The 113,541-nt window shown below is 38.5% G+C and carries 128 protein-coding genes and 5 riboswitches (1 of these 133 only partly in view); of the genes, 28 read left to right on the top strand and 100 right to left on the bottom strand.

All coding sequences use genetic code 11. From position 1 onward, the window contains the following. The 6 genes from J2Y03_RS20620 to J2Y03_RS20595 all read right to left on the bottom strand — a co-directional run. Positions 1-95 carry the 5' portion of a nucleotidyltransferase domain-containing protein gene (locus tag J2Y03_RS20620; RefSeq protein WP_310197800.1) on the bottom strand. The gene continues 1,039 nt to the left of window position 1, outside the view, so the window shows 95 of its 1,134 coding nt (coding positions 1-95); its start codon is at positions 93-95; its stop codon lies off the left edge, out of view. Between the two features lie 72 nt (positions 96-167). Continuing rightward, positions 168-584 carry a lasso peptide biosynthesis B2 protein gene (locus J2Y03_RS20615; protein WP_310197797.1) on the bottom strand — a complete coding sequence of 139 codons (417 nt, stop codon included), beginning with the start codon at positions 582-584 and terminating at the stop codon, positions 168-170. An 80-nt stretch (positions 585-664) separates the two neighbouring features. Further along, entirely contained in the window at positions 665-970 is a 306-nt protein-coding gene (locus J2Y03_RS20610; protein WP_310197604.1) for a lasso peptide biosynthesis PqqD family chaperone, read from the bottom strand. After that, a complete protein-coding gene (locus tag J2Y03_RS20605; RefSeq protein ID WP_396954235.1) occupies positions 948-1,901 on the bottom strand; it encodes an aldolase in 954 nt (317 codons plus the stop codon). The genes J2Y03_RS20610 and J2Y03_RS20605 overlap by 23 nt, the downstream gene beginning before the upstream one ends. Before the next feature lie 153 nt (positions 1,902-2,054). Beyond that, positions 2,055-2,207, bottom strand: coding sequence for a paeninodin family lasso peptide (locus tag J2Y03_RS20600; RefSeq protein ID WP_310197598.1), 153 nt, complete (start codon positions 2,205-2,207; stop codon positions 2,055-2,057). A 4-nt stretch (positions 2,208-2,211) separates the two neighbouring features. Further along, positions 2,212-4,161, bottom strand: coding sequence for a lasso peptide isopeptide bond-forming cyclase (locus J2Y03_RS20595; protein ID WP_310197594.1), 1,950 nt, complete (start codon positions 4,159-4,161; stop codon positions 2,212-2,214). A 405-nt stretch (positions 4,162-4,566) separates the two neighbouring features. Further along, positions 4,567-4,681, top strand: a riboswitch (SAM riboswitch). An 82-nt stretch (positions 4,682-4,763) separates the two neighbouring features. Between J2Y03_RS20595 and J2Y03_RS20590 the strand changes: the two genes are divergently transcribed. The 8 genes from J2Y03_RS20590 (at position 4,764) to J2Y03_RS20555 (ending at position 14,845) form a co-directional block, all read left to right on the top strand. Continuing rightward, positions 4,764-5,876, top strand: a complete 1,113-nt coding sequence (locus J2Y03_RS20590; protein WP_310197793.1) for a methionine biosynthesis PLP-dependent protein — start codon at positions 4,764-4,766, stop codon at positions 5,874-5,876. Next, entirely contained in the window at positions 5,876-7,063 is a 1,188-nt protein-coding gene (gene metC, locus J2Y03_RS20585) for a cystathionine beta-lyase (protein WP_310197591.1), read from the top strand. The genes J2Y03_RS20590 and metC overlap by 1 nt, the downstream gene beginning before the upstream one ends. Positions 7,064-7,065: 2 nt before the next feature. Next, entirely contained in the window at positions 7,066-8,928 is a 1,863-nt protein-coding gene (locus J2Y03_RS20580) for a bifunctional homocysteine S-methyltransferase/methylenetetrahydrofolate reductase (protein WP_310197589.1), read from the top strand. Continuing rightward, positions 8,906-12,355, top strand: a complete 3,450-nt coding sequence (metH, locus tag J2Y03_RS20575; protein WP_310197587.1) for a methionine synthase — start codon at positions 8,906-8,908, stop codon at positions 12,353-12,355. Before J2Y03_RS20580 ends, metH begins: the two co-directional genes overlap by 23 nt. Positions 12,356-12,531: 176 nt before the next feature. Beyond that, positions 12,532-12,945 (top strand): MarR family winged helix-turn-helix transcriptional regulator, encoded by a 414-nt coding sequence (locus tag J2Y03_RS20570; protein ID WP_310197586.1) that lies wholly within the window; start codon positions 12,532-12,534, stop codon positions 12,943-12,945. A 14-nt stretch (positions 12,946-12,959) separates the two neighbouring features. Further along, a complete protein-coding gene (locus tag J2Y03_RS20565) occupies positions 12,960-13,514 on the top strand; it encodes an MFS transporter (protein ID WP_310197583.1) in 555 nt (184 codons plus the stop codon). Beyond that, complete coding sequence (locus J2Y03_RS20560; RefSeq protein WP_310197790.1) at positions 13,399-14,172, top strand: MFS transporter; 774 nt, start codon at positions 13,399-13,401, stop codon at positions 14,170-14,172. The genes J2Y03_RS20565 and J2Y03_RS20560 overlap by 116 nt, the downstream gene beginning before the upstream one ends. 109 nt (positions 14,173-14,281) lie before the next feature. After that, positions 14,282-14,845, top strand: coding sequence for an FAD-dependent oxidoreductase (locus J2Y03_RS20555; RefSeq protein WP_132096029.1), 564 nt, complete (start codon positions 14,282-14,284; stop codon positions 14,843-14,845). 39 nt (positions 14,846-14,884) lie between these two features. Here J2Y03_RS20555 and J2Y03_RS20550 read toward each other — a convergent pair whose 3' ends face one another. The 7 genes from J2Y03_RS20550 to J2Y03_RS20520 all read right to left on the bottom strand — a co-directional run bounded on the left by J2Y03_RS20550 (position 14,885) and on the right by J2Y03_RS20520 (position 19,173). After that, complete coding sequence (locus tag J2Y03_RS20550) at positions 14,885-15,295, bottom strand: cytosolic protein (RefSeq protein WP_132096027.1); 411 nt, start codon at positions 15,293-15,295, stop codon at positions 14,885-14,887. A gap of 122 nt (positions 15,296-15,417) precedes the next feature. Next, a complete protein-coding gene (locus J2Y03_RS20545) occupies positions 15,418-15,564 on the bottom strand; it encodes a hypothetical protein (protein WP_165903234.1) in 147 nt (48 codons plus the stop codon). A gap of 11 nt (positions 15,565-15,575) precedes the next feature. Next, entirely contained in the window at positions 15,576-16,796 is a 1,221-nt protein-coding gene (locus J2Y03_RS20540; RefSeq protein WP_310197579.1) for a tetratricopeptide repeat protein, read from the bottom strand. A 178-nt stretch (positions 16,797-16,974) separates the two neighbouring features. Next, positions 16,975-17,913 carry a magnesium transporter CorA family protein gene (locus J2Y03_RS20535; protein ID WP_132096023.1) on the bottom strand — a complete coding sequence of 313 codons (939 nt, stop codon included), beginning with the start codon at positions 17,911-17,913 and terminating at the stop codon, positions 16,975-16,977. A 15-nt stretch (positions 17,914-17,928) separates the two neighbouring features. Further along, entirely contained in the window at positions 17,929-18,051 is a 123-nt protein-coding gene (locus tag J2Y03_RS20530) for a hypothetical protein (RefSeq protein WP_310197576.1), read from the bottom strand. Between the two features lie 72 nt (positions 18,052-18,123). After that, entirely contained in the window at positions 18,124-19,008 is an 885-nt protein-coding gene (locus J2Y03_RS20525) for a cation diffusion facilitator family transporter (protein WP_310197574.1), read from the bottom strand. A gap of 24 nt (positions 19,009-19,032) precedes the next feature. Then, positions 19,033-19,173: a hypothetical protein gene (locus tag J2Y03_RS20520; protein WP_310197572.1), complete on the bottom strand. Its 141-nt coding sequence runs from the start codon at positions 19,171-19,173 to the stop codon at positions 19,033-19,035. A gap of 92 nt (positions 19,174-19,265) precedes the next feature. Between J2Y03_RS20520 and J2Y03_RS20515 the strand changes: the two genes are divergently transcribed. Continuing rightward, entirely contained in the window at positions 19,266-19,493 is a 228-nt protein-coding gene (locus tag J2Y03_RS20515) for a YozQ family protein (RefSeq protein WP_310197571.1), read from the top strand. Between the two features lie 195 nt (positions 19,494-19,688). On the opposite strand, the gene J2Y03_RS20510 is transcribed toward J2Y03_RS20515, so the two are convergent. Further along, the gene (locus tag J2Y03_RS20510) at positions 19,689-20,444 is read right to left on the bottom strand and encodes a TraR/DksA C4-type zinc finger protein (protein WP_310197568.1); all 756 of its coding nucleotides are present in this window, start codon (positions 20,442-20,444) and stop codon (positions 19,689-19,691) included. A gap of 223 nt (positions 20,445-20,667) precedes the next feature. Between J2Y03_RS20510 and J2Y03_RS20505 the strand changes: the two genes are divergently transcribed. Both J2Y03_RS20505 and J2Y03_RS20500 read left to right on the top strand, forming a co-directional pair. Further along, complete coding sequence (locus J2Y03_RS20505; RefSeq protein ID WP_310197565.1) at positions 20,668-20,841, top strand: hypothetical protein; 174 nt, start codon at positions 20,668-20,670, stop codon at positions 20,839-20,841. Further along, positions 20,825-22,183 carry an amino acid permease gene (locus tag J2Y03_RS20500; RefSeq protein WP_310197562.1) on the top strand — a complete coding sequence of 453 codons (1,359 nt, stop codon included), beginning with the start codon at positions 20,825-20,827 and terminating at the stop codon, positions 22,181-22,183. The genes J2Y03_RS20505 and J2Y03_RS20500 overlap by 17 nt, the downstream gene beginning before the upstream one ends. A gap of 39 nt (positions 22,184-22,222) precedes the next feature. On the opposite strand, the gene J2Y03_RS20495 is transcribed toward J2Y03_RS20500, so the two are convergent. From J2Y03_RS20495 to J2Y03_RS20465, 7 genes are all read right to left on the bottom strand, one after another. Then, positions 22,223-22,849, bottom strand: coding sequence for a LysE family transporter (locus J2Y03_RS20495; protein ID WP_310197558.1), 627 nt, complete (start codon positions 22,847-22,849; stop codon positions 22,223-22,225). Between the two features lie 123 nt (positions 22,850-22,972). Continuing rightward, positions 22,973-24,007 (bottom strand): glycosyltransferase family 2 protein, encoded by a 1,035-nt coding sequence (locus J2Y03_RS20490; protein ID WP_310197555.1) that lies wholly within the window; start codon positions 24,005-24,007, stop codon positions 22,973-22,975. A gap of 21 nt (positions 24,008-24,028) precedes the next feature. Further along, a complete protein-coding gene (locus J2Y03_RS20485) occupies positions 24,029-25,702 on the bottom strand; it encodes a DUF6044 family protein (RefSeq protein WP_310197552.1) in 1,674 nt (557 codons plus the stop codon). Between the two features lie 174 nt (positions 25,703-25,876). After that, entirely contained in the window at positions 25,877-26,032 is a 156-nt protein-coding gene (locus tag J2Y03_RS20480) for an aspartyl-phosphate phosphatase Spo0E family protein (RefSeq protein WP_310197549.1), read from the bottom strand. Positions 26,033-26,178: 146 nt separating this feature from the next. Then, positions 26,179-26,577 carry a YugN-like family protein gene (locus J2Y03_RS20475; protein ID WP_132096007.1) on the bottom strand — a complete coding sequence of 133 codons (399 nt, stop codon included), beginning with the start codon at positions 26,575-26,577 and terminating at the stop codon, positions 26,179-26,181. Between the two features lie 86 nt (positions 26,578-26,663). Next, positions 26,664-28,010, bottom strand: coding sequence for a glucose-6-phosphate isomerase (locus J2Y03_RS20470; RefSeq protein WP_310197546.1), 1,347 nt, complete (start codon positions 28,008-28,010; stop codon positions 26,664-26,666). A 173-nt stretch (positions 28,011-28,183) separates the two neighbouring features. Continuing rightward, positions 28,184-29,347 (bottom strand): iron-containing alcohol dehydrogenase, encoded by a 1,164-nt coding sequence (locus J2Y03_RS20465; RefSeq protein ID WP_310197544.1) that lies wholly within the window; start codon positions 29,345-29,347, stop codon positions 28,184-28,186. 128 nt (positions 29,348-29,475) lie between these two features. Between J2Y03_RS20465 and J2Y03_RS20460 the strand changes: the two genes are divergently transcribed. After that, positions 29,476-29,703: a DUF378 domain-containing protein gene (locus J2Y03_RS20460; protein WP_132096001.1), complete on the top strand. Its 228-nt coding sequence runs from the start codon at positions 29,476-29,478 to the stop codon at positions 29,701-29,703. A gap of 42 nt (positions 29,704-29,745) precedes the next feature. Here J2Y03_RS20460 and J2Y03_RS20455 read toward each other — a convergent pair whose 3' ends face one another. The 3 genes from J2Y03_RS20455 to yugI form a co-directional block, all read right to left on the bottom strand. Further along, a complete protein-coding gene (locus tag J2Y03_RS20455) occupies positions 29,746-31,035 on the bottom strand; it encodes a Glu/Leu/Phe/Val family dehydrogenase (RefSeq protein WP_310197539.1) in 1,290 nt (429 codons plus the stop codon). 23 nt (positions 31,036-31,058) lie between these two features. Continuing rightward, positions 31,059-32,258 (bottom strand): ornithine--oxo-acid transaminase, encoded by a 1,200-nt coding sequence (locus J2Y03_RS20450; protein WP_310197536.1) that lies wholly within the window; start codon positions 32,256-32,258, stop codon positions 31,059-31,061. Between the two features lie 156 nt (positions 32,259-32,414). Then, the gene (yugI, locus tag J2Y03_RS20445; RefSeq protein WP_132095995.1) at positions 32,415-32,819 is read right to left on the bottom strand and encodes a S1 domain-containing post-transcriptional regulator GSP13; all 405 of its coding nucleotides are present in this window, start codon (positions 32,817-32,819) and stop codon (positions 32,415-32,417) included. A gap of 205 nt (positions 32,820-33,024) precedes the next feature. Between yugI and J2Y03_RS20440 the strand changes: the two genes are divergently transcribed. Continuing rightward, entirely contained in the window at positions 33,025-33,249 is a 225-nt protein-coding gene (locus J2Y03_RS20440) for a helix-turn-helix domain-containing protein (protein ID WP_132095993.1), read from the top strand. A 193-nt stretch (positions 33,250-33,442) separates the two neighbouring features. Continuing rightward, on the top strand, positions 33,443-34,267 hold the full coding sequence (locus tag J2Y03_RS20435) for an alpha/beta fold hydrolase (RefSeq protein ID WP_310197531.1): 825 nt from the start codon (positions 33,443-33,445) through the stop codon (positions 34,265-34,267). 43 nt (positions 34,268-34,310) lie between these two features. Here J2Y03_RS20435 and J2Y03_RS20430 read toward each other — a convergent pair whose 3' ends face one another. From J2Y03_RS20430 to J2Y03_RS20420, 3 genes are read right to left on the bottom strand one after another with little or no spacing between them, the layout of a single operon-like run. After that, positions 34,311-34,574 carry a DUF1871 family protein gene (locus J2Y03_RS20430; RefSeq protein WP_310197528.1) on the bottom strand — a complete coding sequence of 88 codons (264 nt, stop codon included), beginning with the start codon at positions 34,572-34,574 and terminating at the stop codon, positions 34,311-34,313. Positions 34,575-34,598: 24 nt separating this feature from the next. Then, positions 34,599-34,976, bottom strand: a complete 378-nt coding sequence (locus J2Y03_RS20425; RefSeq protein WP_132095987.1) for a PH domain-containing protein — start codon at positions 34,974-34,976, stop codon at positions 34,599-34,601. A 58-nt stretch (positions 34,977-35,034) separates the two neighbouring features. Continuing rightward, positions 35,035-36,231: an alanyl-tRNA editing protein gene (locus J2Y03_RS20420; protein WP_310197525.1), complete on the bottom strand. Its 1,197-nt coding sequence runs from the start codon at positions 36,229-36,231 to the stop codon at positions 35,035-35,037. On the opposite strand from J2Y03_RS20420, the gene J2Y03_RS20415 reads away from it, so the two are divergent. Beyond that, positions 36,230-36,757 carry a hypothetical protein gene (locus tag J2Y03_RS20415; protein ID WP_310197523.1) on the top strand — a complete coding sequence of 176 codons (528 nt, stop codon included), beginning with the start codon at positions 36,230-36,232 and terminating at the stop codon, positions 36,755-36,757. The genes J2Y03_RS20420 and J2Y03_RS20415 overlap by 2 nt on opposite strands. Positions 36,758-36,769: 12 nt before the next feature. Here the strand turns inward: J2Y03_RS20415 and J2Y03_RS20410 are convergent, their stop codons facing one another. The 3 genes from J2Y03_RS20410 to J2Y03_RS20400 form a co-directional block, all read right to left on the bottom strand. Further along, positions 36,770-37,294, bottom strand: a complete 525-nt coding sequence (locus J2Y03_RS20410; protein ID WP_310197520.1) for a superoxide dismutase family protein — start codon at positions 37,292-37,294, stop codon at positions 36,770-36,772. A 75-nt stretch (positions 37,295-37,369) separates the two neighbouring features. After that, entirely contained in the window at positions 37,370-37,585 is a 216-nt protein-coding gene (locus tag J2Y03_RS20405) for a hypothetical protein (RefSeq protein ID WP_310197516.1), read from the bottom strand. Positions 37,586-37,672: 87 nt separating this feature from the next. Continuing rightward, the gene (locus tag J2Y03_RS20400) at positions 37,673-38,413 is read right to left on the bottom strand and encodes a peptidylprolyl isomerase (protein WP_310197513.1); all 741 of its coding nucleotides are present in this window, start codon (positions 38,411-38,413) and stop codon (positions 37,673-37,675) included. Positions 38,414-38,513: 100 nt separating this feature from the next. Between J2Y03_RS20400 and kapB the strand changes: the two genes are divergently transcribed. Beyond that, complete coding sequence (gene kapB, locus J2Y03_RS20395) at positions 38,514-38,894, top strand: kinase-associated lipoprotein KapB (RefSeq protein WP_132095980.1); 381 nt, start codon at positions 38,514-38,516, stop codon at positions 38,892-38,894. Positions 38,895-38,932: 38 nt separating this feature from the next. On the opposite strand, the gene kapD is transcribed toward kapB, so the two are convergent. From kapD to J2Y03_RS20350, 9 genes are all read right to left on the bottom strand, one after another. After that, complete coding sequence (gene kapD, locus J2Y03_RS20390) at positions 38,933-39,553, bottom strand: 3'-5' exonuclease KapD (RefSeq protein WP_310197511.1); 621 nt, start codon at positions 39,551-39,553, stop codon at positions 38,933-38,935. A 175-nt stretch (positions 39,554-39,728) separates the two neighbouring features. Continuing rightward, positions 39,729-40,112: a hotdog fold thioesterase gene (locus J2Y03_RS20385; protein WP_310197509.1), complete on the bottom strand. Its 384-nt coding sequence runs from the start codon at positions 40,110-40,112 to the stop codon at positions 39,729-39,731. 112 nt (positions 40,113-40,224) lie between these two features. After that, the gene (locus J2Y03_RS20380) at positions 40,225-40,470 is read right to left on the bottom strand and encodes a hypothetical protein (RefSeq protein WP_310197506.1); all 246 of its coding nucleotides are present in this window, start codon (positions 40,468-40,470) and stop codon (positions 40,225-40,227) included. A gap of 609 nt (positions 40,471-41,079) precedes the next feature. After that, the gene (locus J2Y03_RS20375) at positions 41,080-42,588 is read right to left on the bottom strand and encodes a leucyl aminopeptidase (protein ID WP_310197503.1); all 1,509 of its coding nucleotides are present in this window, start codon (positions 42,586-42,588) and stop codon (positions 41,080-41,082) included. Between the two features lie 116 nt (positions 42,589-42,704). Continuing rightward, the gene (locus tag J2Y03_RS20370) at positions 42,705-43,322 is read right to left on the bottom strand and encodes a 3D domain-containing protein (protein ID WP_310197500.1); all 618 of its coding nucleotides are present in this window, start codon (positions 43,320-43,322) and stop codon (positions 42,705-42,707) included. 133 nt (positions 43,323-43,455) lie between these two features. Further along, complete coding sequence (locus tag J2Y03_RS20365) at positions 43,456-43,779, bottom strand: YuiB family protein (RefSeq protein ID WP_132095968.1); 324 nt, start codon at positions 43,777-43,779, stop codon at positions 43,456-43,458. Between the two features lie 167 nt (positions 43,780-43,946). After that, entirely contained in the window at positions 43,947-44,075 is a 129-nt protein-coding gene (locus J2Y03_RS20360) for a YuiA family protein (protein WP_310197498.1), read from the bottom strand. A gap of 156 nt (positions 44,076-44,231) precedes the next feature. Continuing rightward, positions 44,232-44,723: an NUDIX domain-containing protein gene (locus J2Y03_RS20355; protein WP_132095966.1), complete on the bottom strand. Its 492-nt coding sequence runs from the start codon at positions 44,721-44,723 to the stop codon at positions 44,232-44,234. An 80-nt stretch (positions 44,724-44,803) separates the two neighbouring features. Then, positions 44,804-46,021 (bottom strand): NAD(P)/FAD-dependent oxidoreductase, encoded by a 1,218-nt coding sequence (locus J2Y03_RS20350; protein WP_310197494.1) that lies wholly within the window; start codon positions 46,019-46,021, stop codon positions 44,804-44,806. 349 nt (positions 46,022-46,370) lie between these two features. On the opposite strand from J2Y03_RS20350, the gene J2Y03_RS20345 reads away from it, so the two are divergent. Beyond that, a complete protein-coding gene (locus J2Y03_RS20345; RefSeq protein WP_310197491.1) occupies positions 46,371-47,369 on the top strand; it encodes an NAD(P)/FAD-dependent oxidoreductase in 999 nt (332 codons plus the stop codon). Between the two features lie 34 nt (positions 47,370-47,403). On the opposite strand, the gene J2Y03_RS20340 is transcribed toward J2Y03_RS20345, so the two are convergent. Further along, the gene (locus J2Y03_RS20340; protein WP_310197489.1) at positions 47,404-47,769 is read right to left on the bottom strand and encodes a HesB/IscA family protein; all 366 of its coding nucleotides are present in this window, start codon (positions 47,767-47,769) and stop codon (positions 47,404-47,406) included. A gap of 307 nt (positions 47,770-48,076) precedes the next feature. Next, on the bottom strand, positions 48,077-48,316 hold the full coding sequence (locus J2Y03_RS20335) for a YuzB family protein (RefSeq protein ID WP_132092425.1): 240 nt from the start codon (positions 48,314-48,316) through the stop codon (positions 48,077-48,079). Between the two features lie 246 nt (positions 48,317-48,562). Between J2Y03_RS20335 and J2Y03_RS20330 the strand changes: the two genes are divergently transcribed. Further along, positions 48,563-49,630 carry an NAD(P)/FAD-dependent oxidoreductase gene (locus J2Y03_RS20330; protein WP_310197486.1) on the top strand — a complete coding sequence of 356 codons (1,068 nt, stop codon included), beginning with the start codon at positions 48,563-48,565 and terminating at the stop codon, positions 49,628-49,630. A gap of 37 nt (positions 49,631-49,667) precedes the next feature. Here the strand turns inward: J2Y03_RS20330 and J2Y03_RS20325 are convergent, their stop codons facing one another. Continuing rightward, entirely contained in the window at positions 49,668-49,994 is a 327-nt protein-coding gene (locus J2Y03_RS20325; RefSeq protein ID WP_132092431.1) for a YuzD family protein, read from the bottom strand. 153 nt (positions 49,995-50,147) lie between these two features. Between J2Y03_RS20325 and J2Y03_RS20320 the strand changes: the two genes are divergently transcribed. Beyond that, a complete protein-coding gene (locus J2Y03_RS20320) occupies positions 50,148-50,393 on the top strand; it encodes a NifU family protein (protein ID WP_081954428.1) in 246 nt (81 codons plus the stop codon). An 87-nt stretch (positions 50,394-50,480) separates the two neighbouring features. Here the strand turns inward: J2Y03_RS20320 and yutH are convergent, their stop codons facing one another. Beyond that, positions 50,481-51,491, bottom strand: coding sequence for a spore coat putative kinase YutH (yutH, locus tag J2Y03_RS20315; RefSeq protein WP_310197478.1), 1,011 nt, complete (start codon positions 51,489-51,491; stop codon positions 50,481-50,483). A gap of 206 nt (positions 51,492-51,697) precedes the next feature. On the opposite strand from yutH, the gene J2Y03_RS20310 reads away from it, so the two are divergent. Further along, positions 51,698-52,198 (top strand): phosphatidylglycerophosphatase A family protein, encoded by a 501-nt coding sequence (locus tag J2Y03_RS20310; protein ID WP_132092437.1) that lies wholly within the window; start codon positions 51,698-51,700, stop codon positions 52,196-52,198. A gap of 178 nt (positions 52,199-52,376) precedes the next feature. Here J2Y03_RS20310 and J2Y03_RS20305 read toward each other — a convergent pair whose 3' ends face one another. The 3 genes from J2Y03_RS20305 to J2Y03_RS20295 form a co-directional block, all read right to left on the bottom strand. Beyond that, positions 52,377-53,141: a TIGR01457 family HAD-type hydrolase gene (locus J2Y03_RS20305; protein ID WP_310197473.1), complete on the bottom strand. Its 765-nt coding sequence runs from the start codon at positions 53,139-53,141 to the stop codon at positions 52,377-52,379. Positions 53,142-53,226: 85 nt separating this feature from the next. After that, positions 53,227-53,661, bottom strand: a complete 435-nt coding sequence (locus J2Y03_RS20300; RefSeq protein WP_310197472.1) for a DUF86 domain-containing protein — start codon at positions 53,659-53,661, stop codon at positions 53,227-53,229. A 172-nt stretch (positions 53,662-53,833) separates the two neighbouring features. Further along, entirely contained in the window at positions 53,834-55,120 is a 1,287-nt protein-coding gene (locus J2Y03_RS20295; RefSeq protein ID WP_310197469.1) for an EAL domain-containing protein, read from the bottom strand. Between the two features lie 198 nt (positions 55,121-55,318). Here J2Y03_RS20295 and J2Y03_RS20290 point away from each other — a divergent pair, with 198 nt between their 5' ends. After that, on the top strand, positions 55,319-55,585 hold the full coding sequence (locus J2Y03_RS20290; protein WP_310197465.1) for a DUF3055 domain-containing protein: 267 nt from the start codon (positions 55,319-55,321) through the stop codon (positions 55,583-55,585). A gap of 46 nt (positions 55,586-55,631) precedes the next feature. Then, complete coding sequence (locus J2Y03_RS20285; RefSeq protein ID WP_310197462.1) at positions 55,632-55,916, top strand: cytosolic protein; 285 nt, start codon at positions 55,632-55,634, stop codon at positions 55,914-55,916. Positions 55,917-55,943: 27 nt separating this feature from the next. Here J2Y03_RS20285 and J2Y03_RS20280 read toward each other — a convergent pair whose 3' ends face one another. Further along, positions 55,944-56,219, bottom strand: a complete 276-nt coding sequence (locus J2Y03_RS20280; RefSeq protein WP_132092451.1) for a YutD family protein — start codon at positions 56,217-56,219, stop codon at positions 55,944-55,946. A gap of 114 nt (positions 56,220-56,333) precedes the next feature. On the opposite strand from J2Y03_RS20280, the gene J2Y03_RS20275 reads away from it, so the two are divergent. Beyond that, complete coding sequence (locus J2Y03_RS20275; protein ID WP_310197459.1) at positions 56,334-56,972, top strand: YhcN/YlaJ family sporulation lipoprotein; 639 nt, start codon at positions 56,334-56,336, stop codon at positions 56,970-56,972. Positions 56,973-57,012: 40 nt separating this feature from the next. Here the strand turns inward: J2Y03_RS20275 and lipA are convergent, their stop codons facing one another. Beyond that, on the bottom strand, positions 57,013-57,963 hold the full coding sequence (gene lipA / locus J2Y03_RS20270) for a lipoyl synthase (protein WP_310197456.1): 951 nt from the start codon (positions 57,961-57,963) through the stop codon (positions 57,013-57,015). Between the two features lie 168 nt (positions 57,964-58,131). Between lipA and J2Y03_RS20265 the strand changes: the two genes are divergently transcribed. Then, positions 58,132-59,082 carry a M23 family metallopeptidase gene (locus tag J2Y03_RS20265; RefSeq protein ID WP_310197453.1) on the top strand — a complete coding sequence of 317 codons (951 nt, stop codon included), beginning with the start codon at positions 58,132-58,134 and terminating at the stop codon, positions 59,080-59,082. Between the two features lie 23 nt (positions 59,083-59,105). Here the strand turns inward: J2Y03_RS20265 and yunB are convergent, their stop codons facing one another. The 28 genes from yunB to J2Y03_RS20130 form a co-directional block, all read right to left on the bottom strand. Next, on the bottom strand, positions 59,106-59,858 hold the full coding sequence (gene yunB, locus J2Y03_RS20260; RefSeq protein ID WP_132092456.1) for a sporulation protein YunB: 753 nt from the start codon (positions 59,856-59,858) through the stop codon (positions 59,106-59,108). Positions 59,859-59,964: 106 nt separating this feature from the next. After that, positions 59,965-60,267, bottom strand: coding sequence for a YunC family protein (locus tag J2Y03_RS20255; protein WP_310197448.1), 303 nt, complete (start codon positions 60,265-60,267; stop codon positions 59,965-59,967). 61 nt (positions 60,268-60,328) lie between these two features. Further along, positions 60,329-61,681 (bottom strand): bifunctional metallophosphatase/5'-nucleotidase, encoded by a 1,353-nt coding sequence (locus J2Y03_RS20250; protein WP_310197445.1) that lies wholly within the window; start codon positions 61,679-61,681, stop codon positions 60,329-60,331. Positions 61,682-61,700: 19 nt separating this feature from the next. Beyond that, positions 61,701-62,522, bottom strand: coding sequence for a sulfite exporter TauE/SafE family protein (locus J2Y03_RS20245; protein WP_310197442.1), 822 nt, complete (start codon positions 62,520-62,522; stop codon positions 61,701-61,703). A 60-nt stretch (positions 62,523-62,582) separates the two neighbouring features. Next, entirely contained in the window at positions 62,583-63,428 is an 846-nt protein-coding gene (locus J2Y03_RS20240; protein WP_310197439.1) for a DUF72 domain-containing protein, read from the bottom strand. A 242-nt stretch (positions 63,429-63,670) separates the two neighbouring features. Further along, on the bottom strand, positions 63,671-64,552 hold the full coding sequence (locus J2Y03_RS20235; RefSeq protein ID WP_310197435.1) for a GHMP family kinase ATP-binding protein: 882 nt from the start codon (positions 64,550-64,552) through the stop codon (positions 63,671-63,673). A gap of 64 nt (positions 64,553-64,616) precedes the next feature. Then, complete coding sequence (locus tag J2Y03_RS20230; protein WP_310197433.1) at positions 64,617-66,134, bottom strand: cobyric acid synthase; 1,518 nt, start codon at positions 66,132-66,134, stop codon at positions 64,617-64,619. A gap of 94 nt (positions 66,135-66,228) precedes the next feature. After that, on the bottom strand, positions 66,229-66,333 hold the full coding sequence (locus J2Y03_RS20225; protein WP_396954234.1) for a cobalamin biosynthesis central domain-containing protein: 105 nt from the start codon (positions 66,331-66,333) through the stop codon (positions 66,229-66,231). Next, complete coding sequence (locus J2Y03_RS28970; protein WP_396954237.1) at positions 66,291-66,419, bottom strand: hypothetical protein; 129 nt, start codon at positions 66,417-66,419, stop codon at positions 66,291-66,293. The genes J2Y03_RS20225 and J2Y03_RS28970 overlap by 43 nt, the downstream gene beginning before the upstream one ends. Positions 66,420-66,562: 143 nt before the next feature. Then, positions 66,563-67,762: a CbiX/SirB N-terminal domain-containing protein gene (locus tag J2Y03_RS20220; RefSeq protein WP_132092479.1), complete on the bottom strand. Its 1,200-nt coding sequence runs from the start codon at positions 67,760-67,762 to the stop codon at positions 66,563-66,565. A 103-nt stretch (positions 67,763-67,865) separates the two neighbouring features. Next, entirely contained in the window at positions 67,866-68,747 is an 882-nt protein-coding gene (locus tag J2Y03_RS20215) for a class I SAM-dependent methyltransferase (RefSeq protein WP_310197431.1), read from the bottom strand. Continuing rightward, on the bottom strand, positions 68,747-69,301 hold the full coding sequence (locus J2Y03_RS20210) for a nitroreductase family protein (protein WP_310197428.1): 555 nt from the start codon (positions 69,299-69,301) through the stop codon (positions 68,747-68,749). The genes J2Y03_RS20215 and J2Y03_RS20210 overlap by 1 nt, the downstream gene beginning before the upstream one ends. After that, positions 69,295-70,056 (bottom strand): uroporphyrinogen-III C-methyltransferase, encoded by a 762-nt coding sequence (gene cobA, locus J2Y03_RS20205; protein ID WP_132092488.1) that lies wholly within the window; start codon positions 70,054-70,056, stop codon positions 69,295-69,297. Before cobA ends, J2Y03_RS20210 begins: the two co-directional genes overlap by 7 nt. Then, positions 70,053-70,682, bottom strand: a complete 630-nt coding sequence (locus J2Y03_RS20200; RefSeq protein ID WP_310197425.1) for a precorrin-2 dehydrogenase/sirohydrochlorin ferrochelatase family protein — start codon at positions 70,680-70,682, stop codon at positions 70,053-70,055. The genes cobA and J2Y03_RS20200 overlap by 4 nt, the downstream gene beginning before the upstream one ends. Continuing rightward, entirely contained in the window at positions 70,651-72,036 is a 1,386-nt protein-coding gene (locus J2Y03_RS20195) for a cobyrinate a,c-diamide synthase (protein WP_310197422.1), read from the bottom strand. Before J2Y03_RS20195 ends, J2Y03_RS20200 begins: the two co-directional genes overlap by 32 nt. After that, positions 72,033-73,169, bottom strand: a complete 1,137-nt coding sequence (locus tag J2Y03_RS20190) for a cobalt-precorrin 5A hydrolase (protein ID WP_310197419.1) — start codon at positions 73,167-73,169, stop codon at positions 72,033-72,035. Before J2Y03_RS20190 ends, J2Y03_RS20195 begins: the two co-directional genes overlap by 4 nt. Beyond that, a complete protein-coding gene (gene cobM / locus J2Y03_RS20185) occupies positions 73,166-73,945 on the bottom strand; it encodes a precorrin-4 C(11)-methyltransferase (protein WP_310197415.1) in 780 nt (259 codons plus the stop codon). Before cobM ends, J2Y03_RS20190 begins: the two co-directional genes overlap by 4 nt. Then, on the bottom strand, positions 73,945-74,649 hold the full coding sequence (gene cobI, locus J2Y03_RS20180; protein ID WP_310197412.1) for a precorrin-2 C(20)-methyltransferase: 705 nt from the start codon (positions 74,647-74,649) through the stop codon (positions 73,945-73,947). Before cobI ends, cobM begins: the two co-directional genes overlap by 1 nt. Continuing rightward, positions 74,649-75,842: a precorrin-6y C5,15-methyltransferase (decarboxylating) subunit CbiE gene (gene cbiE / locus J2Y03_RS20175; protein ID WP_310197409.1), complete on the bottom strand. Its 1,194-nt coding sequence runs from the start codon at positions 75,840-75,842 to the stop codon at positions 74,649-74,651. The genes cobI and cbiE overlap by 1 nt, the downstream gene beginning before the upstream one ends. After that, entirely contained in the window at positions 75,817-76,953 is a 1,137-nt protein-coding gene (locus J2Y03_RS20170; RefSeq protein ID WP_310197787.1) for a cobalt-precorrin-5B (C(1))-methyltransferase, read from the bottom strand. Before J2Y03_RS20170 ends, cbiE begins: the two co-directional genes overlap by 26 nt. Further along, complete coding sequence (locus tag J2Y03_RS20165) at positions 76,928-77,602, bottom strand: precorrin-8X methylmutase (RefSeq protein WP_132092509.1); 675 nt, start codon at positions 77,600-77,602, stop codon at positions 76,928-76,930. The genes J2Y03_RS20170 and J2Y03_RS20165 overlap by 26 nt, the downstream gene beginning before the upstream one ends. Further along, positions 77,583-78,359, bottom strand: a complete 777-nt coding sequence (gene cobK, locus J2Y03_RS20160; RefSeq protein WP_310197407.1) for a precorrin-6A reductase — start codon at positions 78,357-78,359, stop codon at positions 77,583-77,585. Before cobK ends, J2Y03_RS20165 begins: the two co-directional genes overlap by 20 nt. A gap of 9 nt (positions 78,360-78,368) precedes the next feature. Further along, a complete protein-coding gene (cobJ, locus tag J2Y03_RS20155; RefSeq protein ID WP_310197405.1) occupies positions 78,369-79,991 on the bottom strand; it encodes a precorrin-3B C(17)-methyltransferase in 1,623 nt (540 codons plus the stop codon). 139 nt (positions 79,992-80,130) lie between these two features. Next, positions 80,131-80,309, bottom strand: a riboswitch (cobalamin riboswitch). A 111-nt stretch (positions 80,310-80,420) separates the two neighbouring features. Then, complete coding sequence (locus tag J2Y03_RS20150) at positions 80,421-81,245, bottom strand: energy-coupling factor ABC transporter ATP-binding protein (protein WP_310197403.1); 825 nt, start codon at positions 81,243-81,245, stop codon at positions 80,421-80,423. 27 nt (positions 81,246-81,272) lie between these two features. Further along, positions 81,273-82,055, bottom strand: coding sequence for a cobalt ECF transporter T component CbiQ (gene cbiQ, locus J2Y03_RS20145; protein WP_310197401.1), 783 nt, complete (start codon positions 82,053-82,055; stop codon positions 81,273-81,275). An 18-nt stretch (positions 82,056-82,073) separates the two neighbouring features. Next, positions 82,074-82,355 carry an energy-coupling factor ABC transporter substrate-binding protein gene (locus J2Y03_RS20140; RefSeq protein WP_310197399.1) on the bottom strand — a complete coding sequence of 94 codons (282 nt, stop codon included), beginning with the start codon at positions 82,353-82,355 and terminating at the stop codon, positions 82,074-82,076. 1 nt (position 82,356) lies between these two features. Beyond that, a complete protein-coding gene (locus J2Y03_RS20135; RefSeq protein ID WP_310197397.1) occupies positions 82,357-83,115 on the bottom strand; it encodes an energy-coupling factor ABC transporter permease in 759 nt (252 codons plus the stop codon). Positions 83,116-83,277: 162 nt separating this feature from the next. Further along, positions 83,278-83,470: riboswitch (cobalamin riboswitch) on the bottom strand. 950 nt (positions 83,471-84,420) lie between these two features. Further along, positions 84,421-84,879, bottom strand: coding sequence for a MarR family winged helix-turn-helix transcriptional regulator (locus J2Y03_RS20130; RefSeq protein WP_310197394.1), 459 nt, complete (start codon positions 84,877-84,879; stop codon positions 84,421-84,423). 376 nt (positions 84,880-85,255) lie between these two features. On the opposite strand from J2Y03_RS20130, the gene J2Y03_RS20125 reads away from it, so the two are divergent. Further along, complete coding sequence (locus J2Y03_RS20125) at positions 85,256-86,533, top strand: MFS transporter (protein ID WP_310197391.1); 1,278 nt, start codon at positions 85,256-85,258, stop codon at positions 86,531-86,533. Positions 86,534-86,963: 430 nt separating this feature from the next. Here the strand turns inward: J2Y03_RS20125 and sufB are convergent, their stop codons facing one another. The 17 genes from sufB to J2Y03_RS20040 all read right to left on the bottom strand — a co-directional run bounded on the left by sufB (position 86,964) and on the right by J2Y03_RS20040 (position 104,658). Next, positions 86,964-88,361 carry a Fe-S cluster assembly protein SufB gene (sufB, locus tag J2Y03_RS20120; RefSeq protein WP_132092533.1) on the bottom strand — a complete coding sequence of 466 codons (1,398 nt, stop codon included), beginning with the start codon at positions 88,359-88,361 and terminating at the stop codon, positions 86,964-86,966. Positions 88,362-88,410: 49 nt separating this feature from the next. Then, positions 88,411-88,848, bottom strand: coding sequence for a Fe-S cluster assembly sulfur transfer protein SufU (sufU, locus tag J2Y03_RS20115; protein WP_132092536.1), 438 nt, complete (start codon positions 88,846-88,848; stop codon positions 88,411-88,413). After that, positions 88,838-90,067 carry a cysteine desulfurase gene (locus J2Y03_RS20110; protein WP_310197386.1) on the bottom strand — a complete coding sequence of 410 codons (1,230 nt, stop codon included), beginning with the start codon at positions 90,065-90,067 and terminating at the stop codon, positions 88,838-88,840. The genes sufU and J2Y03_RS20110 overlap by 11 nt, the downstream gene beginning before the upstream one ends. Next, positions 90,067-91,377, bottom strand: a complete 1,311-nt coding sequence (gene sufD, locus J2Y03_RS20105; protein WP_132092542.1) for a Fe-S cluster assembly protein SufD — start codon at positions 91,375-91,377, stop codon at positions 90,067-90,069. Before sufD ends, J2Y03_RS20110 begins: the two co-directional genes overlap by 1 nt. Positions 91,378-91,400: 23 nt before the next feature. Further along, positions 91,401-92,186 (bottom strand): Fe-S cluster assembly ATPase SufC, encoded by a 786-nt coding sequence (gene sufC, locus J2Y03_RS20100; RefSeq protein ID WP_132092546.1) that lies wholly within the window; start codon positions 92,184-92,186, stop codon positions 91,401-91,403. Positions 92,187-92,620: 434 nt separating this feature from the next. Further along, positions 92,621-93,457, bottom strand: a complete 837-nt coding sequence (locus J2Y03_RS20095) for a MetQ/NlpA family ABC transporter substrate-binding protein (RefSeq protein ID WP_310197383.1) — start codon at positions 93,455-93,457, stop codon at positions 92,621-92,623. Positions 93,458-93,473: 16 nt separating this feature from the next. Beyond that, on the bottom strand, positions 93,474-94,139 hold the full coding sequence (locus tag J2Y03_RS20090) for a methionine ABC transporter permease (protein ID WP_132092552.1): 666 nt from the start codon (positions 94,137-94,139) through the stop codon (positions 93,474-93,476). Continuing rightward, a complete protein-coding gene (locus J2Y03_RS20085; protein WP_132092555.1) occupies positions 94,132-95,157 on the bottom strand; it encodes a methionine ABC transporter ATP-binding protein in 1,026 nt (341 codons plus the stop codon). Before J2Y03_RS20085 ends, J2Y03_RS20090 begins: the two co-directional genes overlap by 8 nt. Positions 95,158-95,285: 128 nt before the next feature. Then, positions 95,286-95,394, bottom strand: a riboswitch (SAM riboswitch). A 132-nt stretch (positions 95,395-95,526) separates the two neighbouring features. Next, positions 95,527-96,843: an O-acetylhomoserine aminocarboxypropyltransferase/cysteine synthase family protein gene (locus tag J2Y03_RS20080; RefSeq protein ID WP_310197380.1), complete on the bottom strand. Its 1,317-nt coding sequence runs from the start codon at positions 96,841-96,843 to the stop codon at positions 95,527-95,529. Between the two features lie 66 nt (positions 96,844-96,909). Next, a riboswitch (SAM riboswitch) is annotated at positions 96,910-97,012 on the bottom strand. Positions 97,013-97,129: 117 nt separating this feature from the next. Beyond that, entirely contained in the window at positions 97,130-97,438 is a 309-nt protein-coding gene (locus tag J2Y03_RS20075) for a thioredoxin family protein (protein WP_132092561.1), read from the bottom strand. A 3-nt stretch (positions 97,439-97,441) separates the two neighbouring features. Next, entirely contained in the window at positions 97,442-97,798 is a 357-nt protein-coding gene (locus tag J2Y03_RS20070; protein WP_132093012.1) for a toprim domain-containing protein, read from the bottom strand. 138 nt (positions 97,799-97,936) lie between these two features. Then, complete coding sequence (locus tag J2Y03_RS20065) at positions 97,937-98,176, bottom strand: YusG family protein (RefSeq protein ID WP_310197378.1); 240 nt, start codon at positions 98,174-98,176, stop codon at positions 97,937-97,939. Positions 98,177-98,290: 114 nt separating this feature from the next. Next, a complete protein-coding gene (gene gcvH, locus J2Y03_RS20060) occupies positions 98,291-98,674 on the bottom strand; it encodes a glycine cleavage system protein GcvH (RefSeq protein WP_132092567.1) in 384 nt (127 codons plus the stop codon). A gap of 35 nt (positions 98,675-98,709) precedes the next feature. Then, entirely contained in the window at positions 98,710-99,066 is a 357-nt protein-coding gene (locus tag J2Y03_RS20055; protein ID WP_310197374.1) for an arsenate reductase family protein, read from the bottom strand. A gap of 185 nt (positions 99,067-99,251) precedes the next feature. Beyond that, positions 99,252-101,036, bottom strand: a complete 1,785-nt coding sequence (locus J2Y03_RS20050) for an acyl-CoA dehydrogenase family protein (RefSeq protein WP_310197372.1) — start codon at positions 101,034-101,036, stop codon at positions 99,252-99,254. 22 nt (positions 101,037-101,058) lie between these two features. Then, on the bottom strand, positions 101,059-102,234 hold the full coding sequence (locus J2Y03_RS20045) for an acetyl-CoA C-acetyltransferase (protein ID WP_310197369.1): 1,176 nt from the start codon (positions 102,232-102,234) through the stop codon (positions 101,059-101,061). Positions 102,235-102,270: 36 nt separating this feature from the next. Next, a complete protein-coding gene (locus tag J2Y03_RS20040; RefSeq protein WP_310197367.1) occupies positions 102,271-104,658 on the bottom strand; it encodes a 3-hydroxyacyl-CoA dehydrogenase/enoyl-CoA hydratase family protein in 2,388 nt (795 codons plus the stop codon). Positions 104,659-104,874: 216 nt separating this feature from the next. On the opposite strand from J2Y03_RS20040, the gene J2Y03_RS20035 reads away from it, so the two are divergent. Then, positions 104,875-105,006, top strand: a complete 132-nt coding sequence (locus tag J2Y03_RS20035) for a YuzL family protein (protein WP_132092579.1) — start codon at positions 104,875-104,877, stop codon at positions 105,004-105,006. Between the two features lie 22 nt (positions 105,007-105,028). On the opposite strand, the gene J2Y03_RS20030 is transcribed toward J2Y03_RS20035, so the two are convergent. The 5 genes from J2Y03_RS20030 to J2Y03_RS20010 are packed head-to-tail and all read right to left on the bottom strand — an operon-like array spanning position 105,029 to position 108,904. Then, positions 105,029-105,280 (bottom strand): DUF2573 family protein, encoded by a 252-nt coding sequence (locus J2Y03_RS20030; RefSeq protein WP_132092582.1) that lies wholly within the window; start codon positions 105,278-105,280, stop codon positions 105,029-105,031. Continuing rightward, positions 105,240-106,019 (bottom strand): IucA/IucC family C-terminal-domain containing protein, encoded by a 780-nt coding sequence (locus J2Y03_RS20025; RefSeq protein WP_310197365.1) that lies wholly within the window; start codon positions 106,017-106,019, stop codon positions 105,240-105,242. Before J2Y03_RS20025 ends, J2Y03_RS20030 begins: the two co-directional genes overlap by 41 nt. Further along, complete coding sequence (locus tag J2Y03_RS20020) at positions 106,012-106,833, bottom strand: ABC transporter ATP-binding protein (protein WP_310197363.1); 822 nt, start codon at positions 106,831-106,833, stop codon at positions 106,012-106,014. The genes J2Y03_RS20025 and J2Y03_RS20020 overlap by 8 nt, the downstream gene beginning before the upstream one ends. Positions 106,834-106,847: 14 nt before the next feature. Next, entirely contained in the window at positions 106,848-107,903 is a 1,056-nt protein-coding gene (locus J2Y03_RS20015; RefSeq protein ID WP_310197360.1) for a FecCD family ABC transporter permease, read from the bottom strand. After that, positions 107,900-108,904, bottom strand: coding sequence for a FecCD family ABC transporter permease (locus tag J2Y03_RS20010; RefSeq protein WP_132092594.1), 1,005 nt, complete (start codon positions 108,902-108,904; stop codon positions 107,900-107,902). The genes J2Y03_RS20015 and J2Y03_RS20010 overlap by 4 nt, the downstream gene beginning before the upstream one ends. Before the next feature lie 257 nt (positions 108,905-109,161). Here J2Y03_RS20010 and J2Y03_RS20005 point away from each other — a divergent pair, with 257 nt between their 5' ends. After that, positions 109,162-110,121, top strand: coding sequence for an ABC transporter substrate-binding protein (locus tag J2Y03_RS20005; protein WP_310197355.1), 960 nt, complete (start codon positions 109,162-109,164; stop codon positions 110,119-110,121). 49 nt (positions 110,122-110,170) lie between these two features. Here the strand turns inward: J2Y03_RS20005 and J2Y03_RS20000 are convergent, their stop codons facing one another. Beyond that, a complete protein-coding gene (locus J2Y03_RS20000; protein WP_310197352.1) occupies positions 110,171-111,340 on the bottom strand; it encodes an FtsW/RodA/SpoVE family cell cycle protein in 1,170 nt (389 codons plus the stop codon). 326 nt (positions 111,341-111,666) lie between these two features. Then, positions 111,667-112,440 (bottom strand): DUF4931 domain-containing protein, encoded by a 774-nt coding sequence (locus J2Y03_RS19995; protein WP_132092603.1) that lies wholly within the window; start codon positions 112,438-112,440, stop codon positions 111,667-111,669. Positions 112,441-112,607: 167 nt separating this feature from the next. On the opposite strand from J2Y03_RS19995, the gene J2Y03_RS19990 reads away from it, so the two are divergent. After that, complete coding sequence (locus J2Y03_RS19990; RefSeq protein ID WP_132092606.1) at positions 112,608-113,390, top strand: undecaprenyl-diphosphate phosphatase; 783 nt, start codon at positions 112,608-112,610, stop codon at positions 113,388-113,390. The last annotated feature ends 151 nt before the right edge of the window (positions 113,391-113,541 follow it).

Genomic DNA, 113,541 nt, shown 5'->3' with positions numbered 1-113,541 from the left:
TGATGTAACGTTAAATCCAAAAACATTTTCCAATCTATATTCTTGTGTTCTTCTCTTAAATAATCTTGAGTATAACCATCATCATTCTTTAACATATTTAGTATAAGAATTAACTCTTTAGGAATATCCCGCACGTCGAGACTAAATTTTTTCACTGTAATTACTCCTTACTTATTAATACCTCGACCTTTTTTTGCAAATTTACCTACAACTACAAATTTATTCATTTCCTCAGCACCGGTCAAATAAAGTGGACCACTTCTTAGCCAAGCATGAGCAATCATTTGTCCGTTCTCGTCTCTAGCTGTCCCTAAATAAAGGGTACTATCAATTTGCCGTCGTTCTAACATTTTCATACAAGCCATTGCCCTTATTAAACATTTACTTTCCCACAATGTATATTTACTCATAATATGAATTGCATGGGATATTTGTTTAACGATTTTTATATTTACAGCAGCAATATCAAAAGATGTTTCACTCATTTTAGAGCCAAGAAACGGGGAAACTCTTCTAAAAGGGAAAACTTTTAGAACACGTGCCCATGCTAATAAAATGTATGCTTCAATTAGTAAATTTCTCATTTGAATATCTGAAGTGAAGAATAGCCATATTTTTCTCACCTTTAACGAATCCTTCCTTACAGCCAAAAATTATTAAACTGTTAAATACCTGTTTCATTCCTAATTATTTTTTCATCTAATAACTGTTCTAGAAAAGCGAGAACATCTTTCTTGCATTCACTAGCTTCTACATTAAACTCGTTAATTATTTTAGAGATTAATGATTTAATAGAAATAGGTTCTTCGATATTACCCCAAATATATCCACCGATTACACCTAAATTGTAGTATTTACCATTATCGATACTCATCATCACCGTTTCTCCATCCATATCACTTATAATATTTCCGGGATTTTGTACGATGATGGTTTCCATAGAGAGTCTATTTGCACTTAAGATTTTCATTTTTTTCATTCTCCTTGTTTATACAATCGAATATTTGTGAAACTAACTCATTCACTGTAAATCTGTTCTCTGGCCTCCGCAATTGGAACATATTAATCTGACTAATAATTTTTGTTGAATTTGTAAAATGCCAATTGGTAAGCCCTAGGTTTGGGATAAGTATGTTCCTGTATGTATGGATTAATAATGTCTGTAATCTAGAAAGACCTTTAAGTTGATTAAGCTCTATTTCTTCATTTTCGGAAAACGTTAGTTCAAATACCCCTGCTAGTTGTAAAGGTACTGATGAAAATTGATCTTTTATTGGAATTGCAAACTTAGTTTCTCTTTGATAAACAGATTTATATTCTCTACTGTCTATTCCAAACTCATCTAAGCTTTCCTGCCAAAGTTTCTGCTGAGGATAGGCTGGAATGACCATTGGTACATTTCCCTTAGTGAAGTAAACACCTATTACATCATCAGTTAGCAATTTATATCCTTTACGAAGAAATGCTGTTGCCAGAGTAGACTTGCCGGCCCCAGAATTACCAACAATAGCATAAGCTTTTCCATTTATATCAATTGCGCTTCCGTGTAAGGGAAGTATGCCTCTTTGCATCAAAATTGCCCCCATACAGCTACCTAATAAATATAATCTAATTACATCTTCTTTATATTTATTTAAAGGCCATACGGTGATTCGGCATCCTTCTTCGATAAGAAAAATAGCAATATCTGGAACCTTAAACATTACTAAACGTTCATTCATGACAAATCTGCTTCCGGAATCAGACCATTCTAACCATAAGCTTGATAAGTCTTTAAAATTAATCTCTATATCTGTAGAGTCCTTATCGTTAACTACTTCTAATAGCTCTGGGAAATGGATCTTACTTCTAACTGAAAATCCAAAAGCCTTATAAAAAAAATCACTAGCAACTATCTCCATCATTCTCACTCCAATGAATCTCTAATTATATAAAAAGCCCTTATATCTTCTTCAATATATAAGGGCCTTTTATGTAAGTTAATCAATACCGTCTATATGAATTCATAAAAATGAGGTTCAAATAGATCAGAATTAAAGCTTATTTCTTCTCGATTAGCTCTTAGAATCTAAATGTTGTCCTTGTCCATTTGTAGGTATTGGCTGCCCATTTGACCAATCAGCATCATATTTGCTTCCAGAAACATTGTGCATTGTCATCTTTACATCTAACATTTCTAATACTGGTTTTTGCCATTCTCTTTTCATCTAATCACCCCCTTTCAAAGTATTTTTTTATTAAGCGATACACTATTACAGTTCTCATTAAAGTTCTATAATCGGGGTCAGACATATTTTCTGTCCTTAGAGCCTTTTCGCTTTTAACCAATGCCGACCTTATTACCTCTTCATCAAAAAATTTCATTACGTTCGAATCTTTGAGAAGTTCCTTAACCTCTTCTATAAGCATATTCCAATGTGGAACCATTCGATGGAGCCAATCTGCACCTTGTATCCCCCAAATACGTTGATTTAACCTAATTTGGTCTGGCAGCACATTTTCTGTTGCTCTTCTAATGAGTGCTCGGTCTAACCCATTTTGAACAAATTGATCTTCAGGTACTGAAAAACAATAGCGGACCACACGAATGTCATTTGTAGGGTCGCGTTTCCATAGTTTATATCGCAATGAGAGTTTGGCATTAAATGTACTCCCAGAATTCCAAGTGGATATATTATCAAATACGATTCTTCTTTGCTCATAAAGATTTTTAGATGCTAACCAGCCAGAACTATCAATTCCATATTCACTCAACTTTGAAAATACACCAGTTCTCTCTGCGAACTCAGAATTAATTAAAATCGGAAGATCCTCCGCATTGTTCCTCGCTACCATTTGATTTATAATTGGAAAGCCAATTTTAACAATATCAGGGATTAACCGAAATCTGGCTCCTCCAGTTTTCGCACTATAATGTTGCAATTCCTGAATAAGACGCAGCCACTTAAATCTCTTTAAAAGAATCGCATAATAATCTAGCGCAGAACCCCACGATATCGTTGAATTACCTTTATCACCATTTAGTAGAATTCCAACACCTTTTTCGCTCGCTTTCTCAAAAATGCCCCTTAGCCAAAAAGAGTTTTCTGCAAATTTGTACGGCATTTCCATCACATCAAGATAATCATCGATTTCGGTATAAGAACTTCTCCCGTCAAAATCATAATAATGATCAGAAATTCCTCCTACATATTCAACCGTTTTCTTAATAAATGGTCGCTCGTCCGGCATTATTCGCTTTTGTGTGAAATCAACGAAATCCTTTGGCGGAATATAACTGAATGTATGTAATGTCTTACTCTTTTTTTGAAGTTCTTTTGCCGCAAATCCTACAACTGCACCTGAATCCAACCCTCCACTTAGTTGGGAACCAATTTCTCGAAACGTTCGTAATCTACAATTTACTGCTTCCTGAAAAACATCTTGAAAGGCCTCAACATATTCTTCATTTGATTTTAATTTTATTTTTTCAGCTGGCATAAATGTACCGAAGCGTTTAAGGATGATTCTTTTTCCAACAATAGTAATCGAATGAAATGGTGGCACTTGTTCTATATCTTTAAAAGGTGTTAAACGAGCATCAACCGTATCAATCATTCCAGTAATTGCTAAAAATTCAGCAATATAATTCTCATTTAATTGCTTTTCAATATAGGGTAAAGTCAATAATGGTTCAATTGTTGTACAAAGACTGAACCGTGAATGATTCCTAAAATAGTAAAGTGTTCTATAGCCAGAAGGATCTCTTGCGCCAAAGAATTGTTGATTTTTCTCATCCCAAATCATAAAGGCAAAATCACCAATTAGATATTTCGGAGAGTCTTCTCCCCATTTATGATAAGAAAGTAATATCAGTTCACTATCAGTGATTTCTTTTCTTTTTCTTTTATCAACTTGTAATCTCTCAAATAATTCTTCCCGGTTATCAATAATCGCATCAGCCGTAATAGCTAACTTTCTATCATGATCATAGTAGGGGAGTTTTTCACCTATAGATTCTGGTGTAATCCATTGGGCATGGCAGCCTAGAAAGACTTTGTCACTATGCCATATTTGAACATCATCGGCTGGATACTTTTCCAAATCCTTCATCATTCTCCTGCCGTGTTCGAGATTAATAGGTTCATCGTTCAAATGATATATACCAGCAATAGCACTCATCTTTTCCTCCTGCCATTTCTACTTCTGCGTTTTATCTTAAACCGATTTAAACTTTGGGTTAATATCAAATTCCCTGTTCTTTAAAGTGAACAACCAAAGCATAGTTAAATATTGGATTCTTAAAAGTAATCCTAAATAGTGCAAATTTATTATTATTGTTGATATAATAGATGGTAATAACCTCAATATCTTTATTTCCACTTTCATAAGTTCTCAATAAAGAACAACTTGATATTTCTATCATAAATGCTCCCATTTTAAGAGTCAACTCTTTTTTGACTAATAAATACGTTTTATTTAAGAGAATTTTTCGACAAGATTTTAGTGGTTAAAGGAACAATGCAAAAAGGAATTGACACTCTCACTAAACTGTAGTAAATTTTATAAATAATCTAAATATTAATGTTCTTATCAAGAGAGGTAGAGGGAATGGCCCTATGACGCCTCAGCAACCATCAATGGCTTTTTCATTGAAAAGGTGCTAAGTCCACCAAGTTATAGGTAACTTGGAAGATAAGAAGAATGACAATGCTTACAGCAGCCAAAAGTCTTCTTCTTATAGAAGACTTTTTTTGTTTTTATAAAGGAGGATAAGGAATATGGTGTATAAGATTGATACGAAGTTAGCACAAATTGGAAATCGCAGCGAAACCACGACAGGAACGGTTAATCCTCCGGTTTATTTCTCAACAGCCTATCGTCACGAAGGGATTGGGCAATCAACAGGTTATGATTACTCAAGGACAGGAAATCCAACACGCCAGCTGCTAGAAAAGGCGATTGCCGATCTCGAAGGTGCGGATCAAGGGTTTGCCTGTAGTTCAGGCATGGCGGCTATTTTTACAATCCTTTCTCTTTTCCAATCTGGGGACGAATGGATTGTGAGCGAGGATTTATACGGAGGAACATATCGTTTACTAGAACAGGGATTTAAAAAATGGGGATTGCAGACCCAATATGTTAATACCTGTAGCCCGGAAGAAATTGAGAGGAAGATTACCCCTCAAACAAAGGCGATATTCCTTGAAACACCGACCAATCCACTTATGCAGCAGTCAGACATTGCTGCAGTTTCAAAAATTGCAAAGAGCCACGGAATTATTCTAATTGTTGATAATACATTCTATACTCCGCTCCTTCAGCAGCCAATCCTGCTTGGTGCAGATATTGTCCTTCATAGTGCGACGAAATACTTAGGTGGTCATAATGATGTCCTTGCAGGTCTAATTGTTGCGAAAGGAAAAGAGCTTTGTGAGGCGCTGGCTTTTCATCATAATGGAGCGGGCGGAGTCCTAAGTCCTTTTGATTCCTGGTTAGTGATGCGCGGAATGAAAACTTTATCCCTTCGTATGCAAAGACATGAAAGCAATGCGAAAGCTATCGTGGAATACCTTTCCACTCATGATGGAATAACAGATGTTCTTTACCCTGGAAGAGGCGGTATGGTTTCCTTCCGCTTACAGGATGAAACATGGGTTAATCCTTTCCTCAAAGGACTTTCACTTATTACCTTTGCTGAAAGCCTGGGCGGAACAGAAAGCTTTATTACGTATCCAGCGACACAAACCCATGCTGATATTCCTGAAGAAATCCGAATTAAGTCAGGTGTTTGCAATCGACTATTAAGATTTTCAGTAGGACTAGAAGATCCAACAGACATCATTCAAGATCTTGAATACGCATTAGCAAAATTAAAAGAAGGAGTGATTGGATAATGAGTTCAGATAATTATAGTTTTGAAACCAAGCTCCTTCATAATAAGCATAAAGTCGATCTAGCCACGGGAGCAGTTAGTGTACCGATTCAACATGCATCGACCTTCCATCAATTTGATATAGAAAATTACGGGAAATACGATTACGCTAGAAGTGGAAACCCCACAAGAGAAGCGCTCGAGGATGTAATCGCTGAATTGGAAGGCGGAACGAGAGGCTTTGCTTTCTCGTCTGGAATGGCTGCTATTTCAACAGCCTTCCTCCTTCTTTCTTCTGGAGACCATATCGTCATTACCGAAGATGTGTATGGCGGCACGTATCGAATGGTCACACAGGTGCTCTCTCGGTTCGGGATTGAACATACATTTGTAGATATGACTGATCTTAATCAAGTAAAAAATGCCATTAAGCCTAACACCAAAGCATTTTATGTTGAAACACCATCAAACCCTTTATTAAAGGTTACGGATATTGCCGCAATTACAGCTCTTGCAAAAGAGATAAATGCAATCACTTATGTAGATAACACCTTTTTAACCCCTGAATACCAAAGACCTTTAGAGCTTGGAGCAGATGTAGTTCTTCATAGTGCGACTAAATTTTTATCAGGACATAGTGATGTGGTTGCAGGACTTGCGGTTGTAAAAGATGAGGAATTAGGCAAGAGGCTCTACTCTTTACAAAATTCCTTTGGTGCTATACTAGGGGTACAGGATGCCTGGCTTGTGCTTAGGGGAATAAAAACCCTTCATGTCAGACTAGAACAATCACAAAAATCAGCTATCAAACTAGCCGAATTCTTAGACGCACATCCTTTAATCGAAAAAGTTTATTACCCTGGTCTGGAAAATCATCCACAGTTTGATTTGCAAAACAGTCAAGCTGGCGGCCCTGGAGCAGTTTTATCCTTTGAATTCGCGAATGAACAAGCACTTCAGGTCTTTTTATCCAACGTTAAAATACCTGTTTTTGCAGTTAGTCTAGGAGCGGTTGAATCCATTCTATCCTACCCTGCAAAAATGTCTCATGCAGCGATGCCACAAGCAGAAAGGGAAAAGCGAGGAATTAAAAACAGCCTCATCCGCTTATCCGTTGGCTTAGAGAACCCAGACGATCTCATTAATGACTTCTCTCAGGCATTACTTCAGGTGAAAGAAAAACAATTGGTCTTGCAGCAAGGAGAATGATCATGACCTTTCTAGAAAAATTAAAAAGCCAAATTTTAATAGGTGACGGTGCCATGGGCACCCTTCTTTATACATTCGGCAAAGATAGTTGCTTGGAAGAGTTAAACCTTTCTCATCCGGAAAAAATCAAAGAGATCCATAAGGCCTATATAGATGCCGGTGCGGATGTGATTCAAACAAACACGTATGCAGCGAATTATCTAAAACTACAAAGATATGGTCTTGAAGACTCGGTTAAAGCAATCAATAGCGCAGCGGTACGAAATGCAAAATTAGCCGTACAGCAAAACGCTTATGTTCTTGGTACCGTCGGCGGGAACAGAGGAATAAAGCCGAGTGCTTTATCCATTGAAGAATTAAAGCGCAGTTTCCGTGAACAGCTCTATTGCTTATTGCTAGAAGGTGTTGATGGAATTCTATTAGAAACCTTTTACGACCTGGAGGAACTGGAAACAGTCCTTGCAATAGCTCGAAAGGAAACAAAGCTCCCTATTATTGCCCAAGTCTCACTTCAAGAGCCAGACATCCTGCAAGACCAAACACCGATTAATGAGGCCTTTACACGTCTTGAAAACCTCGGTGCTGACGTAATTGGATTGAACTGCCGTCTCGGGCCCCATCATATGCTTAAATCACTTGAGCAGATTGAACTGCCTAAAAATGCTTACCTTTCTGCCTTCCCAAATGCGAGTTTACCGGCGTATACAGACGGTATATTCCATTATGAAGGGGACTCAGATTATTTTAAGAAATCTGCCCAAAGCTTCCGTCAGCAGGGAGTACGTTTGATTGGCGGCTGCTGCGGAACAACCCCAGCGCATATCCAGGGATTTGCGTCAGAGTTAAAAAATAGTGTGCCTGTCACCGAAAAGATAGTTAAATTAAAAACAAAGAAAATCATCATTGAACACAGTGCAGCTAAAAGGGACCTCCAGCCTCTAGAGGAAATCGTTAAGGAACGGACATCGGTTATTGTAGAATTAGATACTCCAAGGAAGCTTGATACCAGCAAATTTTTTGAAGGCGCAAAGGCGTTGAAAGAAGCAGGTATCGATGCGATTACGATGGCTGATAACTCTTTAGCTCAGGTGAGGATTTCCAATGAATCTTTAGGTTATCTTGTTAAACAAGAATTAGGGATGCGACCGCTTATCCATATTGCCTGCAGAGACCGGAATGTTATTGGTTTGCAATCACACCTTATGGGGCTTCATACTCTTGGAATGCACGATGTATTAGCGATAACAGGTGACCCCGCAAGAGTTGGCGACTTCCCTGGTGCTTCATCTGTATATGATGTATCTTCCTTTGAGCTAATACAAATGATAAAACAGTTAAATGAAGGCTTATCGTTTTCTGGAAAAGACTTAGGGCAAAAAACCGCTTTTAGCATAGCAGGTGCTTTTAATCCGAATGTCCGTTCAGTAGAAAAAGCAGTGAAACGTCTTGAGAAAAAGATTGAATATGGTGCTGATTATTTCATCTCGCAGCCTGTCTTCTCTGAGGAGAAATTAATTGAAGTCTATGAACATACCAAACACCTAAATGCCCCTATTTACATTGGTTTAATGCCTTTAACGGGCAGCAGGAATGCTGAATTTCTTCATAATGAGGTACCAGGAATTAAAATCTCTCAAACGATTCGAGACAGAATGGCGGCACTCTCTGATCAGCCACTACAAGCTGCACGTGAAGGAATTGAAATAACAAAATCTTTAATTGACACAGCACTCGACTTATTCAATGGAATTTATTTAATTACGCCATTTTTACGATACGAACTAACAACTGAATTAGCGATATATGCCAGACAACGTGCAAGTCAAGTTAGGGGGAACATCTATGTCGAAAGCTCCATTAAGTGAACAACTACAAAAACGAATCCTTGTCATGGATGGTGCCATGGGTACCATGATTCAACAGGAAAATTTAACAGCAGAGGACTTTGGCGGTGAGCAATACGAGGGCTGTAATGAGTATCTGAATGTAACAGCTCCTGAAACAATCGCAAAAATTCATCGTGAATACTTGGAGGCTGGTGCTGATATTATTGAAACCAACACCTTCGGGGCCACAAGCATTGTTCTCGATGACTACAATCTAGGATTTAGGGCTTATGAATTAAATAAAATTGCCGCTCAAATTGCGAAAAAAGAAGCTGAGAAAATTTCTACTGCTGAGTGGCCACGGTATATTGCAGGTTCAATGGGACCGACTACAAAGACCTTAAGTGTTACAGGTGGAACCACTTTTGATGCACTTGCTGTTTCCTATGAAGAACAAGCAATTGGTTTGATTGACGGTGGTGTCGACCTTCTTCTTCTTGAAACAAGTCAAGATATGTTGAATGTAAAGGCAGGATTTATCGGAATACAAAACGCCTTTAGTAAGACTGGAAAAAAACTGCCATTAATTGTATCTGGTACGATTGAACCAATGGGCACAACCCTGGCCGGACAGTCGATTGAATCCTTTTACATTTCATTAGAGCATATGAGGCCCCTCGCAGTGGGGCTAAATTGTGCGACGGGTCCAGAATTTATGCAAGAGCATGTCCGCTCCCTTTCCAACCTTGCTTCAACAGCTATTATTTGTTACCCAAATGCAGGGTTACCTGATGAAGAAGGACACTATCATGAAACACCAAAAACGTTAGCGAAAAAGCTGGCTGATTTTGCTGCCCATGGCTGGTTAAACATTGTTGGCGGCTGCTGTGGTACAACTCCGGATCATATTCGAGCGATTACAGAAGAAATGAAAAAGTTCTCACCACGAGAGTCTCAGTCCTCTGATTTCCATATGGTATCAGGTATTGAACCATTTGTTTACGATGATCCAACACTAAGGCCGATTATGGTGGGAGAACGTACAAACGTAATTGGTTCCCGTAAATTCAAACGCCTTATTAATGAAGGTAAGATTGAAGAAGCTGCAGAGGTTGCACGTGCTCAGGTAAAGGGCGGTGCACATGTAATTGATATATGTCTTGCTGACCCTGATCGTGATGAGATGAGTGACATGGTGAATTTTATCCCAGAAGTGGTGAAGAAAATAAAAGCCCCGCTTGTTATTGATTCGACAGATGAAAAAGTAATCGAACAAGCACTCAAGTATTCTCAAGGAAAAGTGATTATTAATTCGATTAATCTCGAGGATGGCGAAGAAAGATTTGAGGCAGTCGTTCCACTGATTCATAAATATGGCGCTGCTGTCGTCGTTGGTACTATTGAAGAAGATGGTATGGGCGTAACGGCAGAAAAGAAATTAGCCATTGCTAAACGTTCCCATGATATCCTTGTTAACAAATACGGTTTAAAGCCACAGGATCTTATTTTTGACCCGCTTGTTTTTCCTGTCGGTACTGGTGATGAGCAATATATTGGCTCTGCTAAAGCAACGGTAGAAGGAATTAAGTTGATTAAAGAACATCTTCCTAAAACGCAAACCATTCTTGGAATCAGTAATGTATCATTCGGCCTTCCGCCTGTTGGCAGGGAAATATTAAACTCTGTTTTCTTATACCACTGTACACTAGCAGGGCTGGATTATGCGATTGTTAACACTGAAAAACTCGAACGATTCGCTTCCATTTCAAAGGAAGAAGTTTTATTAGCAGAAGAACTTCTATTTAACACAACAGATGAAACACTAGCTACGTTTACGGAATTTTATCGGGGTAAAAAGAAAGAGACAAAGAGTACAGTACCAGACATGAGTTTGGAAGAACGCCTCTCTTACTACGTTGTTGAAGGTACGAAAGAGGGTTTATTACCTGATTTGGCATTGGCACTTGAAAGTTATCCTGCCCCGCTAGATATTATTAATGGACCATTAATGGAAGGCATGAAAGAAGTAGGACGACTTTTCAACGACAATCAGCTAATCGTTGCTGAAGTACTTCAAAGTGCTGAGGTAATGAAGGCTTCTGTCTCTTATCTAGAACCTTACATGGAAAAAGGAGATGTTTCTTCCTCCAAAGGGAAGGTTATCTTAGCAACAGTTAAAGGCGATGTACATGATATCGGGAAAAACCTCGTAGATATTATTCTTAGCAATAACGGTTATGATGTGCTTGATTTAGGGATTAAAGTATCACCGACTGAACTGGTTCAAGCCATTCAAAAAGAAAAACCAGACATCGTTGGTTTATCCGGCTTACTGGTGAAATCTGCACAGCAAATGGTTATAACAGCACAGGATATGAAAGAAGCCGGAATCTCAACACCTATCCTTGTTGGAGGTGCAGCCCTTTCTAGAAAGTTCACCGATACTAAGATTGCTAAAGAATATGAAGGACTCGTTCTATATGCAAAGGATGCAATGAATGGATTGTCACTCGCTAATCAACTTCAAACTCCAGAGGAGCATGAAAAACTGTTTGCAGAGAAAAAGGAAAAACTAGCTGCTTTAGAACTGCCGAGGGAGCTTCCAATTCGTTCTGCAGTATCGACAGCTGTAAAAACAAGACCGTCCGTTTCTACAGAAGTACCGGTTTTCACACCAATGGATACGAAGAAACACATTCTAAAAACCTATTCCCTTTCTCATATTGAGCCTTACATCAATATGCAAATGTTAATTGGTCATCACCTAGGGGTAAAAGGAAAAATTGCAAATTTACTGGCTGAAAAGAATGAAAAGGCAGTTAAGGTAAAAGAAGTAGTGGATGGGTTATTAGCAGATGCTAAACAAGGTAATTGGATTTTACCAGCAGCGGTTTATCAATTTTTCCCTGCACAGTCTGAAGGAAATAAAATTTTTATTTATGATCCTAATGATCATAATCGTATTATTGAAACATTTGATTTCCCACGTCAGGAATCTGCACCGCATTTATGTTTGGCTGACTTTGTAAGGTCTGTTGACAGTGGAGAGAAGGATTATGTTGGCTTCTTTACAGTTACAGCCGGAAGAGGAATCCGTGCAAAAGCTGACGAGTTAAAGGCAGAAGGCCGTTTTCTTGAGAGTCATGCTCTACAATCCTTAGCACTTGAATCGGCAGAAGGCTTTGCCGAATTAATCCATCGTCAAATGCGCGACCGTTGGGGCTTCCCAGACCCGCTGACATTTACGATGCAGGATCGATTTACAGCTAAATATCAGGGACAACGCTTCTCTTTTGGGTACCCTGCATGTCCTGATTTAGAAGATCAGAAGAAGCTATTTGCGTTGATTCATCCGGAGGAAATTGGGATTGAATTAACAGAAGGCTGCATGATGGAACCAGAAGCTTCCGTTTCAGCTATGGTATTTGCTCATCCTGAGGCAAGGTATTTTAATGTTTTGAGATAAATGAAGTCCGCGGATTAGATTCCGCGGATTTTTTCTGTTTCAAAATTAATCCCGCCAACTACTTTAATGATGTTCCGTTCTTGACATTTTAATCAAATGCTTATATAGTTACCTAGGTAACCATATTAATTACCTGGGTAACTATTATGCATATAATAATTTTGGAGTGAACTTATTTGACTAACCACGCATTATTTCATACTCTTCATCAACTTTCCCGACAATTGACCAATCAACTCAATGAAGCTCTTAAACCCCTTGGATTATATAGTGCTCAATGGTCAGTCATATTTGTTTTACATACAAAAGGCTCAATCACACAAAAAGAACTTTGTGAGTATTTATTTGTCGAAGCTCCACCGATGACCCGTACGATTCAACGGCTTGTTAAACAAGGGTTTGTAAGACAGCTTCCTGGCAAGGACAAACGAGAGAAGTATATTCAACTAACCGAGGAAGCAGTAAAAGAATTTCCTAAATGGGAGCATGCTGTTTTCGAGTGCAATCAGACCTTACTAACGAATTTTCCGCAAAGCTCACAACAAGAATTAGCAAAACTTCAAGGTCTATGGTTAAAAGAGCTATTGTAAAAGGAGTAGATAACATGAACAAATCTAAATTATGGACGAAAGATTTTATTAATATTTCCTTGAGTAACTTTTTTTTATTTTTAACTTTTTATATTTTACTAGTAACTCTTCCGATTTTCGCATTGCAGGAATTTGACAGTAATGCTTCGCAGGCAGGATTGATGACAACCGTATTCTTGCTTTCAGCCATTGTATCCCGCCCGCTTGCTGGTCAATGGCTAGAGCGTGCTAGTAATAGAAAAGTACTATTAACGGCGCTTATAATCTTCGCAGCCGCCTCGCTTCTATATTTTTTCCCTAAAACTGTTACAGGTTTCCTAGTGATTCGCTTGTTACACGGGGTTGGCTTTGGTATGGCAACTACCGCTGTAGGAGCGATTGTAGCAGACCTCATTCCGAGTTCACGAAGAGGAGAAGGAATGGGATACTTTGTTATGTCGACGAAACATGGCAATGGTATTAGGACCATTTGTGGGATTGACTGCCATCCAACAATGGGGAGCAAGGACGATGTTCATTATGACTGTCATTGTAGCCTTTGGAGCGCTTATTACCGGTCTTACAGTTAAAATAGCGAAGCCTGAAGTACCAGATCAAATGGTCATACTTCCAGCCTTCTCATTGAAAAGCCTTATTGAGCCATCTGCGGTATCAATTGCAATAGTTGGCAGTTTCTTAGCCATTGTCTATTCGGCACTTCTTTCTTTCGTATCCGTCTATGCAAATGAAATAAATCTTACCGAAGTATCCAGTCTATTCTTTGTTGTTTATGCGATTATCTTATTAATGTCTAGACCTTTTACAGGAAAGTGGCTCGATCAATATGGTCCTAACGTGATTGTTTTCCCATCAATCGTCTTGTTTGCATTTGGTATGTTTGTATTAAGTCAAAGCAGTGGAGCAATTACTTTCCTTGTTTCTGCGGGAATGATTGGTTTAGGCTGGGGAACACTTTTCCCAACCTTCCAAACGATTGCCATTCAAAACGCGGCACCGAGAAAACGTGGCTTAGCTACAGCTACCTTTCTATCAATCTATGACATCGGTATTGCACTAGGATCATTCTTGGTCGGTTTAATTGCAGCAAAAATGGACTTCAGTTCTTTATATCTAATGTGTTCCTTCTATGTCTTAATCGGAGCCATACTGTATTATCTCCTTCAAGTAAGAAAACCAACAAAGCAGGAATTAAATGTCCAGCAATCCTTACAAGTAAAGGAGCAATAACCTTCAAGAACCATCAAATGATGGTTCTTTTTTGAGCAGTGATTTTTACTTTTGCTTTTTATTCATGTACACTTTTATTGTATGTAATTTTTCGAATGGAGGTTTTTACATGTTAGATGTTATAGTGATTGGTGCTGGACCAGCAGGAGCAAGTGCTGCTTTAATTACAGCTAAAGCTGGTAAAAAAACATTGGTTATTGATAATGATAAGAGCGCTACCAAGCGTGCATGGGTGGAAAACCATTACGGCGTGTTAGAAATCTCTGGTCCGGACCTTATAGAAATTGGAAAAAAGCAAGTCACTAAATTTGGCGGCGAAATTGTCCAAGCAGCTGTTACCAACATTAGTAAAGTTGATGGCGGCTTAAAGGTAGAAACAGAGAGCGGAGAACATGAAGCAAAGCATGTTATTGTGGCTACTGGATTCCTAGTAGATGTTGCTGAAAAAGCTGGTCTAACTACCAAGCCAGGTACTGAGCCAAGAGTAAAAACCATTATTGATGTAACTGCTCAAGGAAAAACAAATGTTGAAGGCATTTGGGCTGCGGGAACAGTTGCTGGTGTGAGTGTACATACAATCATAACAGCTGGTGACGGCGCGAAAGTTGCTTTTAATGTGGTTAGTGAATTGAATGGCGAACGTTATGTTGACCATGATGTTTTAAAAGCATAATAGTTGTCAAAAAAATCCCCTTCAAGGGGATTTTTTTACTTATACCTCTAAATCTTTTCCTTCTTCAACGATATGGAATAGAAGATGTGCCAGATGGTGAATTGGACCATAATCTTCTTCGTCTTCACTTACTTCCTCATTAAATTCAAGATCATTTAGGTAAAGGGCAGTAAATTCATAAAAATCCTTCAACTGGAAGGAATAACAGCCAACGGGGTCTTCACTTCCGTCTTCCCCTGTTGGGTCCTCGTATTGCAGCACCATGTAAGAAACATCTCCATCCGCATCCTCTGCGTCGAAAAAGACAAAAAAGCCAATATTCGTGTCTAATTCAAAAAGATGCCTTGTTCCGCCTTCTGTTGCCTTTTCAAAATCCTCTTGGCTTAACTTTTGAATCTGCATGGAATCGACATTGTCTTCCTGGTGAAAACCAACAATAAATGATTTCATAAATTTTCCTCCTTGTTAAACACATATAAATTACTTTGCCCCTAAAAATAAAATTTCATTAATAAGTTGAACAAATAAAAAACCTTCTAGATAGGAGTTCCTAGTTAGAAGGTTTTTGGTCATCACCCCACTGGCGGTAAAATAGGGTGAACTTTATTGATAGTACTAGCCTTAGCAATGTCATCAGTAGATTGGCTAAGGTTGTTGTTAATAGGCGTTACTAATAAAAGAAGTGAAAATAAAATCCCTGCTATTATTGCCTTCTTCATAATTCTCCTCCTCAATGGACCTTTGTAAAATATTTTACTGCCTCTAAATACATCCCTTGACTGGTATAGTAATCTGATAGCATTCTATAAAAACGGGTAAGATCATCTTTATGTTCTTTCGTATTCTCTAAATAAGGAATTACTTTTGATTCTAGGTATTTAATCCCTTTTTCAAGTGAAGTCATATGAATTAGAAAAAACTCTGACAAAAGCTTGTATTTTTTTACTCCAATCTCATTTGATAGAGATTTAACGGTTTGAAAGCACTCTTCTGCCTTTTCATAAGTTTGGCTAGACCAATGTAGTTCTCCAATTGTATATAGGGTTACAAGATAGTTCTTAGAATTTACAGTTTGCAGGGCTAGACTTTTATCGTAAAAGGCTAAAGCTTCTTTATTATTATTCATTCTTTTTTGTAAGTAGCCCATATTATGATAGATTTGCGGCAGCATTTTCTCTTCCTTAAGCAATTCTGCATTTCGAATTAAATGCTTAAAACAAACTAGTGCTTCCTCATAAATATTAGAATGAGTATAGTTAATTCCTAAAAGCATTATCGTGTGCAAAATTCGATAAAAATTATGTTGGTTCATAAAAATTTGAAGAGCCAGCTTCCCAAAATGAATGGCATGGCCAGATTGATCAAGCGAGGTTTTGACTAGAGCCCGATGATAGAGAAATTCTCCGTTTGTTGTTTCATAATCATCTTTTATATATAATTCTTCTAGTAATTCATCTGCTTTTTTAAAGTGACCCTTTAATATTAAAAATACAGCATTATAATAGTGAAATAAATACCATTCATGTTGGGAAAAATTTTTCTTTTGCTTATGTAATAAGTCTCGTTGTGCTTCTGCATCTGAAAGTAAATCCTTGAATAATAGATAGCGATACTTATATAATTCGTATGAATACATATGTGCAGAAAAAGGGACCACATGTTCAATTTCTTTGAGCTTTTGATAAATCACTTCGATTTCTTCCCGCAAATAAAAGTTGATTTTTTCACCAAAATCTCTTAATAAGGTTTTAATTAACTCCTCTTTTTCCTCCATTTCATCAAAGCTGACTTCCAGCCTTGCAAGTAATAAGGAAATAGTCTCTTCGTTAGCGTCTTTTGAGTTATTTTCAATTTTACTTAAATGAGGGATAGAGCAAATTCCAGTAGCAAGTTCCTTTTGTGTTATCCCTTTTTGGGTCCTGTAGTATTTAATTAAAGGTCCAAATTCCATAACATAACCACCCTCTAAAAGCTCTTCCTTTTTTCCTATTTTATACCAACTCTACCCCCTCTTCCATCTATTTGTTCAGACTATTAAAAAAATAAAGAATAGGGTCAATAAGAAGTCAAAAATGTTGGGAAATTTTATCAATTTACAAAAAAAGACCCTGAAGATTTCCTTCAGAGCCTCAAAAATATTTCTTTTTCCAAAAAATTAATGCGGTTAACGTCGATAAGATACTAGCAACAATAATCGAAATCCAAAATGCATGCGGACTATTTTGCAGTGGTAAATCTACATTCATTCCATAAAAGCTAAACACGATCGTTGGAAATGAAAGAATGATCGTAAACGAAGTTAAGAATTTCATGACGATATTTACATTATTGGAAATGATTGAAGCAAAAGCGTCCATCATGCCACTGAGAATCGAGCTGTATGTCTCGGCCATCTCAATCGCCTGGATTTTTTCAATCATTACATCTTCTAATAAATCTTTATCTTCCTCATACATCTTGATATAGCTGAATCGGAGAATTTTATCCAAGACCACTTTATTCGATTTAAGAGAGGTCATGAAATAGACCAAACTCTTTTCTAAAGCAAGTAACGCATACAATTCTTTGTTTTTCATTGATTGATGAAGTCCACGTTCGATTTCATTTGTTTTTTTATTAATTTGTTTCAGATATCTTAAGTAATAAGATGTAATAATAGCTAAAATTTGTAGAGCAAATCGGTTCTTTTTAAAGGTGAAAAAATCTTTTATTTTATTATTCTTAAAAACTTCTAATATGGGTGTATCCTTTAATGAAACGGTAATAATACATTCATCCGTTAAAACAATCCCAACTGGAATCGTCTCATAGATTGGGAAACCAGCTTCATCATGCGCAATATAAGGATAATCCACAATGATATAAACTTGACCATCTTCACGTTCAATCCTTGGTCGTTCTTCATCATCAAGGGCATCTTTAATAAAGTCAACATAGATGTTTGCTTCCTTGGCTACTCGGTTGATTTCTTCCTCCGTTGGGGCATACATATTTACCCAGCAGCCTTTTGAAATTTCCTCAACCTGTTCGAGTACTCTTGCTTCAGTGCTTTTATAAATCTCCAACATGATAAAACCTCCTCATCACTTTGTTCGAGGAAGCCATACTACCTTCATAAGGGCTGATATTCCTGAAGAATCCAATTCAAAGATAACACTGACTTCCCCACGACTACTGCTGGGGTCCGGGTCTATTGCATAACTCAAAAATATCAACTCCTTCAACATATAATTACCTCATTATCATAAACCCAAAAGCAAAAAAGCACAAACATGATTTTATTCAGGAAAATAGGGATTTAAGTGTATTAATACCTCCTCAATGTTGTCGTATTTATCCATTAATCTCCCTTTGATTAATTTAGCAAGATCATGCCCTTCCTTAATTGTTTTAAAGTGATCAATGGATATTCGTAAATCAACTAAAATATAATGACCAAGTTCCCTTGCCCTAATCCGGTCTATCCTCTTTACCTCCGGAAATCCATTCACCACATCAATGTATGCCTGTAATGTTACCGCGTCAATATTCCTTTCAAGTAAAATATCAAAAGCTTCGGTTAACATTTCTTTGGAGATTTTAAAAATTAAATAAGCAACAAAGATACTTGCTGCTTTATCTCCATACTGTAAAAGGAGAATATCAAAGCGTTCCCCAAGTATGGAGAGAAGAACTCCGAGAGCTGCAGCAATGGAAGCCACAATATCTGCCTTATGGTCAAATGCAATGGCTTCAATTGCCTTACTATTATGCTCTGTTGCCACCTTTAATGATGAACGGTACAAAATAATTTTTGTAACATATGAAATTATCGCTACCCACATGGCTAAATAACTAGGTGTTTCTACTTCATGGAAGAAACCGCTGATTCCTTCATACACAACATATATGGAAACGAGAAAAAGTAAAATCCCAACGATTCCAGAAACAATTACCTCAGCCTTTCCATGTCCATATGGATGTTCTTTATCAGCTGGCTTATTGGCAATTTTTATGACTAGTAAGACGATAACTGAGGCAAAAACATCTGCAGCAGAATGAATTCCATCCGCAAATACAGCGTCACTGTTTCCATACCAGCCTATGAAAAGTTTCCCTATTGTTAAGAGGATATTACTGATTACACTTATCCAGGCAATTTTCTTAGCTAAGGATTCCCTCATCTACCATCTCCACCTTAATAATTTCTATTGCTTTATTTGATTATTCCCATTTTCCTCCATCATCATTTCCTCTTCTTCATCCACTGTAATCCTGTTAATGGCATCATGTAGAAAATGAAAGGCTTCATCTAATTCTTCCCTTGAAGGATATTTATCTTTATTCATCATAATCAGCTCCTTGATTTTTTTGTATGAGTAATCCTTGAATAAAAAGTAGAAAATACGGTTGTACCAAATTTATTAAAGGAGTGTATAACATGGATAAAAAAAATTCTGCCACCAACAGTACCGATCTTGCTGGACGGGTCTACGAGACAAGTGACTATCAAAAAAACGATGTCATCTCTACAGGCCTAGCGACCACCCACGAACAGGCAACTGACGCTTATACAGAAGGCGAGATTGGCGCACTTATTGATACTATTGATGATGACTTGAACGCTAAAGACTTACCAATTGCCCAAAAGCCATATAGAAACAAGTAAGAAAAGCGGAAGTGCCCTGGTCAGCGGCGTATGGCCTGGAGCGCTCCAACTGAGATAAAGGAAACACGAAGAGCCGGAGGCGATTCGATGTTGACTTATCGTAGGGCGGAGAGCGAAGGACACTAGCCGCTAGGGCCGCTTGCGCTAGACAAAAATTAGAGAAAACAGCTTTCCAAACGAAAGCTGTTTTCTTTTTTATTTATCTTCCTCTACATACGGGTCTTTCTCATATGCTGGCAGGTCTCCAAAGCTTGTCATGATTCCTTCTTCATCTAACTGATCTTCGTAGCGTTCATGCTGTGAATTTGGGTAAACCGTAATATTGTTACCATACATATCATTTCCAACAAAATTTTCGAAGTCCTCAACATATCCCTCATTTTCATCTGGTTCATTACTAACATCGTTGTAATGCCCCTCCGGAAAGGCTAAATCGGATGGTGTATCAGATGTTCCCCACTGAGCTACGGTCTGCCAAGAGTCCTCCGCATCAAAGCCAACATTCTCATCCTTGGAATCCATATCAAACTTCCCAAACGGCGGCATTAATACCCCCTCTTCAACAGGTCGATCATGTGAAATAACTTGGTCTGGACTGTGTTCCTTACAAAAGGTTGTATTAGGCAAAGCTTCTAATCGTTCATATGAAATTTCTTTACCACATACCTCACATTTTCCATATGTCCCATTTTCCATTGCTGAAAGGGCCTTATTTATATTTCTTAGCTGCAAGTCAGTATGCTCATTTAACGCGATATCTTTTTCACGTTCGTACAAATCTGTACCTTCATCTGCGGGGTGGTTATCAATACTTGATAACTCTCCCATTGATTCATGATAATGCCCTCGCTCTAAACCATAGTGATCATTTTGCTCGAGGCGCTCTTCAATTTCCTCTTTTTCCTTTAGTAATTGCAACCGAAAACCAGCAAGCTGCTCTGTCGTTAACATAGGAAACCCCTTTCAAGGCTTATTGGTTATCTATATCGCCCATTTATGATTTCAATTTTATCTTGTACCTTTTTATTTTCATTGATTTAGCCCATGATTATGTAATTAATTTAAAGATGCCAACAAAAACCTAAATTCCTCTTATGAACTGGCTGAATAAGTTTTTGGAGTGAGTGTATCTTAACATATAGAAAGACATTAGAAAGGAAAAGAGGGGATGTAAATGGTAAACCAGAATTTTGATAAATTTAGAAAAGAACAACAGGAACATCAAGGTGTGTACCTCGGTGGTGCCAAACAGCAAAGCAGGAAAAATGACCCTGAATATAACAACCAAGAAATTACGGATAAAGCGGTAGGAGCCACCGGGAGAAATATAAATGGGCAAAACGAGTAGCGGAGCAAAAGAAGAAAAAAGCGATATGAAGTGGTGGCAGCTTTCGTTATTTGGGATAGGCTGTACAATCGGCACCGGGTTTTTCCTTGGTTCTAGTATTGCCATTAAAATGACTGGACCTGCCATTCTAATTGCTTTTATTCTTGCTGCCGCTGGAACATATCTTGTCTTCGATGCTCTCGCAAAGATGACCGTTAAAGAACCGCTAAAGGGCGGCTTTCGTTCTTATGCCAAAAAAGCTTTTGGCAGATGGGCTGGCTTTAGCAGCGGCTGGGTCTATTGGGTGTCAGAAGTATTAATTATGGGCAGCCAAATGACCGCACTTTCCATTTTTTCGCGATTTTGGTTCCCTAATGTTCCATTATGGTTATTTGCTGGTGGCTATGCGCTTCTAGGTCTTGTGGTCGTTCTTATCGGAGTCAGTATCTTAAATAAATTAGAGAACGTTCTTGCCATCATAAAAATAGCGGCGATTTTAATGTTCGTTATAATTGCGCTATTGGCGATATTCGGAGTCATTGATGGAGAAAAGCCGATTCAATACCCAAATAGCAGAAAGGATCTCATTCCACATGGTGTTCTAGGATTGTGGTCGGGAGTCATCTTTGCCTTTTATGCATTTGGAGGAATTGAAATATTAGGCTTAATGGCCACCCAATTAAAGGACCCTAAGGAAGCTCCTAAGGCTGGTAAGGTGATGTTGTTCACTCTAATGATTATCTATATTCTTTCCATCGGACTGGCTGTTTTTATGGTCCCTTGGAATAAATTCAATGGTGATAAGAGTCCATTTGTTAATGCATTAGATAATTACGATTTAACTTTTATCCCCCATCTTTTTAATGGAGCATTGATTATTGCAGGATTTTCAACCATGGTTGCCTCGCTCTTTGCTGTTACTAGCATTCTTGTTACTCTTTCTGAAGAAGGAGATGCACCTGGATTGTTTTGCAGACAAGGAAAACTAAAAGTGCCGTTACCTACTTTGCTCATTACCGTATTAGGAATATCTGTTTCCATTGTGTCTGCATTATTAATGCCAGGACATGTTTATGAGTATATTACAACCGCTGCCGGGCTAATGCTTCTTTATAATTGGATTTTTATCTTAGCCTCTTCATGGAAATTATTAGAGGTCACAGCGAAGGATAAAATAAAATATTCAATTGGGATATTGTTAATCTTAATTGCCGTAAGCGGAACATTATTACATAGTACAAGCCGGCCCGGCTTCTTTATCAGTCTAGCCTTCATCGGAATTATCGGCTGCATAACCTTACTGATGAACCTCAAGTGGAAAAAGAAAAAAGGAAAAGTACTTAGTCCTTGGCCTACCGCCTAAAACATTGATTGCCAGCGATTCTTTCGCTGGCTTTTTGGTCTATCCAAATAATACGGTAAAGGCTTGATAGCCGAAGTAAATTCCGAATCCAATCAATGATATTCCTGATAAAAGTGAAATCCCTATGAGCAGCTGTGGAGTTAAATATTTTCGAAAATTGCTTGATATACCAGCCATCGTAAGATCCCAAATTAGTAATCCAATAAAGATGGCACTGCTATATACAATTAACTGACTCGTGTCATATGTTGCAGCGGTCTTAGCTAGAACAGATCCATATATTCCCAGCCAAAATAAAATGGTTAACGGATTAGAAATGGACATAAAGAAACCAGAAAAAAAGGATTTTACAAGTGGTTCTTCCATTCTTTTTCCTACCATCTCTAATTTATTTGCGGAAAGCATGGTCTCAATACCTGTATAAATTAGAACAAAACATCCGAATAGCCATAAAAAGGTTTTCATAAAAGGAGTTTCAAGGAAATGCACAACCCCAAAATAAACGATTATCATATAAACTCCATCTGCTATGACCGCTCCTACCCCAATAAGCCATGAATGCATAAAACCATGCCGTATCCCCTTATCAATTTGTGCAGCATTTATAGGACCAATAGGAGCAGCAAGCGACAATCCCAGCAAGATATAACTTAAAAATACATTCATTCAAATCTCTCCTCTGAATTGAATAGAAGCCTGTCTATCAATTTTATTCAGGAAAGATGGGTTGTACCACTTTTTTATAAAAAGAGAGTCTTCTTTTTAACAAAAGAAAACTCTTTAAATGAATTAGGTTGTCTCAGATACTTTTCTATGGTCCATTTTATAAAACTCCTCCTCTTCATTGTTTCTAATTAAATGATGTCGTGGGATTGGCATAGAGAAGGTATCAATATCAATAATAAACTTGGGACGCTGTTTTGATTCTTTATAAATTTTTCCGACGTACTCGCCAATTAAACCAATTGCAATTAACTGCAAACCGCCAATCAACCAGATAGAAGTAATAAGTGAGGTCCAGCCTGTCTGCGTTTCACCTAACATCTTTAACATCAAAAAGTATAGGCCAAATAGTATGCTTAGGAAAAAGGAAACAAATCCGATAAATAATACAAATCGAATCGGTGAAACCGAAAAAGATGTGATTCCATCAAAGGCAAAGGAAAGCATTTTTTTTAACGGATATTTAGTTTCACCTGCCTGCCTCTCCTTTCGATCATAGTAAACAACATCAGACCGAAATCCAAGGAGTGGCACAATGCCGCGTAAAAAGAGATTTACCTCTTTAAACCCTTCTAACTCAGTTATCGCTCGTTTACTCATTAGGCGGAAATCAGCATGATTATAAACAAGGTCGACACCCATTCTTTTCATAAGCTTATAAAAAAATTGAGCAGTATGACGCTTAAAGATTGAATCCGTATCCCTGCGCTTACGAACACCATAAACAATCTCATTGCCTTCATTAAATTTATCAATAAATTCGCGGATAATCTGAACGTCGTCCTGCAAATCGGCGTCAATGGAAACAACACAATCTGAACCATCCTTTGCAGCAAACAACCCAGCTAACAATGCATTTTGATGCCCAACGTTTCTTGACAGTTTTAAACCGCGGACATGTTCATTTCTTAATCCAGTTTTATAAATGATCTCCCATGTTCGATCCTTACTTCCGTCATCAACCAACAAGATTCGAGATCGGTTTGAAACGATCTGTTCACTTGTTAACTGTTTTACGAACTGTTCAAGCTGATGAATAGTGTCAGGTAAAACTTCTTCCTCATTAAAACAAGGCACAACAATCGTTAGGACAGGTTCCATAGCTGTAATAACCCCCGATGTTTACAAAGTCTTGTACAAATAAATCTTCCATACAGAGCTTTTCGATTCAAAAACTTTATCTAGCGCTAGTTGTTTTTCCTCTGCATTGGTAATGGGAAGGGCGGATAGTATGTATTGACCACCCATCTCTTTAAATACAGAAGTATTTAACTGCAAGTTATTTAATTTTCTTTTGGAGTCCTTCTTTATCATATATCTTTTACCAAGCTGTGCTGTAAAAATATAACAGCGTCCACCCCATTCATCAAAATACTTACGAATGGTTATGTTTTTCGCTAATTCTGACTCAATTATTTTCCTAAATCTGTGCTTATAGGTTAAGGGGTAAAAATTATTATAGGTATCAATGGTATAAAAACCATTGTACTGGGATATGGCAGGATGAATTCCAATACTAGCTACCCGGTAGTTTTCTTGTTCTTGTCCAATATGTTCTTTTATCTCTGCAAATAATTCCTCTGCATAAAATTCTCTTACGGATGGCTTTTTCTGATAGATAATTTCTTCATTATATAAACATAATAAGAGAATTTGTAAGATGGCAAACCCTTTCGCCGTCTTGGCCCAGCTGCGGCCTTGGAGTGATAAAATTTTTAATGCCAGAGCAAACCCAGAATAAATGACTAGTGGTCGTAAAAAGTGATAACGAGCAAAATTAAAGGTGTTCATAAAATGAAATTTCTTCGTTAGAGGTAACCAACCTTTATAAAACCAAAAGGCGTACCAAAGAGATAACAAGAAATTCAATACAAATAAAAATATGAAAAGTTTTTCTTGTTTCCATAGTCTTTTTGAATAAACAAAATAAATGGCAATAAACGTAATAGGTAAAATAAATAGACCGTGAACAGTCATCACATGCGTATGGCCTAACACATAGTTTTTAATAGTTAGCCGAACTGCTTGCAAGAAAGGTAAGTAAGCGTGAAAATATTCATCACGGCTATTTAATTCTGTAGAAAATAAAAAGGAATAGACCAACCGATATTCAACGAGCATAAAAAATATTGTCATATAAGCTATAGACATTAGGAACCGAAGATTCCACCCTTTCCCCCGGACAACATCCACAAGCCAAAAGATTCCCATTGCACTTAAAAAAAAGAAAAAACCTAAAACAACACTAGCGTAAAAAGGGATTAGGGTAAGGACAAGATAATCCTTCTTTGTACCCACACCATTGCGAATATTAAGGAAGGCCCATAGTGCTAGCGGCATCCCTAGAGTACTTAGCATTCCAGAGGGCCAAAAGGGTGTTAATGCAAAGGCAAGCGATGCAGAAATTTGGAGAAAGGTCCAATTTTCACCATGGAGAAAATGCTTTTTTAATAGTAAATACATCCCTAAAAAGGCGACAACCCTTGTTAATGCCTGACTGAAACCATAAGCAATCATGGTTGGAAACAACGCATAGAGCCAAACGATAATGCTATATTCGGTTCCAAATGTATTTCTTGGTACACCATTAATTATTTGGGGGATCACAGCATTGACATCTCCAAACATTTGACCGCTTCTGGCAAGAACTTTATACCATGCTATATTCGAGTCCAAGTTATCATGAACACGGATATGAGCGTTTTCTTGGAGAATAAAAAGTGGGGATAGATATAAAGCAATGATAAGTAAGGCAAAAATAATTAATCTAAGCTCTTTTTTCTTATCTGTAACCACTCATTCACACCTCGTAATAACCTTCTTTCATAACCTACTTCGTTTAATAAAGTTTGCATCTGCAATGGAAATTATTCCTTTTTACCAATGTTTTATGTCCGAGTAGAGAATAGTCGAGCTAAAAAAATAACCTTCCGGCTTAATGGAAGGTTATTTGCTGCATTATTTAATGGGTTAGCTGTTTTTTTCGTATACATTCAAAAGAAGGTCGAGTTTTTGGCTGCATTGAACAACATTTGGGTTTGAATATCCATATTGTTGTGCTAAGTCAATCATTTCAACCCTCGTTTTTTCAATGTCAGATAACAAATAGTTCATGCTCGTATTCATAGCTCAACCTCTTTTCATGTTAATAACATATTTATATTATTAACCTTAATTAAAAAATTTTCACTTTAATACAAGTAGTTACCTCTAAAAATTATTGTACCTTTGGTGAACATTATACTAGTACAATATTCTCATGATGCGATGGATTATTCAATACTTAAGATAGATTCAAGTTCTTTAACAAGTACCTTGCCAGTTTCAATATATTGCTCAGGAAAACTGGCATCTTTATCAACTGGTTCTGAGAACTGATTCATAGTACCTGCGTCACCAATATGGTCATCCAGCCCAATTTGATACTTATGAGACAATAGGAATGGACGTCCTAGCTCAACAGTACAATTTCGTGCATCAAGCTGACCATCTATAGCTGAGAACGGAAGCCTTAGAAACTGATAACCCACTTCATCATTTATTTTGTAGTCAAAGGCACCATGGTCATAATCCCAGTTACCGCCGATTGAATAACCAATTGGTTTTAGTTTTTGTTCCAGCTTATACAAATCAAATTGTTTACCTTCTATACTTGATGGTATTTCAATCAATCTTTTCGCCCCCTTTATCATAGTTTTCCCAAAATCAATAAAAAATAGAGTACTGATTTTCTCAGCACTCTACTTTTTATTTCATATTAAAGTCTTTTTTCAAGCTCGGCCTTCTTTTCTTCAAATCCTGGCTTACCTAATAGGGCAAACATGTTGACCTTATAAGCCTCAACTCCTGGCTGATCAAATGGATTCACACCTAGTAAATATCCACTCATTGCACATGCCTTCTCAAAGAAATAGACAAGATAGCCAAATGTATATTCATCTTGTTCAGGAATGGATACGATTAAGTTTGGAACTCCACCATCAGTATGGGCAAGCATGGTTCCTTGGAACGCTTTATTATTTACGAAGTCAACGGTTTGTCCGGCAAGATAATTTAAACCGTCTAAATCACTTTCTGCACTTTCAATCGTTAATTCATGACGAGGGTTCTCTACCTTAATCACTGTTTCAAATAAATCACGGCGACCTTCTTGTACATATTGTCCAAGTGAATGGAGATCAGTTGAGAAGTTCGCTGATGAAGGATAGATCCCTTTTTGGTCTTTTCCTTCACTTTCTCCAAACAATTGCTTCCACCATTCAGAGAAATATTGAAGTCCAGGCTCATAATTGATCAGCATTTCAATGGTTTTTCCTTTATTATAAAGAGCGTTTCTAACGGCAGCATACTGATAAGCAGGATTTTCTTCTAGTTCGGAATGGCTAAAATCCTCTTGTGCTTTTGCTGCACCTTGCATCATCTTATCAATGTCAGCACCACTTACAGCGATTGGAAGTAAACCAACAGCTGTTAATACGGAGTATCTGCCGCCGATATCGTCTGCGATAACAAAAGATTCATATCCTTCTTCATTCGCTAATGTTTTTAAAGCGCCTCTTTCGGCATCAGTTGTTGCATAAATTCTCTTCCTTGCTTCTTCCACACCGTATTTTTCCACAAGCATTTTGCGGAAGATTCTGAAGGCGATGGCTGGTTCAGTTGTTGTACCTGACTTTGAAATGACATTAACCGAAAAGTCTTTTCCATCAAGAAGATCCATAACATCTCTCATATAAGTAGAACTTATGTTGTTACCGACAAAAATAATTTGTGGGGTTTTACGCTTTTCTTTTGGAAGAACATTGTAAAAGCTATGCTGTAACATTTCAATTGCTGCTCTTGCTCCTAAATATGAACCGCCAATCCCAATTACGAGCAGCACATCAGAATCAGATTTAATTTTATCCGCCGCCTTTTTAATACGGGAAAACTCTTCCTTATCATAGTTTGTAGGAAGGTCAATCCATCCCAAAAAATCACTACCTGCTCCCGTTTGCTCATGCAGGGAATGGTGTGCTACTTTAACGGCGTCTCGTAAATATGTAATTTCATGCTCTGCAAAAAAGGCTAACGCTTTTGAATAATCAAAACGTATGTGGGTCATGAATGCAATCCTCCAATATTTTATTTTCATTACTCACTTTAACCAATGCTGGACAGATAATCAAGAATCGTCTCCTATTGTAAGCGTGACCATTTTCGTCAAATTATTTACATTGTTCAAAATTTGTCGAAAAAAAGAAAACAAGTACACGTAATGTACTCGTTTCTGCTGTGTTACAGTGATTCACGATAAATCGTTAAAACATCTTCTCTATTTAATTTCGTAAAATTCCCGAATGCACCGTAAACCATTGCCTTGTCAGCCATCGACTCAATTTTGCTGTCATCAATATCATAATCTGCTAAGCGTGTAGGTGCTCCAATAGAATTCCAGTACTCACGTAATTTTTTAATTCCTTCAAGGCCAGCTTCTTCCGCACTCTTACCTTCAGGGTCTACGCCAAACACTCTTACAGCCAGCTGTTTAAAGCGCTCTGGTTTCACTTTAAGATTATGCTTCATCCAGTGCGGAAATAAAATCGCAAGACCGCCTCCATGCGGGATATCATATACGGCTGATACGGCATGTTCGAGGTTATGGGTGGCCCAATCTCCGCGATATCCCATATTTAAGATGCCGTTTAATGCCATTGTTCCACTATAAAGGATTGTTGCTCGATGTTCATAACTTTCAAGGTTTTCAAGCAATTTAGGTGCTGTTTCCATTACGGTAATAAGTAATGATTCACACATACGATCCTGGAATAAAGTATCTTCTTCCAAGTGAAAATAGTGCTCTAATACATGGGACATCATATCGACAATTCCATAAATGGTTTGATCCCTTGGAACGGAAAAAGTATGTACAGGATCTAAAATAGAGAACTTCGGAAAAGTAAATGGACTTCCCCATCCGTATTTTTCATTCGTCTCCCAATTCGTAATAACTGATCCTGAATTCATTTCTGAACCGGTAGCAGCTAGGGTCAACACTGTTCCAAATGGAAGTGCATCTTTTACCACTGCTTTTTTAACGACCAAATCCCATGCGTCACCATCATACTTAGCACCGGCAGCTATTAACTTGGTACAATCGATTACACTTCCACCGCCAACAGCTAAAAGGAAATCAATTCCTTCATTTTTGCAGATTTCTACCCCTTTACGAGCAGTGTTGACACGAGGATTTGGTTCAACCCCAGACAACTCATAAACTTGAGTTCCAATTTCATTTAACAATTGGATTACTTTGTCATATAGACCGCTTCGTTTAATACTTCCTCCACCATAGACGACTAGCACTTTCTTCCCATACTGAGGAATTTCGTTTTTTACCTGCTCAAGCTGACCTTTTCCAAAGATTAATTTTGTAGGATTCCAAAAGGTAAAATTTTGCATGTTTTGCACCTTCCTTTCCATACCCCATTATTATTGAAAAAAATATATTTTGCAAAGGTTACGAATGTATATTTATGCCTTATTATTAGCAATCTATAAATGAAAAAATTTAATAGGAGGAATGTATTTTGAGTACAATTCAAAGAATTGCTCTAATTCTTACCATCATCGGTGCTATTAATTGGGGATTAATTGGTTTTTTTGGATTTAATTTAGTTTCAGCCATTTTCGGTGATAATACAGCACTATCAAGAATAATATATGGCTTAGTTGGAATAGCTGGACTTATAAATCTTGGTCTTCTTTTCAAGCCTAATGAATCCTATGTAAGAGAACCGGAAACTAGTCGTCGTTAAAGGAATATAAAAAATCCTTGCAAGTAATTTTGCAAGGATTTTTTATATCCAACCCCTAAATTCTGAGGCTTCTACCATTTTTCTTACCCCCACCATATAGGCGGCGATACGCATATTTACATTTTTGCTTTTAGATGTTTCGTATACCTGGTGAAACGCACGAATCATTTTTTCGTGTAATTTATTTTTTACCTCATCTTCATCCCAATAATACCCTTGCTTATTTTGAACCCATTCAAAATAAGAAACTGTAACTCCCCCAGATCCCGCCAAAACATCGGGAACAAGGAATATACCGCGTTCAGAAAGTATTTTTGTCCCCTCTATTGTTGTGGGACCGTTTGCTGCCTCCACAATAATTGAGGCTCTAATATTATGAGCATTCTTAGCGGTAATTTGATTTGAAATCGCCGCAGGTACAAGAATATCACAGTCTTGTTCAAGCAATTCCTCATTGGTAATCGTTCCGTCAAATAGGGTTGTAACTGTTCCAAAACTGTCGAGGCGACTAAGTAAATACTCAATGTTTAGACCATCCGGGTTGTAAAGAGCACCATATACGTCAGAAATCCCAACAATGATTGCTCCCGATCTATGCATAAATTTTGCAATGTAACTGCCAGCATTGCCAAAACCCTGAATAATGATACGCGCTCCCTTAATCCGAAGTCCTCGTATTTTTGCAGCTTCTTCAATGCAAATAGCTGCTCCCAATGCCCCTGCTTCTTCTCTGCCTTCTGAGCCACCAAGGACCAGCGGCTTTCCTGTTATAAAGCCAGGAGAGTCGAATTTTCGGTGTCGGTTGTACTCATCCATCATCCAAGCCATAATCTGAGAATTTGTATACATATCCGGTGCCGGGATATCTTTGGTTGGACCGACAATTTGACTTATGGAGCGAACGTATCCTCGGCTTAAGCGTTCAAGTTCACTAAATGAAAGGGCCCGGGGATTACAAATAATACCTCCCTTTCCTCCACCAAAAGGAATATCTGCAATTCCACATTTCATGCTCATCCACATGGCGAATGCCTTTATTTCATCGTCATTTACCTTGGGATGAAAACGAACACCACCAATCGTCGGTCCTACGGAATCATTATGTTGTACCCTAAAGCCGCTAAAAGTTTTGACAGAACCATCATCCATCCGAACGGGAATCCTGACATGCAGCGTTCTCAATGGTTCTTTCAATAGTTCAAACGCTGCTTCTGGAAGTCCAAGTCTATTTAACGCATCATGAATAACAGTCTGCGCTGAAGTAAGTAGATTTAAGGACTCTTTCTCTTTATCATTCTCACTTACATATTTTGTTACATCGTTCTTCCCCATTTTGGCACCTCAAGTTTTTTCATTTAGCTTAGCACTTTTTTAATACGTTCAATAGCCCAATCCAATTCAGCTTTACTGATAATCAGAGGAGGAGCGAAACGAATCACCGTATCATGTGTTTCCTTACATAATAGCCCTTGTTCCTTTAATTCCTCACAATATTTACGAGCCGGCTCCGTTAATTCTACTCCGATAAACAATCCACGGCCTCGTATTTCCTTGATCCTTGGATTACGAATTTCTTTTAATTTGCTTACAAAATATCCACCTAATTCCAAAGATTGATCAGCGAGCTTTTCATCAATCAGCACATCCAAAGCTGCGATCGATACCGCACATGCCAGTGGATTTCCTCCGAAAGTAGAACCGTGTGATCCTGGATTGAAAACACCTAAAATATTATTATTTGCCACAACACATGAGATGGGAAAAACACCTCCACCAAGCGCTTTACCTAGTATGTACATATCTGGCTCAATACCTTCCCACTCACATGCAAACATCTTTCCCGTACGAGCCAAACCAGCTTGGATTTCATCTGCAATAAAGAGAACATTGTTTTCCTTACAAAGGGTGAAAGCCTCTTTCATAAATCCTTCAGGAGGAATAACAATTCCAGCCTCTCCTTGAATGGGTTCGATTAAAAATGCTGCAGTATTGGCAGATATGGCCGATTTTAAGGCTTCTAAATCTCCATAAGGAATAAGTTTTATTCCCGGAAGCATTGGTCCGAAACCACGTTTATATTCCGCCTCAGATGACAAGGAAACCGCCGTCATCGTTCTCCCATGGAAATTACCTACACAAGCAATAATTTCCGCCTGGTTTTCTGCAACACCCTTTATATCATAAGACCAACGACGTGCTGCTTTAATTGCTGTTTCGACTGCCTCAGCACCTGTATTCATGGGAAGTGCCATTTCTTTTTTCGTTAATTTGCAAATCTTTTCATACCATGGACCTAATTGGTCATTATGGAAAGCACGAGAAGTTAACGTGACCTTATCTGCTTGATCTTTTAATGCCTGAATGATTTTTGGATGGCGGTGGCCCTGGTTTACTGCAGAATATGCACTTAACATATCCATATATTTATTGCCCTCAGGGTCCTCTACCCAAACTCCTTCAGCACGTGAAATAACAATAGCTAGTGGATGATAATTATGTGCCCCATATTTCTCGGTTTGTTCAATTAATTCCTCTGTTCTCTTTTCGGCTGCCATAAATCCTTTTCCCCCCTTTAAAACTGTGAGTTATGTATATACCTATTGTAGCCGAGGCGGCAAAAAGAATGAATGGATAAAGAAAAAACTTTTTTAAAAGAAAAAAAGGCCCAGTCCCAGCAAATAATTGCTTGGTTCTGACCTTTTCATCTTTTATTACTTCTTAATTAAGTCTTCACGCTGAGATTGGTCAATCCACTCTTGAAGCTTATCTTTTAATGTGTTAAAGCCTTGTTGTCCATCAACTTCAGGTACAATCGCAGCTGCTTGACGCTTACGAGGTTTCTTTGGTTTAGCAACAGCCTGTTGAACAGGTGCTTCTTCCGTTGCTCGGATAGATAAACCAATTTTCCCAGCATTTTCATCAATTGATAATACTTTTACCTGCACTTCATCTCCAACTTTAAGATGCTCATTTATATCCTTTACATAACCATGTGTAATTTCTGAAATATGCACAAGACCCTGTGTATTTTCGTCTAATGCTATGAACGCACCATAAGGTTGAATTCCTGTTACTTTACCTGTTACGACACTTCCAGTTTCGATCTTTTCTGTCATGAAAACACTCCTAAGAAATAAGTTATTTTATCTTCTATATACGCAATAAGAAATTATAGCACATTGTAAACATTTAATCAAAAAAGGTTTTCCTAACGAGGAAATTGAAATCGTTAACATAATGTTCAACTAGGATTTTTCCTAGAAAAAAGAAATTTATGTTAAAATAAAGTGAGATAATGTCTGAGTAGGAGAGGTGATCCGTATGAACACGATTGGAAGTACAATCAAAACGTATCGGGAACATTTAAAGATGACAAAAGAGGAGCTTGCACAAAAAATTAGAGTAGGGATTCATACTATCGATAAATATGAATCCGGCGAACAAATCCCAAGCAGTCAAACACTTCTAAAATTATCTACCGCTCTTGATATCCCTGCTTCTGAACTATCATCAGACCAACTTGATAAACATAATAAATTTTTGTAAAGTCTGTATAAAATAATCGATAAAAGGAAATCATTAACTTATAAGCTTTCTAGTATTCCCCCCTTTTTTGAAGTGGACATCCAAATTGGTATGTCCTCTTTTTTTTGGAAAAAAATTTAATAGTAAGTGTGAAATAAGTGTTTACTGGAGAAATTATGATAACCAACATATAAACAGAAGGTGGGTTACCTACGTGGAAGAGAAAGTTTTTTATCGTCATCAGCTAGTGAATGATATCAATATTTACTATGAATTTTATCCAAACCCTAATTCTCAAAAGACGCTAGTACTTCTTCATGGATTTCTTTCCTCCACCTTTAGCTATCGACGGTTAATCCCTTATTTAAACAAAGAATATCAAGTTGTTTCCATTGACCTACCTCCATTTGGGAAGAGTGGGAAGAGTAACAAATTTGTTTATTCATACAGGAATCTTGCTCAAACGGTTATCCAGTTAGTTCATTCACTTGGTTTACAGGAAATCACACTTATTGGCCATTCAATGGGCGGGCAAATTGTCCTTAATATCCTGCATATACAGCCGGATATTGCCGAAAAGGCCGTTCTGCTTTGCAGTTCGTCCTATTCAAAACGTTCAAAAATACCTTTAATCATCGGAAGTTATATTCCATATTTCCATTTATATGTTAAGTTTTGGCTGGCCCGGTCAGGTGTAGTGCAAAATCTTCAGAATGTCGTTCATGACCATTCCTTAATAAGTGACGAAATGCTATTTGGTTATTTACAGCCTTTTTTAAAGGATGAAATTTTTCTGGCCTTAACAAGAATGATTCGTGACCATGAAGGTGATCTCCCAACTGGAGCACTCAGCCAAATTGCTCATCCATGTTTATTAATTTGGGGGGAGTATGACAAGGTTGTCCCACTGTCAGTCGGAGAGCGTTTGAAACAAGATTTAGGAAGGTCTGAACTGGTTATTTTAAGGGAAACTGGTCATTTAGTTCCAGAAGAACGACCTGAGGATGTATTCCAGCATATTAAGCAATTCTTAGCCTAAAAAACGACAGCGGCTTAAGATATCCTTAAGCCCGACTGTCGTTTTAAATGGTACAGGAGTCGTTATCCTTGATGGCTAGAAGCTGCTTTGCCACTGTTAAGCATTGAATCATTGGTATGGTCTTTTCAAAAGAAAATTCATAGATGCTTTGAATTCTTGTGGCTAAATCTTCTGGTTGGTCTAACTCATGTATGGCTTGAATGGTATCGGCAATTTCAGTGTCATAATTGCCGTTTTTTATATTAAAAGGATCCCATTCGTTTAACACATCTACAAATTGCAGATTCGTTTTCATTTCACTTTCCATATCACTCACTCCTCTCCCGCTTTACTATTTCAGAACATATTCTGCAAGCACAGTTTGGAGTTCATAAATATTTAAGTTCTTATTAAATTGTTTTTGCAGTGGGAGTGCATTACCTGATATCCAGATTTTTAATTCAGCATCCAAATCAAAGCTTCCTGCAGTCTCAATACTAAAATGTGTGATACTTTTATAAGGTATTGAATGATACTCCACTTTCTTTCCTGTTAATCCCTGCTTGTCCACCAGAATTAGCCGTTTATTAGTAAAAATAAATAAATCTCTAATTAATTTATACGCTTTTTCAATTCTTTCATTCACAGCAAGGATTCTAGCGAATTCCCTTTGTGCTTCAGAAGGGTTTACCTCTGCCGCATTGCCCATCATACCATCAAAAAATCCCATAATTCCACCACCTTTTCTAGCCTTTTACTTATTATACTACTTATGCCTTCTATTATTTTTATTTACCTTGAATTTTCTCTAATAAATGTTGCAGCATTTGGTCCGCCGATATTAAGGCATCTCCGCCTCCTTGTGCAAAAGAATCACTGCCTCCGCCCTTACCATTAATCATAGTTAAGGCATCCCCTACTATCCCTTTCATACTTACCTTTTCTGATGAGCCTCTTGCACAAACTAGCTGTAACCTATTCTCGTTTTGAGAAACAAATAACACGATAGCATTTTCATCTTTAGTTAGGACAATTCGGGCTAATTTCTGTAGTTCTTGCACAGTTCTGTCTTGAAACACTTCACTAACAATATTTTTTTCTATAGAATTTTTCAGCAAGTCTCTAGCCTCAAAATAAAGGATTTTTTCTAATGTTTGTTCCAGTTCTTTCTCTGTGTTTTTACTAGACTCTAGAAGGCGAATAACACTTTTCCCCATATCTTTTTCAGGTGAATTAAGAAGTTTCGTTAGTTCATTAAGCACCTTGTTTTTTTGACTTAGCTGCTTAATCACTCTACTTCCACAAACAAATTGTACACGAGTCTTTTTCTTTTGCTTTTCCCAGTCCAATATTTTTATTGCCTGTACTTCCCCGGTGGCTTTCGGATGTGTTCCGCCACAGCCGTTATAATCAAAGTCCGGAATGATTACTAGCCTTATATCCTCTTTCACTTTTGTTTCTTTTCTCAAAGGATAGCGAGATAATTCCTCTTCAGTTACCCATTTCACTTCAATAACCCTATTCTCTATAACTATTTGGTTAGCCAGTTGTTCAGCCTTTTCAGCCTCTGTTTCTGTTAGACTTTCTGTCTCTAAATCAATGGTTAGAATTTCATTGCCTAAATGGAAGCCCACCGTCTTGTAGTCAAAAAGGTTATCAAAGGCAGCAGAAAGAATATGCTGTCCAATGTGCTGCTGCATATGATCGAATCTTCTATCCCAATCGATCATACCTTGCACTGAAAGCTTTAAATCATCTATTTCGCTTTCGAGATAGTGGCGGATTTCCCCTTCAACTTCTTCGACATTTAGTACTCTAATGTTTCCAATTGTACCCACATCATGGGGCTGGCCGCCGCCTGTTGGATAAAATGCTGTTTGATTCAATACAATATAGTCATTTCCATGCTCATCTTTTCCTTGTGTAACTAGTTTTGCTGTGAATTCTTTTATGTAAGGGTCTTGATAAAATAGTTTATTTATCATGCGTGAATGGCTCCTAGATTATTTTTTTAAAAAAGCCTGTCTCCTCAATTATGAAGAAACAGGCATGTTTCGACTAATTTTTCTATTTATTTTTTCCGCTGACCATGTCCTCCCATTTGTGGATAGCCCTGCTGGTGGCCTCCCATTTGCGGGTATCCGTGCTGGTAGCCTCCCATTTGCGGATAGCACTGGTGATGGTGGCCTCCCATTTGCGGATAGCCCTGGTGATGGTGGCCTCCCATTTGCGGATAGCCCTGGTGATGGTAGCCTCCCATTTGCGGATAGCCCTGGTGATGGTAGCCTCCCATTTGCGGATAGCCCTGATGTGGATAGCCCCCCATTTGCGGGTAACCCTGGTGTGGATAGCCTCCAAAATACTGTCTTTTTGCCATTATTATCGCCTCCCTCCAGTCTATTTGCTAGTGTATGCATGACTATTGGGATACGCTTAGATAAATGCCTTAGGATAATACTTTCTCATACAAAAAAGGCTGTCTCACCTAAGAGAAAGCCTAGTATTCGGTGATACTAATCGCCCTTATTTCTTTTTATCCTTGGAGATTTCACCGCATGCAATCCTAGCACTAGAATTTCCGTCAGGCTGGGTCATACCATCATCTTTTTGTGCATTAATGACAATGGTTGTTCCCTCTTTTGTAAATAGTGACTTTTTCACACCTTCTTTTAATGTTACATTTCCGGCTATTAATTCTGCTTTTACCGAACCGTCACCTTTAACAATTAAATTAGGAAGGTCGCCTGCATGCGAGCCCTTTGGATGCAAAAGACCATGCTTTTTATCATCGGGATTTAAATGTTTACCCGCTGATTTAAAATCCGGAGCTTTACATTGACCTTTATCATGAATGTGAATGGCATGCTCTCCTGGAGGAAGCTCGTATAATTTCACATACATTTTTACTCCACTGGACACCTCTTGCATGGTGACGGTTCCAAGAGAATCTCCCTTATCATTTAACATTTTAACATCAAGTTTTGTAATTTCCTTTTCGAAACAACCGCTGAGCAGGATAAACGGAAAAATCATCCAAACTCTTTTCATAAGTATCCCCCTAAGATAGACATTTTGTCATAGTATCAACTTGGGGCGAACACTTTATGTAAAAAAAGAAACAGCCTAATGTTCACTGTTTCCCGGACTATGCTGTTGAGACATTAATTTTTCTTCGAGTTCTTTTGCTTTTTTAGCTTCCTTCTTTGAGACCTTGATAATAAACCGCATCGTTAGTATGGCACCAATCATAAAGATAATAAACGTGATAGCAGCTGGTCCGTACTCAGATTTATCTTCAGGGAAATATAAAAATAACGATAATACAAATGGCTGAAACATCATTTTCTCCTTTTCTTTAAAGGAATATCACTAATGATTAATTATAGCAACAAAAAAAGTTTCCTGCCATTAATTGATTTTTGAAGGTTACTGCAATACCTTAATATCTTTAATAATCACATCTTCTTCTGGTTTGTCCTTAGCGTCGACAGGAGTCTCAGCAATTTTATCAACAACATCCATTCCCTCTAGTACCTGTCCGAAAACCGTATGGCGCTGATCAAGCCAAGGTGTGCCTCCCCTGTCTTCATAGGCTTCAATAATTTCATTTGGAAATCCCGCTTTCTCCATTTCGGATTTCATTGCTGGATCTACTGATTTTTTCTGCACGATAAAGAACTGACTGCCATTCGTATTTGATCCTGAATTAGCCATTGATAAGGCACCGCGTAAATTATAAAGATTATCTGAGAATTCATCCTCAAATGGCTTTCCATAAATACTTTCTCCACCGGTTCCATCACCATTCGGGTCACCGCCCTGAAGCATGAAGTCATTGATTACACGGTGAAAAATTAGCCCATCATAATAACCTTCCTCGCTATGCTTCACAAAATTTTCTACTGCTTTTGGAGCATATTCTGGAAATAATTTAATTTTTATATTCCCCATTGTTGTTTCTATTTCAACGAGCTTTTCATTTACAGAAACTTCATTTGAAAGTTGAGGATAAACTGCGTTTGCCACTTGATCGTTCCCTTCCTTTTCCTCAGTTGTTGGAGCAGTACTCTTAGGAGCTGCTTCCTCTTTCTCCTTGCTTGTCCCACATCCTGATAAGACAATAACTCCCATTAGCAATACGAACACAAATTGCAAAATCTTTCTCATTTAACATCCCTCCATTTTATTAATTTAACCGATATTTTTGTTTTTTGCATCTTGTTTTTTTATATAATAATATAAGGATAGGAATGGAGGAGGAAACTTGATGTCAGAATTACCGATTGGCGAAATAGTTACCGGAATTTATAAAACGGGGAAATATATTGGGGAAGTTACCGAAGTTCGTCCGCAGCATTACTTAGTCAGAGTGTTAGCGGTTGTTAAGCATCCAATGCAAGGTGATTTACATCATCCAAAGGAAGCAGAGGTACTAATTTTCCATGAAAGAAAGGCTCTTTCCTATCGAGAGCAAGCCAATATCCCAAAGCAAATGGTAAAGCCTTTTAAGGACGAAGTGCCTGACTATCTCGATTCACTAAAACAAGCAGTTGATAAAATGAAAAATGAATTAACTGAGACTGCAACCCCTTGGGCTGATATGAGCTTAAAAAGCATTGCTTCTCTAGAAAAGGATTATTTTAAATAAATCATAAAAGGCCAAATCAGATTGAATGATTTGGCCTTTTATGCGAATTCATTTAATAGTTTTGAAAAATCAATGCGGTCACCAATTGTAGTTGGTTTAGGTTTTTCTAAATAGCGTTTATCCTTTTCAACCAGTCTGAATATATTGTAGGTAGTCAGCGCGTCATCTAGCGCCCTATGATGCCTTCCTGTTCCTTCTTTTCCATATTCCTGAACAGCTTTCCATAATCCTGTTTGATTTTGATCGCCAAAAAACCGTTTATATTCCATAGATAAATCCAATTCAGTGGCTTTAAAAGGAAATGACACACCAGCTTGTAAACAATTGTGACGAAGAACCTTCATATCCATATTACCCCAAGTGACGATGGTAGTTTCATACTGATTATTGAATTCTCCTAACTTGCGAATGAGTTCATAAAATGAAATCCCCTGGTCAACCTGCTGCTGTGAAATATGTAAGAATGATTTACAGCGTTCAGATAGAATTGGGAATTTAAGTGGTGTTACATAGGATGAGAATTGCTCTGTAATTTGATCATCAACAACTGCAACGAGTCCAACCTCGATAATTTCTGCGTAAAATTCTTTCATTCGGACATTTCGTTCAGGCATTGTAAATTCAAAATCAATAAAGATAGTTTGTCTCTTTTCCTTCATTCTTTCACCACCTTTTCCAACCATTTTCTTACTACCATTATATAAAGAAACCTGTACAAAGTATTGTACTAATTCTCTATATTTCTTACATTATATCACGAAATTAACATAAATTTTTTAAATATTTTATCAATTTACTTAAAAAAAGATGGAATAATCCCATCTTTTTCAAAAATTACTTTTTCCGTTTTATAACTGCCATTGTGCACCTTGAAATACAAATGAGACGGTCTTGTTCATCGGTTATTTTGATATCCCAAACCATGGTTGTTTTCCCCTGATGCAGGATTGTCCCTACCGCTGTTACCGTTCCTTCGGTGACAGCGCGGACATGGTTAGCGTTTATTTCTAAACCAGCAGCGCCTTCTGTTTCTTTATCGACCAATTCAAATGCACCAATACTTGCGACTGTTTCTGCCAAGGCAACAGAAGCACCCCCATGTAACAAACCAAATGGCTGGCGTGTTCTTTCGTCGACAGGCATTGTTGCGATGACTTTGCCAGGTTCTAAATGGGTTATTTCAATACCTAACGCCTCAATTAATGTATTTTTTATCATTCAATTCTTCCTTTCGATTTCCATTTATGTATCTGTATATTCTCTTTCTATAGCGTATTTCCTTTAATTTTATAAAAAGAAAAAACAGCCTCGAAAGCTGTTTTTAAACATCTTAATAAAAACCAGGGGACCCGAATCCAGGGTAACCATAAAATTTATTGCCATAGAATTGGTTTCCATAAAATTGGTTCCCATTGAATGGAGGTGGATATCCATAAAATGGCTGAGGATAAAAAAGAGCACTTCCTAATAGCCCGCCAAATAGCCCGCCAACCAAACCACCTAGAAATGGCAATCCAAATCCAAAACCAATAAATCTTTGATTACGAGCGGGATAGGGGCTTCGATAATGATACATATAATAAACCTCCTTTTTCACTATACTTGCCTACACTATTACATATGCAAAAAGAGAGGAGATGGGTTGGGCAACCAGAAATGAGGAAGCGCCCGTTTGTCATTTGTGATATATAAACTTGGTGTTCGAAACAAGAGCCCATTACTATTATTCTTTAGGGTCTTGAGCTAAAGGACAAAGCTATTTATCGCCATACGTGTTTTGTCCTTAAGACCCCTTCTTGAAGACAAATCTATTTGTCGCCTTTCGTGGTTTTGTCCTCAAGACCCTTTATTGAGGACAAATCTATTTGTTGCCTTTCGTGGTTTTGTCTCCAATACCCCTTCTTGAGGACAAATCTGTTAGTTGCCTTTCGTGGTTTTGTCCTCAAGACCCTTTATTGAGGACAAATCTATTTGTTGCCTTTCGTGGATTTGTCCTCAATACCCCTTCTTGAGGACAAATCTATTAGTTACCTTTCGTAGTTTTGTCCTCAAGACCATTTATTAGTTTCATTAGCCGATACCCCACCAAAGTTACGAAATCAAACAGCACACGAAATGTTAAATTCGTGTGCTTTACTTTACCTCTTAGAAATCCAATTCATGGATCAAATAAGGTTTTATGTTTTTATTTTACGATTGGTTCAAAACGTTCAACGAATAAAGCTAGTGTCCTGGTCATAACACCTGTTGCGCCTGCAGGACCTAGATCGTGTTCCTTAGAAGTAGTAGAAGTTCCTGCAATATCTAAGTGCACCCAAGGAGTACCTTCTGCAAATTCACCAATAAAAGCACCGGCCACGATCGCATGCCCTTCACTTCCAGGAGAATTATTTAAATCAGCCACTTTACTATTTCTTACCCGTTCTTTTTCTTTCTCGAACAATGGTAATTGCCACATTGGCTCACCTGCTTCCATCGATGCTTCTAGAACTTGTTCGTATAAAGTTTCATGATTCGTCATTGCACCTGTGGTGTGTAATCCTAGTGCTGTTATAACCCCTCCAGTTAATGTTGCCACATCCACTAAATATTCTGCACCATGGTGCTTAGCATAGGTTACAGCGTCGGCTAAAACAAGTCTGCCTTCCGCATCTGTATTTAACACTTCAATCGTCTTCCCACTCATGGAGGTAATCACGTCATCTGGCTTAAAAGCATTACCTGAAATCATATTATCAGTGGAAGGAATAACCGCAACAACGTTTTGTTCAGGTTTTAATTCACCGATAATTTCCATTGCTCCCAGAACTGCAGCAGCTCCGCCCATGTCGGTCTTCATCCCTACAATGCCTGCTTTGGTTTTGATGGAATAACCGCCAGTATCGAAGGTAATTCCTTTTCCAACTAATCCAATGACGTCCACCCATTGTTCTTTACCTTGATATTTTAACACAATCATCTTAGGCGGCTCGGTTGATCCTTGGTTAACAGCAAGGAATGCGCCCATTCCCAACTTCTCAATCTCTTCTTTATCAAGTATTTCTACTTCAAAGTCATATTTGGAAGCAAGCTTCTGTGCATAATCTGCCATGTCCTTTGCTGTCAGCAGGTTACCTGGGATATTTACCAATGTACGCGCAGAGTTGGTCCCGTTTCCAAAGGCTAGGCCCACCGTTAAAGAAGCCTGAATTTCCTCTTTATCCATACTCTCACTAAAGATGGTAATATTTTCAATCTTCTTCTCCGGTTCATTTGACTTTTGCTTGTATCCTTGGAATTGATAGGTGGCTAAAGCAAATGATTCACTAATTGCATGTGCCGCTTCTAGTCCATTCACGGACTCTGTAGTAAAGGTATCTAAAAGAATAGCAATTTCTTGAAGCTTGCTAGCTTTTAAAGCTTTATACGCCTTTCCTAAAGCCTCACTCAGCTTTTCGAAGCTAAAGTCTTTTTCTTTTCCAAGACCGACAAACCAAATTCTTTTTGCAGCTATCTTACCGAAACTATGTACTTTACTAATATTTTTTAACTTGGCTGAAATATCACCGGCTTTGACAAGCTCTGTTAATTGACCATCGAATTGTTCATCCAGCTTCTCTAATTGTCCGCTAAACTTCTCAGGTTTATCAAAAAGTCCAATAATCAAGCCTTCATGAGCTTCTGAATAGTCAATTTCATTCTTAACATCAAACATCGTCTTTCCACCTCCGTGTTAATTACCTATATATTATATCGGAAAAATGAATATATTTCGACTTACTAAGTAATTCCTACTTTTCAACAATAAAAATAGCAGGCTCTAGGCCTGCACTATTTTCTCTCAGAAGAAATATACTGCTGACGGAATACCTGCATGGTTTTGTCTTCATTTAATGCCTGTAACTCCGCTTCGGTCAGTTTTCCTTTTCCTTGTTCAATGATATATACATCGATTTCCTTTTTCCCCCACTTATTATAAACATCCTCAACCGTTTCATAATAAAGGTCGACTTTATTTCCCTTAATAGCGCCGCCTTTATCAGCAACAACCCCGTAGCCATATTCGGGTATAAAAAGAATGGTTCCAATCGGAAAAACCGATAAATCCGCTGCTACTGTAGAATATAAGTCTCGTTTTACTTTTACACCAGAATAGGTAATTCCATACTCAGGATGACTTTCATTTTTTCCTGTCGATTCAAAACCCGCTGTATACCCTGTTGCTATTACAGTTGTTTTCGGATATTTTGACCAATCAAAGGCTTCCTCTAATGGTGGAGGGGTCTCATTGACTGTTTGGCTTGATGCAGCATGTACCTCCATCTGTAGCACTTGTTTAATGAAGAAATTTAGATTAATACCTGTAATCGCTTGAAAGGTCACGGATAAGGCAAGTAAAAAAAGCAAAGTCATCGTAAAACGTTTTATCCAATTTTGCGTTTTATTCATTAAAATTTTTCACTCCTCCCAAAATATTCATTTCCTAACTTGCACGGAAATATTCAAAAAGGAGTAAAAACGAACAAAAAAAAGACCTTTACCTGAGGTTAAGTCGAAACCGACTTAACCCTGGTAAAGAATCTTAAAACATTTGATATCCATTTTTTCGTAACATTTTTATTGTAACACCAGCTGCAATCGCTCCAGCCAGCCCGCTAAGCAATATGAGAATATCAGCCGTAGCTAATGATCCTAACTTTTGGCCAAGCTCTTGAAATGCCACTTTACTATTTGTAAGGTATTCAATAAACTTTACTTTATCAACAATAAATATAGCAATGATTGGATAAATAATTGCCATGATCCAAGACATTCTTAAAAGCATATTTAGAATAAAACCAATACCAAAAAATAACACAAAGAATAACAAGATGGATATGATTAAAACAACAATGCTCATTTGCATGAAAATACCCCCTTTACACATCAATCATAATTTTACTGTTTGTCCAATCGGGAGTCAATCCTTACAAACCCTTTTGTAGTTCAAATTGATTGGAAAAACCGCAAAAAAATAGCTTCCCGAAGTTTCTCGTGGAAGCGTGCTCTAGTGGATATCAGAACCACTAATGACTACTGTTCTTGTTTCTTTCCTGATCCCTCGCAGCAGGTACATGTTTCAGAACCCCCAAGCAGTAATTGAAAATACCCGGTACCTGAACAATAATCACAGGTTTTAGTATCCAAGCTAGTCGCTTTCATCCAAATCATCTCCTTGAAATATTATTTAAATTTTCTGATAATATATCAAGAATCTCACAAAATGAAAAGGACGATATTCAATCAAAATGGGTTAAAAAAACGGATACATCCTAAATTTTCTTTCATTTCCTAACCGTCACTTAAATTTTCTAAATATTAAAAAAATATTTTATAAGCGCTATACTTAAACTGATCTCCAGGGTTTAGACCATCATAACCAGGTATGGTCACCGTTTTATCTAGATTAATTAGGTAATGAAGCAAAATAGAAGCATCTTTTTCTTGAAGGAGTTCATCAGGTGCAATAAATTTTGCCTCATATAGCTCATTATCCTGATGCTTAATAACTCTTTCTTCCAGTGGTTCTAATAAAAATACGAGCAAATTATCACTAATTTCTTCCGAAATAACACCCGTTCTAAGTCCAATTAAGCCTTTTACAGTGCAATCAATTCCTGTTTCTTCTTTAACTTCCCTAATCACAGCCTCATCAGCCGTTTCTCCCACATCTACAAAACCAGCTGGAAGTGACCATTTCCCTTTCAGTCCGCCATATCGCTTTTTTACAACCAGCCAATGCCCCTCAGGTGATTTAACTAACCCACTAACCGCTAACCATACCTTGCCCCTTTTTTCTTGATTGCTCATAAGAACCCCCCTCGTCAAACTATTTATGTAAATTGTAACAAAAAAAGGACAGATTTCTCTGCCCTTTTTTAATTTACTATTTAAAAAACGTTAAATTTACCCTTTTTCAATACAAGTCCAGCTCCGCCAATCATGAATAGTGAACGATTGTCGACTACCTTTTTCATGAAGGATGCTTTTGCACCTGTTACCTTCTTACCGAATACAACACCAATCGCATCGTCTTCACCAAGTGAGCAAACAGTTCCTTTATTATCAAACGTAAAAGTCTCAAGATCAGCTTTATTGCGGATTAATGCTGCTATGTTGCGAGCAACTAATTCACCTTGTTGCATGGCAATTTGTGCAGTTGGTGGATAAGGACGGTTGATTTCTTCGTTAATAACAAGAGAGCTGTCACCAATAATAAACACGTCATCAAAGCCTGGCACACGAAGGTCTGGCTGTACTTTGACACGACCTCTCATCGCTTCAAAACCAGATTTTTCAATAATGGAATTTCCACGTATACCCGCTGCCCAAACAACCGTTTCAGCGTTAATCATCCTTGGTTCATCTTCACCCTTCGCAACAAGAACTCCTTCAGGTGTGCATTCCTTAATGGCAGTACCAATTAAGAATTCTACCCCTTTACGTTCCAATTGTGAAACTGCATAGTTTACAAGTTCCGGGTCAAATCCAGGTAAAACCGTTGGTGCTGCCTCCACACAAGTTAATTTCACTTTGTGGAAATCAACATCATATTCATGGCAAAGCTCTGGAATACGGTTTGTTAATTCACCTAGAAATTCAATTCCTGTAAATCCGGCACCACCTACAACAATTGATAAGCGGTTATCATTTTTTTCTTCTTCCATATTGTACGTAGCAAATTGGTATTCAATATGCTCTCGTAATTGACGTGAAGAGTTAACATTGGTGATTCCAAATGCATACTCTTTTAAACCTTTAATTCCGAAGGTTTCTGATTCACCACCAAGTGCAATCACAAGGTAGTCATACTCAACCTCGCCTTTTTCTAAAATTACCTTTTTCTCATCTTTATTAATTTCAACCACTGTATCCTGTACAAAATCAACTTTACTACTATCAATTACACCACGAATGTCATAACGTACACGGTCATGATGAAGTGTGCCTGCAGAAGCCTCATGCAGCCAAGTTGTTTCATAATGGTAATCATTTTTATTAATTAATACAATATCAGCTTCATTCACTCCAACAAGCTTTTGCAACCGTACAGTTGTCATAAGCCCGCCATACCCCGCACCAACAATAACTATTTTTTTCTTTCTCAAAGTGATCACTTCCACCTTTTTATTATATTTTGAGTAATATACTTGTACTTATCTTCCTCTGCTTTAACATTTTTATTTTGTGTATGAGGAAAAAAGTATGTGATAAAATTCACGTAAAGGGACACAAAACTGTTCTTTTTTCGTCACAAAAATTTAACATCTACATCAATACATATTATGCTAAATTCTTCACAATATCAAGTAGTTTATATGATTATTTTTTAGAAAAACTGGTTAAATTCCTCTGTGTTTCCTTCTCTGTACATTTCCCAATAGTTTGTAGGATTTTCCTTATTTGTGATATTATAAGGAAAGGAGTCTGTTACTACATAAGTTAGGGGGATACAGGGTGCAAGAGAACCAAAAAGTTTATGACATAACTATAATCGGGGGCGGTCCAACCGGTCTATTTACTGCTTTTTATGGTGGAATGAGACAAGCTTCAGTAAAAATTATTGAAAGCTTACCACAATTAGGCGGACAATTATCGGCACTTTACCCTGAAAAATATATTTACGATGTTGCAGGATTTCCGAAAGTCCGTGCACAAGAACTAATTAACAATCTAAAGGAACAAATGGCTAAGTTCAATCCGGCTGTTGCTTTAGAGCAGTCAGTTGAAAAATTGGAAAAACAAGAGGATGGTATTTTCAAATTAACAACTAATTCCGAAGTTCATTATTCAAAAACCGTTATTATTACGGCAGGTAACGGTGCATTCCAACCACGTCGATTGGAACTTGAAAGTGCTGCACAATATGAGCGTAAAAACCTTCATTACTTTATCGATGACCTTAACAAGTTTGCTGGTCAAAAAGTTGTGGTCTTTGGCGGCGGTGATTCAGCTGTTGACTGGGCACTAATGTTAGAGCCTATTGCCAAAGAGGTAACGATTGTACACCGTCGAGATAAATTCAGAGCGCATGAACATAGTGTTGAGAACTTGCATAACTCAAAGGTAAATGTGAAAACTCCCTTCGTACCTGCTGAGTTAATTGGCGATGACCTCGGCATTAAGCAAGTCGTCCTAACGGGGGTTAATGGGGATGGAAGAGAAGCCATTGATGTGGACGCTGTTATTTGTAACTATGGGTTTGTTTCCTCTCTAGGTCCAATTAAAGAATGGGGCTTACAAATCGAGAAGAATTCGATTGTCGTTAATTCTAAAATGGAAACGGCTGTACCGGGTATTTATGCTGCTGGGGATATTTGTACATATGAAGGCAAAGTGAAATTAATTGCCTGCGGATTTGGTGAAGCACCTACGGCTGTCAACAATGCAAAGGCCTTTATTGATCCAAAAGCTAAAATCCAGCCTCTTCACAGTTCTTCCATGTTTGGTAAATAGAAAAAGGCGCTGTTCATAAGCGCCTTTTTTCTTGTTAACATTCTTCAGGTGTACCTGTTGCTGTTGCCGTTCTAAACGATGAACCACAGCCACATGATGCAATGGCGTTTGGATTTTCAATCGTAAATCCTCCGCCCATCATTGATTGCTTAAAATCAATTTTCGTACCCTTTAAAATAGCGGCATCCTCTTTATCAACAAGAATTTGAATCCCATGCTGTTCAGAATGTAAATCATTTTCCTTCACCTCATGATCAAACCCCATACCATATGATAACCCACTGCAGCCACCACCCTTTACACTAACGCGTAAAAGGGCACCCTCTTCTTCATTATGTTTGATCATTTCTTTTATATGCAGAGCCGCAGCTTCAGTTAAAATTACAACATCATTACTCATTTATTTTTTCCTCCTTTTTGAGGTCTTATTTATAGTATATACGCTATAACTTCATGACTCAACTAATTAAGTCTGCAAGAATATAAATAAAGGGACGGTATTTTCCGTCCCTTTTTATTAAAGGCTATTTTCTTAAACTTTGTTGCTTTTTATAACGAAAATTAATGATTCTGCTGTGTTTTCGCAGAATACAGCATAAATTTAATAAGAAAAGAGCTTGCAAACTAAATTCGAAGGCGAAAAATAACTTTTTCCACGTTAAAATCGGCTTTAAGATTTTAACAACAATCGTTACAAAACAGCCTTATTAAAACATTGGATTCTCATCTAAATATCGGTAAATATTTTCGACCAGTTCATCTGGTGTATTGCCAGTTACGACTTCCCCATTTACAAGTGCATAAAGGGTAGAAGCACATTTCCCACAATAACCAAGACATCCATATTCAACGATATCGAGGTTCGGGTCTTTTTCTAACTTCTCCAGTGCTTTTTGAGCACCGCTGGCTAGATTACTCATACAAAATTCAATAATTGGCAGTATCATGGTTATCACCTCTCCACAACTTATTATCCTACTATCTTTTTTCAGCTGCGTCAAATACCATGTTTCAGGTATAACTGTCAATAAAATATTCATATTTGTTGTTATTTTGTCATAATTCAGCTATACTCGAAATGGATTTAACGCTATATGACTATTATTTTTCATAAATACCTAGCTTACTAGGACTCATATTTTATTCGAAAAAGTGTTATGTATTCTGGGTTACACACAAAGGGGAAATAACAAATGAAAAATCTTGTAGTTCTCGGTGGCGGATACGGCGGAATGAAGATTTTAAGTGAACTTCTCCCCAACAACCTGCCTGAGGATGTAACAATTACGCTTGTCGATCGTGTTCCATACCATTGTTTAAAGACCGAATATTATGCCTTGGCGGCAGGTACTGTTTCTGATAAGGAATTGCGCGTTTCTTTTCCCGAGCATCCTCAATTGGTAATTAAATACGGGGAAGTAACAGGAATTGATAAGGACGAGAAAAAGGTACTATTTCAAGATTCTGATTCTCTTTCCTACGATGACCTAATCGTCGGTCTAGGTTGTGAGGACAAGTATCATGGTGTGCCGGGTGCTGATCAATACACATACAGTATTCAAAGCATTGAAAAATCCCGCCAGACCTATTCAATACTAAATAATTTAGGACCAGAGTCTATTGTTGGGATTGTTGGTGCCGGTCTTAGCGGTGTTGAGCTTGCCAGTGAGTTAAGCGAAAGTCGTGGAGATTTAAAAATTAAATTATTTGATCGCGGAAAACATATTCTACCTGCCTTTCCTGACAGATTAAGTAAATATGTTGAAAATTGGTTTCAAAAACATAACGTTGAAATTGTTAATAACTCCAATATCACAAAAGTTGAAGAAAATCGGCTTTACAATCATGATCAGCCTGTTGACTGTGATGTCATTGTTTGGACGGCTGGGATTCAAGCTAACAGGGTTGTTCGTGAACTGGGAGAAGAAATGGACCGCTCAGGGCGGCTTATCATAACTCCTCATCATCATTTACCGAATGATGAACATGTTTTTATTCTTGGCGATTGTGCTAGTCTTCCTCATGCTCCTAGTGCTCAATTAGCGGAAGGACAGGCGGAGCAAATTGTTGAAGTGTTGAAAAAGCAGTGGAATGGGGAAGAACCTCCAACCGAATTCCCAACCATTAAATTAAAAGGAGTCCTTGGTTCTCTCGGAAAGAAACAAGGCTTTGGAGTGATGGCAGACAGAGCGATTACTGGTCGTGTGGCGCGTTTACTCAAATCTGGAGTGTTATGGCTCTACAAATACCACAATGGATGATAGTCAAAAAAGCATTCCAGGGAAACTGGAATGCTTTTCATATTGATTTGTAGCCGTATTTTTCCAATTCGCTAAAGATGGTTTTTAACCTTGGGTTCCCTTCCCCGACGATTTTATCTTTAATCACAACAACGGGATAAAACAAATCTTCCTCAATAACCCTTTTGGCAAAATTCTCTTTTTCACTGTCATTCGGCGGTTGAAAAATATCAACATATGTCATCTTAACAGGGTGCTCTGGGAACTTTCGTGAAATAGCTGCCTCAAGCCATTCAAAGGTTTCCTTTGAGGATGGTAAATTTACACAGCTCGGGCAAAGCTGTTCTGCACCATAGAGGATAATTTCAACTGTAGTAGTAGTCATTCCATCAATCCTGCCTTTTTCTCTTATTTTACACCATTCAAACTATTAAAACATAAAAATATGGTTGTAAATGTGCGAATTCCCATTTCATGAGAATGGATTTTTACCTTCAATGACATTATAATATAAGGTAAGGAAAGGAGACGATATAATATGGCAGAACAAGAAGTACAAGAAATGTTTGAGCAGGTTCAGGAAGTATTAGATAAATTACGTCCATTTCTTCTTCGCGATGGCGGGGATTGTGAATTAGTTGATGTTGAGGATGGTATCGTTAAACTTCGTTTACTAGGTGCATGCGGAAGCTGCCCGAGCTCAACGATTACCCTTAAAGCAGGAATTGAAAGAGCACTTTTAGAAGAAGTTCCTGGCGTTGTTGAAGTAGAGCAAGTATTTTAATAATAGGCTGTGTTAAGGAATACTTTTGATTTTAGTAACACAGTCAAATAAAAAAGCGATTGCTTACCAAGGCAATCGCTTTTTTCATTATCTCATTGCTAACCAGTCTAGTTGAGGAAGTTTTAATGGTTTTATAGGCGCTCCTACAGTTTGGTAAAAGTATGCTAAAAAGCGCTCATATTCGGTTGATTGCTTTAATAATCTACTTAACTGTTCTTCTAAAAGCTTTTTATCCTGCTCTGAACGAGTTATATAATAATTTTCGATACATTCAAAGTAATGAAGCGGAAATAGTAAACGGGAAAACAATAATCTCCAAGAAAAAGAGGTTAATGGGGCTATTGTTTGGTAATCATTGAAAAACTGCCTCACATCCATTTCGTATGTCTGCGTATTTCGAAAGTATCGCTCTCTCGTCCATTCTGCAAGATCGCGGCTCCGATGATCAAAAACCCAATGAAATGGGTCCTTGATGTAATAATTAGCTCCCCAAGCATCATTTGAAAAGCGTTCATGACAAACTGTTCCACTATCGGATTCTTTTGGTTCATCATCCACCTCTGTATCTACTAAATACTGGATGGCATTTTCCGTTAAACCAATATAATATGGAAAAGAATCAATGAACATTTTTTCAAAATCATCCTCAGGTGTTTGGAACAATAGGTCACTCCATACCTTTTCAATTTGATCTAGACGCTTTTCCCATAATTGCTTCCATTGCCCAATCCTACTGGACCTTCCAATTTTGAAGGGCACTGTTTTTCCACGTTCATGAAATTTGGCTAACTTTCTCCCCAATTTCACTTTTACCTGTTTGTCAGTTTGCCGATTTGCCAGTACACAAAACTGTTGTTCCTTCCAAGTTGTAATAAGGCCACCTTCTTTATCTGGTAAAAAGGCAGGTACATGGGCGTCACCATTTTTCCTTAAGTGATCAGCAATTTTCTCTAATTCAATGATCTCTTCGGCTGCCCTTCCCTCCGGTTTGGCAATTAAATAGTACCAGCCATTGCTCCTTAGCGCGTCATAAGAATCTAATTTTAGGTATTCATCAACTTGGATACCATAATTATGTTCAAGTAATTTTTGCAGCATCCTTTCACCTCTTCTCTTTTCGTCTCCTATGTCATATATATGTAGTAGCCAAAAAAACTTGTTGTCTTCTTAAGGAATAAGTATAAGAAAAATATTATAGGAGAAATCTGTAAGGAGGGAATTGATTCATTCGTTCCTTTTCAAATGACCGTGCATATGTTATGAATTAAGAATGGTGAAAATTCCAAAGAAAAGGTGATAAATGGATGGCAGAAGATAAAAAAATGGATCCAACAGAAGAAACAGCAAGAAGATGGATTAAGGAAAGAGGCGTAGACATACAAGATATAGCTGATTTAGTTTTCTTCTTACAGGAAAAATACCATGAAAACTTAAAAATGGAAGACTGTATTGCCAATGTGGAACGTGTACTATCGAAACGCGAAGTCCAAAATGCCGTTATTACGGGCATTCAGCTGGATATGCTTGCCGAAAAAGGACTGCTGGAAGAACCGATTCAATCTATTATTAAAACAGATGAAAGTCTTTATGGCGTGGATGAAATCTTAGCATTGTCGATTGTTAATGTGTACGGCTCAATTGGTTTTACCAACTATGGATATATCGATAAGCAAAAGCCTGGAATCCTAGCACATTTGAATGATAAATCAACGGGTGAATGTCATACCTTTTTAGATGATATTATCGGTGCAATCGCTGCTGCAGCATCAAGCAGGCTCGCACACAGAGCAGCTCATGTTGAATAGAAAAGCGGAAGCGCCTTGACCAGGGAAAAAAGAAGTTCATTTTTTCCTCGGGGCGACAGGCATAAGACGAGCCGGCGGGAAGGTTGTTCTTTAACCTTTCTGACGGATTGGCTTAGACCTGAGAGCCACTAGGCGCTGAAGCTAGACAATTCTCAAAGTCGAAAATTACATCCTTTTCTTACGGCTCCCATTGATCCAAGGAATCAATCGCATAGGTTGGTTTTCGATCATAGGAAGCAAGTAATTCCTTTGTGGTGACACCCGTGTGGACTAAAAGGGTATCAAGCCCTGCATTCATTCCGGCTAAAATATCTGTATCATAATAATCGCCAACCATTAACGTTTCTTCTTTAGCGGTGCCTAGAACCTTTAACGCTTGTTCCATGATGATTGATTCAGGCTTCCCAATAAAAATCGGCTTTATCTGGGTCGAAACGGCAATCACAGAGGTAAGAGATCCGTTTCCAGGGAGTAAACCTCTCTCTGTTGGAATAGCTATATCTCCGTTGGTTGAAATAAAGACAGCCCCATTGCGGACAGCAAGACATGCTACTGCTAATTTTTCATAGCTAATCTCACGGTCAATTCCGATAACCACATAATCTGCTTTCTCTCCACCAGGTGAAAATTTCCTTTCCTCCAAAGCCGTACGAATACCTTCTTCGCCAATTACATAGACAGATGCATCCTTATTTTGATCATAGATATAATTAGCCGTTGCTTGACTAGTCGTAAAAACTAACTTTTCTTCGGCAGGGATATCGAATTCCCTCAACTTTTGAGCAACTTGGGCAGGAGTACGGGATGAATTATTGGTTACGAATAAATACGGAATATCTTTCTCCCTTAACTTTTTCACAAAATCTCCTGCCGCCTCAATTTTCTCTAATCCCTTGTACATTGTTCCATCTAGATCAATTAAATAACCATTATACTTTTTCAATTGCATCACTCCTATATGTATCATATCCGTACCCAATTCTTTTCATGAATTAAAAAGAACCGCAGGCGCGGTTCGTAAAATCTAATTAATTGAACGCCGATACTGGTCCCAGTTCATTCGCAAGATAGTCGCGGACATTCTTCGGAAATAAAGTTAATGTATTAATATGGCTAGAGAACTGCTTTTGAAGTTCGATATGGTCGATTTCAGTATATAACTGAACGAGAACCTTACGATACTGGATAAGTATTTTTAGGCTTTTTCCAGTTTCAGCCGTAATCACCTTTTCATCCATTAAAATATCAATAATATCATCATAACTTCCAGGGTCCCTCATGATAAATCCGTCAATTATAGCATTACCCACATCTAGTAACGATTCAATCATTAGATGTGTCAATCGTTCCAGAGCAGCTCTTTCTAGCGGGGTTGACCAATGTTCCTGACTAGAAAATAGACTGATTTGTTTTTCTAAGAAAACCAATGTTGTCTCCAACTTTTCTCGGTCTACAAAATACATTTCATCCACTTCCTTTTTTTACCTAGTCTATTTTCGTAAAGATTGTTGTTAAAATCTTAATGCCGATTTTAACGAGGAAATACTTATTTTGCATTTTAGAATTTAGTTTGCAGGCTCTTTTCTTATTAAATTTTGTTTCAATAAGCAACAAAGGTTAAGAAAAGAGCCTTTCCTATGTCGCAATTCCATCAAAAAACATCGCTGGGCGCGCATAAAAATTACCCTGTGCTAAGTCCACATTATTCCTCGTTAATACGGAAGCTTCTTCTTGGTTCTCGATTCCCTCCGCCACTACTAATGAACCAGCCTCCTTAGCAACAAGGAGTAATCCTTTTAACATGGACTCCTTGACGGAGTTTTTATCAATATTTTCAATAACAGAACGGTCTATCTTGATTATATCAGGCATAATTTCGCTGATGGTGTTTAAACTTGAATAACCAGCTCCGGTATCATCGACAGCAATCTTAAATCCCATTAAACGCAAAACATTAATATTAAATGCAAAGTTCTTCAAGCCTTCGATAGAATCCCGTTCCGTAACTTCAAAGGTGATTTGTTTTGGCGGAATCCCTCTATATTTATGTAGTAATTTTTTTAGGTCACTGGTAAATTTAATATTCCCAAGTGTTAACGGGGTACAATTAACAAATATATCTTGGCGGCACCGAGATGCTTTTACTTGCTGGAGCATTTTCTCCACCACAATCATTTCTAATTCGTACAAACGACCCGTTTGTCTTGCAACCGTAAAAAGCTGTAAAGGAGATTCTAAAACCGTGCCTTTTGGACCGCGTGAGAGCAGTTCCCATGCGCGTACCTCATTGGTTGCTACATCAATAATTGGCTGAGCTAAAAGAGTAATAGCCTTTTGGGTAACAATTTTGTTAATCGCTAACACCATTTCATTAATCTCTAACTGTTCTCTCTTTTCTGCCATGCCAATTGCTTGTCTGTGTGCCTTTAAGATAGAATCTTGGATAGAATAGTCATGTTTATCTACAAACATATATCCTGCTTCAAAAACTGGATATATGGAAGGATGAAGTTTAATGAACCTTTGTTCTACCTCGTCCGTGATGTTTTTTATCATGATGTCAATATTCGAGATAGAATGTCGATCATGATCGACCTTTAACAAGAGACTAATCCCTTCGCCAAAATAATCATGAAGAGTAAGTACTTCCTTGGGTTTGACTTCTTGTCCGATAACCGTTTGAAAAAGCTTTTTCATATTTTTCATCAATTTGGAATGCTGCTGGATTTCAGTCTGTTCAATTAAATCCTTTTGATTCCTGATTTTAAAAACAATAACTACAACCTCATGCCCAGCCTCAAAAGCCTCGGTTACCCCTTCTAGTAAAGGATTGCGTAAAGTAAATTGAGGTGGGTAATAGCGAATGGATGAAAGAGGTAAAATTATCTTTCCCCATTGCATTACACTCTTAACCTTTTTCATGTAACGACAATCCATGGAATCCATCCCTCTCGCAAAGCAACATACGACAATAATAAATATATTGTAACACAATTTGACAGGATCCGGTTTTCCTTCAGTAAATTTTTAACAATATTCTATTAACTTCTAGACTCCCCCAACTTCTTATTATTTGGTAATATAAAGAGGTTGAAGAAATTAACTAAAGGAGAACACTACATGAAAGAACGTTTTTTCTTATACGATGATACAGAGGATACAAAAACACGTTTTGTCAGTTTTGTTGGTGACAACACGCGCTTCGATTTGGCAATAGTAAAAACGGATCGTCATTTTGGGAAGCATCTAGTACTTGATATACAAGGAAATCGTTTTGCTATCATTGGTGAGGACGATTTAAAAGAAGAAGGGTATTTAGAATACGCTTTTCAATTGAATGAAGAGGATGCTGAAGAATTACGTTCCTTTTTGTTAGAATTACTTTAATTTATTCTCATTCCTTTTTGGCATAATAATAAAAAGGAGTGATACTATGGCTGAAGAAAAATCAAGAAACTATTTTGACTTATCTAATGTAGAAAAACAAAAGAACTTTTTAACAGCTGAGGAATTTCCAGAAGGATCTTATGGATCACCGATTAATCAAGACGAACCGGTTGAGAACAAAAGCACCCCCTGGCAAGAAGGGCAGCGTTATTATAGTGCTTTTAATTATGAGTTTAAATCGTTTCATCAGGATGTTCCACGACAAATGGCAGGTGCTCACCCAACACACGATGATCCTGAAACAGATGAACAACCACCGTACAATCAGTAAAAATGCCCGCCAATCGGCGAGCATTTTTTATTTTTTTACTTTTTTCAAGACAAAATAAGCACAGCCAAAATTACAGTACTCATAAAAATATTCACTTAATGTACTGATTTTGGTATCAAAGGTCGCTTTTTGATTTTGATCCTCAAAAAAGCCTTTTAACCTGAGTTGACCATATCCCCAATCACCGACAATATAATCATATCTGGATAATATTTCGCTATACCTAGCCTTTAAGGCTTCCTCATTAAAGCCTTCTCTATGTTCCTGCACAATTTCATATGTGGAACCGTTGATATTGATCATTTAATCACCTCAAATTTTACCAGTCAATCCTTCTTTCATTATAACCGATTCGCCATCAATTACTAAGAAAAAAAATCAGTAATTTGGCTATTCTAAAAAAAGGAGGTGTTTTAAGTGAAAAAGTGGTCGATGATCATTGGAGTTTGTTTACTCCTAACAGCAGCAGGCTGCTCAAAGGATATGGCAAATCGCGATGTTTATGAAGAAAGTGGAGATACAATTAATGTTAACAATAAAAGAGCAGAGCTCTATAATGAAGGCGGCGGTCGTGGAGTTCGAAATGTAAGCGATGATTATGGCTTTGTTCGCCATCAAAAGAGCCCTGTCCAGGGTGACCAGGGAGGAAAAGAACACTATTCGGCTTTAGACCGTGAACAAGTAGCCAATATCATTAGTCAATTAAGTACAGATATCCCAAATGTTAATGATGTTGCTACCTTAGTGACGGACCAGGAAGTTTTAATTTCCTATCGTACCGATAGTAAAGACCGCAACCAGACGGCAGATCAAGTAAAAAGAACCGCAATGTCCGTTGTTCCAAGATTTTATCATGTCTATGTATCTGACGATAACAACTTAATGCGAGATGTGGAAAATCTTGCGAATATGGATTCAACAAGCAAAAATGCTCGTAATTCAGTAAATAGCTTAATTAAACAAATGAAGAAATCCCCACAAGGTAACAGAATGAGCGACAGCGAAGATGAAAATGGAGCTACACGAGATGACATCATGAATACAAATAATCGCTAAAAAAATGAGTTCAGCCCATATCGGACTGAACTCTTTTTCCTTAAGCTTCTTTAACTTCTGTTTCACCTAGTAATTGCTTGTGCTTAGCGGCAGCGTTTACCTGCTCATCTGCATGATAGGATGAACGTACTAATGGTCCTGCCTCACAATGGCTAAATCCTTTAGAAATGGCTATTTCACGTAGTTCACCAAATTCCTCTGGATGATAATACTTTTCAACTTTTAGATGACTCTTTGAAGGTTGTAAATACTGTCCAATCGTCATGATATCCACATTATTAGCTCTGAGGTCATCCATAACCTCAATAATTTCTTCTTTTGTTTCTCCAAGGCCAACCATCAAGCTTGACTTTGTTGGAATCGTAGGCTGCATTTCTTTTGCTCTGCGTAAAAACTCGAGTGAACGATCATACTTAGCTCGAGCTCTAACTCTTGGAGTTAATCGTCTTACTGTTTCAATATTATGATTTAGGATGTCTGGTTTTGCATCCATCAACAGTGCCAGATTTTCTTCCTTTCCACCCATATCAGATGGCAGGACTTCAATGCTCGTAAAAGGATTCTTTCTTCTAATCGCCCTAATCGTTTCTGCAAAAACAGCTGCACCGCCATCCTTTAAATCATCCCGGGCAACGGCGGTAACTACAACATGTTTTAAATTCATCAATTGAACTGAATCTGCTACACGTTCTGGTTCTTGCAAGTCTAATTCAGTAGGCAGCCCTGTTTTTACTGCACAGAAACGGCAGGCACGTGTACATGTATCACCGAGAATCATGAAGGTAGCTGTCCTTCTCTCAGCCCAGCATTCGTGAATATTCGGGCAGCGTGCTTCTTCACAAACCGTATGTAAATTCTTTTCACGCATCATTTTTTTTAAGCCGGTATAATGTTCATTTGTATTTAATTTTATTTTTAACCATTCTGGTTTACGTAAATATTCGTCATTCCTACTCATATTTCCACTCCTTAATGAGGTGCTCCCTGTCACTTTACCATACTTTTTGCGACAAGGACAAGCAGACCAACTTCACAAGATTTAATTTCCATTTATTAACCATAATGAAATTGCCGAGAATTCATAAACTAAAAACGTACCTTAATCGGAAGGAGGATTCCTGTGCGGGCATTTCTGATAATTGGAACTTTCCTTTTATTAATGAGCTTTTCTCTCAGGGATGCTCATGCTAAAGGTCCTGATGAATATCAGGAAAGAATGAAGCTATACAAAAAGGTGGAAACCATTACACAAATTCCTTGGTATTACTTAGCGGCTGTTGATCAATACGAAAGGAATATCCGTCAGGTTCGTAAGGACTTGCCAAAAGCGGAAAGTGTGATTGGAATTTATTTTCCTCCGGAGAAATGGGCTGGAGCTACCAATCCCAATCCTAATGAAGAAAACCCCGCAATTATCCAGTTGTTTAATGGTATGGGTGTAGATGGGGATGGGGATGGAAAAGCCAGTATAAAGAACGACGAAGACGTTTTGTATGCTTTTGCCAACTATCTTCTTTCCTATGGAAGAGATCATGATAATATTAAAATTGGGTTATGGAATTATTATCACCGTGACAAGACAGTTGGTATTATTGTTGGCAAGGCGCAAATCTACCGCCATTTCGGTCGGTTAGAATTAGATAAACACGTTTTCCCTCTGCCATTACGCAGCACTCACAGCTATCGCAGTACTTGGGGTGATGCTAGAGGCTGGGGGGGCAGAAGAATTCATGAAGGTACTGACATATTTGCTGGCTACGGTGTTCCTGTTCGTGCAACGAACTATGGCATAGTGGAAATGAAGGGCTGGAATAAGTTCGGCGGCTGGAGAGTAGGAATTCGTGATATTGATAATACGTATCATTATTTTGCTCATCTTAGCGGTTTTGCTAAAGATTTACAGGTTGGTCAAATCGTTGAGCCAGGAACCCTGATTGGCGGTGTTGGCAGTTCTGGTTATGGACCACCTGGGACATCTGGGAAATTCCCTCCCCATTTGCATTATGGGATGTATAAAGATACTGGTCGAACTGAATGGTCCTTTGACCCAACTCCACATTTAAGATTGTGGAAACAGCAAGAGAGACAGGCATTAATCAAGAAAAAGTAAGGACTGTCCTTTTGACAGTCCCTTTAACTTTCTGGCGGTGGGATTTCAATGGATGGAGAAGTACTACCGCCATTATTATAAAATTGTGGTACATCACCTTGAATCAATCTTCCACCAACAGGAATTTTCTGCTCTAGTTTAGTGATTTCCGTTGCAAACGGGGTTATGATTTGTACAGACACCTCTAAGTAGATAGCAACATCAATCCAAGTATTATTGATACCCATCGGTTTTGGATCAATTTTCACATCAGGACGTACTTCTCCGATTGCGTGAAACCTAACAGGTATTTTAGGACCTAAATTCCCTAACAACGCCATATTGGTTGCCTGCCCCAATGGAACATTCCAAACAATCCCATCCTGTCTTCCCTCATTAACCTCAATATCAACATCTGTTAACTGCTCTAAGGAAGCGAGATCCCCTTTCTCTGCGGCATTTAAGTTTTTCTGAATCTCATTGGTGATTTCAGATAACTTTTGATTTATCACTTCTGTATTTAAACTAGCGCTCGGCTGTGCACCATTTTCGCCCGGCTCTACTGCAATGACATCCCCAACCTCGACGGTTTTTTTATTAATGGCTTTATTTATTACCTGCGAGGCAATTTGGTTCGTCTTTGATTCCGCATATCTCATCAGGGAAGGCTCAATACCTTTGTTAACCAACCATATTCCAAATGCAGTTGACAAAAGAAAGAAAACAAATGATAAGAGCATGACATATCTGAAAGGTAACGGTCCTCGTTTCCGAGCACGTACACGAAACTTTGCCAAAAAAATCCCCCCTTACATGCTATATGTATGCGAGAAAGAGATGAACTAGCCTAAAAATTTATGAGAGCTAGTCAAAATGAAAAGCCTACACAACACGTGCAAGCTCTTATACCATTTTCAGCAAGGCATCCCTGCCAAGCATTCCTTTTGTTATACCTAAGTTCTCAGCCTCGACTGTAACGGACTCCATTGGGGCGTTAAGGAGCTGTTCAATCGTTCTTACCCCTACCGCTCTGGCGGCTATGATATTGCGATCCTTTAACTTGTCGTTTAATAAACCAACATCTAAAGCACCGCACATAATATATCCCTTATCATTGCTTACAGAGAGCAGTGTTGTTTTCGGTAGCAAAACAGTAACAGCTAAGAACGTATGACCATTAATCTCTACCGGTGATAGCTCTATCAATTTACACACCCCTTTCCTCACTATCACTTTATGAAAGCGAAAGATGAAGCGTGTATACAGCTTAGGACTGTTTTTGTAATTTCCATTTTAATAAATCTCGCATAAATTCGGGTAGAAAATATTCTTTTTTCTTATTAGGAAAAACTCCTTTGAAAAAATGCCCAAAGGTAAACATATCCGGAATGGCTAATGTATAATTTTTTTCTAATTCTAATTCCTTTTCGTTGATATAAATGACGTTATTGTCTTTAAATTTAATCCCATCATAAACACTGATTCCCATTATCGTTCCCCTAAAACCTAGGCCTACAACTTGTCGCTGTGACCAGCTCTCATCCTTCGTTTCAAGTAAAACCTCTTTTAACTCCCTGCCTGTCAGCTGGATTTTACAAGGATTGATTGGGTGAGGACATATGATAAGTAAATCGTATACAGTTACAGTTCCTGATAATGGACCCAAAATCAGCCCTCCATTGATAAAGGCACAATCCGCATCGCACCACTCTCTTAATGCCTGGCATAATATCCGTGATAGCTCTGTTTCCTGAAATGGATCATGTAGAAATTCATTCGTAAGGGTGGTGATTTTTTGATTTAATAATTTCTTCCCTTTTCGGTAAAGTTCCTTGGATTTTGCTTTTTCATCCGCTACTGCCGGAAGCTCCATCACGTTATACAATTTTGCCTGTTTACGAATAGGTTTCCGCTCAACAACCTGAAGAGTAACTTGGCCAACAAACCTCCCATGCTTACCAGCTCCAGCAAGCAGTGTCTGACCAACCTGTTTTCCTTCAGGAAGAGTATGGTGGGTGTGACCACCCAAAATTACATCTATATCGGGACAGTCTGCTGCCACTTGTTCATCATGGCTTAGTCCTAGATGTGAGAGCAGGATGATGATATCTGATTCTTCCTTTAATGGTTTCATCCATCTCTTTAACTCTTCTATCGGTTCAGTCAGCTTCCAGCCGAGCAGCTCATAAAGAAATGAATAATAGGTAGTTAACCCAATCACACCTATCCGGGTGCCACTTTTTGTCTGATAAATTTTATAAGGTTTTAGCCATGATGGATGTTGATTGCTGCTGTTGTAGAGGTTAGCAACTAGCACATCAAAATTCCTGTTGTCATACAAATGATTTAACCCCTCGTAAGGGAGGTTGATGCCTTCATTATTACCAATCGTAACAGCAGTATAGCCACTTTCATTTAACAGTTCTATATTCCCCTGTCCATGGGTCGCCTCGGAAAGTGGGTGCCAGCGGTCTATAAAGTCACCAATATCAAAAAGAAAAAATTCTTCACCCATTTTTTCATGATATGTCCTTCTGCTTGTTAAGAAATGCTGAATTCGTGGCCATCGTTTTAAATGGCTGTGAAGATCATTTGTATGATAGATGTGAATGATTTCCATGCATGTTTTCGCTTCCTTTTTAACCTAAAATGCCTTGATAAATTAAACGTATGCCAACGATAATTAATATGGTTCGTAATAGTAAAACAATTGTTTTGCTTTTTAGCTTTGTGTTTAAATAGACACCAACCTTTGCCCCAATCCATGCTCCCGGAACTAATGCCAATGCAAGCAGCCAATCTACATTCCCAAGTGTGATATGGGTAATCGAGCTTAGGATGGATGTTGGTAAAATCATAAACATTGAAGTAGCTGTAGCAACATGAGGCGGAAAGAAAAAGAAGAGAATCATGGTTGGTACCATTAATGACCCGCCGCCAACTCCTAATATTCCAGATAAAAAACCAACGATAAATGAAATAATTACAGCGGCAAATGGGTTAAAACCATATTCAAAACTTTTTCCTGTGTTATCCGTAAAACTCCGGACAATCCCCTTATCTTTACGATAGGGAATTGGTTTTAGTTTATCTTTTAATAAAAGGACAAGCGAAACAAATATAATAAAAGTGCCAAAAAATAAGTTGAATGATTTTAAATTTAATATTTCTGTTACCCATGCACCAAGAATACTACCAGGACCACTTCCAATTAGAAAAATTAATCCACTTTTGTAATCCACCGTTTTATGTTTCATATACGCTAAGGTAGAGGAAAGCCCTGTAAATATCATAGTGAAAAGAGAGGTTCCCACTGCTGTCTGAGGAGAGATATACCCAAATACGGACAGAGAACTTAAAAAAAGTAAGGCAGGAACAATTATCATTCCACCGCCCAATCCAATTAAACTGCCTAAGGAACTACCTGCAATCCCGATTAAGATTAAAACAATCCATTCCATCAGTCTTTCTCCTTCTTAAGGCTCTTGGTAAAGCAACAATCAGTGCGAAAGCTGCATTATTTAAAATAGGCCGAGCTGTCTTGGCGCAAGGTCCTCATATTCTATGTCTAAAAGGTTCATCATTTCTTTCGCGTTATCAGCTGCGTCTCCACCGGAATTGTTGTTAAAGAGAACATAGACATTATTAGACTCCTTGGCTAATTTCCGGATAGAATCTGCCCATTCTTTAAGTTCTTGTTGATTGTATCGATAAAGATATCTAACCTCGCGCCAATTCTCAGCCTGACGTTTTTGCCAACCATGAACATTACGTCCATGAAACCGAATCAGCAATTTTTCTGAATTTATGGGTTCTAATATAGTCGGTATGGAACCCTCACCAGATTGTGGTTCATCACAAATACTATGTATCCACTTTTCTTCTTTCATAAAATCAAGCGTTTGCTTCAGGTAGCGGGGTAAAAACCAAGACTGATGCCTGAACTCAAGTGCACATGGTAGATCGCCCATTTCCTGTTTACACCAGCGTAAATACTCAACATTTTCCCGTTTACAATCAAACCAAGGCGGAAATTGAAACAGGACCATTGCTAATTTGTTTGCTTCTATGTATGGTTCTAGAGATTCCTTAAATGCTTGGAACATTTCTTTTTTTGTTGCAAATGGAATTTCACCACGCTGATGACCCGTCATTCCCTGGTAGGCTTTCACGATGAATTGGAACGATGATGGTGTATCATGAACCCATTTAACTGCATTTCTTTTCGGTTGAATGGCATAAAAAGCGGTATCCACTTCTACTGTTGGAAAATGCCCCGCGTACTCTTTTAATTTATCCCGAGGAGAGATTGGACCCGGATATAAGCTGTCATGGTCTCCCCAGCCTGTTACACCAACGTAAATCAATCTTCATCACCTCTATTTATTAATAATAGCATACCTCCTATTTGAAATTTTCGCTATCCGAGAGTATTTTTCGCCATCCGCCAGTTTTTCTAAAACGCAAAAATCCGCCTGCCAACGGGGGCAAGCGGACCAACACCTATTAACCGATAGAACCTTCCATCTCGAACTTGATTAATTGTGCTTAAAACGGCACTAATTGATTTATAAAAAAGCTGGAGAAACCCTGGATATATAGCCATTTCTTAATTGATAATTTTGACATTTTCAACGTTGGAATAATAGAAAGGTCTTTTTTTCAGGTTCTTGAAAAGAAGTGACATATGCTTTGATAATTGGAAAACAATCTCGTTACTATTAAGTCTATTTTTGTCTATTAAAATTCCCACCACTGTTCCACTGTGAGCAACAATAATTCCTCCTTGAAATGCATGAGCTAATTTTTCCATTTCAAAAAAATAAGGTTTTCTTAATATTTTTTGATTCACTCGTGCACTAATCGTTGTTGCCTTACAAATAAGAGAAAACTCGTTTTTACTGAACCCTTCTCTGACCCAATGGTATGCTTCTGAAAATAGATGTTGATCAGATTGATCATATGCTTTTTCAAATCGATTAAATTCAATTGTATTTACAGCTCCCCCGAGGTCTATCCCAACGAGGATGAAGGGTGGTAAAACTCCAAAGCTTGCAATAAGATCACCGTGTATATAATCATAAGCCACAACCTCATCATACATAACACCATCTGTTGGCTCAATCTTAGCGGCTATTGCAGAAATTATATCTTGCGTTAGGGGGAGAGAGTAACTATGAGCAATTGCTTTCATAGATGCTACAATATCTGCAGAACTACTCGCCATCCCTTTGCCCATTGGAATATTTGACCGAATGTCAAGTTTGCCGCCACCATTCAAACCAAACTGATTTAATAACAATTTTCCAGCTTTAATTGCTTTCACCTTTGAATTCACACCTGTTAATTCTGGTGAAGTTGGATTTGGGATGAAGCTTGCCTCACTTCTCAAACTTTGGATTGGAAAAGTTATTAAAAAAGGCCGTTCGTCTATTATCCCTTGAACAAGTTCTCCAAATGTTCCATTACAACTTCCCTTACCTATTTTCATTGTGAAAGCTCCGATTTCATCCTCAGATCAAGCAACAAAGAAGTGATAACTGTTTGGAAACCCTTCATTGGCTAATCCACCTTTTTGGGAATTCCTTCATTTTTTGTTCAATCAAATCAAGCTTTACGTGCGACCTTACATGATCCGCTAACAAATCAAATGCCTCTTCACGCAATTGGTTGAAGGATACACGCTGATGAATCGGCTCCAATCCTTTTCCTTGGCGAATCTGATTCAGTAGCTCCTTACGAAATTCATCATTATGAAAAATCCCATGAAAGTAAGTACCAATGATTCTTTCATCTGCGGTTTTACAGCCATCTGATCGGCCTTGTGTGTCAATTAGTCCCCGGGATTCTCGAGTCGTCCACGTTTCTCCCATATGAATCTCATAACCTAACACGTTGAAATGTTTGCCGTTAAGCTGTAGGAGTCCGTTTGATGACACGGTCGTCTTGTCTTTTGTAATGGTCGTCCTGATGGGCAGTAAGCGGAGACCTTCGATTTCTTGGTGAAGTGACTCAATGGCAAACGGATCCTCGATTTTTTCACCGAGCATTTGATAGCCGCCACAGATTCCAAATAGAAGGGATTCGTCCTTTTGCTGCAATTCCACGATTCTCTCGGCGATACCACTTTTTCTTAAAAACAGCAAATCCTCGATCGTATTCTTGCTCCCAGGAAGAATCACTAAATCTGGACTGTGTAATTGGTCTGCTCTTGTAATAAACCGGACATGGCAATCAGGTTCGGCAAAAAAAGGATCTACATCGGTGAAATTGGAGATTTTTGGATACTGAATCACCGCAATATCAAGTTCTTTTTCGGTATTTCGGACCGATGTATATTGATTTAATATCATGGAATCCTCGGCATCGATGTTTAAATTCTCCAAATAAGGAATCACTCCCAGAACCGTTTTTCCTGTATATTCCTCAAACCATGTTAATCCAGATTCCAAAAGCCGTATATCACCGCGGAATTTATTGATGATGACGCCGATGATTCGGTCACGGTCATTAGGGTCCATGAGCTGAAGGGTTCCTACTAAACTGGCAAAAACTCCGCCTTTTTCGATATCCCCAATCAAAATCACAGGGGCGTCAGCCATTCTTGCGACCCGCATATTGACCATTTCCCTGTCATTTAGATTAATCTCGGCAGGACTGCCCGCCCCTTCAATGACAATCCGTTCATACTTTTCTGACAGAACAGCAAGCGATTCTTTAATAAGGTCAATACCCGTTTGAAAGAATTCCTTGCGATACGCACTGGCTTCCATATTTTTATACGGTTTTCCATGGACCACAATTTGGGATTGGTTATCCCGATTTGGCTTGAGCAGAATCGGATTCATATCAGTTGTCGCCTGAATCCCTGCCGCTTCGGCCTGGACCCCTTGTGCTCTTCCTATTTCTTTTCCATCCACTGTGATATAAGAGTTTAACGCCATATTTTGTGACTTAAAAGGAACCGTTTTATATCCGTCCTGGGCGAATATACGGCAAAAGGCCGTCACGACGACACTTTTGCCGACATCCGAATTGGTACCTTGAAACATCAACTTAAGAGCCTTCGCCATTTACTTTGAACTCCTTACATTTCTTGATTGAATCGATCGGTAGTACTTAATATTTTCTCGAAGGGAGCTCCTACTGCCACCAATTTTTTTCGCCTTACTCCTGCAGAACTGCAATCTTTTCATCATTCACGACCGAAGCGCTCACCGGAGTCAGCTTTACTGCCGAATCCCAGACCCAGCCGAACCGTTTTCCAAACAAATCAACGGCAATAGTTTACTGTACAACCGAACTATCGTAATAATCGTGGGGCCTATAATGGCTGCAACTACTTTGGTAAAGTTCATTGGCTCCCCCGATATGTCTTGTCATGGGCCACATACTAGGTTGATGGAACGTGTTACCGTATGCCACTGCACTTTCCTTGGCAAACATAAACCATAATACTAAGAAAAACCGGACTATAAAACCAAAACCGGTTGTCTATCCTCTAATTATGGTGATGATGATGTTCATACCCTTGTTCTTCCGCATATTTACGGAAATTTTCTAAATCTTGCATTCCAGTCGAAGTACCGTTTAATGCCTGATTCATACGTTCTAACAGTATCGTTCTTAACTTTGGATGATAGCCAAAATACTGAGTAATATCAATTGATACATGCGGATAAGTCTCTTTAAACTGTTCGGCCATTTTATTCATTCTTTCCATTAAAATTCCCGTAAATAAAAAATACGGCAGCATGATGATTTTTTTTGCGCCTAATTTAATACAGCGTTCCATCCCATCCTGCACAGTTGGCGTCGTTACCCCCATAAAGGCACTTTCAACGATAGGTACATTTAATTTCTCCCACAATAATCTGCTGATTTTATAAAAATCACCATTAGCATATGGATCGCTGCCGCCTCGTCCAATTAATAAAATGGCCGTATCCTCATGTTTTTGATTCACATCAAAACCTGCTTCAGTCAGTCTTGTTTTTAAAATTTCAAAGACTTCCTCATGAATACCTATCGTCTGGCCATAGGTAAAATGAACATCCGGGAAATGCTCTTTAGCATGTTCGATTTCTGCTGGAATGTGGAGTTTTGAGTGTCCTGCATGTAATAATATGATAGGAATTACATGGATTTCATCCGCACCTTGTTCAACACACAGCTGAATCCCATCTTCAATATTTGGTGATGCAAATTCTAAAAAACATGTTTCTACTAAAAGGGCTGGATCAATGTATTCTTTCATTTGCCCGACAAATTCGCGAACTTCTATATTCCCTGCCTCCAGCCTGCTGCCATGTCCAACAAATAATACAGCTTTTTTCATTGATCCTTTACCCTTCTTGTATTTATCAATTCCTTTAATTCGATTTTCGCTGGGTTTCCGCACACCGTGCTCCATTGAATAAATGATAGCATCTTGTTCAACTACTTCATGAACAATATCACGTGCGGTTTCTTCATGTTGAACCGAATACCATGTCCCTTTTGGGTAATCAATTACGACGCATTTATCTTTACAGCGGCCGTTACAACGTGTACGCGATGTATGAATATGCTCATCCAAACGGTTTTTACGAATCTCATCACGAATTTGCTGCGTGACCGCTTCAGCTCCTGCTCCCATACAGGTTGCCCCATTGCAAATGAGTAAGTGACGCTGCATTTGCGTTAAATTCCATGTTGTCATAAAGTGACCTCCCCCTTTTCCATCATCTTGTACGCTCTATGTCTCTTTGTTATATCAAACATTGTCGCAGATAAAAGCCCATATTAGTAATGGCAAAACGAACTTAGTCATGTAACTTCACAGGCTCCCAACTAATGATTGCAGCATAGAATGGGTGACGGTACACATAATGGCCATCCTCCATTGTAATAAAGCGTTCAAGTGATGCTTTCACATGTGCCATATCAAACCGGGGTGTTAAGATTTTTTTGCTTTGTGCTTCATATAATTGCTGCAATGTATCATAACGATACTCACGCTCCAGCTTGAGCATTTCACAATTTGCATAAATCCCTAACTGATACAGCATATTGACGATAGTAATATAATCACGGCGAGGATATTTAATGTCATAGCAAAACTGCTCATCTAAAATAACGTAATGCGGCTGAATAGGTCCTGTTGTTAAACCAATGATGGCGCGCTTTTTGGCAAGCCTGTTCATTTTTTTCAGCGCCGCATTCATTTCATACATACGATAAAAGCAGTTCACCCCAATAACAACATCATGCTGCTCAATTTGCGCTTCTTCCCAATTACTATGAACGAACTGAAGATTTGCATCGTTTTCAAAGTATTGTAATAAATAAGCAAGCACACTTTCAGAACCATCCACTAACGTTAAACTTTTGACATCTTGACGGAGTTGGAAGGTATAGTTGCCCCATCCCGGCCCAATTTCAATACAAGTTGAATTTTTGGGGATATGTTGTTTCATTTTTTCGTAAATTTTTTTTGCATAGTAATCTGTTTGCTTGTATGTTTTTTTCTTCATGGATTGAGCCCAATATGCTTCTTCCAGCTCATCATCAATCATTCTTTCTGGCATCTTGCCATGCCAATCTAACATGCCTTTTTTCCACAGCTTTTCAAAATCAAATTGTAAAGGGGATCCTTTTATCATTGAACTATCTTCCTCAACTGTCGTGCCATGTACAAACCTCATTATAGCCAAGTTGTTTTTTCTGCAAATGGTGTACGCTTTTTTGCGGAAGTGCTTTCTTCTGCAGGGTAACCAATGCATAACGTCCCTACTAATTGCTCTCCATCCGATGCACCAATAAAATCATATAATGCTGTATCATGCACTAAGCCAACACCGCGTGTACGCCATACCATGCCTAAACCCAGCTGTTCGGCCATTAACCACATCGACATAATCGCACTGCTGACTGCAAAGGTATTATCTTTGGTTGCACCTTCATCTCCATCGACAATGGCAGATGTTACCACAATGACAAGCGGTGTTTTTGTGATGGCTTCCATTGAGCTTTCCACTAAATGTGGTTTTGTTGGGAAACGTTTTTGTAAATAATCAAGTGCCACCTGCTCATAACGTTTTAAGCTGTCGCCCTGTAAAACATAGAAATGCCAGGGCTCGCGCATACGGTCATTTGGTGCAAACGTTGCTGCTTCTAATAAGGTCTCAATTTTGTCACGTTCCACTTCACGCGTTTCAAATTGGCGAATCGCACGACGTTTTTTTAATGCATCTAACATAATTCATGCTCCTTTTCTTTAAACCAGGCAATTTGATCCCGTACACTAACCACCTCACCAACTAAAATCATGGATGGATTAGAGATACGATGTATTTGAATATCTTGTGCAATCGTGGAGAGATTGCCTGTAATCGTACGCTGATTTTTGGTTGTGCCCCATTCAATGACGGCAACAGGGGTTGTTTCACTTTTGCCATAGGTTATTAAGCTTTTCGAAATATGCGCGATATTGCCTATGCTCATATAAAAGGCTACCGTATCAATTTGAGCAAGCGCGGACCAATTTAAAAAGTCCTGCTCCTTTTCTGGGCGGCCATGACCTGTAACGATCGCAAAGCTTGCAGCATGATCACGATGTGTTACAGGAATCCCTGCATAAGCAGGCGCCGCAATCCCAGCTGTAATACCAGGCACGATTTCAAATGGAATATCGGATTGCCGTAAAATCGCGGCTTCTTCTGCACCACGTCCAAAGACAAAGGGGTCACCCCCTTTTAAGCGAAGAACCTGCTTGCCAAGATTGGCTTGTTCCACTAGCACACGATGAATTTCATCCTGAATCAGTCCATGCCTGCCTGGTTCTTTTCCACAATAAATCAGCTCGGCGTCAGCTTTCGCATGTTTTAATAATTCAGCATTCACCAGACGGTCATATAAAATCACATCTGCTTGCTGAATGCACTCTAGTCCACGAATCGTCAATAGTTTTGGGTCACCAGGACCAGCTCCTACAATATATACAAATCCGCTCACCGTTTTTCTCCTATACGCTGCTGCAGCCACGCTTCACATTTTTGTTTTTCACCTTGCTCCATCCATTGTAATAACTGTGGATCCACGAGCTCTGCTAATAGCTGTTTTTTCACATCGCCCTTAGACATTTGTAAAATTCGCTGACGTGCTTCCTTTAAAAATGAAACATACTGCGCGTAATGTACTCCAAATTGCTCTTCTAAATCCGTCTTAACTTGGCGTGTCAGACCTGGACTTGCTCCAGACGTCGACACAGCCAATACGAAATCACCGCGGCGAACGACTGCTGGATTGATGAAATCAACACGTCCTTTTGCATCCGCACGGCTGAGTAATTGCCAATGCTGTGCCGCTTCTTCCACTGCATTGTTTACCTCTTGGTCATTTGTAACGGCGAAAATTAGTGATGCATCATCTAAATCAGCAGGTTCAAATGCTTTTTCTTTCCATGTCACAAGCCCTTCATTTATATATTGCTGCAATTTTTCGGTTACCGCTGGACTTATCACTATCACTAGCGCCTTTGTTGGCAGCAGCGCTTCCACCTTTTGACGTGCTACATGTCCGCCCCCAACAATAACAACCTTTTTATAGTCAATATTCATTAATAGTGGGAAATAATTCATTGTTTACCTCCAAACATGCTGTAAGCCAATTTTTCACAAGCTGTGGATTCGAAGCAAAATGAAAGTGTGTATAGCCAGCAACAAGATTTTTATGTAGATAACCTTCCTGCTGAGAACGAAAACGGCTTTTACTAAAATAAGCTGGTGATGTATGCTCCCCCTCATACGTTGAGTAATGGAACTCATGCCCTTTTGCCTGCTCCTCTTCATTGACTAGAAAGTTGCCTTGAACACCTGTAATTTCCCGATAGCCAAGTGCCGCTAATTTATCCTGCATCCGCACACGTCCTGGGATTATCCCGAGCATCGGGAATACCTGTCCTTGACGATTCACAATTTCCTCTGTTAAATACATAAAACCGCCGCATTCCGCTAATGTTGGCAGCCCTCGCTCAACCGCGACCCTTATGGATTGCTTTCCTGCCTCATTTTTCGCCAATTGATCCGCAAACTCTTCAGGGAAACCGCCGCCGATATACAGCCCCTGCGCTTTTTCTGGAACTTCCTCATTTTGTAATGGAGAGAAGTAATGCAATGTGGCACCATATGCACGGAGTAATTCTAAATTTTCTTCATAATAAAAGTTAAAGGCCGCATCCTTTGCAACTGCAATATGTACTTCTTGTCTTTGCGGCTGTGCATCAAAGATAGATTCAGAAACGTCCAATGATTGTGTTTTTGTAATTTTCAGCAGTTGTTCAATATCCACTGTTTCTTCGATTGCTTCTGCAAGACTATCAAAATATGAATCTAAATCACCACGTTCAATGGCTGGCACTAAACCCAAATGACGGCCTGGCATTGATGGGACAGCTCCTTTTGGCAGATAGCCAATGACAGGAATTCCACATTCTTGCTCAATCGCTGCTTTGACAATTTCAAAATGGCTTTTACTTCCTAATTGATTGGCAATAACACCAATAATATTGGAGCTTTCATCTAACATTTGAAATCCTTTGACAATCGCAGCCGCACTTCTTGCCATACTTGCCGCATTAACAATTAAAATGACGGGACTTTTTGTAACCTCACTAATATGAGCAGCAGAACCTTCATTTGATAATGGGGATTTGCCATCATAAAAGCCCATCACTCCTTCAATAATAGCTGCATCTGCATCTTGGCTCGCTCTTGCGACAATGGCACGGACTGTATCATGAGACATCATGAAACTATCAATATTACGAGAAGGGCGTTTGGTGACAGCTGTATGATACGTTGGGTCAATATAGTCCGGGCCGCATTTAAAGCCCTGGACTGTTAATCCACGCTTCATAAGCGTACGCATGATGCCGATTGTGAATGTTGTTTTTCCAACACCGCTTCCTGTGCCGGCTAGAACAAATCGATTCATTGTACTTCCTCCTGAAAGTTGACACGTGCAATGGAAATGGTCACATTTCCGCTTTTCTTTTTCTTGAGCAGTAATTCTTTCGCATTCGCATATCGCAATGCGGCCGGCTCACTGACCCCATAAGCACCTGTATATTTAAAGACTGTATCCGATGGGTTTTGCATCGGTATTTCATTCAGCTGGTCAGGTGTGTAAGTTACAAACGGCCAGTTATGTTTAGCAGTTAAATCAAGCAATCCTGTTTCGTTTTTCTTTAAATCGATGGTCGCAACTGCTTTAACACTTTTTTTACTTAAACGCAGCTCCGCTAATGTTTCATCTATGACTTGTTCAATTTCTGCCATTGCCGTCCCTCGATTACAGCCAATGCCAAGTACAATTGATTTTGGACGATACATAACGCCGTTCTCGAGCAGCACCTCTTCATGTGCCTCAATTAAACGATCTGTAATAAGAAGGGCCGCTTGTGGCTTTGCCATGATCGCTTCATCTATCGATGGATAAATTTTCAAATTGTCCGGTATTGAGCGATCGTACATCCACCAATTTTTTTCTCCCGTTTCCTGCACGATCGCAACATGCTCTTCATTGACAACCGATGCACTAACAGGTGTTAATTTTTCTTCACTATCCCACATCCACCCAAATTGGGCGCCAAATAAATCCACGGGAATCGTTTTCTGAACATCTGACGCGGTTGTAACAACGGGTACAGCACCTATCGCTTTTGCAAATTCATGGGTTAAGGCATTGGCACCGCCAATATGCCCCGATAATACGCTGACGACAAACTGACCTTTATCATCCACCACTAACACGGCAGGATCTTTCTTTTTATCAATCATTAGCGGAGCAATCATGCGAACGACAGCACCGAGGGAAATGATGCAAATGATCCCTTTATACTGCTGGAACAAAGAGGGCAACAATAGTCGAACCGTACCATCAAATAACTGAATTTGACGCGTCTCTTCGTCGCCCTGCTCAAATTTCTTCATATAATATAGGTCCGCATAGGGGAATTTTTCCACGTAGCTTCTTGCATGTGCCACCCCATGTTTCGTAATGGCAACGAGGGCATAGGGTTTGCGTTTTTCTATTACAGGAATCTCACCTTCACGTAAATTAATCATTCGCCCTTCACACCTTTGCGGAAGCCATGAGTAAAGGTTTTATCATAGAGCTTCGAACGATAATCTTTTTCATGGATATGCGGGTCTAATGCCCAGCCTGCTAGAATCATCGCATGCTTGCGAATGCCATTGACCCGCATTGCTTCATCTAATTCAGCCAGTGTTGTTCGCACAATTTTTTGGTCAGGCCACGAAGCACGCTGCACAACAGCAACTGGTGTATCGTCTGCCCAGCCTGCTGCCTGCAATTCTTTGGTAATTTTCTTGGTTAATGTCGCACTTAAAAACATTGCTATTGTACAGTGATGGCTTGCCAGTGCCTGTAATTTTTCACGCTCTGGCACAGGTGTACGCCCTTCAGCCCGCGTTAAAATGAGCGTTTGAGTTAAATCAGGAATCGTCAGCTCTGCACCAACTGCTGCTGCAGAAGCAAAAACAGAACTTACACCTGGAACAACTTCATAGCTAATATCATGCTGCTTCAGCAGTGCCACTTGCTCCATCGTTGCCCCGTACATCGCCGGGTCGCCTGTATGTAATCGTACAACCTTTTTGCCTACATTGACACGTTCGACAATACAATCCACCATTTCCTGAAGATGCATCCCTGCTGTGCGGATAATTTCTGCCGACTCCTTCGCTTCCGCTACTAACGTTTCGCTTACGAGTGAATCAGTATACATCACAACATCCGCTTCTTTTAATAGCTTTAAACCTTTCACCGTGATTAAATCCGGATCTCCCGGACCTGCTCCAATAATCCAAATTTTCTTCATTATTTGCGCACCACCATACATGACAAGTAATTTAATTCTGCACCCCGAAGTTCATTGATCTTCCAAATTACCTCTTCGTCAGATGTAACTTTTGTTACGACATGTGCTTTTTCTAATAAATTCATTTCCTCTAGTAGATCGAGCATTGCGTCTAAAACTTTTGCTACTTTGATAAAGACGATGGCATCGTGGTTTTCAATTACTCGGCGCATTTCTTCCATATCCTCCGTAGCAGGAATCATGGCGACATGGTCATCACCATCAGCCAATGCAATCCCTAAGCGATTAACAGAACCATTAAATGACGAAATGCCTGCTACCGTTTCAATCGGGACATCAGGGTACATCGATTTCATTAAGTTCATTAAATGTATAAATGTGCTGAATAGCATCGGATCCCCTTCTGTTACAAAAGCTACATCTTTTCCTTGAACTAAATAGCGATAAATAGCTTCCACAGATTTTGTCCACTCAGTGCGCAGGGTATCTTCATCTTTTGTCATCGGGAATACCAAACCAAGCATCTCTTTTTCTGCCGGGTTAATATACACTTCCACAATACGATGGGCATAAGACTTACTGCCTTTTAATTTTTTGGGATAAGCAATGACCGGGCTTTCCTGCAATCTGCGAAATGCTTTTACTGTAATTAATTCTGGATCTCCTGGCCCAACACCTATTCCAAATAAGGTTCCAATTTTCATTATTCTTTTCCTTTCTTTGCTGTCATAATATAGATTGGATTTAACGGTTCAAAACGTGTTAAATTTAAGATTGGCTTACTTTTTGAAATTTGTGCCTGTAATATCGATACTTCACAGCCTAATGTTTTAAGATGCTGCAGCGCTTCTGCCAGATTTTCGATCGTTGCAATATTCATAACAAGGCGCCCATTTGGCTGTAAGCGTGAAATACATGTTTGCAATAAAAGTTCCATATTTCCACCGTTGCCGCCAATAAAAATCGCATGCGGATTAGGAAATTCATCCAAACGATCAGGTGCCTTCCCCAGCACTGCAACAAAATCTGTACGATGTTTTAATTGATTTTCCAGGCAGTTTTCAAGGTCACCCTCATTTTTTTCAATTGCATACACGGCACCTTCCCGAGCTATTTTCGCAGCCTCTATCGCAACTGAACCTGTGCAGGTTCCAATATCCCAAACAACGCTATTCTCTTTAAGCTCTAACTCCTGGAGAGATAGAGTTCGAATTTCTCTTTTAGTAATTAATCCTTTATCTGGCTTTCGCTGAAGAAATGCATCATCCGGAATTCCAAGAGAGGCACGTTCCACTACCTCACGCTGTTTTAAAATCACAACATTCAATGGAAAAAAGGAGGTTTGCTCCATTTCGTCCAATGTGAGGCTGCGGCAGCGCTCGTTTTCACCTTGTAGATTTTCAGCAACAAAGGCATCATATTCTGTCATGCCGAAACGCTTTAAATATTTTGCAATTGCCTGCGGAGAATTCGCTTCATCTGTTAAAACAGCAATTTTTTTACGTCCATCAATTCTTTGTGCAAACCCTTTAATGGAACGGCCGTGCAAGCTGACAATATATGCATCCTGCCAGCTTTCCTGCATTTTAGAAAAAGCGAGCTGTACCGAGCTGGTATAAGGATAAATCGCTATTGGAAGCTTCTTCGCAAGTACACCGCCAAGTCCATAAAACAGTGGATCTCCGGACACTAAAATAACGACATTTCGTGTTTCTTGCTGTAATTCAGCTGTTAATGCTGACAAACCGCCTTTGATTACTTTTTTCTCATTTTTAAATTCCGGGAAAAATTGTAAATGACGCTCCCCGCCTACAAGTACATCACATTCATTGATCCACTCAGCATATTGGGGGAGCAATCCTTCCGCGCCATTATCCCCTATACCAATCATCTTCATCCAATTTGTCAATGTTCTCAGCCTTTCCTAAACAGTCTCCATTCATGGCATACAAGGTTGTCGACACCTTGATGTCAGTATTCATATGATTCAGTGCATAGTAGCAGCAGTTTTTGCAAAGTGCTGCAAAGAATGCCTCGTTTCCCTGAAGCATTTCACCAACCTGTGAAGCCGTATTCGCCTGTAAAATTTCTCGCTGGGTCTCCTCATCAATACCCACTTTATTGGCAATGCCTGCTAAAAACTCAAAGCTTATCGGTGCGCTTTTTGAGTGAACCATCATAACGCCTTGGGCAACTTTTGAGAACTTACCCATCATTCCTACTAACGAGACTCTCGGAATCTTCTTTCGCGCAATATTTTTTAACGTAAAACCGACAAAATCGCCCATTTCGATAAATGCTTCTTCTGGTAAATGAGGATACTGCTGCATAGCATATTTTTCACTGCGTCCACCTGTTGTAATGACTAAATGCTCACATCCTGATTCTTTTGCTACATTGATCGCTTGTACGATACTTGCCATATAAGCAGAACTTGAAAATGGAACCACTGTTCCCCGTGTACCTAATATCGAAATTCCGCCTATAATGCCTAAACGCCCATTCAATGTTTTTTCAGCAATCTTTTCACCATCTGGTACGGAAATGACCACTTCAATTCCACAATCCAATTCATATTTTTCAATTGCTTCTTGTACAACACCACATATCATTTTACGTGGTACGGGGTTTATGGCTGCTTGGCCAACTGGTACAGGTAGTCCCGCTTTTGTCACTCGCCCTACACCAACTCCGCCATCTAAATGAATGCCTTCTACTTTTGAATAACGAACGGTACTCTGAATTCGTGCTTGATGTGTAGCATCAGGATCGTCCCCGGCATCTTTGATCGTTTCACACATTACCCCGTCAGCTGACACTTCAAATGCCGTTACTTTAAATGTTGCATACTGGCCAACCGGTAAATAAATCGTAACTTCATCTGGTACCTTTCCCCTCACTAGTGCTTGCAGTGCCGCTTTTGTCATCGCTGCTGCACAAGCTCCTGTCGTGTAGCCATGACGCATTTGTGAAGGGTCTTTTTTATTTCGTTTCTTTTGCTCGTTCATCCGCCATAATGGAAATGGCATTAAGTGCAGCGACTGTCACTGTACTGCCACCCTTTCTCCCTGCGTTTGTAATAAATGGAATCCCTTCAAGCACTGCTAACTCGGCTTTTGACTCTGCAGCTGAAACAAAGCCGACTGGCATTCCAATAATTAAGTCCGGTTTTGCCACACCATCTTTAATTAAACGAATTAACTCCAACAACGCGGTTGGCGCATTGCCAATGGCATAAATTCCTCCTTCATGTAAACGTGTTGCTTTTTGCATGGAAATAATAGCCCGTGTTGTTCCTTGAGCCTTTGCTTCCTTTGAGACATCTTCATCCGCAATATAACAATGCAAGTCCCCGCCATGCTTTAGGAATCGCTTACGGCCTGAACCACTTTCAATCATTTGTACATCCACCACTACATGACGGCCCGCTAAAATGGATTGAATCCCAGCCTCAATGGCATCAGGTGTAAAAATCATGCTACGGCCTAATTCAAAATCTGCTGAAGCGTGAATTACCCGCCGAACAACTAGCCATTGCTCATCTGTAAATGAATGTTCGCCCATCTCTTCTTTGATAATGGCGAAACTGTAATCATAAATCTTGTCTGGATCGACCGTTACAGGAATAAATTTTGTATTAAAGTTCATGTTTGCCATGGATAAAACCTCCCAATAGTTGAGTTACTTCTTCGAATGAAGTACAAAAATTTTCATATTCAATCGCTGGCCGCTTTATTAGAATGACAGGAATCCCTAATTGCAGAGCAGCTGTCATTTTTTCATCTACGGATCCCACTTTGCCGCTTTCTTTTGTAATCAATAGAGTCACATTATATTGCTCACATAGTGCTTTATTTAATGATTCCGAAAATGGACCCTGGATCGCAATAATGTCCTTTTGTTTAATACCTAACTGATTGCACTTTTCCATGTTCCCTATATTTGGAAGCATTCTGCAAATAAGCCGGATTTCATCACGCATTAAATATTTTGTAAATATATCTAACGTTTTGCTTCCTGTTGTCAGCATGATTGTTCCTTTATGAGATTGAGCTAATTTAGCTGCCTCATCATAACTTTCTACTTCTGTAATTAAGGGGGAAATAAACTGTTCTTCTGGCCTTTCATAACGAATGTAAGGAATATCACATGCTTTTGCTGCTGCCATTGCGGTTTTCGACGCTTCTTCCGCATATGGATGGCTAGCATCGATGACACAGGTCATCTGTTGGTTCTGAATAAGCGCCATCATGTCATCAACTGATAACCGCCCGACGTGATAAGGAATATGGTGGGCATTCAAACTTTCGGAAGCAGATTCTGTGACCACTGTTGCTAATAAAGGATAGCCTTGATTTTGCAATTGAATGGCTAATGCTCTCGCATCACTTGTGCCTGCTAAAAATAAAATCATTTGTTCCTCCTAATCTCCACATGGTGCCGGCTCGACTTCAATTTTGGAGCTCATATCCTGATAGTTAAAATACTGAATTTTTTTCACACGTTTAAAATATTTAAAAAGGCGTTCATTTGGATGGGCATTTTGTTTGTACTCTTCTACAATTTTTGTTAATAACGTCAGCAGCTCATCTGGTTCAATACCTTCTGCAACTGGCTGTGCAGCATGGGCTGTACGGCCAACCGGCTTTGCTCCAATAAATAAATCAAATTTTTTCTTGCGGTAAACAATCCCAATATCATCAAATACTGCCCGATAACAGGCCATACCGCAGCCGTTGAAACCAATATGTAATTCTTTTGGAAGCTTTAAGCCCCCCAATTTTGCTGCTATTTCTTCTGCGTATGGAATAGATTCTGCTTTTTCACCGTTGCAAAAATCACAAGCTTTTAAATTTAAAACATCGCCCACAGGCATGACAATTAAATGATTTTGTTCAAGTTTTTCAACAATCGATTCAGGCTGATCTGTTGGAATCTTTACTAAAAAACGATGATCCGGTGTATATTCCATGGTGCCTGTCTCGCCAATGGTTTCTGCCAATACACGCATTTGCTCTGGCGTAATAAATTTATTGGCAACACCAGGTGAAACAGCAAATTCAAATATATCTTCGATTGGCTGCTTAACTAAATGCGGATGTTCTATTTCCGATTTAGTCACCATGGATAAAGCCTTTAAGGCCAAATCTAATGAGCTGACTTCTTGTTTTTCTCTTTCAATTTGCTCATAACCAGCTTGCGCTTCACCTGTTTCTTGATTTAATGCCCATGGCTCGGCTTCCTTTTTCAAACGCTGATGCGGTTTTAAGCTTTGCTTTTCCTCACCTAACGTATATTTACGCTGATAACCTCGAGGGGTAATGATTTTATTGTCATAAAAGAAAGTAGAAGAATTCCCGATAACAACCGTTGTCAGCATTCCTATATCATGTTCAAGCATTTCAGCCAGTGTTGTCAGCACTACATTTTGATTTTCACGATAGGCACTTTTCACAAGACCCACCGGTGTATCAGGAGAACGATATTTTAATAGAATATTTTGTGCCTCTACAATTTGGCGTGTCCGCCGGCCGCTTTTCGGATTATATAAAGCAATAACAAAATCCGCCATCCCGGCTGCTTCAATGCGCTTTTCAATTACAGTCCATGGCGTTAAATGGTCACTTAGACTTATCGTGCAGGAATCATGCATGACTGGCGCACCCAATAAACTCGCACAAGAATTAATGGCAGAGATACCAGGAACAATTTCTACCGCAATTCCTTCATTTTCAGTCCAGCCCTTTTCAATCAGCACTTCATACACTAATCCAGCCATGCCATATACGCCTGAATCTCCGCTGGAAATCACTGAGACAATATGGCCTGCTTCAGCTTTCTTTACTGCATCCTGTGCACGTGACACTTCTTCTGTCATACCCGTACTGACAATGGATTTTGCTGTTACGAAAGGTTCAATTAGCTCTACGTATGTTTTATAGCCAATTATACAATCGCTTTGCTGCAAGGCATCTACAGCTCGTTTTGTAATATGCTCACGATCACCTGGACCGAAGCCAACAACAAAAATTTTTCCCTTTTTCATAGGCTTACCTCCAAATAAAAATGCCTGCACTCCTTTAAAAAGGAATACAGGCATGTGAAAGGGCAGTATAAGTTAAGCATACTGAATACACAAAGACATTAGGTATAAATGTCCCGCCTATACTCCTCCCTCCGAGAAGCAAGTGTCGTTTAAATAAGCAGGTTTCCTGACTTAAGCTTCTTTTTACTCTTACACCTTCCCGATTTCTCAGTGGCATTGTAATTTCATCAGCTCTTACAGTAGCGGGGGCTGTACCAGACTTTCACTAGTTTCCCTATTACCTCACAAAATGTGAGCACTTATTTAAATTATTTATTAATTTCGTATAAATATATCATATAATCTCGTAAGTTGATATATTATTTTGAAGATTTAATAAAATCTTTGTATAATATCTCCTTCTTGGGTATACCGATCCCATTTAATCAATCAATCCATCATTTCAAACAGTTCTGCTTTCGACCTCGGATATTTTTTTGGGGGAAAATTCGTTCTTTGAAATTTTTCAAACACTTCCATAATCCAAGGTTTTTGTAAATGGCTTTTTTCGAGAATTTCTCTTTTATTAAAAACCTCAACGGGTGTTCCTTGAGCTAGCAAATGCCCATTGTTTAAGATGATTACCTCATCTGCCCACTCATAAGCTAGATCTACATTATGCGTTGACAATAGAATCGTACGATTTCGGTGATGAATTTTTTCCAATATATCTAACATTCTTTTTGAATAGTAAGGATCGAGTCCAGCTGTTGGTTCATCCAACACCATTAATTCCGGATCAATAGCAACAATTCCAGCGATTGCTACCCTTTTTTTCTGTCCGATACTTAAAAAGTGAGGGGGTTTATCTTTAAGCGATTCCGTTTCTGTTAATGTGATGACTTCCTCTACACGCCTCTCTATTTCTTCTGTGGGTAAATCCAAATTTTTTGGACCATACTTAATATCTTCATAGACACTAGATGAAAAAAGCTGGGTTTCAGAATTTTGGAATACAATACCGACTTGCTGCCTTAATTGCTTAATCTCTTTTCGTTTATAGGTCAACTTCTTTCCGCTGTATAAAATGCTTCCACTTGTTGGCTTTAAAATACCGTTTAAAAGAAGAAATAGTGTCGATTTCCCAGCACCATTGTTCCCTAATAAGGCTATCTTCTTCCCTTTTTCAATTGAAAGATTTATTTGATTCAATGCCATCGTTCCATCTGCATATAGATAAGAAACTTGTTCAAACGTTATTATTTGTTCACTCACTCTACATACTTCCTTTTCATTGGTCTTTCATGATTTTGTCATAATATATATCATGAAAAGTGTTATAAACGAAAAAAATATAATGACAAAATGCCCACGATTATAGCCCATTGATAAATCCACATCATACAAATGTTCATCTCCACCTCGACTATCAATTGCGATTTGAAGTTCTTTTGCTGAGCTCATCGATTTAACGAAAAGGCTGACAATAAGCTGTGCAACGCTGGAAAACCAGCTTCTATAATTTTGATAGCCAAGCCTGCTGGATTGTGCAATATAAATCTCATTCATCTTTTCCAATAAAACAAAGATAAATCGATACGTAATCCCCATTAATTCTACAAAAACGGCGGGTAGTTTTACTTTTTTAAATACCCAGATAAATTGATTAAGAGGTGTTGATAAAACAAGAAAATATAAACAGCTCACACTTGCTAAAATCGTTGTGGCTAGTTCGTATGATTGTTGGATACTATATGAACTTATATAGATTTGCCATAAACCTATTTCTGCCATCCAAAGCACCTCTAAATCTTCTTGATAAATAGGTGCAATGGAAAATAAAATGGCAACCAAGCTTGTCATTAAGAAAACAAAAGGGACGAATAGAAGTTTCAAATATGCTATAAACGGGATTTTCGCCTTGAATAACACCCCAATACTCATTACAGTAAAGGTAAAACAAGCCACCCAAATATTTTTTGAAATAATTGTAAAAAGGAGAAAGATCAGCGCAAAACTGACCTTCTCAACGGGATGAACATCTTTTAATCCGCTGGTATAAGCATAATCATCAATTTTTATCATATCAGTCACTTCATTCCACTATTGTTTGGATGAAGAATATTTTTTTCTAGCTTTTCCATATCCAAGACAATAGCCGATGATGATGGCTCCAAGAGCCGCTTGTAACGAGAATAGTAAACTTTCAATCTCTCCACTTGGTGGTTCCCATATCGCATGAAACCATGGCTCATAGTCAGGTGCCACTTCGATAATCGCTTCCTCCGCTTGCCCGTCAGCTCCACCAAATTCAGCATCATTTAGAAAAATTAATGGAATAATTGCTAATAAAATTACAATTAATAATAATACTCCATTTTTCATGTTAGCTTACCTCCTTAATTGAAAGTAATTGCTTTAATTCTGCCATATTATATTTTTGAAGTAGATTCATCACAATAACCGTAAGTAAGCCTTCACTGATAGCTAAAGGAACTTGTGTCAAACCAAAGATACTAGCAAACTTTACAAATGAAGCCACAAAGCCACCCACCTCAGCAGGGAAAGCTAAGGCTAGTTGAACCGATGTCACTAAATATGTCCCTAAATCCCCTAACATTGCAGCTAAAAAGACTGCAACAGCTACAGATAAGTTCATTTTTCTTCCAAACTTAAATATTCCATAAGCGAGTAGAGGTCCGACGACTGCCATGGAAAAGGCATTCGCTCCTAACGTTGTAATTCCACCATGTGCTAACAATAATGATTGAAATAAAAGAACTATTGTTCCTAAAACACTCATCGCCGTTGGACCAAATAAAATAGTCCCCAATCCTACACCCGTTGGATGAGAAGAACTACCTGTCACTGAAGGAATTTTCAACGCAGATAAAACGAATGCAAATGCACCAGACAGACCTAGCATTGATTTCAATTCAGGATTTTCTTTTAATTTTTTCGTAATCGATCGTATTCCAACAGCAACAAATGGAATGGTGATTCCCCACCAAAAAACAGCCCAGCCAATTGGTAGAAATCCTTCCATAATATGCATTGCATAGGCTGAATGATAAGAGTTCGTCCAAAAATAGCTTGTTAAACCAAGCAGTACAACAAATGAAACCCATAATGATCTTTTTTTCATTTTAAACTTCCCTCCATGTTACAAAATAGTGACCAAACCAAAAAGAGCATTTAAACCTGGTGGGCTTAAATGCTCACAAAAAACAATAGTATTTTCTGCTTTAAACACAAAAAAGCATACTTCCGTCTCCGTAAACACATCCCCCTATAGCCCGTAGGTCACGTCGTGTTATCTAAACAGGCAGGTCTCCTGACTTACCATCGATGCTCCTTGCGTCTTCCCGCTATTAAAAAAAGCAGTGACATTGTGCAGGTCGCTCCGAATTACAGTGGCGGGTACCGTGTCGGACTTTCACCGAACTTCCCTATTAGCTATACAATCTTACATGCATAACACCTGTTTAAAATATGTATATAATTTTCTTAATATTACATTAACAAACTCTTGCTGTCTACCATTTTTTCTTGTAACCACTATGGAAAACAACAGAAGACACTTTACTTGATATCACCGAAAATATAGAAGAAGACGAACTTCAAAAGTTCGCCTCCTACACTAAAAGATAAAATCAAATCGGCACGCCGGCAATTTTATACTTATTAAAACCTCTACATCCCCTGATATATAAAGGTTTTTGAATGTTATCCAATAGAACCTTCCATCTCGAACTTGATTAATTTTAATAATCAAAGTTATTGAACTGGTTTCAAAGAAACCGCTATATTAACGTTTTGCCGATTTCACTTATTAAAGTCTATAATATTTTATCAAACAGACTCGGCACAAAATCGGCACATAGTGAGACAGTGAAGTGAGGAGAAGAATTACTCCTCACTTTTTTGATATTAGAACGATAATATTACACATTTACATTAACAAAACTTTTATTAATTCACTGTTCTTTATAAGAATAAAAGGCTATTCGTTCAAAAGCAGAAGCTAAATCATTGCTTCTGAACTTAAGGTTAAGTTGAGAAAAATGCATGACATAACCTAAAAAGGTTCCTAAACAAAAAAGACACTTAATAAGCATTACCAGATTAATAAGTATCTTTCTAATAATTCATTTATGGTACCAAGTGGTCGGGTTAGATATAGCCTCGAGAACCCTCATTTAATATGGCCACCTTGCTTGCGTTACCCTTTTGTTAACCTAAAGACATTTCCTAAACTTATTCACCATAATACACATTTCCATAGAAAAAACGAACACCTTTTATATAGAAGGGTTCGCTTTTAGTTACAAAAACGATACTCCACAAATGCTTGCTATGGATTCAATAGACCCTACATCACCAAGGATGCCCCTCTCTTACATTAATAGGTGTTAGCACCCATTAAAATTCAAGTTCTAATAATAATTTATCAAGCCTCGTTTAATTCAATTGATTCTTGTAAATTCTTTAGCGTTTCTAACAATTCTTTATAGTTTTCCTTACCCATACCATTTTCAACTTTTTCTTGTATTTGTACCCAAATAGGCGCTGCTTCCTCTAATTTGACAAGACCTATATCGGTTATCGAAATGGATTTTGTTCTTGAATCATTTTTATCTTTCGTAATGTTAACGTAGCCACTTTTCTTTAGGATATCCACATTCCGAGTAATAGTAGTTTGGTCAAGTAACATAATCTCTCCTAACTTGCTAATTGAAATCTCTTTATGACGGGCAATGTTTACTAACATATAGTATTGGGTGACTTTTAAGCCAGTAGGTTGCATTTGCTTTTCATATGCTTGGGTAACAATTCTTGCTGCTTTTCTAAGGTTCGCACAGGCACAAAATTGTATAATATAATCCATCTCATTGTGTTTGTTATTCATAAAGTAGATCTCCTTTCGAATCCATTCAAATTTATAAGTCGTTCACAGATATTTTCATTAAAGAGGCATTTAATATTTAATAGGGAAATATTTCTTGACAGATAATATGTTTATTAATACCATTATACATGCATATACATGAATTTAAAAAGAGTAGAAAAGACATTGTTTCTTTTTATAGCTTGTTCAATATATGCATATACATATAAGTGAATGAAGGAGGATATTCTATGCGGGATTATGCTTAATTGAAATTCTTTATAAGGCTCAAATCAATTCCTTTATTGCATTAAAATTGGTGTTTCCCTTTAAAAGAATGCATTTTACACTAAAAATACGGAATATTAAGAAAAATATAAAGATTACGGGTGAGGTTATGAAACGTATTCACTATAGCTGGTTTATTCTTGCCATAACATTTTTCTCCATTATTGTAGCCGGAATTGTCATGTCATCATCAGGGGTTTTCATAGACCCCTTAGAAAAAGAATTTGGCTGGGATCGATCGATTATTGCACTTGCTTTTGCCATTAGTCTTTTTTTATATGGGATATCAGGACCGTTCATGGCAGCATTATTAGAAGTGATTGGGTTAAAAAAAATGATGATCGTTTCAATGGCCACTTTGCTAACAGGTATCATACTTACTTTAATGATGAACCAGTCATGGCAGATGATCTTTATTTGGGGCGTAATAATTGGACTAGGAGCAAGTCTTTTTTTAACGGTAGTAAGTCCATATGTGGCGAATCATTGGTTTGAGAAAAGAAGAGGTCTTGCAGTAGGAATATTAACGGCAAGTACAGCAACAGGTCAGTTAATTCTACTTCCTGTTTTAGCGGCTATAATCGAAAATTATTCGTGGCGCTGGGCGATTGCTTTATTTATGATCCTTAGTTTCATTATGCTTTTCATAATCCTTTTATTTATGAAAAACACACCAAAGGATGTAGGTATTCTTCCATATGGACTGGAAAAAGAAATACAAGAGAGCAATAAAGGAGAAAAGAAAAATCCTATTGTTTTAGCCTTCAATGGCTTATTCGAAGCTGTGAAGGTGAAGGAATTTTGGTTATTAGCTGGTAGTTTCTTTATTTGTGGGCTTTCAACGAGCGGTTTAATTGGTACCCATTTTATTTCTTACTGTATAAGTTTTGGCATCCCTTTAGTGACAGCGGCTTCGTTTCTTTCGTTTATGGGAGTCTTTAACCTAGTAGGAACAACTCTATCCGGTTGGCTGTCAGATCGTTTCGATAATCGATGGCTATTATTTTGGTACTACGGTTTAAGAGGGGCTTCGCTTGTGTTACTTCCATATGCATTAAATGAAGGTTCTACTACTCTGCTAGTTATCTTTACTGTGTTTTATGGATTAGATTGGATTGCAACTGTTCCTCCTACTATTAGTATCTCAAGACAAATCTTCGGGATTACTAAAAGTGGAATAATCTACGGTTGGATTTTCGCATCTCATCAGGCAGGTGCTGCAGTAGCTGCATATGGAGGGGGTCTAATCTATAAATTTTTCAACACTTACACGTGGGCATTCTTCTTGGCGGGAGTATTCTGTTTATTAGCAAGCTTATTTGTCATTATTATAAAAAAACAACATTCAAGTCAATTAACTAAAGAAGGAATAATCAATATACAATAATACTTACTCAAGATAAATCTGCTAAATTAATATTCCGTTCCTCCCGCATCTTAATTTTTTATATGACAAAGTAATTATAAATTCTGGCAAGTAGTTCATTATTAAGTTAACAAAAGCCTAATTTTTCGGTGCTGGAAGAGAAAAATTAGGCTTTTTATTTGCATTTCCATACATTGTATATAAGCATTTTCCTAAGACAACCCCCAGCAAGCCTTAAATATGTTTCAAATCGATTGGGGCATAGAAGCATCAAAACAACAGCAGATACTTATCTTGCTATCACAGAAAAAATTGAAGAAGACGAACTTCAAAAGTTCGCCTCCTCCATTCAAAGATAATTAATTTCAAATCAGCACGAAATCGGCATGCCGACAATTTCACACTTTATATATACCACTCAAACCCCTGATGTATAAAGGTTTTTTCTTTATTATCCGATAGAACCTTCCATCTCGAACTTGATGAGACGGTTCATTTCGACTGCATATTCCATTGGTAGTTCTTTTGTGAATGGTTCGATGAAGCCCATGACGATCATTTCAGTTGCTTCCTGCTGTGAGATTCCTCGGCTCATTAGATAGAACAGCTGCTCTTCTGATACCTTAGAAACCTTTGCTTCATGCTCAAGTGAAATATTGTCGTTTAGGATTTCGTTGTATGGAATGGTATCAGAAGTTGATTGATTATCCATAATCAACGTATCACATTCGATATTTGCACGAGCGCCATCTGCTTTACGTCCAAAATGAACTTGACCACGATAGGTAACTTTACCACCATGCTTAGAGATCGATTTTGAAACGATGGTTGAAGATGTATTTGGAGCTAAGTGAATCATCTTTGCTCCAGCATCCTGGTGCTGACCTTTACCTGCAATCGCAATGGATAATGTCATACCACGTGCTCCTTCTCCTTTAAGGATAACAGCAGGGTATTTCATCGTTAATTTTGAACCGATGTTACCATCAATCCATTCCATGGTTGCATTCGCTTCACAAACGGCACGCTTAGTAACTAAGTTAAAGACATTGTTTGCCCAGTTTTGAATCGTTGTATAACGGCAATAAGCATCTTTCTTAATTACAATTTCAACTACTGCACTATGAAGTGAGTTCGTAGTATAAACTGGTGCTGTACATCCTTCTACATAGTGAACATGTGCGCCTTCATCAACAATGATTAACGTACGCTCAAATTGTCCCATGTTTTCAGAGTTAATTCGGAAATACGCCTGTAATGGTGTATCTACTTTAATTCCTTTAGGAACATAGATAAATGAACCACCAGACCATACAGCAGAGTTTAGTGCAGCAAACTTGTTATCTGTCGGTGGAATCGTTTTACCAAAGTGCTCGCGGAAAATATCCTCATTCTCCCTAAGAGCAGAATCAGTATCTTTAAAAACGATACCTAAATCTTCAAGTTCTACCTTCATGTTATGGTAAACAACCTCAGATTCATATTGTGCAGATACACCAGCAAGATATTTCTGCTCAGCTTCAGGAATCCCAAGCTTGTCAAACGTTGCTTTAATTTCTTCAGGGACTTCATCCCATGATTTTTCAGATTTCTCAGAAGGTTTTACATAATAAGTGATTTCGTCAAAGTTTAACGGAGCTAAATCTCCGCCCCATTGCGGCATCGGCATTTTGTAAAATTGCTCGAGTGATTTCAAACGGAAGTCAAGCATCCACTGCGGTTCGTTTTTTAACTTTGAAATTTCTTTTACAATATCACTTGTCAAACCACGTTTTGAACGGAATATGGAAACGTCCTTATCGGCAAATCCGTATTTATAATCACCGATTTCCGGCATTTTTTTCGCCATTGTCGAGTTCCTCCATTTCATAAACAAAAAGGGATAATCCCTTTTTGTTCTATTGTTGTTCCTCTTCTTTCAATCCCTTTTCCATTGCCTTCCATGCTAACGTAGCACATTTAATACGGGCTGGAAATTTGGAGACACCTTGAAGTGCCTCGATATCACCTAGGTCAACATCATCATTATATTCTTTTCCTTGAATCATATCGGAAAAAATCTTTGAAAGCTTGATTGCTTCATCTACGCTTTTTCCTTTAATAGCCTGAGTCATCATGGAAGCAGATGACATCGAAATGGAACAGCCTTCACCCTCAAAACGTACGTCCTTGACAATCCCGTCTTCAACCTTAAAAGTCAATTGAATTCGGTCGCCACAAGTAGGATTATTCATATTGATGGTATGACTTCCATCCTCTAAAAGCCCTCTGTTGCGTGGCTTTTTATAATGGTCCATAATAACTTGACGGTAGAGTGCATCTAAATTAGAAGACATCGCTGAAATACTCCTTTGTTTTAACAAGTCCTTCAACTAGCTTATCAATATCGTCTTCTGTGTTGTATAAATAAAAGCTTGCACGAGCAGTTGCTGAAGCCTTCAGCCATTTCATCAACGGCTGCGCACAATGATGTCCGGCACGGACAGCAATTCCTTCTGCATCCAGAACAGTAGCAACATCATGCGGATGTACATCGTCTAAATTAAAGGTAACGAGACCCGCACGTTTCGCAGCATCTAATGGTCCGTAAATAGTCATTCCAGGAACAGATGACATTTTATCTAACGCGTAAGCAGCAAGCTTATGCTCGTGTTGTGCAATATTATCTAAGCCAATCTCATTTAAAAAGTCAATCGCTGCTCCAAGACCAATTGCACCTGCAATGATCGGAGTTCCTGCTTCAAACTTCCATGGAAGTTCTTTCCATGTTGATTCCTGTAAATGAACAAAATCAATCATTTCACCACCGAACTCAATCGGCTCCATATTTTCTAACAAATGCTTTTTCCCATATAGTACACCAATCCCAGTAGGTGCACACATTTTGTGTCCAGAAAAAGCTAAGAAATCACAATCTAGGTCTTGTACATCTATACTCATATGCGGCGCACTTTGTGCCCCGTCGACTACCATAATAGCTCCATTTTCATGGGCAATTTTCGCGATTTCCTTAACAGGATTGATTACACCTAATACATTGGATACTTGCATAACGGAAACCACACGAGTATTCGCTGTCACCGTTGCTTGAACATCCTCAAGCGCAATCGTTCCATCTTCTTGAAGCGGGATGTACTTTAACACCGCTCCCGTCCGTTTCGCTACTTGCTGCCAAGGTATAATGTTGCTATGGTGTTCCATATAAGTAATTACAATTTCATCACCAGCAGTTAAATTTTCCGCCGCATAACTTGCAGCAACCGTATTGATAGAAGTGGTTGTACCTCTTGTAAAAATAACTTCCTGGGTTGATTTTGCATTTATAAACTTACGAACCTTTTCCCTTGCCCCTTCGTAGGCATCCGTTGCACGTGTTCCGAGCGTATGAACACCTCGATGGACATTGGAATTGATTTCTTTATAATATTTTTCCACAGTCTCAATGACTTGGATAGGTTTTTGAGAAGTTGCTGAACTATCAAGATAAACAAGTGGTTTTCCATTTACTTCCTGATCTAAAATAGGAAATTGACGACGAATATCATGGACATTCATTATCGTACTTTCCTTTCAATCACAGCGGTTAACTGCTTCTTTACTCCTTCGATTGGTAGCTGGTTAACTACTGGAGCAAGGAAACCATGGATAACCAAACGTTCTGCTTCTTTTTTCGGAATTCCGCGGCTCATTAGGTAGTAAAGCTGAACAGGATCCACACGTCCAACTGAAGCTGCGTGACCTGCGGTTACATCATCTTCATCAATAAGAAGAATCGGGTTAGCATCTCCACGAGCTTTTTCACTTAGCATAAGCACACGTGATTCCTGCTCTGCATTGGATTTTGAAGCACCGTGCAAGATATGACCAATTCCATTAAAAATAGAAGAAGCACTATCCTTCATAACACCGTGTTTCAAAATATAGCCCTCTGTGTTTTTACCATAGTGAACAACCTTCGTGGTGAAGTTTTGTGTCTGTTCGCCACGTCCAACTACGACAGTCTTAGTATCGCCAATAGCACCATCACCAACAAGGTTAGTTGTATTTTCTGAAATCGTATTTCCTTCATTCATTAATCCTAGTGACCATTCAATCCGTGCGTCTCTTCCTGCAGCCCCACGACGATTCACGTATGTTGTAATACCCTTTGCTAGGGTATCAACAGCACCATATTGAACCTTGGCACCAGCCTTTGCGATTACTTCTGTCACGATATTAAAAACACTATTAGCAGACTCAAGTGTTGATAGATAGTTTTCTACATACGTAACCGAACTATTATCGTCGGCAACCACAATCACATGATTGAAAAGGTTAGTTTCTGCATTGTCATGTAAATAAATCGAATGGATAGGCTCTTTAATTTCAACATTTTTTGGAATGTATAGGAAAGCACCACCATTAACAAGTGCTGCATGTAAGGCAATCAAACGGTGTTCGTCAACCTTAACAGCTTCTGTTAAGAAGTACTTCTTAACCAAATTGCCATGTTCACGCACTGCTGAAAAGATATCTGTAAAAATGACTCCTTGCCCCTTTAATTCCTCTGTTAAGGAAATGTAAGCAGGTGTATGATTACGTTGAATATAGAGATTTTTTGCCGCAGCCTCGTCACCGATTAACGCTTTTACTTCTTCAGGAAGCTCAACAAGTGAAGAGAAACCATCACTTTTTACGGTATGTCGATCAAATTGTGTGAAATTCCACTTATCAATTTTCGTCTTATCAGGTCTTGGCATCGGAAGGTTTTCGCTCAATTCTAATGCTTTAAGACGAAGTTCCTCCAACCACGCAGGCTCGTTCATTTCTTTTGAAAAGGAACGAACAAAATCTTTATCAAATGATAAATTCGTTTCTGTTGTCATGATTATCCTCCTAACGCTAACTCTTACGCTTCTTGCCCAACTGTTTCATCTTCAATTCCAAGCTCTTGCTTGATCCAGTCATATCCTTCTGCTTCTAAGCGTTGTGCTAGTTCTGGCCCGCCTGATTTCACAATACGGCCTTGCATCATAACGTGCACATAGTCAGGAGTGATATAATTTAAAAGTCTTTGATAGTGAGTAATAATTAAGCACCCAAAGTCTTCATCGCGCATTTGATTGATTCCCTTTGATACAACCTTTAGGGCATCGATGTCTAATCCTGAGTCAATTTCGTCTAATATCGCGATTTTTGGCTCAAGCATCATTAATTGAAGGATTTCATTACGCTTTTTCTCCCCACCGGAGAATCCTTCATTTAAATAACGTTGTGCCATATCAAGATCCATCTCAAGGTATTCCATTTGCTTATCCATTTTACGGATGAATTTCATAAGAGAAATTTCATTCCCTTCGCCAAGACGGCTATTAAGGGCAGAACGTAAGAAATCTGCATTTGTAACACCGTTTATTTCACTTGGATACTGCATCGCTAAAAATAGACCCGCACGTGCACGTTCATCTACTTCCATTTCAAGAACATTTTGATCATCTAAAGTAATATTTCCGCTAGTCACTTCATATTTTGGATGACCCATGATAGCAGAAGATAATGTAGATTTACCAGTACCGTTTGGTCCCATAATTGCGTGGATTTCTCCACCTTTTATTTCAAGGTTTACACCTTTTAAAATTTCTTTTCCATCAATTGCTACATGTAAATCTTTGATCGTTAATGTTGATCCAGCCATATATATACCTCCGCAAAGATAATTTTGTATCTTGTAGCCTTTGAACTTCGGCCCCAAAACTCTATTCTCACTTTATTCTCATTACAATCTTATAACAAATCGAATCTGTTAGCAACTCATAAACAGTAATAACTTTTGTTATATGAAAAAGAATTTTTATTTTCACTCAACTCAATCCAAATGAGAATGAATTTGAAGACAAGATGTGTTTGTATCAAATTAATTCGTAAAATTAAATCATGTGACCTCTTTATGTAATTCACATTATGAATAAAATCATAACGTATTTATCACTATTTTCCTAGACATCAGCATTATTATATCCTACCTATTTTTACCTATAAAATTGGTTTCATGTACATTTACCTGAATAAATAATGGAAGAAAGCCAGTGAATTAATTTCACTGACTTCATCTTTCTACTATATTATTTCTTATTCAGCTACCGTTACGGCACCTTTGTATTTTTCAAGAATGAAATCTTGGATTTCCTTTGACTGAAGGACTTCAACAAGAGCCTTGATTTCTTCTCGATCTTTATCCTCTGAACGGACAACTACAAGGTTTGCCGGTACTACGTCATCACCTTCAAAAGCAATTCCATACTTTCCGATGTCAACATTGCCTTCTAATGCGTAGTTTGTATTAATAACGACCGCATCACCTTCACCACTTTCGAAAGAAGTAGCTAATAATTTTGCTTCAATTAATGTTGAGAAATCAAGATTTTTTGGATTGTCTACAATATCCTCAACTCTTGCATTTGCGCCAACGCCTTCTTTAAGCTTAATTAATCCTTCCTTTTCAAAAATCGGTAAAATACGTCCATGGTCACTTAGTGAATCACTCATAATAATTTTTGCACCGTTTGGAAGGTCTTTCAAGCTTTTATATTCTTTAGAATAAATGCCGATAGGTTCTTTATGAATTTCACCAACACTTACAAAATCAAAGTCCTTATTTTCTTTCATTTGCAATTCTAAGTACCCTGGTGTTTGAAAGTAGTTAGCATCGAGATCTTTATCCCTCAAAGTTACATTTGGAAGAATATAGTCTTGGAAAACTTGTACTTCTAAATCAATGCCTTTTTCCTTTAATAACGGTTTTGCCGCGTCTAGCACTTCTGCATGAGGTACAGCAGATGCACCAACGATTAATTTCTTGTTACCAGTTGTATCTGACGACGATTCGTCTTTTTCTTTTCCACCAGCGCACGCAGTTAATGCAATTGCTAAAACTGCTAATAAAATAAAACTAATTAGCTTTTTCATCTTCTAACTCCTCCAGTTATCGTTTATCTGTTTTCTTTGTAAAATAATCTCCAATAAATTGGATAATAAATACCAAAATTAAAATCGCAATCGTTGCAACTAATGTAACCATTGGTCTATTGCGCTGAAAACCTTCAAGATAAGCAAAATGTCCGAGTCCACCGGCTCCAATGACCCCGGCCATAGCAGTAAAGCCGACTAGCGAAATAGTCGTGACGGTAATCCCTGAAATTAATGCCGGCAAAGATTCCGGTATTAGGACTTTAAAAATCAGATGACCGTGTGTTGCACCCATCGATTGTGATGCCTCAATCACACCTTTATCGATTTCCCTTAGAGCAATTTCTACCATTCGTGCATAGAAAGGAGCTGCACCAATAATTAGCGCCGGCAGGGCCGCATTGGCACCGAGAATAGTGCCAAGCAATAATTTTGTAAGTGGAATTAATAAGACAATTAAGATAATAAAGGGAATTGATCTGAAAATATTTACAAAACCAGCAATTATGACATTAACGGTCCGATTAGCCCATATGTTCCCTTTATCTGTTAAAAATAACAGCAGACCAAGAAGCAACCCTAAAACAAATGTGGCAAACACTGAAATGGAAGTCATATAAATGGTTTCACGTGTTGCCTCTAATAAATCTTCCCATTTTACCATTTCCATAAAGTTAGCCATTACTGATCACCTCCACTCCGACTTGCTGTGAGTGAATATAATCAACGGCTTTCTGTATTTCGTTCGCTTCCCCATCCATGTGGATAAATAATGTTCCATATGATCCGCTTTGCGTGTGGGAAATTTTCCCTTGAAGAATATTTATTATAATATCGAAATTCCGGATAATGTTTGTGATTAATGGCTGTTCTGTTGATTCCCCTACGAACGAAAGCTGCACTACTTTTCCACGTGGATAAAGTTCAAGAAGATGTTCGATTGTTTCTTTCGTTTCTTCAGGTTCCGTAACTTGCTGGACAAATCGTTTCGTAATTGGCTGCTGCGGATGTTTAAACACATCCAAAACCGTACCGAGCTCTACGATTTTCCCACTTTCCATCACCGCTACCCGGTGGCAGATTTTACGAATAACATGCATTTCATGTGTAATCAAGACAATCGTTAAACCAAGACGTTTATTGATATCCACTAATAATTCCAAAATGGAATCTGTTGTTTGCGGATCAAGAGCTGATGTCGCTTCATCACAAAGCAGTACTTTAGGGTTATTGGCAAGTGCTCTAGCAATACCAACCCGTTGCTTTTGCCCGCCGCTAAGCTGTGATGGATAAGCATTTTCCCGTCCTTCAAGACCAACCAGCTTAACTAGCTCTGCAACCCTTTTCTTTCTTTGCGGTCCTTTTACTCCAGCAATTTCTAAAGGAAAAGCGATATTTTCACTTACTGTCCTTGACCAAAGTAAGTTAAAATGCTGGAAAATCATACTAATTTCTTGGCGGGCTTTCCGAAGCTCACTGCCCTTGATTTTTGATATAACACGACCAGCTATGGTAATAGATCCGTCTGTTGGCAGCTCCAGTCCATTAAGCATTCGAATCAGGGTACTTTTTCCGGCACCACTATATCCAATTACACCAAATATTTCTCCTTCTTTTATTTCTAAGTTAACATCATCGACTGCTTTAAGCTGACCATGTTTTGAAGGAAAAACTTTACCTACATCTTTAATAGAAATCATTCCATCACCTACTTTTTATCCAAATATATAAATATAGGGTTTGACTGTTTTTAGAAAAACATTCTTATATTAGAAAAATTAAAAAGCCTTTCTGCATGGGCAGAAAGGCATCATAAATAAAAACCTTTCTCCCATCTTCCAAAGCATTCGCTTTGTGTGAATTGGCACCATTTCAATAATAATATTGACGGTTGCCGGGCTTCATCGGGCACATCCCTCCACCTCTCTTGATAAGAGCTATAGCATTCTATATTCAATTAACACGTTCACGAATTAAAGTAATTATTTTAGTACAAAAATTATCTTAACATGGATAAAAAGTAGCGTCAATTAATTTTCTACATATTTTGAATAAACTTTTTTATCCTATTATGCTTTTGTTTTAATAGATGATACACCTGTTGCAGCCTCAATCGCAGATTCTAGGTCTTCAATTAAATCTTCCACATTCTCAATACCAATAGAAAGGCGAATTAAATCTTCGGAAACTCCAGCTGCCTTAAGGCCTTCTGCATTTAACTGTTGATGAGTCGTGCTAGCTGGGTGAATAATTAAACTCTTCGCATCTCCAACATTTGCTACATGCGCAAATAGTGTAATGGAGTCAATTAATTTCGCTCCTGCTTCTCTTCCACCTTTAATACCAAAAACAATCATAGAACCTGCGCCTTTTGGTAAATACTTACCTGCCAATTCATGATCCGGATGGGATTTGTGTCCTGGATAGGAAACCCATTCTACAGCAGGATGGTTGATTAAATACTCAACTACTTCCTTCGTATTGGCAACATGTTCTTTCATTCGTACATGTAGTGTTTCAAGTCCCAACGTAAATTGAAATGCATTTTGCGGGCTTAAAGCAGGTCCTAGGTCACGTAATAGTTGTACTCGTGCTTTAATGATATAAGCTACAGCACCAAGTGCTTCCGCATATACAAGGTCATGATAACTTGCATCAGGAGTAGTGAAACCAGGGAATCTTGGTGAATTCCAGTCGAACTTTCCTCCATCGACAATAACCCCGCCTGTTGATGTTCCATTACCTAGAAGCCATTTCGTTGCTGAATGAACAACAATATCCGCGCCATATTCTATTGGTCTGCAAAGGTAAGGCGTAGCAAAAGTGTTATCAATAATCAAAGGAACCCCAGCTTCATGGGCAATATCTGCTACTTTTTCAATATCAAGGATTCTTAAAGACGGATTACCAATCGTCTCTGCAAACACAGCTTTTGTTTTATCAGTGATTGCATCTCGGAAATTTTCTGGATCTACAGGATCTACAAACTTTACATTAATTCCATATTTCGGCAGAGTAATGGCGAATAAGTTGTATGTTCCACCATATAGATTAGACGCTGAAACGATTTCATCTCCTGCTTCAGCAATATTTAGAATGGCCAAGGTTATCGCAGCCATTCCGCTTGCTACTGCTAGAGCACCTACTCCACCTTCCAACAAGGAAACTCTTTCCTCGAAAACAGTTGTTGTTGGATTATGGATTCGAGTATATATGTATCCAGGCTCTTTCAATGCAAAAAGATTAGCAGCATGTTCTGTATTTTTAAATTGATAGGCATTATTTTGGTAAATCGGAACTGCTCGCGCACCTGTAACTGGATCTGGTGCCAACCCGCCATGAACACTCAAAGTTTCAAATCGATATTTTTTTTGATTTTCCCCCATACTAAACACTCCTCCAATTTTTAATACCAAACAAAAATCCCCCTCTTCAAGAAGAGGGGGATTCTCTTCTTATCTGCCAGAGTGAAGTACTCTGCTGGAAGTAGCACCGTGTTGTTTAACCGGTTGCCGGGCATCATAGGGCCAGTCCCTCCGCCTCTCTGGATAAGAAAGTATAAAAGTATCATAATAGTTAATTGAATATTTCAAAAAAATAATACACCAAATCATGTACTTCAGTCAATAGTTTTTTGAAATAACGCAGAAAACAGATGCTTTTGCATCTGTTTTAGTTAAAACATTGTTTAATTTTCTCATATAAAAAAGGAACAGAGTGGAAAGCATAAATCATCTCAACCAATTCTCCATCCTTGATAAATAACAGGCAGGGAACACTTTCAATTGCAAATCTTTCTGCTAACTCTGGGAAATAATTCAAATTCATTTTTCCTATTTTGACATCCACCAATTTTTCAATTACATGGAGCATTCTCGATGCTACCTGACAAGTACCACATAAAGGAGTATAGAAGTATATGAGCCCTGATGAATGATTATTTAAGAATGATGATACCTCGTCTTGATTCAAATCGTTCATTTCTTAACCCATCTCTAAAAATTCAGAATGAACATCGATATTTGCACCTAAAAGGACTGTGGCTAGATGGTACACGGGTGCAGTTGCTACTTCACGGTACATCCTGTCAATATAGAGATGTTCCGCTTGAGGGAACTCCCTTTTCAATTGTTTACGAAGCTTTTCACCAGCATCATCAGCATCAACCAGAATATAGACCTCTTTATCTTCGAGAGAATCAATTAATTCATCTAATTTTGCCATGCTGATTGTCCCATTTGTACATATAATCTCGATTGGTTCCTTCAGAATACTTTTTACCTTTTTCTTATCTGATTTTCCTTCTACAATCAGAACTTTATCACCATACGTATCATTCATCATTCAACATTCATCACCTATACGAAAGAAAGTTATTTGTTTGATGCTAACATATTCGAAAACTAAAATAACGTGTGAATATATTAACTATACCATGATTGTTTTATTGATAATAGGTGTATGCTCATGGGTAAAGGACTAGCACCAACCACCATCATCACAATCCGTATATTTTGCATCTGGCTGCTCTGTAACTGTCACATTCTGAAAAATCTTCCTTTGTTCTACTTCAAATCGTTGATCTAGCTGAAAAGTCATATCCCCTGGCAGCTGAATTTTTCCAATAGATGTGTTATCAAGAAATAATTCCATCTCACCATTTTTCACTTTTCCAACTACTCTATCTGTCACATCAATTTTCTGCTGTTTCAATGTCATACCATAAGCCCCTTTTAATTAAAGTTTATTCTATTATCCCCTAGTTTTAGAATAAAGAAGGTGCGAATTTTTGCCATAAAAAAACACCTTGATAAACAAGGTGTTACGCGCATATTAATCTTCTTTCGTCATTTCTTCATATTGCTCTGCAGTCATTAGTTTGTCCAATTCACTGCTGTCAGAAGGCTCAACCACGATCATCCATGCTTTTTCATATGGAGATTCATTAACAAATTCAGGGCTGTCACTTAAATCTTCGTTAACCTGTACTACTTTACCACTTACTGGTGCATATAATTCTGATACTGTTTTAACAGATTCAACACTGCCAAATGGCTCATTCGCAGTCACTTCATCGCCAACCTCAGGAAGTTCAACGAAAACGATATCTCCTAGTTCCGATTGTGCAAAGTGAGTAATTCCTACACGGAATGTTTCTCCTTCAACCTTTACCCATTCATGTTCTTCTGAATAACGCAATTCCTTTGGTGTAGTCACTATAAAATCCCTCCATTAATTTATTAAAAGCTTGCTTACAACCACATTTTCTCATACTCTTCTTCTTTAAAACCAACTGTTACTTTTTCTCCATCCGATACCAAGGGTCTTTTGATTAACATCCCATCTGATGCTAATAAATCTAACAGCTCATCTTCTGAGGCGGTAGTTATCTTATCCTTAATACCCAATTCACGATACTTTTGCCCGCTGGTATTAAAGAATTTTTTAAATTCAAGTCCGCTTTTTTCGAATAGCTGCCGGAGCTCAAGCCGTGATGGAGGACTTTCAACAATATGTATTTCTTCGTAGGAAAGATGATGTTCATCCAGCCATTTCTTTGCTTTTCTACATGTACCACATTTCGGATACCAGTAAAAAGTAAGTGACATTCATTTCACTCTCCTCTAGCCAAAAATATCCGTGACATTATTCGTCACTTGAATAGTAACATAACAAGAAAAAAAGTAAAAATGGTTCATCCTAAATATTCGACTATATCTGCAAAAATCCTGCAGTATTTACAGAAAAAACTTTAGACTCCCATTCAATTTGCCGGGAGCCTAAAGTTTATGAATTAAACAATATAACGTTCTGCTTCAATTAGAACATCGGCAGCTTCACGTTTCTTCGCAATGACATTAATAGGTGTATGGCGAGTTAGTTTACGGAGTGCAGATACAAGCATTCGGAGAGTATCTCCTTGTTCAGTTGCAACCAAGGTTTCTTTGGCATGCTGTTCAATTTCATTGAAAGCTTCCTGACAGAAAATTTGTGTATAAAGGAGCTTTTGTTTATTTTTCTCAAGACCAGTCTTGGCAATTGCTTTTTCTGTCCGTAAAACGACCGATTCCATTGCATAGGCATTAGAAACGATGTCGGCAATATTTGACAAGATTTCCTGCTCTTTTTCAAGTGCCTTACCAAATTTCTGTGCAGCTAAACCAGCAGCTAACAAACCAATTTTCTTTGCATTGCTAACTAAATATTTCTCTTGTGCTAGCGGCTCATCACCTGGCTCTTCAGGCATTAACATCATAATTTCTTCTTGAAGCGCCATTGCTTTTTGAAATAATGGAAGTTCCCCTTTAAATGCCTTTTTAATATAGGTACCCGGTACTAATAGACGGTTAATTTCATTTGTACCTTCGAAAATTCGATTGATACGAGAATCACGGTACGCTCTTTCGATTGTATACTCCTGCATGAAGCCGTATCCACCGTGAATTTGGACACCCTCATCAACCACATAATCTAAAACTTCACTACAGAAGAACTTATTAACAGAGCACTCAATTGCATACTCTGCAATCGAATTAGCTACTAATTTAATATCCTTCTGCTCTTGGTTTGTAAGCTTTCCTTGATTATCTTCATAAAGTCCAATCGTACGGTAGACAGAGCTTTCTGCTGCATAGATTTTTGAGCCAATAGTACCGAACTTCTCTTTTGTTAAATTGAACTGAGAAATTGGTGTATTAAATTGCTTACGGCCATTCGCATATTTAACAGCTAATTCAAATGAATTTTTTGATCCGCCAACACCGCCAACCGCTAATTTATAGCGTCCGATGTTTAAAATATTAAATGCAATGATGTGGCCTTTGCCATATTCACCTAACAAGTTTTCAACAGGGACTGGTACATCTTCTAGAATAAGAGTTCGTGTGGAAGAGCTCTTAATTCCCATTTTCTTTTCTTCTGCCCCAGTTGAAACTCCAGGGAAATCCCTTTCTACAATGAAGGCCGTAAAGTGTTCACCATCAATTTTTGTATAAACGACAAATACATCTGCAAAACCAGCGTTGGTAATCCATTGCTTTTCGCCGTTAAGAATGTAATGTGTACCTGCTGCATTCAATTTCGCTGTTGTTCTTGCACCAAGAGCATCAGAACCTGAACCTGGCTCTGTTAAAGCATAAGCAGCTATCTTTTCACCTGAAGCAAGCGCAGGTAAATATTTCTTCTTTTGCTCTTCGTTTCCGAATAAAACGATTGGCAATGAGCCGATACCAACATGGGCACCATAGGATAATGAGAAGCCGCCAGCCTTAGACATTTTTTCAGTAACAAGCGATGAAGTTACTTTATCTAATCCTAAACCTTCATACTCTTCTGGTACATCAGCTGCTAAAAGACCTAAATCTCCCGCTTTCTTTAACAGCTTTACTGTCCGGTCAAATTCATGGTTTTCAAGATATTCCAGCTGTGGAAGAACTTCTTTTTCAATGAAGTCTTCAGCTGTTTTCGCAATCATTAATTGCTCTTCGTTAAAATCCTCAGGTGTTAAAATTCGATCATATGAAATATCATCGATTAAAAAGCTTCCGCCTTTAATGATTTTTTCAGTTTGTTGTGTCATTAACTATTCCTCCTAACATTTTTTAAAGTAATTCAAATACGCCGGCTGCGCCCATTCCGCCGCCGATACACATGGTTACGACACCAAATTGTTGATTGCGGCGCTTAAGTTCATGAATCAGGGTTAAGGTAAGTTTTGCACCTGTACAGCCTAGTGGATGGCCTAGTGCAATCGCACCGCCATTTACATTTACCTTTTCTTCATCGAGACCAAGCTCACGAATCACTTGAAGGGACTGCGACGCAAAGGCTTCATTCAATTCGAATAGATTGATATCAGATAGCTCTAATCCCGCTAACTTAACTGCTTTTGGTACTGCTACAACAGGGCCAACACCCATAATTTCCGGCGGTACTCCGCCGACTGCAAACGATCTAAATTTAGCCAATGGCTTTAGGCCCAGTGCTTCTGCTTTCTCACGGTCCATAATCATTAATGCGGCTGCTCCATCACTTGTTTGTGAGGCATTACCCGCAGTAACCGAGCCGGTCACAGAGAATGCAGGACGCAGCTTTGCAAGCGATTGTAGGTTTGTATCAGGACGAACTCCTTCATCTTGTGAAAATTGGATGGTTCTTTCGGATAGCTTATTGTCCATTCCAACGGAACGGAAGGTTACATCAACGGGCACGATTTCGTCTACGAATTTTCCCTCTTGAATTGCTTTTGCTGCCTTCTGATGACTGCGAACCGCAAATGCATCCTGATCTTCTCGAGAAATCCCATATTTTTTGGCTACTTCCTCTGCGGTATGACCCATGCCCATATAATACTCTGGTGCTGTTTCTGCTAATTTAACATTGGGACGAATGACATGCCCTGCCATTGGGATCAAACTCATGGATTCGGCTCCACCCGCAATCGCTGTATCGGTGTGACCGAGCATAATCCCTTGTGCTGCATAAGCAATTGCCTGCAGACCTGATGAACAAAATCGATTAATCGTGATGGCTGGGACCGTATGCGGCAGACCTGCTAATGCACCAATATTTCGGGCCATGTTATTTCCTTGCTCGGCTTCTGGCATGGCACAGCCAATGATTAAATCATCAATATTTCCTTCATAATTCCCCGCACGCTTTAAGGTTTCTTTTACAACCAATGCACCCAAATCATCAGGACGAACATGGGCAAGCGTACCTTTCTTCGCTTTACCAACCGGGGTCCTCGCCCCGGCCACGATTACCGCTTCTCTCATTTCGTTTCCTCGCTTTCCTCTTATTTTAGTAATCTATTAATTTCTTAATGGTTTTCCTTTTACCAGCATGTGCTGCATGCGCTGTTGCGTTTTTTGTTCTCTTATTAAACTTAAGAACGCTTCTCTTTCTAAATCCAATAAATATTGCTCATCAACTTCGGTACCATATGGAACTTTTCCACCTGCGATAACATAAGCAACTTTTTTGGCAATTTTCATATCGTGCTCTGAAATATAACCAGATAAGAGCATAGAATGGGCACCTAATAAAAGTGTAGCGTATCCTGTGTCGCCTACTACTGGTATTTTACGGCGGGCTTTTTGTACATATCCCTGCTCATGCATTGCGAGAACCGCCTGCTTTGCATCATATAATTGGTGATCCCCGTTTATACTAATGCCATCTGCTAGGCCTAAGAAATTGTTCTCACGTGCTTCTGCACCAGAAGTGGATACTTTTGCAGTGGCAATTGTTTCAAACACTTTATTGGCCACTGCTTGAAGGTCAAATGGAACACCATTTGGCATGCCTTCTAAATGTTTAATATAAAGCTCTTTATTTCCTCCACCGCCAGGCAGTAGACCGACTCCGACTTCAACTAGACCCATATAGGTTTCTACAGATGCTTGAATGTGTGCCGCAGGTAAACAAACCTCTGCACCACCGCCAAGCGTCATGGCAAATGGTGCTGCCACCACTGGTTTTGCACTGTATTTAATTTTCATCATGGCATTTTGGAACTGACGGACAACCATTTCAAGCTCATAGATATTGTCATCCTGTGCTTCCATTAACATCATTGCTAGGTTCGCACCGACACAGAAGTTTTTCCCCTGGTTACCGATCACAAGTCCTTTGTAATTTCTCTCTACTTCATCTACAGCAAAGTTAATCATCTGGATAATATCAAGACCAATCGCATTACTTTGTGAATGGAATTCCAGAAGAGCTACATCATCACCTAAATCGATTAAACTGGCTCCGCTATTTTTCTTAATAACACCCTTTTGATTTTTAATTTTTTTCAAATCAATCGCTTTGGGATTACTTTCAACTAAGTGATATTCACCGTTTTTGTAAAAGAATCGTTCGCCATTTTCCTCTAAATAAAATGATGTATGTCCTTTGGCAAGCATATCTGTTACCCATTCTGGAATTTCTAGACCATCATTTTTCATCTTTTGGACTGACTTTTCGACCCCAATGGCATCCCATGTTTCAAAAGGACCCAGTTCCCAGCCGAAGCCCCATTTCATGGCACGGTCAATGTCAACGATTGTTTCTGCAATCTCTCCTAAAAGCTTTGCTGAGTATACAAGTACCGGACTAAAGATGTTCCATAATAGTTCACCCGCACGGTCATTTGCATATACAAGCGCTTTCAATTTATTCGCCGTGCCTTTCTCCTGCTTGCTCATTTCAGTTGCTGTAGTTGATAGCTTTTTACGTGGTATATATTCTAATGTTGCTGGATCTAGTTCAAGAATTTCTTTCCCTTTTTTCAGGAAAAAGCCTTGCCCAGATTTGCTTCCCAGCCAGCCTTTCTTGAGCATCGATTTCATAAACGCTGGAACTTCAAAGACTTCTTTTTCTTTTCCTGATACTTTTTCATAAACATTTCCAGCTACATGTGCGAAGGTATCTAATCCCACCACATCCAGCGTACGGAAGGTTGCACTTGAAGGTCGGCCGACTAATGGTCCTGAAACGGAATCGACTTCCCCAACACTATAGCCGCCCTTTAACATCTCTTGAACGGTAATTAATAACCCATAGGTTCCAATGCGGTTGGCAATAAAGTTTGGTGTATCCTTTGCAAGTACAACACCTTTACCTAAAACATCCTCACCAAAGGTTTTCATGAAAGAGATGACTTCTGGGCTTGTGTATTGAGTAGGTATCACTTCAAGTAATTTTAAATATCTTGGCGGGTTAAAGAAGTGAGTGCCAAGGAAGTGCTTTCTAAAATCCTCTGACCTTCCCTCTGCCATCGCCTCTACAGAAATTCCAGATGTATTGGAGCTGATAATGCTTCCTGGTTTACGATATTGGTCCACTTTTTCAAATACCTGTTTTTTTACATTCAGATTCTCAACGACAACCTCAATGATCCAGTCGACATCCTTCAATTTGCTGAGGTCATCTTCTAAGTTTCCGGCTTCAATGAGTGCAAGATTCTTTTTTACCGCCAATGGAGCAGGTTTTTGTTTTAGTAATTTTTGGATGGATTGGGTGCTAATACGATTACGCACCTGCATATCCTCTAACGTAAGTCCTTTTGCTTTTTCATCTTCGGTTAATTCCCGAGGCACTATATCCAATAATATTGTTGGTATACCGATATTTGCTAGGTGAGCAGCAATCCCCGATCCCATTACTCCCGATCCTAAAACAGCTGCTTTTTTAATAAGTTGGTTCAACATTGTCTCCCCCTCACATACTTGAATGAATCCTCATTCATTTTTTAGTCAAAAAAAATTCAAAGATGAATGAGTTCTGCTAATTCTTACTATAGAATATTTCAAAAATTTGCGCAATAATTAAATGCGGAAAATTTTAACTTTTTTAAAAAATGGATTTTCCCTTGACCATTACATAAATAATTTGAATTGGGCATCCTATTACCGAGGTGATGAACCATGGGTAAAATGAAGAAAAACCCATCTAAAAGAGGCGTAAGCGCTGCTAGCGTACAAGGTAGTGCCGGCCCTGGCGGCGAACAGTCTGAGAAAGATAAAGTGAACAGTCAAAATAACCAGTTCAAGAGATAAAACCGGGGGCAGCCCTCCGGTTTTATTTTTTGCTTGATTGTCGATGCAGTTCATTTAGCTGTTTAATTTCATTTATAATTACTTTCATTTCTTCCTTCGCTTCTGGGTAAAGTTCATTCCAATGTTTTGCTAGGGCAGGCATTGATTTTGCAATATGGGTATATAGAGCCCATGCCTTTACCTTATCCTTCGTCTCCTCAGTTGATTCGCCGACGAGCAGGTCACTATATTTTTCAAGTAACGCTTCGAACTGCTGAGCAAATACTTTCTCCATCAAAACACACTCCATCCTGGGTAATATGTGTACACGGACATGTTTTACAGCGTTTTGATCCGAGCTGATAGGTAAAACAGCATGTTTTTCTTATTCTGACTTCATCTTCATATTTTTTCTCTGAAAAATACTTTTGAATAGGATTATTGTGGTATCTGCCAAACAGCCTGCCCTCTGCCTCCATAATTAAGAAACGAAAATCATCTTGCACATTGGGATTATCGCTATCCTTTAACTCCGTCTCATAAAGCCAAAATAGATAAACGGCGATATTTTCCCACAAGACTAGTTTTGAGACTTTAAACGTTTTTTCAAAAAGCTCGATGAGAGGATAGAGATTATAAGCAAATAGTTCACGGTAGACATTTTTACGCCATTCATTACGGTCTTCACCATTCCATTCCTCAATGGATGGATTTTTCAAAGAAATCATTGGGAGCCAGTCTTTCCCACGTACAGCTTCTTCCATTTCAATATTGTCCAGAGAAAGATTCATCTTCTTATTCCCTGTTGTCATCGCAAAAAGAGAAATAACAGCTATAAATGCATACCTTTTAATAAAAATGGAGGCTGCGGTTCTTTCAGAAGGAGAACCGATTGAATCGGCTAAATTTTTCATAAATTCCGTTACATATGCTTTATCTAGTAAATTTCCAACGTTAAATGAATTTCCTGTAGTAGGCCTGAGCCTATATTTTTGTAAAGCGCTGAGGTCATTTTCTAAAAGGATATTATCCATTTGATACAGCCGCCTTTTGTAGGATACTTCTTCCTTTACCATAAGGAATACAAAGCGGTGTTCCGAATAATGGATCCATCGTAACCTCACAATCCATCCCAAATACACTTTTAACAAGGCTGCGGTTAATCACATACTCAGGCTGTCCTTGGGCAAAAACCTTCTTTTCCTTTAGAGCTACAATATTATGTGCATAGCGACAGGCGAGATTAAGATCATGTAGAACCATCACAACAGTCCGTTTCCTTTTTTCATTAAGCTCGAAAAGGAGGTCAAGGATCTCAATCTGATGAGCCATATCTAAATAAGTTGTCGGCTCATCTAAAAGAATCATATCTGTATCCTGAGCCAAAGTCATGGCAATCCAGGCGCGCTGTCTCTGACCACCTGAAAGAGAATCAACCGACCGCTCTTTCAAATCCTCTAATCTGGTAGCCTTTAGGGCATCATTTACTTTTCTCTCATCTTCTTCTGACCATTGTTTTAACCATGATTGGTGTGGATAGCGCCCTTGTTTTACCAGCTGCAGTACGGTTAATCCTTCGGGTGCTGTTGGTGACTGCGGCAAAATCGCCATTTTCTTGGCCACTTCTTTTGTAGAAAGCTTCGCAATCGCCTCACCCTCTAAAATAACGGCACCAGACTTTGGTTTAAGGAGACGGGCTATTGAACGGAGAAGAGTCGACTTTCCGCAACCATTTGCTCCAATAAAAACAGTAATTTCGCCCTTAGGAATGCTCAAGTCTAACTTATCAATGATTAATGTCTCCCCATATGATAGTGACAACTTCTTCGTTTCAATTGCGCTCTTCATCTTCTTTCGCCCCTCTAAGTATTTCTTGTCTTAAAAAGTAAATATATAAAATAAGGTGCACCAATTCCCGCGGTAAAGACACCTGCAGGAATTTCCAGCGGTGAAAACATTGTTCTTCCAATTAAATCAGCTAACATGACGAGAATTCCGCCAATTAATGCTGAAGCAGGAAGTAATGCTCCAAATGAGGATCCAACCAGTCTTCTTGCCATATGCGGCGCCATTAATCCAACAAAACCAATCCCGCCGGCGAAGGCAACAGAGCCACCGATTAAAGCAGTACTGATCATTAATAAGAAGAATCTTTGTTTTTGAATTTTACCGCCCAGACCAGTTGCAACCTCGTCACCAAGTTCTTGAATATTAATCGTTCTTGCAGCAGCAAAGGCAATAATCAGAAATACCACCGCCCATGGCAGCAAAGTCGCTACATTACTCCAATTAGATCCATAAACAGTACCAGTAATCCAAATGTTTGCCTGACTGGCCTGATAGATGGGACCCATGATCATCATTAAGGTTGTTAGAGCTTGCATCAACGTTGATATTCCAATCCCAATTAGGACGAGTCTGATAGGTGAAACCCCATTTTTCCAAGCCAAAAAGTAAACTAAGAACGCAACAACTCCAGCACCTAAAAAGGCGGCTAAGGGCAGCCAAGTAATACTAACTGTTAAGGCATTACTTTCATCCGAGAACATTGCAAGAAATGCGACTACTGCTACACTTGCCCCTCCGGTTATACCTAGTACATCAGGTGAAGCTAGAGGATTTCTAATCATTCCCTGTAAGATTCCACCGGCAACAGCGAGTGAAATACCAACAAGCAAGGCGATAATAATTCTAGGCAGACGGAAGGATGAGATGATTAGTGTTTCCATTTCAGGTCCCCTGCCTACAAATACTTTTAAAACAGTAAGTGGATTTATTTTCATTTCTCCAATTGCTGTACTGACCACAAAAACAATAAAAGCTATGATCATAAGAACAATAAAGGTCAAGCCTGCTTTACGATCCAATAGAAAGGATACTTTTCCGTTTAACAGGCGAAAATTTTTGTATTTGCTCATCTTGCATTGAACCCCTTTCTTGCTATGTAAATGAAGAATGGAGTTCCAATGATGGCTGTCATGACCCCGACCGGCACCTCAGAAGGCATAAGTACGTATCGAGCAGAGATGTCTGCAGCTACTAATAAAATTGCCCCCAATATCCCTGACAACGGAATCACCCAGCGATGGTCAATTCCAATAATCGATCTAGTAATATGAGGGATTACGATTCCAACAAACCCGATTGGACCCGCAACAGATACTGCACCTCCTGCGAGCAGAATGACAATCACCCCGACAGAAATTTTGACCAATCCTGTTTTTAAGCCTAATCCTTTTGCTACATCTTCCCCCATGGAAAGGATATTCATTTTTCCCGCTATCACGACAGATGCTATCCATCCGATTCCCAAGTAAGGCAGCACAGTTAGGAGTGTTTCTAACTTTCGACCTGAAACCGATCCAGCCAGCCAAAACAACACTTGCTCAAGTGCAGCTTCATCGACAACCAGTAATCCTTGTGTGAACGACGAAAACATGGCAGCAATTGCGGCACCTGCTAATGTCAGTTTCATCGGTGTTAAACCTTCCCGACCAACAGATCCAATGGCATAAACACTTATTGCTGCGATAGCAGCACCTAGAAAGGCGAGTCCACTAAATGCCTGCAAACTTGAAACTGAAAAAAGAGTCACAGCCGCCACTACTACAAAACCTGCACCTGCATTAATACCAAAAATCCCTGGGGATGCCAGCGGGTTTTTGGTTAATGTTTGCATTAACGTTCCAGCTATCGCTAGGCTTGCACCAACTGCAGCCGCAATGAGTGCTCTTGGAAGCCGGACAGTTTGAATAATAATATGTTCGTTTGAGCCATTATAATTAGAAAAGGCATCAATGGCCGTCCGTAACGTTGTTTCAGTGTAACCAAAAACGACGCTGGCACACATGAAGAACAATAATAAGAGTACGGAGGTTAGTAAACCAATCCATCGCAATGCACTATTTTTTAAAAGCATTTTGGGTAAACCTTTCTCAACAAATTAATATTATAAATATATTTAACTACTTTAAGTGTATATTCAATTGATAATGATTGTCAATGAGGTTGATAACCATTTTCAATTATATGTGCGTGCGTTTACAAAATTTCCGTTGATTTTGAAAATCATTTTCAATTAAAGCGTTGACAGTATACTATCTTCCATTTTATTATTAAGTTGTCATTGAAAATGATTATCATTCACAATTAAGAAAAAGGAGGATACATACTCATATGAAAAAATTATTTTCATTCTTTTCAATCCTTGCACTTTTATTTCTAGCTGCATGCGGTGGTGCCGAGGAGAAAACAACTGAGAAGCCAGAAACAGAAAAACCGAAGGAAGAAACAAGTTATACGATTGAACACGCAATGGGATCAACAACGATTAAAGGTACCCCTGAAAGAGTAGTCATTTTAACGAACGAAGGAACTGAAGCACTTTTAGCTATGGGTGTTACTCCTGTTGGAGCAGTTAAATCTTTTACCGGTGACCCTTGGTATGACCATATTGCCAGTCAATTAAAAGACACTCAAGTAGTTGGTGTAGAAAGTGAAGTCAATGTAGAAGCTATTGCTGCATTAAAACCAGACTTAATCATTGGCAATAAAATGCGCCAGGAAAAAATTTACGACCAGCTAAACTCGATTGCGCCGACGGTTTTTGCTGAAACACTTCGCGGAGACTGGAAAACAAACTTTACGTTATATTCCCAGGCTCTTAATAAAGAAGAAGAAGGAAAACAAATTCTAGCAGATTATGACGCTCGTATTGCTGACTTAAAAGAAAAGTTTGGCGACAAATTGAACATGAAGGTTTCAATGGTTCGGTTCATGGCGGGTGAAGTTCGGATTTATCATAAAGATACATTCTCTGGAGTTATCTTAAATGACCTTGGATTTGCTCGTCCAGAAAGCCAGAACGTGGATGATTTTGCTGAAAGAAACGTAACGAAAGAAAGAATTCCTGCCATGGAAGGCGACATCCTCTTTTATTTCACTTACGAAACAGGTGATGGAAAAGGGTCTGAACTAGAAAAAGAATGGATTGCTGATCCTCTTTTCAAAAATCTTGAGGTAGCGAAAAAAGGCAATGTACACAAGGTTGACGATGTCATCTGGAATACTGCCGGCGGTGTTTTAGCTGCAAACCTAATGCTTGATGATATGGAAGAAATCTTTTCAAAACAATAATCTTATGAACGAGAGCGCAAGGCTTATGCCCTGCGCTCTTCTTTGAATACTATGCGGTTGTGGAAAACATGTATTTTTTATAGTGATACCGAATCGAAAAAATCAAACCAATCCCCAACATATTCCCCATCAATGAACTGCCTCCATAGCTGATGAACGGCAATGGAATACCTGTAATCGGGAGCACCCCTATCGTCATTCCGATATTCTGGAAAACATGAAAGGTAATCATACTAATAATACCGACACATATATACGTATAGAAATTATTCTTCGTTTCCATACCAACCTTGGTAATATGGTAAATCAATAAGAAAAACAAACTCACAAGGACGCTTGCACCAATAAAACCAAACTCTTCACCAACGACACTAAAGATAAAATCAGTATGACTTTCTGGCAGATATACTTCCCTATTTCCATAGCCTTTACCGCCAGTTTGTCCTGATCCAATCGCTAATAGAGAGCGTGTTAACTGATATCCGGCCGAACTTTGGAAATTGTAAGGGTCAAGCCAAGAGTAGATTCGGCTAAATTGATACTGCTTCACACCTAAATATTTTTCAAGAAGCTCTGGTTTTACGAGCACAAAATAAAAAATTACCGAAATAAGTGCAGTACCAAATGAAAAAATCGGTATCAATAATTTCCACGATATACCTGAAATAAAGATCATTCCTAATAGAATAGCCAAAAAGACAAGCGAAGTCCCTAAGTCCTGCTTAATAATAAGCATTAAGGGAACCATCGTAATCATTCCGAGCTTTAATAACAGCCAAAAATCAGAGGAAATAGTTTTGACCAGATTTTTTTGATGATGATCGTCAATGACTTTTGCTAACGTTAAAATAATAAAGATTTTGACAAACTCAGATGGCTGGAGTTGTCCTAGGCCAGGAACTCTAAACCAGTTTTTTGCTCCATTTTTCACTGGTGCTATGCTTTCAGGTGCAAAAATTAAAAATATCAGTAAAAATATCCCTACCCCATAAGCATACCAAGATAATTTCTTTAGTTGGTCGGAATCAAACCTAATTACGATAGCAATGATTCCACATCCAATCCCATAAACGATAATTTGCTTTAATAAAAAGTTACCAACATATTGACCGCTTGCTTGTGCACTGTAAATTGATACACAACTAGCAAGAAATAATAAAAGTAAGATAAAAACAAGACTATAATCAAGTTTTGAATTTGTATTTTTAGATGATGTCATTCTTCACACTCCTTTATGTAAAGCTCTTTTCTAAAACTTTAATGCTTTTTGTAACAAAAATTAATGATTGTGCTGTGTTTTCGCAGAAAACAGCATAAATTTAATAAGAAAAGAGCTTGCAAACTAAATTCAAAGGCACAAAATATCTAATTCCACGTTAAAATCGGCTTTAAGGTTTTAACAACAATCGTTACGAAAGCAGCCTTAAGCAAAGTCTCAAAAAGGAACTTGTACATTATTTCATTATATTTTTTAAATGCCCAAAGCACAACTTCTAAACGAGGAATGGGTTAATTTACATATGAAAAAATAGAAGCCCCATGATGTTAGGCGCTTCCATTTGCAAAATATCTACTTTTAATATCATCCGCCATCCAATCTAAATTATTGGGTACTTGGGGAATTCCGTATCCAATATAAAGCGGAGTTGTCACGAAGCGCGGAACAATTTTTACATATATTCTACTATTATAATGATGAAAAAAGAGATTGTAGCTGCTTGCTTTGAAAGGAAAGTTATTTAGAATATAATGAACCGTTTTTTGAAGGGTGACTCCGAAGGTTTCATTATAGCTAGAATCATCCATATCAATATTAAATTCATAAAAGCCTACCTTCGGTTTAGTCGATAAGGTAAGTCGGACTCCATCTTTTTCTTCTATTGTAATACCCTGAAATACTTCATCAGTTATATTTTCCTTATAGTTAATATCATTCAACCCGATAATCTGCATATGAGGATGAGCGATGGTCCCCCCGGATAATGGACCATGATTTTTGAAAAAAATCACCGATTCAAACTTTCTCGTTTTATCTAAATCAAGCCAATTCCTTATGGCAAACTGCAGTAGTCTATGTAGATGTGGAAGCTCATAGGTAGATAATTCACCATGGCAATCATCGGTTTCAATTAAAACAGTTTGATAGGCATTTTCTAAAACAGGATATTTATTTTTCAAAAGTATGATGGGTCCATCCACTTCAATGAGATCTATCAGCTCTTCTCGTGCACAAAAAGGGCATGCCTGCTGCTTATTTCTTATACTTTCTGGCTTTTTCACTCCGATGGATGTATTGAAATGTAGATGGCTATTTTTCAAAGTGTGCAGCTCCTCTCCAAAGTACTTAATTCTATTTTATGGGAGATTCCATTTCTTTTGCACTATTTTTGCCTTGGTAATATTTATTATTTTTTTGGTTATTTGCCAAAGATCGCGCATATCTTTACTATGTACAGGCTCTTATGGTGCAGAAAGCGAGGTTGAATATGTTAAGTAAATTAGAAGCACTCATATTAGGAATTATTCAAGGATTAACGGAATTTTTGCCAATTAGCAGTACAGGACATTTATATTTAGGCCGGAACTTATTTGGATTACAAGAAGCAGGGTTATTGCTTGATACGATGCTTCATATTGGAACCTTGCTGGCTGTTTTTGTTTTCTATAAGGACGAGTTTGTTAAAATCATTAAAAATCCATTCAGCAAGCTTACCTTCCTATTAATTGTCGGAACGATTCCGGCTGTAGTGATTGGCCTTCTTTTCAAGGATTACTTTGAGGAAATATCGAAAACAGGAACTACGATTGGATGGGAGTTTTTAGTTACCGGTTTGTTCCTTTGGATTGCTGATTCTGCAAAAAATGGCTATAAAAAGATGGATGATATTAGTTATACTGATGCTCTGATTATCGGCTCTTTTCAAGCTGCTGCCATTTTTCCTGCCATTTCACGCTCAGGGTTCACGATTGTGGCTGCCTTATGGAGAAAGTTAGACCGGGAAACAGCAGCCTATTTCTCGTTTCTCTTATCTACACCAGCGATAGCCGGTGCAGTCGTACTTCAATCCTTAGATTTAGTTGGTGGTGCAGGTGAACAAATCTCCTTATCCGCCCTGCTCGTTGGCATTGCCTCCTCTGCCCTTTTCGGTTATTTCGCTGTGAAGTGGATGATTGGATTTTTAAAGAAACGGTCATTAAAACCCTTTGCTATTTATGTATGGGTGCTGGGCTTTGCGGTGTTATTTTTTCAGTTTACGGGGAAATTCTAATGTGCAATTCTCCAAGTCATTCGAGGATTTGTCTTCAAGACCCTTGATTGAGGACAAATCTTCTTGCCACACCTGGTGATTCGTCTTCAAGACCCTTGATTGAGGACTAATCTTCTTGCCACACCTGGTGATTTGTCCTCAAGACCCTTGA

Source organism: Neobacillus niacini, from assembly GCF_031457145.1.
Lineage (GTDB): Bacteria > Bacillota > Bacilli > Bacillales > Cytobacillaceae > Neobacillus > Neobacillus niacini_J.
Note: the sequence above shows the minus strand (reverse complement) of the source record. Positions and strands in the feature narration are given on the sequence as shown.

What these genes read in the sequence shown, in the direction of transcription:
- J2Y03_RS20310 (WP_132092437.1), top strand. Translation starts at nt 51,698, where the DNA reads ATGGCAGAAGATAAAAAAATGGATCCAACAGAAGAAACAGCAAGAAGA.
- J2Y03_RS20080 (WP_310197380.1), bottom strand. Translation starts at nt 96,843, where the DNA reads ATGGGGGAAAATCAAAAAAAATATCGATTTGAAACTTTGAGTGTTCAT.
- J2Y03_RS20605 (WP_396954235.1), bottom strand. Translation starts at nt 1,901, where the DNA reads ATGGAGATAGTTGCTAGTGATTTTTTTTATAAGGCTTTTGGATTTTCA.
- J2Y03_RS20085 (WP_132092555.1), bottom strand. Translation starts at nt 95,157, where the DNA reads ATGATTTCTATTAAAGATGTAGGTAAAGTTTTTCCTTCAAAACATGGT.
- J2Y03_RS20125 (WP_310197391.1), top strand. Translation starts at nt 85,256, where the DNA reads ATGAAACGTATTCACTATAGCTGGTTTATTCTTGCCATAACATTTTTC.
- J2Y03_RS20385 (WP_310197509.1), bottom strand. Translation starts at nt 40,112, where the DNA reads ATGATAAAAAATACATTAATTGAGGCGTTAGGTATTGAAATAACCCAT.
- J2Y03_RS20245 (WP_310197442.1), bottom strand. Translation starts at nt 62,522, where the DNA reads ATGGAATGGATTGTTTTAATCTTAATCGGGATTGCAGGTAGTTCCTTA.
- J2Y03_RS20510 (WP_310197568.1), bottom strand. Translation starts at nt 20,444, where the DNA reads ATGTTAACGACAGAGCAGCTTGCTGGTTTTCGGTTGCAATTACTAAAG.
- J2Y03_RS20425 (WP_132095987.1), bottom strand. Translation starts at nt 34,976, where the DNA reads ATGGGATTTTTTGATGGTATGATGGGCAATGCGGCAGAGGTAAACCCT.
- J2Y03_RS20265 (WP_310197453.1), top strand. Translation starts at nt 58,132, where the DNA reads ATGAGCTTTTCTCTCAGGGATGCTCATGCTAAAGGTCCTGATGAATAT.
- J2Y03_RS20545 (WP_165903234.1), bottom strand. Translation starts at nt 15,564, where the DNA reads ATGAAGAAGGCAATAATAGCAGGGATTTTATTTTCACTTCTTTTATTA.
- J2Y03_RS20230 (WP_310197433.1), bottom strand. Translation starts at nt 66,134, where the DNA reads ATGGCGAAGGCTCTTAAGTTGATGTTTCAAGGTACCAATTCGGATGTC.
- J2Y03_RS20190 (WP_310197419.1), bottom strand. Translation starts at nt 73,169, where the DNA reads ATGATTAATTTACGTGAAGGTGAGATTCCTGTAATAGAAAAACGCAAA.
- J2Y03_RS20215 (WP_310197431.1), bottom strand. Translation starts at nt 68,747, where the DNA reads ATGAGGTTTGTACATGGCACGACAGTTGAGGAAGATAGTTCAATGATA.
- sufD (WP_132092542.1), bottom strand. Translation starts at nt 91,377, where the DNA reads ATGACAACAGAAACGAATTTATCATTTGATAAAGATTTTGTTCGTTCC.
- J2Y03_RS20380 (WP_310197506.1), bottom strand. Translation starts at nt 40,470, where the DNA reads ATGTATCATTATCGAAGCCCCTATCCCGCTCGTAATCAAAGATTTATT.
- sufB (WP_132092533.1), bottom strand. Translation starts at nt 88,361, where the DNA reads ATGGCGAAAAAAATGCCGGAAATCGGTGATTATAAATACGGATTTGCC.
- J2Y03_RS20370 (WP_310197500.1), bottom strand. Translation starts at nt 43,322, where the DNA reads ATGAATAAAACGCAAAATTGGATAAAACGTTTTACGATGACTTTGCTT.
- J2Y03_RS20375 (WP_310197503.1), bottom strand. Translation starts at nt 42,588, where the DNA reads ATGTTTGATGTTAAGAATGAAATTGACTATTCAGAAGCTCATGAAGGC.
- J2Y03_RS20580 (WP_310197589.1), top strand. Translation starts at nt 7,066, where the DNA reads ATGACCTTTCTAGAAAAATTAAAAAGCCAAATTTTAATAGGTGACGGT.
- J2Y03_RS20110 (WP_310197386.1), bottom strand. Translation starts at nt 90,067, where the DNA reads ATGAATGTCCATGATATTCGTCGTCAATTTCCTATTTTAGATCAGGAA.
- J2Y03_RS20415 (WP_310197523.1), top strand. Translation starts at nt 36,230, where the DNA reads ATGCGTGAATGGCTCCTAGATTATTTTTTTAAAAAAGCCTGTCTCCTC.
- J2Y03_RS20560 (WP_310197790.1), top strand. Translation starts at nt 13,399, where the DNA reads ATGGTATTAGGACCATTTGTGGGATTGACTGCCATCCAACAATGGGGA.
- kapD (WP_310197511.1), bottom strand. Translation starts at nt 39,553, where the DNA reads ATGAAGGAAAAGAGACAAACTATCTTTATTGATTTTGAATTTACAATG.
- J2Y03_RS20455 (WP_310197539.1), bottom strand. Translation starts at nt 31,035, where the DNA reads ATGGGGAAGAACGATGTAACAAAATATGTAAGTGAGAATGATAAAGAG.
- J2Y03_RS20250 (WP_310197445.1), bottom strand. Translation starts at nt 61,681, where the DNA reads ATGGAAATCATTCACATCTATCATACAAATGATCTTCACAGCCATTTA.
- J2Y03_RS20550 (WP_132096027.1), bottom strand. Translation starts at nt 15,295, where the DNA reads ATGAAATCATTTATTGTTGGTTTTCACCAGGAAGACAATGTCGATTCC.
- J2Y03_RS20325 (WP_132092431.1), bottom strand. Translation starts at nt 49,994, where the DNA reads ATGACTACTACTACAGTTGAAATTATCCTCTATGGTGCAGAACAGCTT.
- kapB (WP_132095980.1), top strand. Translation starts at nt 38,514, where the DNA reads ATGTCAGAATTACCGATTGGCGAAATAGTTACCGGAATTTATAAAACG.
- J2Y03_RS20020 (WP_310197363.1), bottom strand. Translation starts at nt 106,833, where the DNA reads ATGAAGAGCGCAATTGAAACGAAGAAGTTGTCACTATCATATGGGGAG.
- J2Y03_RS20135 (WP_310197397.1), bottom strand. Translation starts at nt 83,115, where the DNA reads ATGAAAAAAAGATCATTATGGGTTTCATTTGTTGTACTGCTTGGTTTA.
- cobM (WP_310197415.1), bottom strand. Translation starts at nt 73,945, where the DNA reads ATGAAGAAAATTTGGATTATTGGAGCAGGTCCGGGAGATCCGGATTTA.
- J2Y03_RS20340 (WP_310197489.1), bottom strand. Translation starts at nt 47,769, where the DNA reads ATGAGTAATGATGTTGTAATTTTAACTGAAGCTGCGGCTCTGCATATA.
- J2Y03_RS20480 (WP_310197549.1), bottom strand. Translation starts at nt 26,032, where the DNA reads ATGAATACGAGCATGAACTATTTGTTATCTGACATTGAAAAAACGAGG.
- J2Y03_RS20360 (WP_310197498.1), bottom strand. Translation starts at nt 44,075, where the DNA reads ATGAAAGCGACTAGCTTGGATACTAAAACCTGTGATTATTGTTCAGGT.
- J2Y03_RS20015 (WP_310197360.1), bottom strand. Translation starts at nt 107,903, where the DNA reads ATGAGCAAATACAAAAATTTTCGCCTGTTAAACGGAAAAGTATCCTTT.
- J2Y03_RS20095 (WP_310197383.1), bottom strand. Translation starts at nt 93,457, where the DNA reads ATGAAAAAGCTAATTAGTTTTATTTTATTAGCAGTTTTAGCAATTGCA.
- J2Y03_RS20355 (WP_132095966.1), bottom strand. Translation starts at nt 44,723, where the DNA reads ATGAGCAATCAAGAAAAAAGGGGCAAGGTATGGTTAGCGGTTAGTGGG.
- J2Y03_RS20470 (WP_310197546.1), bottom strand. Translation starts at nt 28,010, where the DNA reads ATGACCCACATACGTTTTGATTATTCAAAAGCGTTAGCCTTTTTTGCA.
- J2Y03_RS20405 (WP_310197516.1), bottom strand. Translation starts at nt 37,585, where the DNA reads ATGTTTCAGCCATTTGTATTATCGTTATTTTTATATTTCCCTGAAGAT.
- J2Y03_RS20365 (WP_132095968.1), bottom strand. Translation starts at nt 43,779, where the DNA reads ATGCAAATGAGCATTGTTGTTTTAATCATATCCATCTTGTTATTCTTT.
- J2Y03_RS20170 (WP_310197787.1), bottom strand. Translation starts at nt 76,953, where the DNA reads ATGAACGAGCAAAAGAAACGAAATAAAAAAGACCCTTCACAAATGCGT.
- J2Y03_RS20450 (WP_310197536.1), bottom strand. Translation starts at nt 32,258, where the DNA reads ATGGCAGCCGAAAAGAGAACAGAGGAATTAATTGAACAAACCGAGAAA.
- J2Y03_RS20320 (WP_081954428.1), top strand. Translation starts at nt 50,148, where the DNA reads ATGGCAGAACAAGAAGTACAAGAAATGTTTGAGCAGGTTCAGGAAGTA.
- J2Y03_RS20025 (WP_310197365.1), bottom strand. Translation starts at nt 106,019, where the DNA reads ATGGATAATATCCTTTTAGAAAATGACCTCAGCGCTTTACAAAAATAT.
- cobI (WP_310197412.1), bottom strand. Translation starts at nt 74,649, where the DNA reads ATGAAAATTGGAACCTTATTTGGAATAGGTGTTGGGCCAGGAGATCCA.
- J2Y03_RS20045 (WP_310197369.1), bottom strand. Translation starts at nt 102,234, where the DNA reads ATGAGAGAAGCGGTAATCGTGGCCGGGGCGAGGACCCCGGTTGGTAAA.
- J2Y03_RS20500 (WP_310197562.1), top strand. Translation starts at nt 20,825, where the DNA reads ATGGGCAAAACGAGTAGCGGAGCAAAAGAAGAAAAAAGCGATATGAAG.
- sufU (WP_132092536.1), bottom strand. Translation starts at nt 88,848, where the DNA reads ATGTCTTCTAATTTAGATGCACTCTACCGTCAAGTTATTATGGACCAT.
- J2Y03_RS20280 (WP_132092451.1), bottom strand. Translation starts at nt 56,219, where the DNA reads ATGATCAATATCAACGGTTCCACATATGAAATTGTGCAGGAACATAGA.
- J2Y03_RS20300 (WP_310197472.1), bottom strand. Translation starts at nt 53,661, where the DNA reads ATGTATTTTGTAGACCGAGAAAAGTTGGAGACAACATTGGTTTTCTTA.
- sufC (WP_132092546.1), bottom strand. Translation starts at nt 92,186, where the DNA reads ATGGCTGGATCAACATTAACGATCAAAGATTTACATGTAGCAATTGAT.
- J2Y03_RS20050 (WP_310197372.1), bottom strand. Translation starts at nt 101,036, where the DNA reads ATGACACAACAAACTGAAAAAATCATTAAAGGCGGAAGCTTTTTAATC.
- J2Y03_RS20465 (WP_310197544.1), bottom strand. Translation starts at nt 29,347, where the DNA reads ATGCAAAATTTTACCTTTTGGAATCCTACAAAATTAATCTTTGGAAAA.
- yutH (WP_310197478.1), bottom strand. Translation starts at nt 51,491, where the DNA reads ATGCTGCAAAAATTACTTGAACATAATTATGGTATCCAAGTTGATGAA.
- J2Y03_RS20285 (WP_310197462.1), top strand. Translation starts at nt 55,632, where the DNA reads ATGGCTGAAGAAAAATCAAGAAACTATTTTGACTTATCTAATGTAGAA.
- J2Y03_RS20410 (WP_310197520.1), bottom strand. Translation starts at nt 37,294, where the DNA reads ATGAAAAGAGTTTGGATGATTTTTCCGTTTATCCTGCTCAGCGGTTGT.
- J2Y03_RS20555 (WP_132096029.1), top strand. Translation starts at nt 14,282, where the DNA reads ATGTTAGATGTTATAGTGATTGGTGCTGGACCAGCAGGAGCAAGTGCT.
- J2Y03_RS20595 (WP_310197594.1), bottom strand. Translation starts at nt 4,161, where the DNA reads ATGAGTGCTATTGCTGGTATATATCATTTGAACGATGAACCTATTAAT.
- J2Y03_RS20035 (WP_132092579.1), top strand. Translation starts at nt 104,875, where the DNA reads ATGGGTAAAATGAAGAAAAACCCATCTAAAAGAGGCGTAAGCGCTGCT.
- J2Y03_RS20610 (WP_310197604.1), bottom strand. Translation starts at nt 970, where the DNA reads ATGAAAATCTTAAGTGCAAATAGACTCTCTATGGAAACCATCATCGTA.
- J2Y03_RS20220 (WP_132092479.1), bottom strand. Translation starts at nt 67,762, where the DNA reads ATGACAACATGGAATTTAACGCAAATGCAGCGTCACTTACTCATTTGC.
- J2Y03_RS20615 (WP_310197797.1), bottom strand. Translation starts at nt 584, where the DNA reads ATGAGAAATTTACTAATTGAAGCATACATTTTATTAGCATGGGCACGT.
- J2Y03_RS20525 (WP_310197574.1), bottom strand. Translation starts at nt 19,008, where the DNA reads ATGAGGGAATCCTTAGCTAAGAAAATTGCCTGGATAAGTGTAATCAGT.
- J2Y03_RS20075 (WP_132092561.1), bottom strand. Translation starts at nt 97,438, where the DNA reads ATGAACGATTTGAATCAAGACGAGGTATCATCATTCTTAAATAATCAT.
- yugI (WP_132095995.1), bottom strand. Translation starts at nt 32,819, where the DNA reads ATGACAGAAAAGATCGAAACTGGAAGTGTCGTAACAGGTAAAGTAACA.
- J2Y03_RS20040 (WP_310197367.1), bottom strand. Translation starts at nt 104,658, where the DNA reads ATGTTGAACCAACTTATTAAAAAAGCAGCTGTTTTAGGATCGGGAGTA.
- J2Y03_RS20565 (WP_310197583.1), top strand. Translation starts at nt 12,960, where the DNA reads ATGAACAAATCTAAATTATGGACGAAAGATTTTATTAATATTTCCTTG.
- J2Y03_RS20505 (WP_310197565.1), top strand. Translation starts at nt 20,668, where the DNA reads ATGGTAAACCAGAATTTTGATAAATTTAGAAAAGAACAACAGGAACAT.
- J2Y03_RS20540 (WP_310197579.1), bottom strand. Translation starts at nt 16,796, where the DNA reads ATGGAATTTGGACCTTTAATTAAATACTACAGGACCCAAAAAGGGATA.
- J2Y03_RS20200 (WP_310197425.1), bottom strand. Translation starts at nt 70,682, where the DNA reads ATGAATTATTTCCCACTATTAATGAATATTGACTATAAAAAGGTTGTT.
- J2Y03_RS20430 (WP_310197528.1), bottom strand. Translation starts at nt 34,574, where the DNA reads ATGGAAAGTGAAATGAAAACGAATCTGCAATTTGTAGATGTGTTAAAC.
- J2Y03_RS20130 (WP_310197394.1), bottom strand. Translation starts at nt 84,879, where the DNA reads ATGAATAACAAACACAATGAGATGGATTATATTATACAATTTTGTGCC.
- J2Y03_RS20495 (WP_310197558.1), bottom strand. Translation starts at nt 22,849, where the DNA reads ATGAATGTATTTTTAAGTTATATCTTGCTGGGATTGTCGCTTGCTGCT.
- J2Y03_RS20005 (WP_310197355.1), top strand. Translation starts at nt 109,162, where the DNA reads ATGAAAAAATTATTTTCATTCTTTTCAATCCTTGCACTTTTATTTCTA.
- J2Y03_RS20520 (WP_310197572.1), bottom strand. Translation starts at nt 19,173, where the DNA reads ATGAATAAAGATAAATATCCTTCAAGGGAAGAATTAGATGAAGCCTTT.
- J2Y03_RS20055 (WP_310197374.1), bottom strand. Translation starts at nt 99,066, where the DNA reads ATGTCACTTACTTTTTACTGGTATCCGAAATGTGGTACATGTAGAAAA.
- cbiQ (WP_310197401.1), bottom strand. Translation starts at nt 82,055, where the DNA reads ATGATAAAAATTGATGATTATGCTTATACCAGCGGATTAAAAGATGTT.
- J2Y03_RS20210 (WP_310197428.1), bottom strand. Translation starts at nt 69,301, where the DNA reads ATGTTAGATGCATTAAAAAAACGTCGTGCGATTCGCCAATTTGAAACG.
- metC (WP_310197591.1), top strand. Translation starts at nt 5,876, where the DNA reads ATGAGTTCAGATAATTATAGTTTTGAAACCAAGCTCCTTCATAATAAG.
- cobK (WP_310197407.1), bottom strand. Translation starts at nt 78,359, where the DNA reads ATGATTTTATTTTTAGCAGGCACAAGTGATGCGAGAGCATTAGCCATT.
- J2Y03_RS28970 (WP_396954237.1), bottom strand. Translation starts at nt 66,419, where the DNA reads ATGAACTTTACCAAAGTAGTTGCAGCCATTATAGGCCCCACGATTATT.
- metH (WP_310197587.1), top strand. Translation starts at nt 8,906, where the DNA reads ATGTCGAAAGCTCCATTAAGTGAACAACTACAAAAACGAATCCTTGTC.
- J2Y03_RS20400 (WP_310197513.1), bottom strand. Translation starts at nt 38,413, where the DNA reads ATGAGAAAGATTTTGCAATTTGTGTTCGTATTGCTAATGGGAGTTATT.
- J2Y03_RS20420 (WP_310197525.1), bottom strand. Translation starts at nt 36,231, where the DNA reads ATGATAAATAAACTATTTTATCAAGACCCTTACATAAAAGAATTCACA.
- J2Y03_RS20335 (WP_132092425.1), bottom strand. Translation starts at nt 48,316, where the DNA reads ATGATACTGCCAATTATTGAATTTTGTATGAGTAATCTAGCCAGCGGT.
- J2Y03_RS20065 (WP_310197378.1), bottom strand. Translation starts at nt 98,176, where the DNA reads ATGACATTGAAACAGCAGAAAATTGATGTGACAGATAGAGTAGTTGGA.
- J2Y03_RS20070 (WP_132093012.1), bottom strand. Translation starts at nt 97,798, where the DNA reads ATGAATGATACGTATGGTGATAAAGTTCTGATTGTAGAAGGAAAATCA.
- J2Y03_RS20440 (WP_132095993.1), top strand. Translation starts at nt 33,025, where the DNA reads ATGAACACGATTGGAAGTACAATCAAAACGTATCGGGAACATTTAAAG.
- J2Y03_RS20490 (WP_310197555.1), bottom strand. Translation starts at nt 24,007, where the DNA reads ATGGAACCTGTCCTAACGATTGTTGTGCCTTGTTTTAATGAGGAAGAA.
- J2Y03_RS20195 (WP_310197422.1), bottom strand. Translation starts at nt 72,036, where the DNA reads ATGAATCGATTTGTTCTAGCCGGCACAGGAAGCGGTGTTGGAAAAACA.
- J2Y03_RS19990 (WP_132092606.1), top strand. Translation starts at nt 112,608, where the DNA reads ATGTTAAGTAAATTAGAAGCACTCATATTAGGAATTATTCAAGGATTA.
- J2Y03_RS20535 (WP_132096023.1), bottom strand. Translation starts at nt 17,913, where the DNA reads ATGTTGGAGATTTATAAAAGCACTGAAGCAAGAGTACTCGAACAGGTT.
- J2Y03_RS20295 (WP_310197469.1), bottom strand. Translation starts at nt 55,120, where the DNA reads ATGAAAAAGGTTAAGAGTGTAATGCAATGGGGAAAGATAATTTTACCT.
- J2Y03_RS20235 (WP_310197435.1), bottom strand. Translation starts at nt 64,552, where the DNA reads ATGAAAATAGGTAAGGGAAGTTGTAATGGAACATTTGGAGAACTTGTT.
- J2Y03_RS20010 (WP_132092594.1), bottom strand. Translation starts at nt 108,904, where the DNA reads ATGCTTTTAAAAAATAGTGCATTGCGATGGATTGGTTTACTAACCTCC.
- J2Y03_RS20290 (WP_310197465.1), top strand. Translation starts at nt 55,319, where the DNA reads ATGAAAGAACGTTTTTTCTTATACGATGATACAGAGGATACAAAAACA.
- J2Y03_RS20140 (WP_310197399.1), bottom strand. Translation starts at nt 82,355, where the DNA reads ATGAAAAATGGAGTATTATTATTAATTGTAATTTTATTAGCAATTATT.
- J2Y03_RS20165 (WP_132092509.1), bottom strand. Translation starts at nt 77,602, where the DNA reads ATGGCAAACATGAACTTTAATACAAAATTTATTCCTGTAACGGTCGAT.
- J2Y03_RS20600 (WP_310197598.1), bottom strand. Translation starts at nt 2,207, where the DNA reads ATGAAAAGAGAATGGCAAAAACCAGTATTAGAAATGTTAGATGTAAAG.
- J2Y03_RS20030 (WP_132092582.1), bottom strand. Translation starts at nt 105,280, where the DNA reads ATGGAGAAAGTATTTGCTCAGCAGTTCGAAGCGTTACTTGAAAAATAT.
- J2Y03_RS20330 (WP_310197486.1), top strand. Translation starts at nt 48,563, where the DNA reads ATGAAAAATCTTGTAGTTCTCGGTGGCGGATACGGCGGAATGAAGATT.
- cbiE (WP_310197409.1), bottom strand. Translation starts at nt 75,842, where the DNA reads ATGAAGATGATTGGTATAGGGGATAATGGCGCGGAAGGATTGCTCCCC.
- J2Y03_RS20000 (WP_310197352.1), bottom strand. Translation starts at nt 111,340, where the DNA reads ATGACATCATCTAAAAATACAAATTCAAAACTTGATTATAGTCTTGTT.
- J2Y03_RS20515 (WP_310197571.1), top strand. Translation starts at nt 19,266, where the DNA reads ATGGATAAAAAAAATTCTGCCACCAACAGTACCGATCTTGCTGGACGG.
- cobJ (WP_310197405.1), bottom strand. Translation starts at nt 79,991, where the DNA reads ATGAAAAAGGGAAAAATTTTTGTTGTTGGCTTCGGTCCAGGTGATCGT.
- J2Y03_RS20090 (WP_132092552.1), bottom strand. Translation starts at nt 94,139, where the DNA reads ATGGCTAACTTTATGGAAATGGTAAAATGGGAAGATTTATTAGAGGCA.